At 70.6% G+C, this 112,946-nt stretch carries 99 protein-coding genes, 2 tRNA genes, 4 pseudogenes and 1 riboswitch (1 of these 106 only partly in view); of the genes and pseudogenes, 44 read left to right on the forward strand and 61 right to left on the reverse strand.

What is annotated here, in order from left to right; genetic code table 11:
* Positions 1 to 203: 203 nt before the first annotated feature.
* Positions 204 to 1,115, reverse strand: a complete 912-nt coding sequence (locus ACIBBB_RS16430; protein ID WP_398982394.1) for a LysR substrate-binding domain-containing protein — start codon at positions 1,113 to 1,115, stop codon at positions 204 to 206.
* An 83-nt stretch (positions 1,116 to 1,198) separates the two neighbouring features.
* On the opposite strand from ACIBBB_RS16430, the gene ACIBBB_RS16435 reads away from it, so the two are divergent.
* Positions 1,199 to 2,323, forward strand: a complete 1,125-nt coding sequence (locus ACIBBB_RS16435) for an alpha/beta fold hydrolase (RefSeq protein ID WP_398982396.1) — start codon at positions 1,199 to 1,201, stop codon at positions 2,321 to 2,323.
* Between the two features lie 33 nt (positions 2,324 to 2,356).
* On the opposite strand, the gene ACIBBB_RS16440 is transcribed toward ACIBBB_RS16435, so the two are convergent.
* From ACIBBB_RS16440 to ACIBBB_RS16455, 4 genes are all read right to left on the reverse strand, one after another.
* Entirely contained in the window at positions 2,357 to 2,797 is a 441-nt protein-coding gene (locus ACIBBB_RS16440) for a DUF6304 family protein (RefSeq protein ID WP_398982398.1), read from the reverse strand.
* A gap of 106 nt (positions 2,798 to 2,903) precedes the next feature.
* The gene (locus ACIBBB_RS16445; RefSeq protein ID WP_398982400.1) at positions 2,904 to 3,482 is read right to left on the reverse strand and encodes a dihydrofolate reductase family protein; all 579 of its coding nucleotides are present in this window, start codon (positions 3,480 to 3,482) and stop codon (positions 2,904 to 2,906) included.
* Positions 3,483 to 3,629: 147 nt separating this feature from the next.
* Positions 3,630 to 4,670 carry a family 2 encapsulin nanocompartment cargo protein polyprenyl transferase gene (locus tag ACIBBB_RS16450; RefSeq protein WP_398982402.1) on the reverse strand — a complete coding sequence of 347 codons (1,041 nt, stop codon included), beginning with the start codon at positions 4,668 to 4,670 and terminating at the stop codon, positions 3,630 to 3,632.
* Positions 4,671 to 4,800: 130 nt separating this feature from the next.
* Entirely contained in the window at positions 4,801 to 6,207 is a 1,407-nt protein-coding gene (locus ACIBBB_RS16455; protein WP_398982404.1) for a family 2B encapsulin nanocompartment shell protein, read from the reverse strand.
* Between the two features lie 256 nt (positions 6,208 to 6,463).
* Between ACIBBB_RS16455 and ACIBBB_RS16460 the strand changes: the two genes are divergently transcribed.
* Both ACIBBB_RS16460 and ACIBBB_RS16465 read left to right on the forward strand, forming a co-directional pair.
* Positions 6,464 to 7,054, forward strand: coding sequence for an N-acetylmuramoyl-L-alanine amidase (locus tag ACIBBB_RS16460; protein ID WP_398982406.1), 591 nt, complete (start codon positions 6,464 to 6,466; stop codon positions 7,052 to 7,054).
* A 39-nt stretch (positions 7,055 to 7,093) separates the two neighbouring features.
* Positions 7,094 to 8,091: pseudogene (locus tag ACIBBB_RS16465) on the forward strand (1-aminocyclopropane-1-carboxylate deaminase/D-cysteine desulfhydrase).
* Here the strand turns inward: ACIBBB_RS16465 and ACIBBB_RS16470 are convergent.
* The gene (locus ACIBBB_RS16470; RefSeq protein ID WP_398982408.1) at positions 8,070 to 9,668 is read right to left on the reverse strand and encodes a Na+/H+ antiporter; all 1,599 of its coding nucleotides are present in this window, start codon (positions 9,666 to 9,668) and stop codon (positions 8,070 to 8,072) included. The pseudogene ACIBBB_RS16465 and the gene ACIBBB_RS16470 overlap by 22 nt on opposite strands.
* A 36-nt stretch (positions 9,669 to 9,704) precedes the next feature.
* Here ACIBBB_RS16470 and ACIBBB_RS16475 point away from each other — a divergent pair, with 36 nt between their 5' ends.
* The 3 genes from ACIBBB_RS16475 (at position 9,705) to ACIBBB_RS16485 (ending at position 11,600) form a co-directional block, all read left to right on the forward strand.
* The gene (locus ACIBBB_RS16475) at positions 9,705 to 9,965 is read left to right on the forward strand and encodes a UBP-type zinc finger domain-containing protein (RefSeq protein ID WP_398982410.1); all 261 of its coding nucleotides are present in this window, start codon (positions 9,705 to 9,707) and stop codon (positions 9,963 to 9,965) included.
* A gap of 250 nt (positions 9,966 to 10,215) precedes the next feature.
* Positions 10,216 to 10,629, forward strand: coding sequence for an anti-sigma regulatory factor (locus tag ACIBBB_RS16480; RefSeq protein WP_023538758.1), 414 nt, complete (start codon positions 10,216 to 10,218; stop codon positions 10,627 to 10,629).
* Positions 10,518 to 11,600, forward strand: a complete 1,083-nt coding sequence (locus tag ACIBBB_RS16485; protein WP_398982412.1) for an RNA polymerase sigma factor SigF — start codon at positions 10,518 to 10,520, stop codon at positions 11,598 to 11,600. Before ACIBBB_RS16480 ends, ACIBBB_RS16485 begins: the two co-directional genes overlap by 112 nt.
* A 76-nt stretch (positions 11,601 to 11,676) precedes the next feature.
* On the opposite strand, the gene ACIBBB_RS16490 is transcribed toward ACIBBB_RS16485, so the two are convergent.
* On the reverse strand, positions 11,677 to 12,105 hold the full coding sequence (locus tag ACIBBB_RS16490) for a hypothetical protein (RefSeq protein ID WP_398982414.1): 429 nt from the start codon (positions 12,103 to 12,105) through the stop codon (positions 11,677 to 11,679).
* A 103-nt stretch (positions 12,106 to 12,208) separates the two neighbouring features.
* Between ACIBBB_RS16490 and ACIBBB_RS16495 the strand changes: the two genes are divergently transcribed.
* A complete protein-coding gene (locus tag ACIBBB_RS16495) occupies positions 12,209 to 13,177 on the forward strand; it encodes a diacylglycerol/lipid kinase family protein (RefSeq protein ID WP_398982416.1) in 969 nt (322 codons plus the stop codon).
* Between the two features lie 317 nt (positions 13,178 to 13,494).
* Complete coding sequence (locus ACIBBB_RS16500) at positions 13,495 to 13,752, forward strand: WhiB family transcriptional regulator (RefSeq protein ID WP_004937597.1); 258 nt, start codon at positions 13,495 to 13,497, stop codon at positions 13,750 to 13,752.
* 234 nt (positions 13,753 to 13,986) lie between these two features.
* On the opposite strand, the gene ACIBBB_RS16505 is transcribed toward ACIBBB_RS16500, so the two are convergent.
* Complete coding sequence (locus ACIBBB_RS16505; protein ID WP_398982779.1) at positions 13,987 to 15,480, reverse strand: histidine kinase N-terminal domain-containing protein; 1,494 nt, start codon at positions 15,478 to 15,480, stop codon at positions 13,987 to 13,989.
* A gap of 358 nt (positions 15,481 to 15,838) precedes the next feature.
* Positions 15,839 to 16,491 (reverse strand): annotated as a pseudogene (locus ACIBBB_RS16510) (SIS domain-containing protein); the annotation flags it as partial.
* Positions 16,492 to 16,671: 180 nt separating this feature from the next.
* Between ACIBBB_RS16510 and nagB the strand changes: the two are divergent.
* A complete protein-coding gene (nagB, locus tag ACIBBB_RS16515) occupies positions 16,672 to 17,454 on the forward strand; it encodes a glucosamine-6-phosphate deaminase (RefSeq protein ID WP_398982418.1) in 783 nt (260 codons plus the stop codon).
* A 94-nt stretch (positions 17,455 to 17,548) separates the two neighbouring features.
* On the opposite strand, the gene ACIBBB_RS16520 is transcribed toward nagB, so the two are convergent.
* The 4 genes from ACIBBB_RS16520 to ACIBBB_RS16535 all read right to left on the reverse strand — a co-directional run bounded on the left by ACIBBB_RS16520 (position 17,549) and on the right by ACIBBB_RS16535 (position 22,501).
* Positions 17,549 to 19,075 carry a glycoside hydrolase family 3 protein gene (locus tag ACIBBB_RS16520; RefSeq protein WP_398982420.1) on the reverse strand — a complete coding sequence of 509 codons (1,527 nt, stop codon included), beginning with the start codon at positions 19,073 to 19,075 and terminating at the stop codon, positions 17,549 to 17,551.
* A 6-nt stretch (positions 19,076 to 19,081) separates the two neighbouring features.
* Positions 19,082 to 19,981 carry a carbohydrate ABC transporter permease gene (locus ACIBBB_RS16525; RefSeq protein WP_398982422.1) on the reverse strand — a complete coding sequence of 300 codons (900 nt, stop codon included), beginning with the start codon at positions 19,979 to 19,981 and terminating at the stop codon, positions 19,082 to 19,084.
* The gene (locus tag ACIBBB_RS16530) at positions 19,978 to 20,997 is read right to left on the reverse strand and encodes a carbohydrate ABC transporter permease (RefSeq protein ID WP_398982424.1); all 1,020 of its coding nucleotides are present in this window, start codon (positions 20,995 to 20,997) and stop codon (positions 19,978 to 19,980) included. Before ACIBBB_RS16530 ends, ACIBBB_RS16525 begins: the two co-directional genes overlap by 4 nt.
* A gap of 202 nt (positions 20,998 to 21,199) precedes the next feature.
* The gene (locus ACIBBB_RS16535; RefSeq protein ID WP_398982426.1) at positions 21,200 to 22,501 is read right to left on the reverse strand and encodes a sugar ABC transporter substrate-binding protein; all 1,302 of its coding nucleotides are present in this window, start codon (positions 22,499 to 22,501) and stop codon (positions 21,200 to 21,202) included.
* A 280-nt stretch (positions 22,502 to 22,781) separates the two neighbouring features.
* Here ACIBBB_RS16535 and ACIBBB_RS16540 point away from each other — a divergent pair, with 280 nt between their 5' ends.
* From ACIBBB_RS16540 to ACIBBB_RS16550, 3 genes are all read left to right on the forward strand, one after another.
* Positions 22,782 to 23,546: a GntR family transcriptional regulator gene (locus ACIBBB_RS16540; RefSeq protein WP_078075156.1), complete on the forward strand. Its 765-nt coding sequence runs from the start codon at positions 22,782 to 22,784 to the stop codon at positions 23,544 to 23,546.
* A 225-nt stretch (positions 23,547 to 23,771) separates the two neighbouring features.
* Positions 23,772 to 25,964: a carbon starvation CstA family protein gene (locus ACIBBB_RS16545; protein WP_398982428.1), complete on the forward strand. Its 2,193-nt coding sequence runs from the start codon at positions 23,772 to 23,774 to the stop codon at positions 25,962 to 25,964.
* Positions 25,961 to 26,167 (forward strand): YbdD/YjiX family protein, encoded by a 207-nt coding sequence (locus tag ACIBBB_RS16550; RefSeq protein ID WP_398982430.1) that lies wholly within the window; start codon positions 25,961 to 25,963, stop codon positions 26,165 to 26,167. The genes ACIBBB_RS16545 and ACIBBB_RS16550 overlap by 4 nt, the downstream gene beginning before the upstream one ends.
* 63 nt (positions 26,168 to 26,230) lie before the next feature.
* Here ACIBBB_RS16550 and ACIBBB_RS16555 read toward each other — a convergent pair whose 3' ends face one another.
* The gene (locus ACIBBB_RS16555; RefSeq protein ID WP_398982432.1) at positions 26,231 to 26,815 is read right to left on the reverse strand and encodes a Uma2 family endonuclease; all 585 of its coding nucleotides are present in this window, start codon (positions 26,813 to 26,815) and stop codon (positions 26,231 to 26,233) included.
* Positions 26,816 to 26,893: 78 nt separating this feature from the next.
* Here ACIBBB_RS16555 and ACIBBB_RS16560 point away from each other — a divergent pair, with 78 nt between their 5' ends.
* From ACIBBB_RS16560 to ACIBBB_RS16590, 7 genes are all read left to right on the forward strand, one after another.
* Entirely contained in the window at positions 26,894 to 27,415 is a 522-nt protein-coding gene (locus ACIBBB_RS16560; protein ID WP_398982434.1) for a GNAT family N-acetyltransferase, read from the forward strand.
* A gap of 51 nt (positions 27,416 to 27,466) precedes the next feature.
* A riboswitch (cobalamin riboswitch) is annotated at positions 27,467 to 27,599 on the forward strand.
* Positions 27,600 to 27,744: 145 nt separating this feature from the next.
* On the forward strand, positions 27,745 to 30,135 hold the full coding sequence (locus ACIBBB_RS16565) for a ribonucleoside-diphosphate reductase subunit alpha (protein ID WP_398982436.1): 2,391 nt from the start codon (positions 27,745 to 27,747) through the stop codon (positions 30,133 to 30,135).
* Positions 30,135 to 31,154, forward strand: coding sequence for a ribonucleotide-diphosphate reductase subunit beta (locus ACIBBB_RS16570; RefSeq protein ID WP_398982438.1), 1,020 nt, complete (start codon positions 30,135 to 30,137; stop codon positions 31,152 to 31,154). Before ACIBBB_RS16565 ends, ACIBBB_RS16570 begins: the two co-directional genes overlap by 1 nt.
* Positions 31,155 to 31,212: 58 nt before the next feature.
* Positions 31,213 to 31,806, forward strand: a complete 594-nt coding sequence (locus ACIBBB_RS16575; protein WP_398982440.1) for a GNAT family N-acetyltransferase — start codon at positions 31,213 to 31,215, stop codon at positions 31,804 to 31,806.
* Between the two features lie 7 nt (positions 31,807 to 31,813).
* Complete coding sequence (locus ACIBBB_RS16580; protein WP_398982442.1) at positions 31,814 to 32,002, forward strand: hypothetical protein; 189 nt, start codon at positions 31,814 to 31,816, stop codon at positions 32,000 to 32,002.
* 201 nt (positions 32,003 to 32,203) lie between these two features.
* Entirely contained in the window at positions 32,204 to 32,644 is a 441-nt protein-coding gene (locus ACIBBB_RS16585; protein WP_398982444.1) for a DUF2809 domain-containing protein, read from the forward strand.
* A gap of 157 nt (positions 32,645 to 32,801) precedes the next feature.
* Positions 32,802 to 33,764, forward strand: a complete 963-nt coding sequence (locus ACIBBB_RS16590) for a GlxA family transcriptional regulator (protein WP_398982446.1) — start codon at positions 32,802 to 32,804, stop codon at positions 33,762 to 33,764.
* A gap of 25 nt (positions 33,765 to 33,789) precedes the next feature.
* On the opposite strand, the gene ACIBBB_RS16595 is transcribed toward ACIBBB_RS16590, so the two are convergent.
* The 10 genes from ACIBBB_RS16595 to ACIBBB_RS16640 all read right to left on the reverse strand — a co-directional run bounded on the left by ACIBBB_RS16595 (position 33,790) and on the right by ACIBBB_RS16640 (position 43,386).
* Positions 33,790 to 34,527 (reverse strand): D-Ala-D-Ala carboxypeptidase family metallohydrolase, encoded by a 738-nt coding sequence (locus tag ACIBBB_RS16595; protein WP_398982448.1) that lies wholly within the window; start codon positions 34,525 to 34,527, stop codon positions 33,790 to 33,792.
* Between the two features lie 281 nt (positions 34,528 to 34,808).
* Entirely contained in the window at positions 34,809 to 35,504 is a 696-nt protein-coding gene (def, locus tag ACIBBB_RS16600; protein WP_398982450.1) for a peptide deformylase, read from the reverse strand.
* A 169-nt stretch (positions 35,505 to 35,673) separates the two neighbouring features.
* Positions 35,674 to 36,678 carry a tetratricopeptide repeat protein gene (locus ACIBBB_RS16605; protein ID WP_398982782.1) on the reverse strand — a complete coding sequence of 335 codons (1,005 nt, stop codon included), beginning with the start codon at positions 36,676 to 36,678 and terminating at the stop codon, positions 35,674 to 35,676.
* Positions 36,679 to 36,782: 104 nt separating this feature from the next.
* Positions 36,783 to 38,087, reverse strand: coding sequence for an HD-GYP domain-containing protein (locus ACIBBB_RS16610; protein ID WP_398982452.1), 1,305 nt, complete (start codon positions 38,085 to 38,087; stop codon positions 36,783 to 36,785).
* Positions 38,084 to 39,637 carry an HD-GYP domain-containing protein gene (locus ACIBBB_RS16615; RefSeq protein ID WP_398982454.1) on the reverse strand — a complete coding sequence of 518 codons (1,554 nt, stop codon included), beginning with the start codon at positions 39,635 to 39,637 and terminating at the stop codon, positions 38,084 to 38,086. Before ACIBBB_RS16615 ends, ACIBBB_RS16610 begins: the two co-directional genes overlap by 4 nt.
* Positions 39,638 to 39,849: 212 nt before the next feature.
* The gene (gene rsrA, locus ACIBBB_RS16620) at positions 39,850 to 40,170 is read right to left on the reverse strand and encodes a mycothiol system anti-sigma-R factor (protein ID WP_189105560.1); all 321 of its coding nucleotides are present in this window, start codon (positions 40,168 to 40,170) and stop codon (positions 39,850 to 39,852) included.
* The gene (locus tag ACIBBB_RS16625) at positions 40,167 to 40,826 is read right to left on the reverse strand and encodes a sigma-70 family RNA polymerase sigma factor (RefSeq protein WP_398982456.1); all 660 of its coding nucleotides are present in this window, start codon (positions 40,824 to 40,826) and stop codon (positions 40,167 to 40,169) included. The genes rsrA and ACIBBB_RS16625 overlap by 4 nt, the downstream gene beginning before the upstream one ends.
* A 277-nt stretch (positions 40,827 to 41,103) precedes the next feature.
* The gene (locus ACIBBB_RS16630; protein ID WP_398982458.1) at positions 41,104 to 41,772 is read right to left on the reverse strand and encodes an alpha/beta family hydrolase; all 669 of its coding nucleotides are present in this window, start codon (positions 41,770 to 41,772) and stop codon (positions 41,104 to 41,106) included.
* Positions 41,773 to 41,860: 88 nt separating this feature from the next.
* Positions 41,861 to 42,676, reverse strand: coding sequence for an SOS response-associated peptidase (locus ACIBBB_RS16635; RefSeq protein WP_398982460.1), 816 nt, complete (start codon positions 42,674 to 42,676; stop codon positions 41,861 to 41,863).
* A 194-nt stretch (positions 42,677 to 42,870) separates the two neighbouring features.
* Entirely contained in the window at positions 42,871 to 43,386 is a 516-nt protein-coding gene (locus ACIBBB_RS16640; RefSeq protein ID WP_398982462.1) for a lytic polysaccharide monooxygenase auxiliary activity family 9 protein, read from the reverse strand.
* Positions 43,387 to 43,735: 349 nt separating this feature from the next.
* Between ACIBBB_RS16640 and ACIBBB_RS16645 the strand changes: the two genes are divergently transcribed.
* From ACIBBB_RS16645 to ACIBBB_RS16660, 4 genes are all read left to right on the forward strand, one after another.
* The gene (locus ACIBBB_RS16645; RefSeq protein WP_398982464.1) at positions 43,736 to 44,473 is read left to right on the forward strand and encodes a M50 family metallopeptidase; all 738 of its coding nucleotides are present in this window, start codon (positions 43,736 to 43,738) and stop codon (positions 44,471 to 44,473) included.
* A gap of 118 nt (positions 44,474 to 44,591) precedes the next feature.
* A complete protein-coding gene (gene aroA, locus ACIBBB_RS16650) occupies positions 44,592 to 45,968 on the forward strand; it encodes a 3-phosphoshikimate 1-carboxyvinyltransferase (protein WP_398982466.1) in 1,377 nt (458 codons plus the stop codon).
* Positions 45,969 to 45,972: 4 nt separating this feature from the next.
* Complete coding sequence (gene rsgA, locus ACIBBB_RS16655) at positions 45,973 to 46,983, forward strand: ribosome small subunit-dependent GTPase A (protein WP_398982468.1); 1,011 nt, start codon at positions 45,973 to 45,975, stop codon at positions 46,981 to 46,983.
* A gap of 124 nt (positions 46,984 to 47,107) precedes the next feature.
* Positions 47,108 to 47,434 carry a multidrug efflux SMR transporter gene (locus tag ACIBBB_RS16660; RefSeq protein ID WP_189105567.1) on the forward strand — a complete coding sequence of 109 codons (327 nt, stop codon included), beginning with the start codon at positions 47,108 to 47,110 and terminating at the stop codon, positions 47,432 to 47,434.
* A 412-nt stretch (positions 47,435 to 47,846) separates the two neighbouring features.
* On the opposite strand, the pseudogene ACIBBB_RS16665 reads toward ACIBBB_RS16660, so the two are convergent.
* Positions 47,847 to 48,302 (reverse strand): annotated as a pseudogene (locus tag ACIBBB_RS16665) (TetR/AcrR family transcriptional regulator); the annotation flags it as partial.
* Between the two features lie 133 nt (positions 48,303 to 48,435).
* Between ACIBBB_RS16665 and hisN the strand changes: the two are divergent.
* Both hisN and ACIBBB_RS16675 read left to right on the forward strand, forming a co-directional pair.
* A complete protein-coding gene (hisN, locus tag ACIBBB_RS16670; protein ID WP_329381866.1) occupies positions 48,436 to 49,236 on the forward strand; it encodes a histidinol-phosphatase in 801 nt (266 codons plus the stop codon).
* Positions 49,237 to 49,532: 296 nt separating this feature from the next.
* On the forward strand, positions 49,533 to 49,934 hold the full coding sequence (locus tag ACIBBB_RS16675; protein ID WP_329381869.1) for a CBS domain-containing protein: 402 nt from the start codon (positions 49,533 to 49,535) through the stop codon (positions 49,932 to 49,934).
* 81 nt (positions 49,935 to 50,015) lie between these two features.
* Here the strand turns inward: ACIBBB_RS16675 and ACIBBB_RS16680 are convergent, their stop codons facing one another.
* Entirely contained in the window at positions 50,016 to 51,485 is a 1,470-nt protein-coding gene (locus ACIBBB_RS16680) for a catalase (protein WP_398982471.1), read from the reverse strand.
* A gap of 126 nt (positions 51,486 to 51,611) precedes the next feature.
* Between ACIBBB_RS16680 and ACIBBB_RS16685 the strand changes: the two genes are divergently transcribed.
* Positions 51,612 to 52,028, forward strand: coding sequence for a Fur family transcriptional regulator (locus tag ACIBBB_RS16685; RefSeq protein ID WP_398982473.1), 417 nt, complete (start codon positions 51,612 to 51,614; stop codon positions 52,026 to 52,028).
* A gap of 112 nt (positions 52,029 to 52,140) precedes the next feature.
* Here ACIBBB_RS16685 and ACIBBB_RS16690 read toward each other — a convergent pair.
* The 4 genes from ACIBBB_RS16690 to ACIBBB_RS16705 all read right to left on the reverse strand — a co-directional run bounded on the left by ACIBBB_RS16690 (position 52,141) and on the right by ACIBBB_RS16705 (position 57,596).
* Positions 52,141 to 52,214, reverse strand: a tRNA-Met gene (locus ACIBBB_RS16690).
* A gap of 112 nt (positions 52,215 to 52,326) precedes the next feature.
* On the reverse strand, positions 52,327 to 54,324 hold the full coding sequence (locus ACIBBB_RS16695; protein ID WP_398982474.1) for a tetratricopeptide repeat protein: 1,998 nt from the start codon (positions 54,322 to 54,324) through the stop codon (positions 52,327 to 52,329).
* Between the two features lie 237 nt (positions 54,325 to 54,561).
* Positions 54,562 to 54,635: transfer RNA gene (locus ACIBBB_RS16700), tRNA-Met, on the reverse strand.
* 42 nt (positions 54,636 to 54,677) lie between these two features.
* Entirely contained in the window at positions 54,678 to 57,596 is a 2,919-nt protein-coding gene (locus ACIBBB_RS16705; protein WP_398982784.1) for a UPF0182 family protein, read from the reverse strand.
* 150 nt (positions 57,597 to 57,746) lie between these two features.
* Between ACIBBB_RS16705 and ACIBBB_RS16710 the strand changes: the two genes are divergently transcribed.
* Entirely contained in the window at positions 57,747 to 58,352 is a 606-nt protein-coding gene (locus ACIBBB_RS16710; protein WP_398982477.1) for a PPA1309 family protein, read from the forward strand.
* Positions 58,353 to 58,468: 116 nt separating this feature from the next.
* On the opposite strand, the gene ACIBBB_RS16715 is transcribed toward ACIBBB_RS16710, so the two are convergent.
* From ACIBBB_RS16715 to ACIBBB_RS16730, 4 genes are all read right to left on the reverse strand, one after another.
* A complete protein-coding gene (locus tag ACIBBB_RS16715) occupies positions 58,469 to 59,560 on the reverse strand; it encodes a PDZ domain-containing protein (protein WP_398982479.1) in 1,092 nt (363 codons plus the stop codon).
* A 139-nt stretch (positions 59,561 to 59,699) separates the two neighbouring features.
* Positions 59,700 to 59,873 carry a hypothetical protein gene (locus ACIBBB_RS16720; RefSeq protein ID WP_398982481.1) on the reverse strand — a complete coding sequence of 58 codons (174 nt, stop codon included), beginning with the start codon at positions 59,871 to 59,873 and terminating at the stop codon, positions 59,700 to 59,702.
* Between the two features lie 209 nt (positions 59,874 to 60,082).
* Positions 60,083 to 60,544 (reverse strand): molybdenum cofactor biosynthesis protein MoaE, encoded by a 462-nt coding sequence (locus tag ACIBBB_RS16725; RefSeq protein WP_398982483.1) that lies wholly within the window; start codon positions 60,542 to 60,544, stop codon positions 60,083 to 60,085.
* A gap of 129 nt (positions 60,545 to 60,673) precedes the next feature.
* Positions 60,674 to 61,786 (reverse strand): SDR family oxidoreductase, encoded by a 1,113-nt coding sequence (locus tag ACIBBB_RS16730; protein ID WP_398982485.1) that lies wholly within the window; start codon positions 61,784 to 61,786, stop codon positions 60,674 to 60,676.
* A 190-nt stretch (positions 61,787 to 61,976) separates the two neighbouring features.
* Here ACIBBB_RS16730 and ACIBBB_RS16735 point away from each other — a divergent pair, with 190 nt between their 5' ends.
* On the forward strand, positions 61,977 to 63,470 hold the full coding sequence (locus ACIBBB_RS16735; protein ID WP_398982487.1) for a zinc-dependent metalloprotease: 1,494 nt from the start codon (positions 61,977 to 61,979) through the stop codon (positions 63,468 to 63,470).
* Positions 63,467 to 64,006: an NUDIX hydrolase gene (locus ACIBBB_RS16740; RefSeq protein ID WP_398982489.1), complete on the forward strand. Its 540-nt coding sequence runs from the start codon at positions 63,467 to 63,469 to the stop codon at positions 64,004 to 64,006. Before ACIBBB_RS16735 ends, ACIBBB_RS16740 begins: the two co-directional genes overlap by 4 nt.
* Before the next feature lie 77 nt (positions 64,007 to 64,083).
* On the opposite strand, the gene ACIBBB_RS16745 is transcribed toward ACIBBB_RS16740, so the two are convergent.
* The 4 genes from ACIBBB_RS16745 to ACIBBB_RS16760 all read right to left on the reverse strand — a co-directional run bounded on the left by ACIBBB_RS16745 (position 64,084) and on the right by ACIBBB_RS16760 (position 67,950).
* Positions 64,084 to 64,848, reverse strand: coding sequence for an AIM24 family protein (locus ACIBBB_RS16745; RefSeq protein ID WP_189105579.1), 765 nt, complete (start codon positions 64,846 to 64,848; stop codon positions 64,084 to 64,086).
* A gap of 15 nt (positions 64,849 to 64,863) precedes the next feature.
* On the reverse strand, positions 64,864 to 65,544 hold the full coding sequence (locus ACIBBB_RS16750) for an AIM24 family protein (protein ID WP_398982491.1): 681 nt from the start codon (positions 65,542 to 65,544) through the stop codon (positions 64,864 to 64,866).
* Between the two features lie 13 nt (positions 65,545 to 65,557).
* The gene (locus tag ACIBBB_RS16755; RefSeq protein ID WP_398982493.1) at positions 65,558 to 67,213 is read right to left on the reverse strand and encodes a TerD family protein; all 1,656 of its coding nucleotides are present in this window, start codon (positions 67,211 to 67,213) and stop codon (positions 65,558 to 65,560) included.
* A gap of 113 nt (positions 67,214 to 67,326) precedes the next feature.
* A complete protein-coding gene (locus ACIBBB_RS16760) occupies positions 67,327 to 67,950 on the reverse strand; it encodes a M48 family metallopeptidase (protein WP_398982495.1) in 624 nt (207 codons plus the stop codon).
* A 186-nt stretch (positions 67,951 to 68,136) separates the two neighbouring features.
* Here ACIBBB_RS16760 and ACIBBB_RS16765 point away from each other — a divergent pair, with 186 nt between their 5' ends.
* The 3 genes and pseudogenes from ACIBBB_RS16765 to ACIBBB_RS16775 all read left to right on the forward strand — a co-directional run.
* Positions 68,137 to 69,390 (forward strand): TOMM precursor leader peptide-binding protein, encoded by a 1,254-nt coding sequence (locus tag ACIBBB_RS16765; protein ID WP_398982497.1) that lies wholly within the window; start codon positions 68,137 to 68,139, stop codon positions 69,388 to 69,390.
* 41 nt (positions 69,391 to 69,431) lie between these two features.
* Positions 69,432 to 70,805 carry an ABC1 kinase family protein gene (locus tag ACIBBB_RS16770; RefSeq protein ID WP_398982499.1) on the forward strand — a complete coding sequence of 458 codons (1,374 nt, stop codon included), beginning with the start codon at positions 69,432 to 69,434 and terminating at the stop codon, positions 70,803 to 70,805.
* A gap of 100 nt (positions 70,806 to 70,905) precedes the next feature.
* Positions 70,906 to 71,124: pseudogene (locus ACIBBB_RS16775) on the forward strand (helix-turn-helix domain-containing protein); the annotation flags it as partial.
* 170 nt (positions 71,125 to 71,294) lie between these two features.
* On the opposite strand, the gene ACIBBB_RS16780 reads toward ACIBBB_RS16775, so the two are convergent.
* The 4 genes from ACIBBB_RS16780 to ACIBBB_RS16795 form a co-directional block, all read right to left on the reverse strand.
* Positions 71,295 to 71,618, reverse strand: coding sequence for a hypothetical protein (locus tag ACIBBB_RS16780; RefSeq protein ID WP_398982501.1), 324 nt, complete (start codon positions 71,616 to 71,618; stop codon positions 71,295 to 71,297).
* Complete coding sequence (locus tag ACIBBB_RS16785) at positions 71,615 to 71,983, reverse strand: WhiB family transcriptional regulator (protein WP_398982503.1); 369 nt, start codon at positions 71,981 to 71,983, stop codon at positions 71,615 to 71,617. The genes ACIBBB_RS16780 and ACIBBB_RS16785 overlap by 4 nt, the downstream gene beginning before the upstream one ends.
* A 172-nt stretch (positions 71,984 to 72,155) precedes the next feature.
* Positions 72,156 to 72,464: a hypothetical protein gene (locus tag ACIBBB_RS16790; protein WP_398982786.1), complete on the reverse strand. Its 309-nt coding sequence runs from the start codon at positions 72,462 to 72,464 to the stop codon at positions 72,156 to 72,158.
* A 192-nt stretch (positions 72,465 to 72,656) separates the two neighbouring features.
* Complete coding sequence (locus ACIBBB_RS16795) at positions 72,657 to 74,858, reverse strand: ATP-dependent DNA helicase UvrD2 (RefSeq protein ID WP_398982505.1); 2,202 nt, start codon at positions 74,856 to 74,858, stop codon at positions 72,657 to 72,659.
* 150 nt (positions 74,859 to 75,008) lie between these two features.
* Here ACIBBB_RS16795 and ACIBBB_RS16800 point away from each other — a divergent pair, with 150 nt between their 5' ends.
* Entirely contained in the window at positions 75,009 to 75,251 is a 243-nt protein-coding gene (locus tag ACIBBB_RS16800; protein ID WP_398982507.1) for a mycoredoxin, read from the forward strand.
* A gap of 74 nt (positions 75,252 to 75,325) precedes the next feature.
* Here ACIBBB_RS16800 and nudC read toward each other — a convergent pair whose 3' ends face one another.
* From nudC to ACIBBB_RS16830, 6 genes are all read right to left on the reverse strand, one after another.
* Positions 75,326 to 76,276, reverse strand: coding sequence for an NAD(+) diphosphatase (gene nudC / locus ACIBBB_RS16805; protein ID WP_398982509.1), 951 nt, complete (start codon positions 76,274 to 76,276; stop codon positions 75,326 to 75,328).
* Between the two features lie 37 nt (positions 76,277 to 76,313).
* Entirely contained in the window at positions 76,314 to 77,720 is a 1,407-nt protein-coding gene (locus tag ACIBBB_RS16810; protein WP_398982511.1) for a dipeptidase, read from the reverse strand.
* A 9-nt stretch (positions 77,721 to 77,729) separates the two neighbouring features.
* Positions 77,730 to 81,335: a UvrD-helicase domain-containing protein gene (locus tag ACIBBB_RS16815; RefSeq protein WP_398982513.1), complete on the reverse strand. Its 3,606-nt coding sequence runs from the start codon at positions 81,333 to 81,335 to the stop codon at positions 77,730 to 77,732.
* Between the two features lie 152 nt (positions 81,336 to 81,487).
* The gene (locus tag ACIBBB_RS16820) at positions 81,488 to 82,360 is read right to left on the reverse strand and encodes a hypothetical protein (protein WP_398982515.1); all 873 of its coding nucleotides are present in this window, start codon (positions 82,358 to 82,360) and stop codon (positions 81,488 to 81,490) included.
* Between the two features lie 122 nt (positions 82,361 to 82,482).
* A complete protein-coding gene (locus ACIBBB_RS16825; protein ID WP_398982517.1) occupies positions 82,483 to 85,893 on the reverse strand; it encodes an ATP-dependent helicase in 3,411 nt (1,136 codons plus the stop codon).
* 230 nt (positions 85,894 to 86,123) lie between these two features.
* Entirely contained in the window at positions 86,124 to 86,543 is a 420-nt protein-coding gene (locus tag ACIBBB_RS16830) for an MGMT family protein (RefSeq protein ID WP_398982788.1), read from the reverse strand.
* Between the two features lie 197 nt (positions 86,544 to 86,740).
* Here ACIBBB_RS16830 and ACIBBB_RS16835 point away from each other — a divergent pair, with 197 nt between their 5' ends.
* Positions 86,741 to 89,536 carry a YbhN family protein gene (locus tag ACIBBB_RS16835; RefSeq protein ID WP_398982519.1) on the forward strand — a complete coding sequence of 932 codons (2,796 nt, stop codon included), beginning with the start codon at positions 86,741 to 86,743 and terminating at the stop codon, positions 89,534 to 89,536.
* A gap of 103 nt (positions 89,537 to 89,639) precedes the next feature.
* The gene (locus ACIBBB_RS16840; protein WP_398982522.1) at positions 89,640 to 91,304 is read left to right on the forward strand and encodes an alpha/beta hydrolase; all 1,665 of its coding nucleotides are present in this window, start codon (positions 89,640 to 89,642) and stop codon (positions 91,302 to 91,304) included.
* A gap of 98 nt (positions 91,305 to 91,402) precedes the next feature.
* On the opposite strand, the gene moeZ is transcribed toward ACIBBB_RS16840, so the two are convergent.
* The 7 genes from moeZ to ACIBBB_RS16875 form a co-directional block, all read right to left on the reverse strand.
* Positions 91,403 to 92,581 carry an adenylyltransferase/sulfurtransferase MoeZ gene (moeZ, locus tag ACIBBB_RS16845; protein WP_384323179.1) on the reverse strand — a complete coding sequence of 393 codons (1,179 nt, stop codon included), beginning with the start codon at positions 92,579 to 92,581 and terminating at the stop codon, positions 91,403 to 91,405.
* A 71-nt stretch (positions 92,582 to 92,652) separates the two neighbouring features.
* The gene (locus ACIBBB_RS16850) at positions 92,653 to 93,414 is read right to left on the reverse strand and encodes a spherulation-specific family 4 protein (RefSeq protein WP_398982524.1); all 762 of its coding nucleotides are present in this window, start codon (positions 93,412 to 93,414) and stop codon (positions 92,653 to 92,655) included.
* Positions 93,402 to 94,385: an NAD-dependent epimerase/dehydratase family protein gene (locus ACIBBB_RS16855; protein ID WP_398982526.1), complete on the reverse strand. Its 984-nt coding sequence runs from the start codon at positions 94,383 to 94,385 to the stop codon at positions 93,402 to 93,404. The genes ACIBBB_RS16850 and ACIBBB_RS16855 overlap by 13 nt, the downstream gene beginning before the upstream one ends.
* A 180-nt stretch (positions 94,386 to 94,565) precedes the next feature.
* On the reverse strand, positions 94,566 to 95,723 hold the full coding sequence (locus tag ACIBBB_RS16860; protein ID WP_398982528.1) for a hypothetical protein: 1,158 nt from the start codon (positions 95,721 to 95,723) through the stop codon (positions 94,566 to 94,568).
* On the reverse strand, positions 95,716 to 97,587 hold the full coding sequence (locus ACIBBB_RS16865) for a DUF3492 domain-containing protein (protein WP_398982530.1): 1,872 nt from the start codon (positions 97,585 to 97,587) through the stop codon (positions 95,716 to 95,718). Before ACIBBB_RS16865 ends, ACIBBB_RS16860 begins: the two co-directional genes overlap by 8 nt.
* Before the next feature lie 209 nt (positions 97,588 to 97,796).
* Entirely contained in the window at positions 97,797 to 99,278 is a 1,482-nt protein-coding gene (locus ACIBBB_RS16870; protein ID WP_398982532.1) for a DUF3152 domain-containing protein, read from the reverse strand.
* Positions 99,279 to 99,286: 8 nt separating this feature from the next.
* Positions 99,287 to 100,363 carry an alpha/beta fold hydrolase gene (locus tag ACIBBB_RS16875; RefSeq protein ID WP_398982534.1) on the reverse strand — a complete coding sequence of 359 codons (1,077 nt, stop codon included), beginning with the start codon at positions 100,361 to 100,363 and terminating at the stop codon, positions 99,287 to 99,289.
* 161 nt (positions 100,364 to 100,524) lie between these two features.
* Here ACIBBB_RS16875 and ACIBBB_RS16880 point away from each other — a divergent pair, with 161 nt between their 5' ends.
* From ACIBBB_RS16880 to ACIBBB_RS16895, 4 genes are all read left to right on the forward strand, one after another.
* On the forward strand, positions 100,525 to 100,791 hold the full coding sequence (locus ACIBBB_RS16880; protein ID WP_398982536.1) for a hypothetical protein: 267 nt from the start codon (positions 100,525 to 100,527) through the stop codon (positions 100,789 to 100,791).
* Between the two features lie 200 nt (positions 100,792 to 100,991).
* On the forward strand, positions 100,992 to 101,642 hold the full coding sequence (locus ACIBBB_RS16885; RefSeq protein ID WP_189111548.1) for a TetR/AcrR family transcriptional regulator: 651 nt from the start codon (positions 100,992 to 100,994) through the stop codon (positions 101,640 to 101,642).
* A 195-nt stretch (positions 101,643 to 101,837) separates the two neighbouring features.
* Positions 101,838 to 102,065 (forward strand): DUF3107 domain-containing protein, encoded by a 228-nt coding sequence (locus ACIBBB_RS16890; protein ID WP_398982538.1) that lies wholly within the window; start codon positions 101,838 to 101,840, stop codon positions 102,063 to 102,065.
* 167 nt (positions 102,066 to 102,232) lie between these two features.
* Positions 102,233 to 102,502, forward strand: a complete 270-nt coding sequence (locus ACIBBB_RS16895) for a hypothetical protein (RefSeq protein WP_398982540.1) — start codon at positions 102,233 to 102,235, stop codon at positions 102,500 to 102,502.
* A gap of 21 nt (positions 102,503 to 102,523) precedes the next feature.
* On the opposite strand, the gene ACIBBB_RS16900 is transcribed toward ACIBBB_RS16895, so the two are convergent.
* Complete coding sequence (locus ACIBBB_RS16900) at positions 102,524 to 103,303, reverse strand: ferritin-like fold-containing protein (protein ID WP_398982790.1); 780 nt, start codon at positions 103,301 to 103,303, stop codon at positions 102,524 to 102,526.
* Positions 103,304 to 103,824: 521 nt separating this feature from the next.
* On the opposite strand from ACIBBB_RS16900, the gene ACIBBB_RS16905 reads away from it, so the two are divergent.
* Together ACIBBB_RS16905 and ACIBBB_RS16910 are read left to right on the forward strand one after the other, a co-directional pair.
* Complete coding sequence (locus ACIBBB_RS16905) at positions 103,825 to 105,645, forward strand: DEAD/DEAH box helicase (protein WP_398982542.1); 1,821 nt, start codon at positions 103,825 to 103,827, stop codon at positions 105,643 to 105,645.
* A 158-nt stretch (positions 105,646 to 105,803) separates the two neighbouring features.
* A complete protein-coding gene (locus ACIBBB_RS16910) occupies positions 105,804 to 106,655 on the forward strand; it encodes an alpha/beta fold hydrolase (protein ID WP_398982544.1) in 852 nt (283 codons plus the stop codon).
* 22 nt (positions 106,656 to 106,677) lie between these two features.
* Here ACIBBB_RS16910 and ACIBBB_RS16915 read toward each other — a convergent pair whose 3' ends face one another.
* A complete protein-coding gene (locus ACIBBB_RS16915) occupies positions 106,678 to 107,589 on the reverse strand; it encodes an NYN domain-containing protein (RefSeq protein WP_398982546.1) in 912 nt (303 codons plus the stop codon).
* Between the two features lie 176 nt (positions 107,590 to 107,765).
* Between ACIBBB_RS16915 and ACIBBB_RS16920 the strand changes: the two genes are divergently transcribed.
* The gene (locus ACIBBB_RS16920) at positions 107,766 to 107,918 is read left to right on the forward strand and encodes a hypothetical protein (RefSeq protein WP_398982548.1); all 153 of its coding nucleotides are present in this window, start codon (positions 107,766 to 107,768) and stop codon (positions 107,916 to 107,918) included.
* An 80-nt stretch (positions 107,919 to 107,998) separates the two neighbouring features.
* Here the strand turns inward: ACIBBB_RS16920 and ACIBBB_RS16925 are convergent, their stop codons facing one another.
* The 4 genes from ACIBBB_RS16925 to ACIBBB_RS16940 all read right to left on the reverse strand — a co-directional run bounded on the left by ACIBBB_RS16925 (position 107,999) and on the right by ACIBBB_RS16940 (position 111,139).
* Positions 107,999 to 108,604, reverse strand: a complete 606-nt coding sequence (locus ACIBBB_RS16925; RefSeq protein WP_398982550.1) for a MarC family protein — start codon at positions 108,602 to 108,604, stop codon at positions 107,999 to 108,001.
* A gap of 127 nt (positions 108,605 to 108,731) precedes the next feature.
* Entirely contained in the window at positions 108,732 to 109,601 is an 870-nt protein-coding gene (locus ACIBBB_RS16930) for a PHP domain-containing protein (RefSeq protein ID WP_398982552.1), read from the reverse strand.
* A 111-nt stretch (positions 109,602 to 109,712) separates the two neighbouring features.
* Positions 109,713 to 110,351, reverse strand: coding sequence for a DUF6758 family protein (locus ACIBBB_RS16935; RefSeq protein WP_398982554.1), 639 nt, complete (start codon positions 110,349 to 110,351; stop codon positions 109,713 to 109,715).
* A 146-nt stretch (positions 110,352 to 110,497) separates the two neighbouring features.
* On the reverse strand, positions 110,498 to 111,139 hold the full coding sequence (locus tag ACIBBB_RS16940; protein ID WP_398982556.1) for a suppressor of fused domain protein: 642 nt from the start codon (positions 111,137 to 111,139) through the stop codon (positions 110,498 to 110,500).
* A 466-nt stretch (positions 111,140 to 111,605) separates the two neighbouring features.
* Here ACIBBB_RS16940 and ACIBBB_RS16945 point away from each other — a divergent pair, with 466 nt between their 5' ends.
* Together ACIBBB_RS16945 and ACIBBB_RS16950 are read left to right on the forward strand one after the other, a co-directional pair.
* Positions 111,606 to 112,721 carry a magnesium and cobalt transport protein CorA gene (locus ACIBBB_RS16945; protein WP_398982558.1) on the forward strand — a complete coding sequence of 372 codons (1,116 nt, stop codon included), beginning with the start codon at positions 111,606 to 111,608 and terminating at the stop codon, positions 112,719 to 112,721.
* Positions 112,722 to 112,744: 23 nt separating this feature from the next.
* On the forward strand, positions 112,745 to 112,946 hold the start of the coding sequence (locus tag ACIBBB_RS16950) for a hypothetical protein (protein ID WP_398982560.1). Its footprint extends 326 nt past the window's final position; the window shows 202 of its 528 coding nt (coding positions 1–202); its start codon is at positions 112,745 to 112,747; the stop codon falls past the right edge of the window.

Consider the following 112,946-nt stretch of genomic DNA (forward strand, 5'->3'; position numbering starts at 1 on the left):
CCCCTAATTGGGGGGGCCGCCCCCGCCCCCCCCCCCCCCCCCCCCCGCGCCCCCGGGGGGGGGGCCCCCCCCCCCCCGCCCCCCCCCCCCCACGCCCGGAGTGCGTTTCCCCACTCTCGCGTGACGCCGGTCGGCGGGGCGCTCGACGGTGACGGCCCGTCAAATTGTCGGGCCCAGCCGGACCACAAGGTCGCCCCGGTGGGTCAGCCCAGGAGAGGGCGACCGGAGCCGGAGAGGGGAAAGCCGCTCAGTACGCCGAGCGCAGCCGCGCACGCCGGAGTCTCGTGCGACGGCGACCACATCGCCGCCAGATCCACCATCGGCCCGGCCACCAGGGACCGGAAGACGACCCCGGGGCGGGCGATGAGCCGCTGCGAGGCCGGGACCAGTGAGACGCCCGTACCGGCCGCCACCAGGGCGACGATCGTCTGCATCATCACCGCTTCCTGGGCAACCACCGGGTGCGCGCCACCACGGCCCCGGCAGTAGTCGGTGATCAGGTCGTGCAGCCACTGCCCCTTCTCGCGCGGGAACAACACGAAGGGCTCACCCCGCAGGTCCCCCGGCCCGACCCTGTCCCGGCCTGCCAGCGGGTGGCCCGACGGCAGGGCGGCGAGCAGCGGCTCTCGCGCGACCAGGCGGGCCCGCAGCCCCGGGACGGGAGGAGACGGCGGGCGCAGCAGACCGAGGTCCAGCTCGCCGTTCCCGAGCGCGGTCAACTGCTCCGTACTCGTCATCTCCTTCAGCACGAGGCGCAGTTCGGGATAGTCGCGGCGGAGCAGGGGCAGCACCCGCGGGAGCACTTCCGCCGTCGCCGAACCCACGAAACCGAGCACGAGCCGTCCCAGTTCGCCCGCCGCCGTACGTCTGGCGGTCCGCACGGCCCGCTCGGCGCTCGCCACGGTCTCGCGTGCCCGGGGCAGGAAGGCTGCCCCGGCGGCGGTCAGTGCGACGCGCCGCCGGTTACGTGTCAGCAGCCGCACCCCGAGGGCGGTCTCCAGACGCTTGATCTGCTGCGAGAGCGCGGGCTGGGCGATTCCCAGTCGCTCGGCGGCGCGGCTGAAGTGCAGTTCCTCGGCGACGGCGATGAAGTATTCGATCCTGCGCAGCTCCACGGCCTCAACGTATAAGCAGGACGCATGAGTTGATAGCCGGTGACTGATTGAAGGTCTCACCCGTACCTCCTAGCGTCGCGCCCATGCGCAGACGACATTTCCTCGGAACAGCCGGAGTCATCGGCACGACGCTGGCCATGGGCGCGGGCGGTCGCGTCGCAACCGCCACGGCTCCGGTGGGCGCCGACGGCCTGGTGCGTACGGACCTGTGGGCACGCGGCGCGGGCGGTGCGCGCCTCTTCGTACGGGAGGTGCTGACCGCCGACGACGCGCACGGAAGCGGGCGGGGGCTGGGGCGCGGGCGGCGGGGCCGGCCCGCGCGGTCACTGCTGCTGGTGCACGGCGCGCGCCCCGGCGGCGCCGCCGCGTTCGACCTGCCCGTTCCCGGCGGATCGCTGGCGGCCGATCTGGCGCGGTCGGGGTACGCGGTGTACGTCATGGACATCCGAGGCTTCGGCCACTCCGACCTGCCGCCGGCGATGACCCAGGATCCCGCCGCCAACCCGCCCCAGGTGCGGTCCAACGAGGCGGTCGCCGACATCGACGCGGCCGTCGCCCTGATCCGTCGCCGCCGGGGCCCCGCCGGGCCGCCCGCCGCGCTCGGGTGGGCGACCGGCGGCCACTGGCTCGGTATGTACGCGGCACTCCACCCCGACCGGATCGCCGACCTGATGGTGCTCAACACCCTCTACGCGGGGACGAGCCCCTGGCCGTTGCACGCCGAACTGGCGGACCCGGAGAATCCCGACGAACCCCGGCCGCAGGCCGCGTGGCGTGCGGTCACGGCCGACTCGCTGACCGCGCGCTGGGACAGCGGCCTGGCCGGCGCCGACCCGGACGCTCGCCGGGACCCGGCGGTGCGCGACGCCTACCGCGAGGCCGCGCTGAGCGCCGATCCGACGAGCGGCTCCCGGACACCGCCCAGCTTCCGCAACCCCACGGGCCCGCTGATCGACGCCTTCTACCAGTCCAGGGGCCGGCAGTTCTACGACGCGAGCCTTGTCCGGGCCCGCACCCTCGTTCTCCGTGGTGACCAGGACTTCTGGTCCCGCCCGGAGGACAGCGAGCGGCTGGCGCTGCATCTGACCGGGGCGGGCGCCGTACGCGTACGGACCCTGCGCGGGGCGTCGCACTATCTGCATCTGGAACGGGAACGGTACGGGCGGGGCCAACTGCTCGCCGAGGTAAGGGACTTCCTCGGCCCATGAGTGACGGCCGCCGGGGCGAAGGTGGGGCGAAGGTCAGGCGTTCACCAGGATCTTTCCCCCGAATTCCGTGTCGTCCGGCAGCTGTCGCTTGATCCGGTCCAGGGCGTCACGGAACCCCGCCCCGACGATGCCCGACTCGTAGGCCGCCCCGCCGCAGCGCAGCGTGAGGCTCAGCTCGGCGCGCCCCGAGGGCGAGCCCGACGGACGCTCACCGAGCGTCAGCAGGCAGCTGAGCGTGGCCTGTTGGACTGCTCCGCCCGTGTTGACGGGCATGGGTATGTCCCACTCCAGCACGCAGGAGGACAGCACCCCGCCCGCCTCCGTGGCTTCCAGCCCGGAGAAATCGGCCCCCTCGTAAGCAACTCCCCTGATTCGGGTGCGGACTTGCCGCCCGTCCGCGATGATCGCGATGGGTTCCGCACCGCGGCGGTCCCGATACCAACCCGCCCATGACTCCGTCGACTCCGCTGTCATGGCGCGGACTGTAGCGGTACGGGACCCTCCGCCGCCGCGTGGGTCACCGCTTGAGCACTTCCGGCCCCCGGCTCCGCCGTTTTCAGCGCTTCACCGCTTCGCCGCTTCACCGTTTGCGGCCGTACGTCCTGACGACCACTCCGTTGCCGAAGGTGCGGTTGGATTCCAGGGCGAACTCGGTCTGGGCGAACTCTGTGCCGAACATGGGCATTCCGGAGCCGAGGATGAGCGGGTACGTCTTGACGACCAGCTCATCCACCTCGTCGACCAACTCGGCGGCGAGGTTCGCGCCGCCGCAGAGGTATATCCCGAGGCCCTCTTCCTTCTTCAGCTCCCTGACCTCGGCGGCGACGTCCCCGGAGACGATCTCCACGGCCGGGTCGGTGCTGGTAAGGGTCCGCGAGGCGACGAGCTGGCGCATATGCGCGTACGGGCTGGTGATGCCCATGTCCAGGGCCACGGCGTAGGAGCGCCTGCCCTGGATGATCGTGTCGTACCGCTTGTTCTCCAGGTGATCGATGCCGAGTGGCTGACGGCCCGGGGTCGGCAGGGTCTCCGGATACTCCTCCTTGAGGAAGCCGAAGAACTCCTCGTCGACGTAGCGGGTGAAGAAGTCCGCCTCACCGCTGGGGTCGCCGATGAAACCGTCGATCGACGCGGCGATGAAATACGTGAGCTTGCGCAAGCCGGTCCTCTTTCGCGATGGGTGACAGAAGGTGTCACGGCCGGCGCACTCCGGAGTCCGTCCGGAGTGCGCGACCTGACACCACTTCACCCATAGTGCTTCATGTGTAGTGGTTACGCAAGCTCATTTCTCCCCACCGGGCAGGCCTCAGTAGGTGCGTCGTGTGACGTATTCGGCCAAGGACAACAGATCTCCCGCCGCCGTCAGATCCGGAACCGCCAGGGACAGTTGGTGGACCGCGCGGGCCATCCGGTCGGCCGCCTGGGCCTGCGCCCAGTCGCGTCCGCCGGCCCGCTCGACCGCCGACGCGGCCCGCGCGACGGCGGCCTCGTCCATCGGCCGCCGGTAGAGATCCGCCAGCTCCTCGGCGGCGGGGTGCCCCGAGACCAGCGCGGCGACCACCGGCAGCGACTTCTTGTGGGCGACCAGATCGGCACCGGCCGGCTTGCCGGTCCGGTCCGGGTCGCCCCAGATCCCGATGAGATCGTCGATCAGCTGGAAGGCCAGCCCCGCCTCCCGGCCGAAGGCGTCGAGCGCCGCCACGGCCTCGTCGTCCGCGTCCGCGTAGAGCGCGCCGAGGGCACACGAAGTGCCCAGCAGAGCACCGGTCTTGGCCGTCGCCATGGTCAGACACTCGTCCAGCGAGACATCGTTCGGCCCGCGCAGCTCCAGTGCGCAGTCGGTCTGCTGCCCGGCGCACAGCTCGATGATGCAGGCGGTGAGGCGCCCGGCGGCCCGGGACGAGGCCGGATGGCGGTCCTCGGCCAGCAGCCGGAGCGCCAGCGCGTGCAGGGCGTCGCCGACGATGATCGCGTCGGTGGTACCGAAGACCGTCCAGGCCGTGGGCCGGTGTCTGCGGGTCGGGTCCTCGTCGATCACGTCGTCGTGCAGCAGGGTGAAGTTGTGGGCCAGCTCCACGGCGACCGCGGCCGGGACCGCACGGTGCGGCTCCCCGCCGAGGGCCCGCGTCGCCGCGAGAACGAGGGCGGGCCTGATCGCCTTGCCCACACCGCCCGACGCGAGCGAGCCGTCGGCCTCCTGCCAGCCGAAGTGGTACCTCGCGACGCGGCGTAAGGCAGGGGGCAACGACTCGACGGCGGCGCGCAGTTCGGGCTGGACGACGCTACGCGAACGCTCCAGGAGCGCCACGGCCTCGTGGCCATCGGTGGCGGCATCCGTGCTGGTCATGGTCGGGGTCACTTCCTCTGCGGCGGACTGGGGAACCAGGAGGGGAGCCGGGTCCTGTCCGGACCCGACGGGCGTGCGGGTGGGGCCCGGCCGTACGGACGCGCTCCGGGCTCCACCCGCGCCTCTCGGCTCAGCCCCAGCGGCTCACTTCCACGTTCTCCAGAACGCCGAGGGCGTCCGGCACGAGGACCGCGGCCGAGTAGTAGGCGGTGACCAGGTAGGAGATGATCGCCTGCTCGTCGATGCCCATGAACCGGACCGACATGCTGGGCTCGATCTCGTCCGGGATGCCGCTCTGCTGGAGCCCGACGACCCCCTGCTCGGTCTCGCCCGTACGCATGCAGATGATCGAGGTCGTCCGGGCGTCGGAGACCGGGATCTTGTCGCAGGGGAAGATCGGCACACCGCGCCAGGCCGGCACATGGGTGCCGGCGACATCGACCGTGGCCGGATTGAGCCCCCGCTTGTTGCACTCGCGGCCGAAGGCGGCGATGGCCCGCGGATGCGCGAGGAACATCTTCGAGCCACGGCGACGCGACAGCAGCTCGTCCATGTCGTCGGGGGTGGGCGCACCGTCGTGCGGCTGGAGGCGCTGCCCGTAGTCGCAGTTGTTCAGCAGGCCGAACTCCCTGTTGTTCACCAGCTCGTACTCCTGGCGCTCACGCAGCGCCTCGACCGTGAGCCGCAACTGCTGCTCGGTCTGGTTCATCGGCTGGTTGTAGAGGTCGGCGACCCTGCTGTGGACCTTCAGCACGGTCTGCGCGACGCTCAGCTCGTACTCCCGCGGCGCCCCCTCGTAGTCCACGAACGTATGAGGCACCACGGCCTCGCCCACGTGGCCGGCGGAGAGGTCGATCGCCGCCTCGCCGTACTTGTTGGTGCGCTGCTCCGGGATGGACGCGAGCGCGTCCAGATGCCTGCGCAGCGGCTCCGCCCGCTCCGCCAGGTTCAGCACGTCCTGCCGGGTCAGCACCAGCACCGTGCAGGCCGTCGCCGCACGTGCCGTGTACTGCCAGGTGGCCTCTTCGTCGACCAGTGCCTGATCGCCGAAGTACGCCCCGTCGGCGAGGACTCCGAGCACCGTCTCGTCCCCGTAGGGTCCCTCCCCCACCTTCTCCACCTTGCCGTGGGCCAGCAGGTACACCCGGTCCGCCGGGCCACCGGAGGCGGCCACGGTCTCGCCCGCGGTGAACTCCTGCTGCTCGCAGCGGTTCGCCAGCTCGGTCAGTACCTCCTCGTCCTCGAAATCACGCAGCGCCGGCAGCTCGCCCAGCTCCGCCGGGACGACCGCCACCCGGCCGCCGGTCTGCACGAACGTCACGCGCCCGTCGCCGACCGCGTAGCTGAGCCGCCGGTTCACCCGGTACGTACCCCCCTGCACCTGCACCCACGGCAGCATCCGCAGCAGCCACCGCGAGCTGATTTCCTGCATCTGCGGAGCCGACTTCGTGGTGGTCGCCAGGTTCCGCGCCGCGGCCGTCCCCAGGCTCTGCTGGGAAGGCGGCTCAACCGTACGGACCTCGTCACCAACCGACATGAGTCTCCCTCTCAATCATGGGCTGACCTGCGTGAACAAGCCTTTCACCAGGTTCAGTTGGCGCGCCATCACACAAATGAGTGGGACTGGATCACGGTCGCCGGGGCACAGTTGCGGTTCCTGTCATCGACGGTCAGGCGCGGCCGAAAGTGACCGGAATGGCTCGTACAGCGTGCGAATTGATGGTCCACTCCACGGTGTTCGGGGAATAGCCAGCGATACGAACCGCTCCACATCCACCGGTCAAGGAGGCGACATGGCCACACCCATGTCTGCGAGCAGCTTCATCCGCGCGCTGAAGGACGAGGGTCTGACCGTCGTCGAAGTCGGCGACTGGCGTACACACAACCGCAACCACGTCGGGCCCTGGGGCCCGGTCCACGGCGTGATGATCCACCACACGGTCACCAAGGGCACCGCGAACACCGTCCGGATCTGCCGTGACGGCTACGCGGGACTTCCCGGGCCGCTGTGCCACGGCGTCATCGCCAAGGACGGCAAGGTCCATCTGGTCGGCTACGGCCGCGCCAACCACGCCGGCAGCGGCGACGACGACGTCCTGCGCGCCGTGATCGCCGAGACGGCCCTGCCGCCGGACAACGAGGCCAACACGGACGGCAACAGGCACTTCTACGGCTTCGAGTGCGAGAACCTGGGCGACGGCAAGGACCCGTGGCCCGCCGTCCAGGTCGAGGCCATGGAGGCCGCGGCGGCGGCCGTCTGCCGTGTCCACAGATGGAACGCCCCCTCGGTCATCGGCCACCTGGAGTGGCAGCCGGGCAAGATCGACCCCCGTGGTGTCTCCATGGCCGGTCTGCGCCGACGGATCGACGAGCGGCTGAGCTAGCCGGCCCGCGCCGGACCACGCCGGACCGACAATGGATGTGTGACTCCCGAAGCGCTCGACCTCACCGCCCTGCGGCCCCGGCTGCCGTCACCCCTGCGGGCGGTCGAGGACGAGCGCTTCACCCGTCGCGGCGTACGGCTGCTGCTGAAGCGGGACGATCTGATCCATCCCGCGCTGCCGGGCAACAAGTGGCGGAAACTCGAACCGAACCTGAAGGCCGCCGTCGACGGCGGCCACCGCGTCCTCGTGACCTTCGGCGGCGCGTACTCCAACCATCTGCGCGCCACCGCCGCCGCGGGCCGGCTGCTGGGCTTCGCGACGGTCGGCGTCGTACGGGGCGACGAGCTGGCCGCCCGCCCGCTGAATCCCTCCCTCGCCCACTGCGTCGCCGACGGTATGCGCCTGCACTTCGTCGACCGGGCGGCCTACCGCCGCAAGGCGGAGCCCTCCGTACTGAGGGCGCTGCTGACCGCCGCCGTCGACGGCCTCCCCGTGCCCCGTGAGCGGGTGTACGTCGTCCCCGAGGGCGGCAGCAACTCCCTTGCCGCGCGAGGCTGTACGGCCCTCGGGCAGGAGCTGCGCGGCGTGGCGGACGTGGTGGGTGTCGCCTGCGGCACCGGCGGCACCCTCGCGGGCCTGGCCGCCGGTCTCGCCCCCGGTCAGCGCGCCGTCGGCTTCCCCGTACTGAAGGGCGGCTTCCTGGCCCGTGAGGTCCGCGCGCTCCAGCTGGCGGCCTTCGCGGCCCCCGGGGCGACTGGCGTCTCGACGAACGCTTCCACGGCGGCGGCTACGCCCGTACGACACCCGCCCTCGACGCCTTCGCCGCCGGCTTCGAGGACCGGCACGGCCTCCCGGTCGAGCGCCTCTACGTGGCCAAGATGCTCCACGGGCTGACGGCCCTGGCCGAGGAGGGCGCCTTCTCGCCCGGCAGCACGGTGGCCGCCGTGATCACCGGACGCCCGGAGCCGGACGGCGAGGGCCGACCGGGCGACGGGGATCAGTCGGCCGGCGAGGCTCAGTCGGACTCTTCCCGGTAGGCCGCCGCCTCCTCCAGGTCCAGCCGGCGCAGCAGCGTACGCAGCATCTCGTCGTCGATACGCCGCTCGTCGCGCAGCGTCACGAAGACATCGCGTTCGGCCCCGATCATCTCCCTGGAGAGCCGCCGGTAGGTGTGGTCGGCGGATTCGCCGGTGATCTCGTTGACCGTGCCCAGCCGTTCCCACACGGAGTTGCGTCGCCGCTCCAGCACGTTGCGGAGCCGTTCCACGAGCGGCTCCGCCAGGGCGTTGCGTTCGTCGGAGAGCAGTTCGTCCAGCCGCCGCTCCGCCGCCAGCGACGCCCGGCTCTGCGCCTGCGCCTCGGCCAGCGTCTCGGCGTACTGGTCACGCCCCGGCAGTTTCAGCTTTCTGATCAGCACGGGCAGGGTGAGGCCCTGGACGACCAGGGTGCCGATGACGGTCGTGAACGTCAGGAAGAGGACGAGGTTACGGGCCGGGAAAGGGTCGCCGTCGTGCACGGTCAGCGGGATGGAGAAGGCGATGGCCAGCGACACCACGCCGCGCATGCCCGCCCAGCCGACGACGAGCGCCGATTTCCAGTCGGTGTCCGGTTCCCGTTCCCTGATCCGCCGCGACAGCCAGCGTGGCACGAAGGTGGCCGGATAGACCCAGATGTAGCGGACCAGGACGACGGTGGCGAACACCCCCAGGGCGTAGCCGGCGACCTCCATGGCCCCGTAGGAGCCGAGCCCCTCCAGTACATAGGGCAGTTGGAGCCCGATCAGGGCGAAGACGACGGACTCCAGGACGAAGGAGACCATCCTCCACACCGCGTCCTCCTGGAGCCGGGTCGCGAAATCGACCTGCCAGGACCGGTGTCCGAGGTAGAGCCCGACCACGACGACGGCCAGCACACCGGACGCGCCGACCTGTTCGGCCGCCGCGTAGGCGACAAAGGGGATGAGCAGCGAGAGCGTGTTCTGGAGCAGCGCCTCACGAAGGTGCGTACGGAGCCAGTGGATCGGCACCATCAGTACGAGGCCGACACCGATGCCTCCCAAGGAGGCCAGCGCGAACTCGCCGATCCCGCCGGCCCAGCTCGCGCCTTCCCCGATGGCCGCGGCGAGCGCCACCTTGAACGCGGTGATCGCGGTCGCGTCGTTCACGAGCGACTCGCCCTGCAGGATGGTCGTTATCCGGCTCGGCAGCCCGAGCTTGCGGGCGATCGCGGTGGCGGCCACCGCGTCCGGGGGCGCGATGACCGCGCCGAGCACCAGCGCGGCGGTCAGCGGCAGGTCGGGGATGAAGAGATACGCGAGATAGCCGACGGCGAGCGTCGCGAAGAGGACATAGCCCACGGAGAGCAGACCGACGGCCCGCAGATTGGCCCGCAGGTCCAGGTACGAGCTGTCCACGGCGGCCATGTGCAGCAGGGGCGGCAGCAGCAGCGGCAGGACGATGTGCGGGTCGAGCACGTAGCTGGGCACGCCCGGCAGGTACGCGGCGCCAAGTCCCGCCGTGACGAGCATCAGCGGAGCCGGCACGGGCGTCCTTCTGGCTGCCGCCGCGATCACCGCGCTTACCGCCACCAGGGCGATCAGCTGCAACGGGTCCATCGCACCGTCCTCCACTAGCGTCGTAATCTGGCCATCATGAGTGAGTGCCAGCACGTTGCCGACCTCCCACGCCCCGAGACAGTGCCGCTGAACGACACGTGCCTGGAGTGTCTGGAGTCCGGCAGCCACCACGTACAGCTGCGGCTCTGTCTGGTCTGCGGACATGTGGGGTGCTGCGACTCGTCGCAACACCGACACGCCTCGCAGCATTTCAGGGACACGGGCCACCCCGTGATGCGTACCTTCGAAGAGGGCGAGACATGGCGATGGTGCTTTGTCGACGGTTCGATCGTCTGAGGCCTGGGTACGTCAACCATCCGCCCGCTCTTCGCAATTGATTGCCGCACACCTCTAGCCACTGTCCGTGCACATATGCCTACTATGAGTAACCGACGGCTCGGCCCTGGCCCGGGGGTCCCTGCGACACGGGACCATGGATCGCGATAGCGTCGCCAGTCCAGACCGGCTGCGTACCGACTACGTACCGCAAGGCTTCGGGTTTCCCTTCCCGGAGCCCTGAGAAGCTTGTGCCACCTTGGAGGTGAGGGTGTCCCAGATCGCAGGCGAGCCCGGGACCCAGGACTTCGTGGAAGTCCGGCTGCCCGCTGCGGGTGCCTACCTGTCCGTGCTGCGTACGGCCACGGCCGGACTGGCAGCACGCTTGGACTTCACCCTCGACGAGATCGAGGACCTGCGCATCGCGGTCGACGAGGCCTGCGCGATCCTGCTCCAACAGGCCGTACCGGGCTCCGTCCTCAGCTGTGTGTTCCGGTTGATCGACGACTCTCTCGAGGTGACCGTCTCGGCGCCGACGACCGACGGGCGCGCGCCCGAGCGGGACACGTTCGCGTGGACGGTGCTCTCGGCGCTCGCGGGCAAGGTCGACGCGACGGTCGCCGACGACCGTACGGTCGCCATCAGCCTGTACAAGCAGCGCGGCGCGGGACCCGGGCCGGCGTGAGGAACGGGGACGGTCCGGTGCGTGACGAGGAGCGGGTCCCCCAGGATCCGCGTGAAGGGCATGAGGTTCCGGTGGATCCGGCGCTCGTGCCGTCGGGCATTCCGGAGCAGCAGGCCCGGCCTCATCCGGTGGACGGGCTTGACGGCCAGACGGCCGGGGCGGAGCAGGCGCAGGCAGAGCGGGCGGCCACGATGAGCGAGCACAAGCAACACGATCCACATGACCGCAGCGGGGCGCGGGCGATGTTCATCGAGCTGCGCAAGCTGCCCGAGGACTCGCCCGAACGGGCGCTGCTGCGCAATCAGCTGGTGCGGATGCATCTGCCGCTCGTGGAGCATCTGGCCCGCCGGTTCCGCAACCGCGGCGAGCCGCTGGACGATCTGACGCAGGTCGCGACGATCGGCCTGATCAAGTCGGTGGACCGGTTCGATCCGGAGCGGGGGGTCGAGTTCTCGACGTACGCCACGCCCACGGTCGTCGGCGAGATCAAGCGGCACTTCCGCGACAAGGGCTGGGCGGTGCGGGTGCCGCGCCGCCTCCAGGAGCTGCGGCTGTCGCTGACGACGGCGACGGCGGAGCTCTCGCAGCAGCACGGCCGTTCACCGACGGTGCACGAGCTGGCGGAGCGTCTGGGCATCTCCGAGGAAGAGGTCCTCGAAGGGCTGGAGTCGGCCAACGCGTACAGCACGCTGTCCCTGGACGTGCCGGACACGGACGACGAGTCCCCGGCGGTGGCGGACACGCTCGGCTCCGAGGACGAGGCGCTGGAGAGCGTCGAGTACCGCGAGTCGCTGAAGCCTCTGCTGGAGGATCTGCCGCCGCGGGAGAAGCGGATCCTGCTGCTGCGGTTCTTCGGCAACATGACGCAGTCGCAGATCGCGCAGGAGGTCGGCATCTCCCAGATGCATGTCTCGCGGCTGCTGGCACGGACGCTGGCGCAGTTGCGCGAGAAGCTCCTCGTGGAGGAGTGACCGCCCTCGATCGCCGGACAGGCTCAGCGACGTCCGGCGATCGCCGTGCACGGCGCTCCTGGCGGGCTCACACGCCCTAGGCCCGGTCCGGGCCCCTGATGCCGAGCGCTTCCGTGGTCGTCGGGCTGACGAGCAGGACCAGCGCGGACACGGCGATCACCGCGAGCGCGATCCCGGCGGGAATCAGCGCGCCGCTGGAGCGCAGCAGCGTCCAGGCGACCGGCAGCGCCATGATCTGGGTGGCGACGGCGGGGCCGCGGCTCCAGGCGCGGCGCAGCAGCAGTCCGCGGGCGGCGAGCAGCGGGATGAGGCCGAGGGCGATGAGGGTGAGACCGCCCATCTCGGCCTGCTGGGGGCTGTCGGGCCGCCCGAGCAGCCCCATCACGAGCAGGTACCCGCCGCCGGCGACGAGCGTGAGGGCTTCGAGCCCCGCGCAGGCAGCCGCGGCGGTCAGCCGGCCGGGTCGCGGGCTCGGGTCGGGGGTGTTCTGGTCAGCGCTGCTCACCCCAGCAGCGTAGCGGCCGGTTCCCGGTGAGCGGCGCGCCCCCGGGCGGGGCGCGGACCGCCCGAGGAGGGCGCAGGGGTCCGTGGCCGGTAATCTCCTGGGTATGCGCGCACTCCTTGTGGTCAATCCGGCAGCAACCACCACCAGTGCCCGCACACGCGACGTACTCATCCACGCGCTGGCCAGCGAGATGAAGCTGGAGGCCGTGACGACCGAGTACCGGGGGCACGCCCGCGATCTGGGGCGGCGAGCGGCCGACTCCGACGACATAGAGCTGGTCGTGGCCCTCGGCGGCGACGGCACGGTGAACGAGGTCGTCAACGGTCTTCTGCACGGCGGTCCGGACCCCGACCGGCTGCCACGGCTCGCCGTCGTGCCGGGCGGTTCGACGAATGTCTTCGCCCGCGCGCTGGGGCTGCCCAATGACGCCGTGGAAGCCACCGGCGCCATTCTGGATGCGCTGAGTAACCGGAGCGAACGCACTGTCGGTCTGGGACTGGCGGCCGGGACTCCGGGAACCGACGACGAATCAGTTCCTTCGCGCTGGTTCACTTTCTGCGCGGGATTCGGATTCGACGCGGGAGTGGTCGGCCGGGTCGAACAACAGCGGGAGCGCGGTAAGCGTTCGACGCACGCGCTGTATGTCCGCCAAGTGGTACGGCAGTTCCTCGACGAACCCCATCGCGGGCGCGGCATGATCACCCTCGACCGGCCCGGCGAGAAGCCGGTCAGTGATCTCGTCCTGTCGATAGTCTGCAACACCGCCCCCTGGTCCTACCTGGGCAATCGTCCGCTGTACGCGTCGCCGGCGGCCTCGTTCGACACCGCTCTGGATGTCCTTGGACTGACCAAGTTGTCGACTCCGGCAGTGGCGCGTTATGCGACGCAGTTGCTCAATTCGACCCCCGAACGGGGCCCGCACGGCAAGCACGCGGTTTCACTTCATGACCTGACGGACTTCACCTTGCAATCGAAGGTCCCCCTGCCCTTCCAGATGGATGGCGACCACCTGGGACTGCGAACGAGCGTGACGTTCACAGGCGTACGCCGTGCACTGCGTGTGATTGTGTGAGTGGAAGCAAGGAAAGTCCTTTCACTCGAACGTTTAGGCTGGCCTCCACCCCATGGAAGTACGGCTGTGACCGAGTCGACACCGAGGAATCAAAAAAAACTTTCCTGAAGGGGTTGTATCCGCCGCCGAGGTTTGCGAATCTCTACATGGCGCTCGGGACGGCCCGCAACACCGGCCTCCACTGAGCTCCAGAACCCCCTCCTCAAACCAGGACGACACCAGTTCATCTGGGAGTCAGCCCTTCCCTTGCGGGGGGATTCGTGAAAGCGTTCACATTCACAAGCAATCCGCACGTAACACCAAGAGAGGTAGCAGCCATGGACTGGCGTCACAACGCCGTTTGCCGCGAGGAAGACCCCGAGCTCTTCTTCCCCATCGGCAACACCGGTCCTGCGCTGCTGCAGATCGAGGAAGCCAAGGCCGTCTGCCGTCGCTGCCCCGTCATGGAGCAGTGCCTGCAGTGGGCGCTCGAGTCCGGTCAGGACTCGGGTGTCTGGGGTGGCCTCAGCGAGGACGAGCGCCGCGCGATGAAGCGCCGTGCCGCTCGCAACCGGGCGCGTAACGCGACCGCCTGAGCCCCCCGCACCGACCTTGAGCACGGCGGCGCGTACAGCGTGTACGCATAACCCCGCCCCCGAACCGCAGCGCGCAGTACCCCCCGATGCGCAACGTAACAGAGCTTGAGGCAGAGCCCCGGACCGTCATCACGGTCCGGGGCTCGTTGCTGTGACCGGCACGTTCGGCCATTCGCGCGGCTCGACCGCCTCTGCCGCTCGTGCACTTGTGCGGCTGCACCGGGATGCCCTCGACTACTTGTGCGGCTCCACCGGGATGTCGAGGATCACCCGGGTGCCCCGCTCCTGCCCGGGAAGCATGTCGAACCCGCCACCCAACTCGCCTTCCACCAGCGTCCGTACGATCTGCAGACCCAGATTGCCGGCCCGCCGCGGGTCGAAGCCCTCGGGCAGTCCGCGGCCGTCGTCCTGGACGGTGATGAGCAGCCGGGCGTCCGAACGACCGCTGTCGCCGGGGCGTTTGGGTCCGCTCCCGCCGCTGCGGACGGCGTGCACCTCGACCGTGCCGCGCTCCCCCGTCGCGAACGCGTGCTCCAGCGCGTTCTGCAGGATCTCGGTGAGGACCATCGAGAGCGGCGTGGCCACTTCGGCGTCCAGGATGCCGAACCGGCCCGTCCGGCGGACCGTCTTGCCGGGCGAGATCTCCGAGACCATCGCGAGCACCCGGTCCGCGATCTCGTCGAACTCGACGCGTTCGTCCAGATTCTGGGACAGCGTCTCATGGACGATGGCGATGGAACCGACCCTCCGCACCGCCTCGTTGAGGGCCTCGCGGCCCTGTTCCGAGTCCATCCGGCGCGCCTGGAGCCTGAGCAGCGCGGCGACCGTCTGGAGGTTGTTCTTCACCCGGTGGTGGATCTCCCGGATCGTGGCGTCCTTCGTTATCAACTCGCGCTCACGCCGCCGCAGTTCGGTGACGTCCCGGCACAGGATCAGCGAGCCGATCCGGACGCCCTTCGGCTTGAGCGGGATGGCGCGCAGCTGGATGACGCCGGCGCCGCTCTCCACCTCGGTCTCGCGCGGGGCGTAGCCGCTGGCCAGTTTGACCAGGGCCTCGTCCACCGGGCCGCGCACCGGGGCCAGTTCGTCGGTCGTCTGTCCGAGGTGATGTCCCACCAGGTCGGACGCGAGTCCCAGCCGGTGATACGCGGAGAGGGCGTTGGGGCTCGCGTACTGGACGAGGCCGTCGGCGTCGAGCCGGATCAGGCCGTCGCCGACGCGGGGCGAGGCGTCCATGTCGACCTGCTGGCCGGGGAAGGGAAACGATCCGGCGGCGATCATCTGCGCGAGGTCGGAGGCGGACTGGAGGTAGGTGAGCTCCAGCCGGCTGGGGGTGCGGACGGTGAGGAGGTTGGTGTTGCGGGCGATGACGCCGAGGACGCGGCCCTCACGGCGTACGGGGATCGACTCCACCCGCACCGGGACCTCCTCACGCCACTCCGGGTCCCCCTCCCGCACGATCCGGCCCTCGTCCAGCGCGGCGTCCAGGAGCGGTCTGCGACCCCGGGGGACGAGGTGGCCGACCATGTCGTCCTGGTAGGACGTGGGGCCCGTGTTGGGGCGCATCTGGGCCACGGAGACGTAACGGGCGCCGTCGCGGGTGGGGACCCAGAGGACAAGGTCGGCGAAGGACAGGTCGGAGAGCAGTTGCCACTCCGAGACCAGCAGATGGAGCCATTCGAGATCGGACTCGGTCAGGGCGGTGTGCTGGCGTACGAGGTCGTTCATGGAGGGCACAGGTGCGAGCGTACCCGTGGGGTGAACCGGGACGGTCCGCTCCACGTGGTCGTGGATGGGCTGGAAAAAGCCCTCCCCGATCGATGGACAGACGGGAATGGTCTAGTCCACAATGCTTGGGTAAAGCTTCCGTCCTCCCCGCACAGGAGGACGGAACGGGGTAACCGGCGCTCTCTGCCCTGACTGCGTCGATACCTCTCTCACGGCCCTCGTGGCCGTTGCAACTCCGGGCTGCGGTGCCGGACGGGCTGAGGGTCCCGTCCTGGCGCCGCGGCCCGTGGGTGTCTCCGGGGGCCGGACCGGCGGCTCAGTGGGTCTCGGTGATCTTGGCCAGGGCGCGCGGGGCGTCCGGGTCCTCGCCCCGGGCCATGGCGAGCGGGCCGTGCATCAGATCGGCGCCGGAGTAGGCGAGCGCGGGGATGTAGCTGGTCTCCATGAGCTTGAGCGCGGCCTCCTTGGCCGTCGGGTAGCCGTAGCCGCGCGAGGTGATGACCATCCGTTCGGCGAGGCGGTAGCGGGAGGCGAGGGTGCGCACCTCGTCCGCGCGGTCCAGGATCCGCTCCGCGAGGTCCGGCAGGACGTTCGCCGCGGACCCGTGACCGCCACCCCGGCCGCACGCGCGGCCCGGGTGGAGTCCACCAGGTCCGGCGAACCTCCCGACTGGCTGACCGTGATCACCAGTACGTCGCGGAGGTCCGGCCGGGCGCCGAAGGCCGTCGTCGTGGACATGGAGGAGAGCCCGCAGGGCATGCCCCGGCGGATCTCCAGCAGGTACTTGGCGTAGAGCGCGGCATGGTCGGAGGACCCGCGCGCGGTGAGCAGGACGAAACGGGGGCCGCGGGCGGCGATCTCGGCGGCGACGGCACGGATGTGCGGCGCGCCCTCCGTGAGGATGCGGCGCGGAATGGCCGGCTGTTCGGCCATCTCGGTGGCCATCATCCGGCCCGGCGGATCGGTCCGCGCGAGCCGCGCGGCCTCTTCGGAAGGATTCATCGCGGACATGCCGGGTGCCTCCAGATGGCTGAAGATGGCCGCGGGGCGGCGTCCAGGGGGCCCGAACCAGTCGACCACGGGAACCCGTTCCCCCGTCGGCGGAACGGGCCTCGCCACCGTCGCCCCCTCTGCTAGATTGGTCTATACCACATTTGTCAGAGGCCCCTTCACCAGATCGGCAGGCGCAGCGTGGAAGTTGTCATCGTCCAGGACGCCGAGGCGGGCGGCGAACTCATCGCGGAGACCATCGCGCACCTGCTGCGCCGTAAGCCCGACGCCCTGCTCGGGGTGGCCACCGGCTCGACCCCGCTGCCCATCTACCAGGCGCTGACGGCCAAGGTCCGGGCCGGCGAGGTGGACGCGTCGGGCGCCCGCATCGCGCAGCTGGACGAGTACGTCGGCCTGCCGGCCGGGCACCCGGAGTCGTACCGCTCCGTGGTCCTGCGCGAGGTCGTCGAGCCGCTCGGGCTCGGTGAGGACGCGTTCATGGGACCGGACGGCGCCGCCGAGGACGTACAGGCGGCGTGCGAGGCGTACGACCGTGCGCTCACCGAGGCCGGCGGGGTCGACCTCCAGTTGCTGGGCATAGGGACCGACGGGCACATCGGCTTCAACGAGCCGTGCTCGTCACTGGCCTCGCGTACCCGTATCAAGACGCTCACCCGCCAGACCCGGCAGGACAACGCCCGGTTCTTCGACAGCCCGGACGAGGTCCCGCACCACGTCATCACCCAGGGCATCGGCACGATCCTGGAGGCCCGTCACCTGGTGCTGCTGGCCACCGGCGAGGGCAAGGCCGAGGCGGTGGCGCAGACCGTGGAGGGGCCGGTGGCCGCCGTCGTACCGGCGTCCGCGCTCCAACTCCACCCGCACGCCACCGTCGTGGTCGACGAGGCCGCCGCGTCCAAACTGAAGCTCGCGGACTACTTCCGCGACACATACGCCGCCAAGCCGGACTGGCAGGGTATCTAGGCCGTATCCGCGGGCACTTCGAGCCCGCGCGGACACGACGGAGGCCGGGGACCCCCCAAGGTCCCCGGCCTCCGTCGTGCGTGTGGGCGCGTGCTCAGGCGCGGCCCGTCAGGGTTTCCGCCGCCGCCCGGCCGCAGACGCGCGCGGCGCCGTACGTGGCGATGTGCGGGCTCCCGGTGGGCTCGGCGTAGTTGACACCCATCTCCACGACGGCGGTGTCGGGGCGGACCGCGAGGATGCCGTCCAGGACGGCCGCCATCCAGGAGTGCCGGTGCACATCGCGTACGACGGCGACGATCCTGCGCTCCCCGGCCGCGGCCAGCACCTCGGCCGCGCCGATCTCACTGCCGTACGTAGCTGCCTCGGTGCCCGGCAGCAGCGCCGCCAGTTCGGCCGCGACGCCCCAGGGGGTCTCGTCCCCGACGGCGATGTTCGCGACAGGCGCGAAGGAGGCGACGTACGGCGCCTCCTTGAGAGGTTCGACCGTGCCCGTCACGCGCACGGCGCGCCGCGCCGCGACCAGACCGATGCCGGCGCCCTCGGCGGAGCCGCCGTTGCCGGGCGCGGTCCCCTCCTGTGCCGCCGCGCCCGGCCCCGAAGCCCCCCTCACCCGGAGCGTCCAGTCGGCGAGGGCGCGTACCCGCGCCGCCGCGTCGGCCAGTCGCTCCTCGGGCAGTTCGCCTTCCCGTACCGCGGTGACCAACGCGTCGCGCAGTCGCAGGACGGTCTCCTCGTCGGCCAGACCGCCGCCGACACAGATCGCGTCGACGCCCGCGGCGACGGCGAGGACGGAGCCGCGCTCGATGCCGTACGTCGACGCGATGGCCTGCATCTCGATGCCGTCGGTGACGATCAGACCGCCGAAGCCCAGCTCCTCACGGAGCAGCCCGGTGAGGATCCGCGGGCTGAGAGTCGCGGGGCGGTTCGGGTCGAGCGCGGAGAGCAGGATATGCGCGCTCATCACCGATTTGGAACCCGCGGTGATCGCCGACCGGAAAGGTGCCAGCTCACGGGCGTGCAGTGTGTCGGAGTCCACGTCGATGCGCGGCAGCGCGTGGTGCGAGTCGACGGCCGTGTCGCCGTGCCCGGGGAAGTGCTTGGTGCAGGCCGCGACCCCGGCGGACTGGAGTCCTTCCACATAGGCGGCCGTGTGACGGGAGACGAGCGCCGGATCGGCGCCGAAGGACCGGACGCCGATGACGGGGTTGTCGACGTCGGAATTGACGTCGGCGGACGGCGCCCAGTTGAGGTTGACGCCGCACGCGGCGAGCCGGCTGCCCAGCTCGTGCGCGACGGCGCGGGTGAGGTCGACGTCGTCGACCGAACCGAGCGCGTAGTTGCCGGGGAAGGACGACCCGTCCCGTACTTCGAGACGCGTGACGTCGCCGCCCTCCTCGTCGATGGCGACGAGGATGTCGTCCCGCTCGACCCGCAATTGGGCCGTGAGCGCGGCCAGTTGGGCCGGTGAGCTGATGTTGCGGCCGAAGAGACCGACGGACGCGAGACCTTCGCCGATGCGCCGCAGCAGCCAGTCCGGGGCCGTGGTGCCGTGGAAGCCGGGCTGGAGGACCGCGAGGGCGTCGCGGGTCAGCGTGTCCGAGCTGTGCGTGAGAGTGGTCATACGGCGCTATCCCTTTACTGCGCCGGATGTCAGACCGGTCGCCATCTTCTTCTGAATGATCATGAAGAACACCACCACGGGCAGCGCGATCAGGGTCGAGGACGCCATCAGCGCCCCGTAGTCGGTGCCGCGCTCGGTGGTGAACGTCATGAGCCACACATTGAGCGTGTACTTGGAATTGTCGTTGATCAGGATGTACGCGAAGAGGTACTCGTTCCACGCGTTGACCAGCGCGAAGATCGACGCAGCCGCGAGCCCCGGGGCCAGCAGCGGGAAGATCACCCGCCGGAAGGCGCCCATCCGCGTACAGCCGTCGACCATGGCCGACTCCTCCAGTTCCACCGGGATGTTCACGACGAAGCCGCGGATCATGATGATCGCGAACGGCAGGGTCGACACCAGGTAGACGATGATCAGGCCCCAGTACTCGTCCAGGCCCCCGATCGCGTTGAGCTGGGCGTAGATCGGAATCAGCATCGCCGTCGGCGGCAGCATCTGGACGAGGATCAGCACCATCAGCAGCGCGCGGCGGCCGAAGAATCTGAACCGGCCGATGGCCAGGGCCGCCAGGGTCGCGATGATCATGCCGCCGACGACCGCGGTGACCGAGACGATCAGGCTGGACTGGACGGCGGTGGAGAAGTTCGGCTGGTCGACCGCGCGGGCGAAGTTGTCGAAGGTGATCGACGAGGGCCACAGCGTCTGGTCGTAGGACCGGATCTCGTGGTTGGGCCGCAGCGAGCTGATGACCAGCCAGTACACCGGGAACGCCATGACGACGGCGAAGAGGAGTCCCAGCACGTCGTAGACGCCGCGGGACTTCTTGCGGTCCGGACGCAGCTTCTGCTCGGCGACCGGGGGCCTGGCCGGAACGGGCGCGGGAGCGGTGGAGGTTGAGGTGCTCATTCGACCTCTCCTGTCTTCATCAGCTGACGCAGGTAGAACACGGCCACGCCGGAGAGCAGAAGGACGGTGATCAGGGCGATCGCGGTGCCCTGGCTGAAGGAGGTGGACTCGAAGGCCTTGGAGAAGGAGTAGAGGCCGAGGGTCTCGTACTCAGGTTCGGGCTTGTTGCCGCGCAACAGCCAGATCTGGCCGAATACGTTGAAGTCCCAGATGACCGAGAGCGTGGTGACCATGACGAAGACCGGGCGGATGACGGGCCAGGTCACGAAGCGGAACACACCGCGGACGTCGGCGCCGTCGAGGGCCGCCGCCTCCTCCAGCTCACGGGGGACCTGGGTGAGGGCCGCGTACAGCGTGATCACGACGAACGGGACGGCGCCCCAGACCACCAGCAGCGTGATGATCGCGAAGCCCTGCCAGGGGTCGAGGAACCAGTTGTGGCCGAGGAAGTCGTCGCCGGCGACCTTGGCTATCAGGGTGTTCAGCAGGCCGTAGTCGGAGTCCGACAGCCAGCGGAAGATCGAGGCGGCGACCATCAGGGGCATCGACCAGGCGGCGATCAGTGCCGCGGTCAGGGTCAGGCGCACCCAGGTGGAGAGCCGCGTCATCATCATCGCGACCAGCAGGCCGATCGCCATGGTGAGGCCGACACAGACGACCATGAACAGAACGGTACGGCCGGTGACGGACCAGAATTCCTCGTCACCGAGGATGTTCGTGAACTGCTCGAAGCCGACCCAGGGCGGCGATTCCCCGGTCCACAGCTCGCGCCGGCCCATGTCCTGGAAGGACATGATCACGGTCTTGGTGAGCGGGAAGGCGTAGACGGCGGCGATGGCGACGATCGCCGGGAGGATCAGCAGGAACGGAAGGAGTTCACCCTTCTTGCGGCGTCTCTTCCCGGTGGCCCGGACCGTCTCCTTCTCCGGGCCCGGCCGGCCGTCTGTCCCTTTCGGGTCACGCGGTACCGGGGGCGCCGGCGGTCCGGCGGCCTCCTGCGTGTCGGCAGCAGTCACGTGACTGACCTTCCGTTTCATTCTCTGCACCGATCCCGCGCCCGAAAGGGCGGGGAGCGGGGGCCCGGTCGTGACCGGGCCCCCGCCCGCCCGCCCGTGAGCCGACGGGCCTCCGGGGGCGGGGGCACCGGAGGCCCTGGCGCTCAAGATCCCGGGCCGGGACTCCTGGTTGGAGTCCCTGGCCGAGGCTGAGGACCTGGGGTCAGGACTCTTCGTTGATCAGTTCGTTGATCTTCGAGTCCGCTTCCTTCGTGGCGTCGGCCACGGAGTCACCCTTGAGGATCGACAGGAGCATGTTCTCCAGGACCTCCTCCTTCTCGATGGAGGTCCAGCCGGGCGCGATCGGGGTGAACCACGCGTCGGGCACAGCGTTGGCGATCGGCGCCGTCTCCGGCTTCGCCTTCAGCGGCTCCAGCTGCTTCTCGTTGTTCGGCAGGATGTTCTTGCCGGCGAGGACTTCCATGGACTTCTCGCTGGTGAATATCGAGACCCAGTCCTCGGCCAGATCCTGCACCTTGGACTTGCTGGTGATGGCGAGGTCGGAGCCGCCGATGAAGGAGGGCAGCGCCTTGCCGTTCGGGCCGGGCATTCCGGCGGTGAGGATTTTGCCCTCAAGCTTCGGGTTGCCGTTGTTCTTGCCGTCGACGACGGAGCCCGACTCCCAGCCGTTGCCGTAGATGAGGGCCGCCTTCTCGTTGGCCATCACATTGGCGTGGTCCTGCTCGTCCTTCGTCTGATCGGCCTTGTTGTACTTCTTGACCAGGTCGATGAAGTGCTGGATGCCCTTCTGCGACTCGGGCGAGGAGAGCGTGCCCTTCCACTCCTTCGCGCCCTCGTCGTACTCGGCGATCTTGCCGTCGTACGCGGCGACGTAAGACATGGCCGCGTACCAGTAACGGCCCGGCAGATAGAGGCTGGAGGAGCGCTTGTCCTTCTTGCCGTTCTCCGCGGCGATCTTGTCCATGGCCGCGAGCATCTCGTCCTCGGTCTCCGGCAGCGTGTCGAGGCCGGCGCCCTTCTTGAGCATGTCCGTGTTGTAGATGGCCACGCGCGCACCGGCGTAGTACGGCACGCAGTACTGCTTGCCCTCGAAGGTGCAGGTGTCCTTGAGGCCCTGGATCCAGGTGTCCGAGTTGTCGTACTTCTTGGGATCGATCTCGGCGACGGCGCCGTTGAGGATGTACTGCATCGTCTCGGTGTTGCCGAGCTCGACCACGTCCGGGAACTTGTCACCACCGAGCGCGGTGTCGAGCTTCTTGGCCTTGTCCGCCCACTGCTGGTATTGGACGTCGACCTTGACGTTCGGGTACTTCTCCTTGAACTGCGCGTTGACGTCCTTGACCAGTTCCGGCCAGGTGCTCTGCGCGTCCACCATCAGCCAGACGGTGACTGTGTCCTTGCGGTCCTTCGGGTCCTTCGCCGAGTCACTGTCGTCGGATCCACACGCCGCGACCGAGAACATCATGCCCGCGACGCCGATCGCCGCGATGAGCTTGCGCTTCACGCCACCCTCCTCAGGGATTCCTGCAACCCCCTCCCCACCGCGAAGACTTACGACGAGTACCACCGGGGCTGGGACCTGGTCTTTAATGGTTTAGACCAGTACGGGGAGCTTGGCCTAGACCTTTAGGGGTGTCAAGGGTGTATAAGAGGGCTGTCGTGTCCGTTATCGGACCGACACCTGGATCGGGGAGACGACCCGCGACCGGACCGTGCCACCATGTGAGCCGCGACAGACGGAGGAGCCGGTGACGGCAGCAGCGCAGGACTCGGGAAGGCAGACCATGGCCACGGACGGGGGCGGCACCGAGACCGAGAACGGGGCAGCCACTCGTACCGCACGCGTACCCAAGTACTACCGGCTGAAGCGGCACTTGCTCGATATGACGGAAACGCTGCCCCCGGGCACGCCCGTACCGCCGGAGCGCACGCTGGCAGCCGAGTTCGACACCTCGCGCACCACGGTGCGCCAGGCGCTCCAGGAACTGGTCGTCGAGGGCCGGCTCGAACGGATCCAGGGCAAGGGCACGTTCGTGGCCAAGCCCAAGGTCTCGCAGGCGCTCCAGCTCACCTCGTACACCGAGGACATGCGCGCACAGGGCCTGGAGCCGACCTCCCAACTGCTCGACATCGGCTATGTCACCGCCGACGACACGCTCGCCGGGCTGCTCGACATCACCGCGGGCGGACGCGTGCTGCGCATCGAGCGGCTGCGGCTGGCGAGCGGCGAGCCGATGGCCATCGAGACCACACACCTTTCGGCCAAACGTTTCCCCGCGCTGCGCCGTTCGCTCGTCAAGTACACGTCGCTCTACACGGCGTTGGCGGAGGTGTACGGAGTCCATCTGGCGGAGGCCGAGGAGACGATCGAGACATCGCTGGCGACCCCGCGCGAGGCGGGGCTGCTCGGTACGGATGTGGGCCTGCCGATGCTGATGCTCTCGCGGCACTCGATCGACACCGCCGGGGAACCGGTGGAGTGGGTGCGCTCGGTGTACCGGGGCGACCGGTACAAGTTCGTGGCGCGGCTGCGCCGGCCCACCGACTGAGGTCGGGCGGCACCGGGCGAGACCGGCCGAGACCGGGCCAGACCCAGTCAGACCGAACGAGACCGGCAAAAGAGCACGTCAGGCGGTACGTTCCGGAACCGGCGCACGCGTGGGGCACGTACAACGTTGCCTTACCGAAATGCGGACGGGGGGTGACGCATGCCGAGACGGTCCCTTAGATTTCCTGCGAGTTTCAGCAGGTGACCAGTGAGGGGACGACTCGCCATGCCAGAGCCGGCACCAGCAAGTTCCGCGCAGAACTCGTCCGGGCGTCTCACGCCGAAGGCGATCGCGACATGGGCGCTCGTCGCTCTGGTGGGCGCGGTCGGCTGGGGTGTCCTCGCGCTGTCGCGCGGAGAGGAAGTCTCCGCCGCCTGGATGCTGGCGGCGGCACTCGGTTCGTACGCGATCGCCTACCGCTTCTACTCCAGATTCATCGCGCGGCGGGTACTGAAGGTCGACAAGACGCGGGCCACGCCCGCCGAACGGCTCGACAACGGCGTGGACTTCCACCCCACCGACCGGCGGGTGCTCTTCGGCCACCACTTCGCGGCCGTCGCGGGCGCGGGACCGCTCGTCGGGCCGGTGCTGGCCGCGCAGATGGGCTATCTGCCGGGCACCATCTGGATCGTCGCGGGCGTCATCTTCGCGGGCGCGGTCCAGGACATGGTCACGCTCTTCTTCTCCACGCGCCGCGACGGCCGTTCGCTCGGCCAGATCGCCCGTGACGAGATAGGCCCGTTCGGCGGCGCCGCCGCGCTGATCGCGGTCTTCCTCATCATGATCATCCTGCTGGCGGTGCTGGCACTGGTCATCGTCAACGCGCTGGCCGACTCGCCGTGGGGCGTCTTCTCCATCGCGATGACCATCCCGATCGCGCTCCTCATGGGCGTGTATCTACGGGTACTGCGGCCGGGCAGGGTCAGCGAGGTCTCCCTCATCGGTGTGGCGCTGCTGCTGCTCGCGATCGTGGCCGGCGGCTGGGTCGCGGAGTCCTCACTGGCGGACACGTTCACGCTGGAGGCCGGCACGCTGGTCATCTGGATGATCGTGTACGGCTTCCTGGCCTCCGTACTGCCGGTCTGGATGCTGCTGGCGCCGCGCGACTATCTGTCGACCTTCATGAAGGTCGGCACGATCGCGCTGCTGGCGATCGGTGTCGTCGTCGCGCTGCCGACGATGAAGATGGACGCGGTCACCGAGTTCGCGAGCCGTGGGGACGGTCCGGTCTTCGCCGGTTCGATGTTCCCGTTCGTCTTCATCACGATCGCGTGCGGCGCGCTGTCCGGTTTCCACTCACTGATCTCCTCGGGCACCACGCCGAAGATGGTGCAGAAGGAGACCCAGATCCGGATGATCGGGTACGGCGCGATGCTCACCGAGTCGTTCGTCGCCATCATGGCGATGATCACGGCGTGCATCATCGACCCGGGTCTGTACTTCGCGGTCAATTCCCCCGCCGGTGTCATCGGCGGCACGGTCGAATCCGCCTCGCAGGCGGTCGCCAACCTCGGCTTCACGATCTCGCCCGACCAACTCGCCCAGGCGGCCAAGGACGTCGAGGAGTCGAGCCTGCTGTCCCGCACGGGCGGCGCGCCGACCTTCGCGCTCGGGATGTCGGACATCTTCTCGTCCGTCGTCGGCGGCGCGGGGCTGAAGGCGTTCTGGTACCACTTCGCGATCATGTTCGAGGCGCTGTTCATCCTCACGACGGTGGACGCGGGTACGCGCGTCGGACGCTTCATGCTCCAGGACATGCTCGGCAATGTGTACAAGCCGATGCGCCAGGTCAGCTGGAAGCCCGGCGTCTGGTTCGCCAGCGCCGTGGTCGTGGGCGCGTGGGGCTACTTCCTCTGGGTCGGCGTGCACGACCCGCTGGGCGGCATCAACCAGCTCTTCCCGCTGTTCGGCATCGCGAACCAGCTCCTGGCGGCGGTGGCGCTCGCCGTGTGTACGACGCTGCTGGTGAAGTCCGGGCGGCTCAAATGGGCCTGGGTGACGGCCGTTCCGCTCGCCTGGGACGCGGCGGTCACGCTGACCGCGAGCTGGCAGAAGATCTTCTCCGACGACCCGAAGGTCGGCTTCTTCACCCAGCGGGACGTCTACCGGACGGGCATCGACAACGGCGAGGTGATCCCGCCGGCGAAGACCATGGACGACATGCACACGGTCGTCACCAACTCGACGGTGGACGGCGTCCTCTCGGCGCTCTTCGCGATCCTGATCATCGTGGTCATCGCCGACGCGGCACGGGTCTGCTACAAGGCGATCCGCCACCCGGAGAGCGTGAAGCTGTCGGAGACGCCGTACGTGAAGTCGGAGATCGTCGCACCGGCGGGCCTGATCCCCACGAAGGAGGAGAAGGCGGAGCTGGCCGCCGCCCAGGCGAAGGCGTCCGCCGGGGCGGACCCGTCATGACGTCGGCGTCGAAGGTGCGCGAGGCGGTGGGCCGGATCCGTTGGTACGTACGGGAGTTGACGGGCGAGTCGGCGTACGACCACTACGTGGCCCACACGCGCGCCTGCGACCCCACGACGGAGCCCATGACACGCCGCGCCTTCGAACGCGGCCGGACGGACGCCCGCGAGGCGGACCCGAGAGAAGGATTCCGCTGCTGCTGAGCGAGCGAAGGGCCGCCGTTCCCCTGCGGGGAGCGGCGGCCCTTCACCGTGCGGGAGCGGGTGTCAGCGCACCCAGTCCTTGAGCTGCTCGGTCTCCAGGGTGATGTCCACCGGGCCGGGCAGAGCGACCGTCTTGCCGAAGGGCACCGTGCGGGCACTCTCGTAGCGCACGCCGTCCGCCTCGCTGTAGACGGTTACCTCGCAGGAGTCCCGGTCGATCAGCAGATAGACGGGGATGCCGGTCTCGGCGTAGGCGCGGGGCTTCTCCACCCGGCCGCGCGCGTCGGTGTCGGAGTCGTACGACGTGACCTCGACGGCCATCAGAACCGGTTCGGGGGCAGCCCACTCGCCTTGACCGACAAAGGCGCCGCTGGGCGCCAGAGAACCGTCCGGCCGGGCACGGCCACTGCGATAGGCCTGCACCTTCAGCCCTTGATCCGGGTAGAGGAACAGCTCTGGCCGCGACTGCATGCAGATGCGAAGCAGCCACTCGATGATGCGCCCGTGATCCCCGTCCGGCACTACCTTGCTCCTGAGCTTCCCGTCGATCAGTTCCATACGCACGCGCTCGTCCGTGCGGGCCACTATCAGGGTGAGCTCGTCGAAGACGCTCGTCTCCAGATGGTTCCGGTCAGTGGTCACGGTCATGGACCCTCCTCGCTCTGTACTCAACGATGCGGCGCCCTCTGACAAAGCGCTGTCGTACCGATATCGCACACTGCTGTCATGGATCAGAAGACGAGGTCGGAGAGCGACTTCACCATCAGAGCGGCCGAGCCCGCCGAGTACGACGCCCTCGGGGAGATAACCGCCCGCGCCTATCTGGACGACGGGCTGCTGGACTTCGGGACCGGCGACCCCTATCTGAAGACCCTGCGCGATGTCGCCGGGCGGGCCGAGGGGAGCGAGGTGCTCGTGGCCGTCGACGGTGCGGGGACCCTGCTCGGTGGGGTGGCCTACGTCGGTGCCGGGTCGGCCTGGGCCGATCTCGCCGGGGACGGTGAGGCCGAGTTCCGCATGCTGGCCGTCGCGCCCGGCGGCCGAGGGCGCGGGGTCGGTGGGGCGCTCGTGCGGGCGTGTGTGGACCGCGCGCGGGCCACCGGATGCGTACGGGTGCGGCTCTCCACCCAGAAGGCGATGCTGTCCGCCCACCGGATCTACGAGCGGCTGGGCTTCGTACGGACGCCGGAGCGGGACTGGGCGCCGTATCCGGAACTTGTACTACTCACGTACAGCCTGGAGATCTGAGACGAGCCATCCCCGACACAACATGTGGGGGGTGCTGCTCCCAACCAACCCCACATGTATGCTCAAGTCTGCTGTCGCCGCAGGAGAATCCGGTGGGAATCCGGAACTGTCCCGCAACGGTGTGCTGTGGTGCGCTTTGTCGTGCCCGCGAGTCCGAGCACTTGCCGACGGCGCTCCCGGATCGACCGGTCCGGGTGCCGAGACGTCCGGGCTCCGAGGCAGGGCCGGTGGACGCCGCACCGCTCGCCGCCCGGTTCCGGGACGGCGTACGCGGGCGTGCGCCGCCATGCCCTCCCCCTGGCCCGGAACCGAGCGAGGGAGAGCACCACGTGACCATCGCGCCAGCCGATCCGGCTTCAGCCATCGCCGAGCGGGAACGGGAGACCGCCGGGCCGGCCGACGGCCCCGGGACGGGCCTTCTGCGGGCCCTCACGGACCTCACCGCCGATCTGGCCGACACGGACCCCGGCAAGGTCGCCGCCGCCGCGCTCCGTGGCCGCAACGCCGCCTCGGACGACGCCGAGTTGCGCGCGCTCGCCACCGAGGCCGCGGCCGGGCTGATCTCCGAGGACCCCGCGTACTCCCGTCTCGCCGCCCGCCTCCTCACCCGCGCCATCGCGGACGAGGCCGCGGGCCAGGGCGCCGTCTCGTTCTCCTCCTCGGTCGCGGTGGGCCACGCGGAGGGCCTGATCGCCGACCGTACGGCCGCCTTCGTCACCCGCCACGCCGCCCGTCTCGACGCGATGATCGACCCGGACGCGGACGACCGCTTCGGCTACTTCGGCCTGCGCACGCTCTTCAGCCGCTATCTGCTCCGGCACCCGATCACCCGGCATGTCATCGAGACGCCGCAGTACTTCATGCTGCGCGTCGCGTCCGGGCTGGCCAAGGACGACTCCCCGGCCGCCGTGGACGAAGTCGCCGCGCTGTACGGCCTGATGAGCCGGCTCGACTACCTGCCCTCCTCCCCCACGCTCTTCAACTCCGGCACCCGCCACCCTCAGATGTCGTCCTGCTATCTGCTGGACTCCCCGCTGGACGAGCTGGACTCGATCTACGACCGTTACCACCAGGTGGCCCGTCTCTCGAAGCACGCGGGCGGCATCGGCCTCTCGTACTCCCGCATCCGCGCCCGCGGTTCACTGATCCGCGGCACGAACGGGCACTCCAACGGCATCGTGCCGTTCCTGCGGACGCTGGACTCCTCGGTCGCCGCCGTCAACCAGGGCGGCCGGCGCAAGGGCGCGGCCTGCGTCTATCTGGAGACGTGGCACGCGGACATCGAGGAGTTCCTGGAGCTGCGCGACAACACCGGCGAGGACGCCCGCCGTACGCACAATCTGAACCTCGCGCACTGGATCCCCGACGAGTTCATGCGCCGGGTCGACGCGGACGGCGTCTGGTCGCTCTTCTCGCCCTCCGACGTGCCCGAACTGGTCGACCTGTGGGGCGACGGCTTCGACGCGGCGTACCGCGCGGCCGAGGCGGCGGGCAAGGCCCGCAGGACCATCCCGGCGCGCGAGCTGTACGGCCGCATGATGCGCACCCTCGCCCAGACCGGCAACGGCTGGATGACCTTCAAGGACGCCTCGAACCGTACGGCGAACCAGACCGCCGAGCCGGGCGCCGTCGTGCACTCGTCGAACCTGTGCACCGAGATCCTGGAGGTCACGGACGACGGCGAGACGGCCGTCTGCAACCTCGGCTCGGTCAACGTCGGCGCGTTCGTGACGGAGTCGGGCGAGCTGGACTGGGAGCGGTTGGACGAGAGCGTCCGGACCGCCGTGACCTTCCTCGACCGGGTCGTGGACATCAACTTCTACCCGACCGAGCAGGCGGGCCGCTCCAACGCCAAGTGGCGCCCCGTGGGCCTGGGTGTGATGGGCCTCCAGGACGTCTTCTTCAAGAAGCGGCTGCCGTTCGACTCCGCCGAGGCCACCGCGCTCTCCACCCGTATCTCCGAGCGGATCATGCTCGCCGCGTACGAGGCGTCCTGCGACCTCGCCGAGCGGGAGGGCCCGCTGCCGGCCTGGGACCGGACCCGCGCGGCGCGCGGCGTGCTGCACCCGGACCACTACGACGTGTCGCTCAACTGGCCCGAGCGGTGGGACGCCTTGCGGGCGCGCGTCGCGAAGAGCGGGATGCGCAACTCGCTGCTGCTCGCCATCGCGCCCACCGCGACGATCGCCTCCATCGCGGGCGTCTACGAGTGCATCGAGCCGCAGGTCTCCAATCTCTTCAAGCGCGAGACCCTGTCGGGCGAGTTCCTCCAGGTCAACGCCTATCTGGTGGCTGAGCTGAAGCGCCTCGGCGTGTGGGACGCGCAGTCCCGCGAGGCGCTGCGCGAGTCCAACGGCTCGGTGGCGGGCTTCAGTTGGATCCCGGCCGATGTGCGCGAGCTGTACCGCACGGCCTGGGAGATCCCGCAGCGCGGCCTGATCGACATGGCGGCGGCGCGCACACCGTTCCTCGACCAGAGCCAGTCGCTGAACCTGTTCCTCCAGACGCCGACCATCGGGAAGCTCAGCTCGATGTACGCGTACGCCTGGAAGAAGGGCCTCAAGACGACGTACTACCTGCGCTCGCGCCCGGCGACGCGCATCGCCCGCGCGGCGAAGTCTCAGCCGGCGGCGGCCACAGCACCCGTGCGGATGGCGCCGGACTCCGACGCGATCGCCTGTTCCCTGGAAAACCCCGAGTCCTGCGAGGCCTGCCAGTAATGACGTCCACCTCCGCCGAGAAGAATCTGCTCGACCCGGGCTTCGAACTGACGCTGCGCCCCATGCGCTATCCGGACTTCTACGAGCGCTACCGCGACGCGATCAAGAACACCTGGACGGTGGAGGAGGTCGACCTCCACTCCGACGTCTCCGACCTGGCCAAGCTCTCCCCCGGCGAACAGCACATGATCGGCCGGCTGGTCGCGTTCTTCGCGACGGGCGACTCGATCGTCTCGAACAATCTGGTGCTGACGCTCTACAAGCACATCAACTCCCCCGAGGCGCGGCTCTATCTCTCCCGCCAGCTCTTCGAGGAGGCCGTGCACGTCCAGTTCTATCTGACGCTGCTCGACACCTACCTCCCCGATCCGGCTGACCGGGCCGCGGCGTTCGACGCGGTCGAGGAGATCCCGTCGATCCGCGAGAAAGCGCGGTTCTGCTTCAAATGGATGGACTCGGTGGAGAAGATCGACCGCCTGGAGTCCTCGTCGGACCGGCGCCGCTTCCTGCTGAACCTGATCTGCTTCGCGGCCTGCATCGAGGGCCTGTTCTTCTACGGAGCGTTCGCGTACGTCTACTGGTTCCGCTCGCGCGGCCTGCTGCACGGGCTCGCCACCGGCACCAACTGGGTGTTCCGCGACGAGACGATGCACATGAACTTCGCCTTCGAGGTGGTGGACACCGTCCGTAAGGAGGAGCCGGACCTCTTCGACGACGCGCTCCAGCAGCAGGTCACCGACATGCTGAAGGAGGCGGTCGAGGCGGAGCTCCAGTTCGGCCGCGACCTGTGCGGCGACGGTCTGCCGGGCATGAACACGGAGTCGATGCGCGAATACCTCCAGTGCGTCGCGGACCAGCGCCTCCAGCGCCTGGGCTTCGCACCGGTGTACGGCTCCGAGAACCCGTTCTCGTTCATGGAACTGCAAGGCGTCCAGGAACTGACGAACTTCTTCGAACGCCGCCCGTCGGCGTACCAGGTGGCGGTGGAGGGCACGGTCGGCTTCGACGACGACTTCTAGAAAGCGGAACTGCCGGGGCCCCATGGCGGGTGCCACGGGGCCCCGGCACTATGACCCCATGTTTCACACCCCCCTCCCCCAGGGGGAGGGCCTTCAACTACGCGAATGGACGGAGGCGGACGTCCCCGCCCTGTCCGCACTTTTCGACGAGCCCGAGATGGACCGCTGGACGCCGCTGCGAGCGCCGTTCGACGAGACCGCGGCCCGCGCGTATGTGGCCCGCGCCCACGAACGCCGGGCATCGGGCCAGGCGCTCCAGCTCGCCATCACGACGGACGGGCAGACCCCGATGGGCGAGGTGCTGCTGTTCGTCGCGGCGGAGGACGGCTCGGAGGTCGAACTCGGCTATGGAATCGGCGCCCCGTACCGCCGCCAGGGCCTGGCCTCCCGAGCCGTACGCCTGATGCTCACCCACGCGTTCCACGACGCGCCGGTACGGCGCGCGGTGCTCCGGATACAACCGGGCAACACGGCGAGCACGGCGGTGGCGCGCGGCACGGGCTTCCACCTCACGGACGAGCCACTGGTACTGAGGGAGAGCGGCACGCGCAGCGTGAAGCTGCGGACGTGGGAGCTGCGGCGCGAGGCGGTGGCTGACGCCTGGCGCACGTTCATCACCTTCGCCACCACCGAGGCACACGCCGCAGACTGAGCCCGCTGTGACCGTACTTCTGGGAGACAAGGACAGGTTCGCCGCCGAGGTCGGCGAGTGGGACCACGCGCTGCGCCGAGTAGACCTGTGGGCTGCGGGACAGTGGCTGACCTGCGACGACAACATGGCATTCGTCAAGCAGTTCCGCCTCGCCGTGTTTGACGGTCACTCTGCGGTTCTGGCGCGAACCTCCTGAACAGGCGGGCGAGATCTTCATGGTGGAGATCCCGGTCGCGGAGTTCATTCCGCACGTCCTGAGCCCAGCCTGAAGGGCCGTGGCGCGGCCATCACATCGACCAGTGCGCGTGACGGCACCCCCGGCTCAACTGCCCCCCGTGGCAACTGAGCCGGAGGCCGCCCCGCCCCCCGTCCACGCACGGCCGCATAGGCTCCCCGCATGGGTGTTCTCGCACGTACGCGGCTGGTGGCAGCGGCAGTCGCCGGCGGGACCGTCGGTGCCGGGCTCGGGATCAGGGTTGTCGCGGGCGGCGACGTCGCCAAGTACGGCGGGGTCGCGCTGTACACCGTGCTCGTGTACGTCCTGATCGTGCTGGCCGCTCCCCGCGTGCGGCCCCTCGTCGCCGGAGCCGGGGCGCTCGGCCTCAGTTGCGCCGTCGAGCTGCTTCAGCTCACCGGGGTGACCGCCGGGCCGGCCGAGCGGAGTGTGGTCGTGCGGCTTGTGCTCGGCTCGACCTTCAATGCGCCTGACCTGCTGTGGTACGCGGTCGGTGCGGCTGCCGCCGCGCCGGCGCATATGTGGGTGAGCGGCCGGCGGGCGGCTCAGGTTCCTCCGGGTGCTCCGCGCGCCGCAGTTGGCGGTCGATGGCGCGCTCCCTGAGGTGTCCGATGAGCCCGGGAAGGGCGAGAAGGCCGAAAAGGGCAAGTACGAGGAGGTAACCACCGATTGAGTTCATGCCTCCACTGTCGTCGTTCCATGGAGCAAGGGGCAGTGGCAGGACTGTCATGAACCGTCGAATTACTGCCACACTGGTGCCATGCTGAAGAACGTGGCCGTCGTCCTGCTCGACGGCGTGCACCCCTTCGAACTCGGCGTGCTCTGCGAGGTCTTCGGCCTCGACCGCAGCGCGCAGGGCCTGCCCGTCTACGACTTCGCCGTCGTCTCGGCCGAGGGCCCCGTCCTCCGTACCCACGCCGGGTTCACGATCGGTGACCTGCACGGGCTCGACCGCCTGGAGGCGGCCGATCTGATCTGCGTGCCGGCCGGGGACACGTACGTCGTCCGGGACTACCCGCCGGAGCTGCTGGACGCGCTGCGCCGGGCCGTACACCGGGGCGCGCGGGTGCTCAGCGTCTGCGCGGGCGTGTTCACCCTGGGCGCCGCCGGGCTGCTCGACGGGCGCCGCTGCGCCACCCACTGGATGCACTCCGCCGAGCTGGCGGAGGCGTACCCGCTGGCCGACGTGCAGCCCGACGTGCTGTACGTGGACGACGGCCCGGTGGTCACCTCCGCCGGTACGGCCGCGGGCATCGACGCCTGCCTCCACGTCGTCCGCCAGGAGCACGGCCCCGAGGTCGCCAACGCCATCGCCCGGCGCATGGTGGTGCCGCCGCACCGCGACGGCGGGCAGGCCCAGTTCATCGAGCGCCCGCTGCCCACCGCGTGCGACACGGTCGGCGGGGTGCTCGCCTGGATGGAGCGGCATCTGGACCGTGAGATGACCGTCGAACAGCTCGCGGAGCGCGCCCATATGTCGCCCCGCACCTTCGCGCGCCGGTTCCAGCAGGAGACGGGGACCACTCCGTACCGCTGGCTGCTGCGCCAACGCGTCCTGCTGGCACAGGAGTTGCTGGAGGGGACGGCCGAGACGGTCGACGCGATAGCCGGCCGGTCCGGCTTCGGGAACGCGGCGGGCCTGCGTCACCACTTCATGCGCACGCTCGGGACGACCCCGAACGCGTACCGGCGTACGTTCAGGGGCCCCACGCGCGTCGCGTGAGGCCCCCGGACGTACGAGAGAGCCGTCAGATACCGCAGCTCGGCGCGGACCAGAAGCGGCCCGAGCGGTGGTCGACATGGGCGTGGTCGTTGTGACCGGGGTAACCCGGGCCGAGGATCCCGTTGAAGCCGTGGTTACGCGCGTTCTGGGCCAGGCCGCACAACGTGTGCGGGCCGGACCCGATGTCGGCGGCGTCACCGTACAGATGGCGGCTGTTGCTCGCTCCGCCGACCGCCGCGTTGCAGGCCGTCGATCGGAAACCGCTGGTGACACGGAGCGGCTGGTCACCCATGGCGTGCCGCATCGCCTCCAGCTTCCACATGGTGCGCAGTGCGTTGGACTTGGCGGTCGCCGCGCTCACCGCGCCGCCGGCCCAGGTGGAGTTGCAGGTGTTCAGCTCGGCGTAGGTGAAGTGGATCGGCGTGCAGTCGTTGTCCTGGAGGTCGTAGATCTTGTTGAAGGTGTTCTGGCCCGCGACGCCGTCGGCGGCCAGTCCGTAGGCGGACTGGAAGCGCTTGACCGCGGCGGCGGTCGCCGGTCCGAACTCGCCGTCGATGACGAGCGGGGCGGCGCTGCCCACGTGGCCGGCCACGCGGATCTGGAGCTGGGTCACAGCGGCGCCGCTGGACCCCTGGGAGAGAGTGCCGGACCAGGTGTAGCAGCCGTCGGCCTGCGCGGGGCCGGCAGTGACGACCGCCCCCGCCACAGCGAAGGACAGGGTCATGACAAGGCTGAGCAGAAGTCTTGCGGTACGTCGCAACATCGGGTCTCCAGATTCAAGGCGAGATGTACGGCAGAGCGTGGCGGAAGGGTCGACGCGCGTCAACCGGGCGCCCACCAGGGTCATTTGTCGGACCAATGGCGCCGGGGCCCGGCACTTCACCCGCTGTCCACCGCGACGTCGACGGCCCCGCTCCCGGGGATCGGGAACGGGGCCGCTCAGAAGCCGTGTCCGGCCGTGTCCGGCCGTGATCAACCGTCATCCGCCGCCGCCGTCGGCGGCCCGTCGGCCGTCGTCGCCCGCCACACGCGGACTTCGGGCACTCAGGCGTTCGGCACGACCTCGTAGCGCGGCGTGCCCTCTTCCATCTGCCGCAGCGCGTCCTTGCGGTCGCGCTTCGAGAGCCGGTCGATGTACAGGTATCCGTACAGATGATCCGTCTCGTGCTGGAGGCAGCGCGCGAAGTAGCCGGTGCCTCGCACCTTGATCGGCTTGCCCTGGACGTCCTGGCCCCGCACCACCGCGTAGTCGGGCCGCGCCAGCTCCGCGTACGCCGTCGGCACGGAGAGGCAGCCCTCGTTGCCGTCCTCCAGATTGCGGTCCTCGGGCGGGAGTTCGTCCAACACCGGATTGCACACGACGCCGACGTGCCGTACCCCGTCGTCGTCGGGGCAGTCGTAGACGAAGACCTTCAGGTCCACGCCGATCTGGTTGGCGGCCAGGCCCACGCCCTCCGCCGTCCGCTGGCTGGCGAACATGTCGTCGACGAGCGCGGCGAGCTTGTCGTCGAACTCGGTGACGTCCGCGCACTCCTTGTGCAGGACCGGATTGCCGACGACGGTGATCGGCCGCGACGTGCCGCGCTCGCGGTACGCCAGCTCACGCGCCTCCGCGTCCGTGGAGTCGACGAGGAAACCCTCGTCGTCGACAATCCCCTCGCCGCCCGCGACGGACCCGTCCCCCCGCTCCGCCTGGGAGGTCCCGCTCTCGGTCATCTGGTCCGTCTCCTGCTGCGCCATGTCCGCAGTACGCCTTCCTCGGTACCCGCTGCTGCCTGTACACCGCTGCCTGCTGCCTGCGCGATGTGCCCGTACAGCCTACGGCCCGTGGTCGCGTCGTCGGCTCGATGCCCGAGAACCTGCCCCCCTCGCCCCCGCCACCCCCGTCCCGCCTTCGGCGGATTTCGAGTCAGCAGACCTCTTCGAGATCCCGCCACTCACGTGTGTCCGGGCTGTCGGCGACCCAGCCGTCGAGCAGGCCGCGGACCAGTCCGGGAGGCGCGGCTATCCCGCACTCGCGCTCGGGCACCCACAGCTCGCCCTCCGTACGGTGACCGAGCGGCCCGGGGTGTCCCGGCTCGCTGTGGTCGTGCGGGTCCAGGTGCTCGCCGTCGCCCTCGGCGCTCGGCATCCGGCTCTCCGAGCAGGCCCGGCAGAGCAACCGTACGGAGGACGACCAGTCCTCGGCGGCGAAGCCCGCGTCGGCCGCGAGCCGCTCCAGGGCGTCCCGGTCGGACTCGGTCGCCGCTTCCAGCAGCACCACCCAGGTGGGCACGGGAGACGGCGCCCAGAGCTCGATCTCGTCGAAGACCGGGAAGGCCCGCGCGGAGCCGTTCGCACCGGCGGCGGTCGTACGCTCGCCGTTCGGCACGCCGTCGTGCAGGACGACCTCGCCCCAGCGGCGCCCCGAGGACGGCAGCGGGATGGAGAGGATCTCGATCCTGGCCGGGTCGAGCCTGCGGCCCCAGACGACCTCGGCCTCGCCCTCGGGCGAGAGCCGGACGGCCGCGCTGCCCAGCTCCATACCGACCGGCTCACCGGTCGCCGCGGCCGTGTACTGATTGCCGGGCACCTTGAGGCCGTACGCCTGCCAGGCCCGCCGGGCCAGCGGCCAGTCCTGGAGCGCGGTGGCCGCGATGCCGACGTTCCACCAGTCGGGTGCCCCGGCCTCCTTGTCGAGCAGCGCGACGGCGCGCAGCCCGGCGGCCCGCGCCTGCTCCCAGTCGTGCCGGAACTTGTGCAGAAGGGCCAGGTTGAACCAGGACTCGGAGAGCCAGGGCTCCAGATCCGCCGCCCGGGTGAGCAGCGCACCCGCGTCCTCGTACCGTCCGTCGCCGATCAGCGTGAACGCGCGGTCGGTGGCCTGCCGCCACGAGGCGGAGGGCCGATGCCGTACCTTCCCGAAGATCTTCACGATTCCCGCCTGCCGGTCGCTCGGGTCTGTGCCCCCGGACACCCTCTTGGACTCCTCTTCGCATCCAACCATGCCCGGTCGGACGCTCGCTCCTTACCCATGGGTTACCCAGCACGACCAGGGGTCAGACCACCTCGTGACAGGACGCGCGCCAGAGATTCGACCACCTCGGGCTGGTAGTCGTGGCCGGTGCCGAGGCGCAGCCGCTCCAAGGCGCTGAGCGGCCCCGTCGCCCCTCCGGGGCTCCCCGAGCCCGCCCCGGCGAGGTCGTCGTACGCGTTGACGGCGCGGACGATCCGGGCCGGGAGGGGCTGTTCGCGGTACGGATCGGCCTGCCGCTCCACGACGATCGCGACCGCCGGCGGGACCCCGGTCTGGCGTACGACGGCCCCGCCGAGCAGCGCGATCCGCCGCTGCTCGGTGACCGGCAGCAGGGCGGTCGCGCCGTCGGGCACGGGGTCGACGAGCGACAGCTGGCCGATGTCGTGCATCAGCGCGGCGTACTCCAGGACGGTCAGCTCGGCCCCGGAGAGCCCCATCTCGCGGCCGACCGCGCGGCTGAGTTCGGCGACCCTGTGCGCATGGCCGTGGCGGGTGTAACCGGCGATCTCGGTGGCGCGGGCGAGCGAGGCGATGGTCTGCCCGTAGGTCGTACGGACCGCCGCGTAGCGCCGGAACGACAGCTGCGTCAGCAGCAGCGGCACACAGAAGACGGGCAGCGCCCAGAGCCCGGCCACGGCGACGCCAAGGGCCATCACCGCACCGGTCGCGCAGACGGCCGAGCCGATGCCGATGAGGGCGCGCAGTTCGTCGCGGAGCAGCGGACCGTACGGATGGTGGGTGCGGGCCCGCAGCATCAGCGCGGCAAGGACCGCGTCGCACAGGGCGGTCAGGATCAGTAGGAGGAGGAGCAGGAGGGCGTAGTACGGGCCTTCGCCGACCCGCTTCCCCAACTCGCCCGAGGCGATGAGCGGCTGGAAGCAGACGGCGGCGAAGGCGACGGTGAGCACGCGGCGGGTCACATGGTCGAGCACGGGGCCGCGACCCCGCGCGAGGTGCGGGACGGCTCCGACGAGGACCGCCGCGACGACGACCGCGACGGTCTGGAGGACACCGTGCTCCACGGGGCGGCCCGCGCTCTGCCCGAGCATGGCGTACGCGAGGGCTCCGGCGGCCCCGAGGGGCGCGGGCTCGCGTTCGCCCGGGAGGGCGCCCCGGCGGACGAGCTCACCGATGGCGACGAGGACGCCGAAGGCGAGGGCGTTGCGGGGCTCGGTGATTCCGTGCCAGAGGGTGGACCAGAGGCCGAGGGCGGTGAGCGTGAGCGCGGCGCCGTGGACGGCGAGGAGGGTGAGCGCGGGGCGAGGGGACCCGGCGTGGGGGCCGGCGGGGGCGTGCGGGGCGGTCATCCGCCGCCGCCGGCGGTGCCTGGGCGGTCAGTGACCGGTGCCGTACGGGAGCCGTCCTGCGGACGGGGTGGCGGGACGTTTTTGCAAGCGGCGGGGGCGCGGCTCCCGGTCGGTGCGGAAAGCAGCGCCGCCGCTGCCACGGCGGGCATCTTCGGGGACAGGTCCGAGGGCTCCCGGGGCTCGGCCGGTACCGCGTGCGTCTCGTCCGAGGTGACAGCCGTCTGCCAGCCGTACCGGTCCAGCGCGCTGACGAGCGCCCCCACCATCCGCGGGTCGAACTGGCTGCCCGCGCACCGCCGCAGCTCCGCCACCGCCGTCGCCACGGGCCGCGCTCGCCGGTAGGACCGGGTGGACGTCATCGCGTCGAAGGCGTCCGCGACGGCGACGACCCGTGCGAACTCGGGGATCTCGGCCCCCGCCAGGCCGTACGGATAGCCGCTGCCGTCGAGCCGTTCGTGGTGGTGCAGGATCGCCAGCCGGGCCTCCCCGAGGAAACCGATTCCGCGCACGATCTCGTGGCCGTACTCGGGATGCAGCTCGATGACGCGCCGCTCCTCCGGTGTCAGCGGGCCGTCCTTGCGCAGCACGCGCGTGGGGACGCCGAGCTTGCCCACGTCGTGCAGGATTCCGGCGAACCGGAGCACCTCCAGGCGCTCGTGGTCCATCCCCAGCTCACCGGCGATCATCGCCGACGCCCGCCCGACGCGTTCGCTGTGGCCGCGCGTGTACCGGTCCTTGATGTCGACGGCCTGCACGAGTGCCCTGATGGTCGCCTGATGGGCGGCGCGCTCGCGGTGGTACTGCGCGAAGACCCAGCAGGAGATGTACACCGGCAGCAGTACGAAGAGCGCGGAGAGCGGGCCGTACGGGCTGCGCCAGAGCACGGCCATCATCAGCCCGGCCAGGGCGTGCGCGCCGTACGGCGCGAGGGAGCGCGGCAGCAGGCCGCGCCAGGCCGTGCGGACGGACTGCCGTTCGGCGGTCACGAGGATGCCGCCGTCGAGCGCGCTCAGGACCAGACAGAAGGCGAGCGCCCCGGCCCCGGCGGGCAGCAGGGCGTACGGGAAATCGGGGACACCGGGGGTGTCGTGGCCGGGGTGCGCGGTGCCGCCGAGCGCGGCCGGGCCGGCGAGGAGCCGGTGGGCCAGGGAGGCGGCCCAGGTGGCGATGGCGAGCCGCGCGGCGCGCCACACGCGGCGGACCCCGGCCGGCCGCCGCGTCACCCGACCCCCGAGCCCGCCGGGAACGGCCACGAGCGCCGCGGCGGCGGGCGGCAGCAGGAACGCCGCGGCGAGCAGTACGGGGAAGAACGATCCGGTGACGACGGGCACCGAGCCGCGTACCGGCCTCCCCGGGAAGCGGCAGCGGGCGGGGGCCTCGCAGAGCGCGTACAGCGTGCCCAGGAGCAGGGCGGCGGGCCAGAGACTGTCCGGGCCCGCGGCGGAGAAGGGACGTAACGCGGGCAGGGTGAACGCGGGAAGCACGCACGCGAGCGCCGCCAGCACGGCGCAGCAGATGTACGCGCGTGCCGCTCCCGGAATGGCCCTCACCGCGCCTTCACCCAGCCCTCACCAATTGACACCGGCTCGAAACAAGGGGTCAGGCTAGCCAGTTGGGCAACGTGCTCATGGGCCTACGGCGACGATTAGCACCATCGGGTGACGCGCACCTAAACGCACGCGGGGCGCGCCGCGATGTGCACGGCGCGCCCCGTAGGCGTGCTTCTGATGCGAGCGGCCCGTGGAGGGCGGCGCCGGCCCAACTACTCGCCGGCGGTGGCCGTCCGGTCCGTGTCGACGGCGGTCACGTCCCGCTCGGGCACGGTGTGGCCGGCCCGGATGAGGTCGATGCGTCCCATCACCTTGGCCCGCAGGTCGGTCGGGACGTCGTCATGTCCGCAGCACCGCTTGACCAGCTTCTTCACGGCCTGTTCGAGGCCGTACTTCTCCAGACACGGAGAGCACTCGTCGAAGTGCTCCTCGAACTTCGTGCAGTCCTTGTCCGGCATCTCACGGTCGAGATACTCGTAAAGATGGTCAAGGACCTCTGAGCAATCCGTCTCGTGCGGCTCTCCGCAACTCATGAGCCCGAGCCTTTCCGATCATCCGACGACTCTCCGGCACCGGCCGGGGCAAGCCCGCGCTCGCGGGCGTAGCCCTCAAGCATGCCGCGCAGTTGACGCCGGCCACGGTGCAGTCGCGACATCACCGTACCGATGGGTGTCCCCATGATGTCCGCGATCTCCTTGTACGCAAAGCCCTCTACATCGGCGAGATACACCGCGATGCGGAACTCCTCGGGAATCGCCTGGAGCGCTTCCTTCACGTCGGAGTCGGGAAGGTGGTCGAGCGCCTGGGACTCCGCGGAGCGCAGACCGGTCGACATGTGGGACTCGGCGCGCGCCAGCTGCCAGTCCTCGATCTCCTCGGCGGCGCTGCGCTGGGGCTCACGCTGCTTCTTGCGGTACGAGTTGATGAAGGTGTTGGTGAGGATGCGGTACATCCACGCCTTGAGGTTGGTGCCCTCACGGAATTGGTGGAAGGAGCCGTACGCCTTGGCGTAGGTCTCCTGCACGAGATCCTCGGCATCGGCCGGGTTGCGCGTCATGCGCAGGGCGGCCGAGTACATCTGGTCGAGATAGCCGAGTGCGTCCCGTTCGAATCGGGCGTTGCGCTCGGCGGCTGACTCTTCCTTGTGGCCGTCGTCGGTCCCTGTGTCGGTCCCAGTGACCGGACCCACCTCCTCCAACGCTGCGGCAGGCCCGAAGGCGGACCCACTCGAATCGGAGAATAGTCGACCTTGTGCCGGGGCGGGCTTCGTGGCCGCCTCGGCCGACGACCGGACAGGCGTGGTCCTGGGTGCCGAGAGCACCGTCCACTCCACTTCGGTGGCGTGCGACCGGGCGGGGCAGATGGTCGAACCCATGCGACGGACTCCCTTTCCAGGATCTGTGTACCGACATCTCGCACAACAGCCGTCGCCCACCGCACATTCCCAGGTGGTCGAACACGCTCTGTCAGCGGGCCGACTGTGACCGGATCCACTTGCCGACGCCGTCGGTGATCACGGTCAGGGCCTCGTCCTGGGTGAGCGTGGCCCGCTTGGGGACGTTGAAGGAGTGATCCCCGTACGGCACCTCGATCAGCTCGTAACCACCGTCGGGACGCCCGCCCGGGAGCTGTGCGGGGAATTCGCCGGGTTTCCCGAAGGGGTCGTTGCCGCCCTGGACGACGAGGGCCGGCACCCCGGCACCGAGCAGTTCGTCGGCGCGACTCTTCTCGGGCCTGCCCGGCGGGTGCAACGGGAAGCTCAGCGCCAGTACGGCGTGGGCGCCCAGCTCCCGCGCCGTACGGCAGGCCACCCGCGCCCCGGCACTGCGTCCGCCCGCGACGACGGGCAGGCCGGGCCTCGCCAGCGCCGGCCAGAGTGCCCGCCAGCCGGTGTCGAGGGTCTTCGGCGCGGGGGCGAGCTTCTTCCCGGCCACCCGCCAGGGCTGCTCGACCAGGGCCACGGTCACTCCGAGCGGCGGCAGGGCGGCGGCCAGCGCCTGGAGGTCCCGCGCCTCGATACCGCCGCCCGCGCCGTGGCCGACGGCGAGGACGAGACGCGCCGCTGTCCCCTTCTCAGGAGGGTGCCAGGTGATACGGGCGTCGCCCGCGGGGGTGTCTACGATCTCGCTCCGCATGACACCAGGATCACATCGGGGAGGCCCTGCGGCCCGCTTCTCACGGGCACGCGCCGGGCTCACCGGCGCGTCCTCCTCAAGAAGGCGCTCAGAAGAGGGTGCTCTCCTCGGGCGCCGCCAGCTCCTCCAGCAGCTCCGGACCGTTGTTCCGTACGTTGCTGACCGCCGTCGCCACGGGATAGGCCCGCATCAGCCCTTCCGGCGGCGGAGCCAGCAGCTCACGCAGGTCGTCCAGGTCGGTACGGGCCGGATCGAGCCAGGCGTCCCACCGGTCGGGCGTCAGCATCAGCGGCATCCGGGGGTGGATGTCGGCGAGCGAGGACGGCCCCTCGGCCGGGGCCACGCCGAGCGGACCGGTCTCCGCCTCGGTCGTGATGACCGAGCAGGTCACCCACCAGGCGTTCGGGTGGTCGTCGGGCAGGGTCTTGTCGCGCCAGAACTCGAACAGTCCGGCCATGGCCATGACCGACCCGTCGGCCGGGGTGACGAAGTAAGGCTGCTTGCGGGGCCGCTTCTTCTTGCCCTTCTCCTCCAGCTGCCGTTCCTCGGGGGCGGTGACCCACTCGTAGTAGCCGTCGGCCGGTATCAGACAGCGCCGGGAGGTGAAGGGGCGCCGGAAGGACGGCTTCTCGTGCACGGTCTCCGCACGCGCGTTGATCATCCGGGCGCCGCCCTCGGGCGTCTTGGACCAGGAGGGCACGAGCCCCCACCTGAGCGTGCGGAGCTGGCGTACGGGGGCGGGATCGTCGGCGCCCTTCACCGGGCGCTCCAGGACCACGTACACCTCTTTGGTAGGTGCCACGTTCCAGTCGGCGGCGAGGATCTCCTCCGGCTCCCACTTCTCGACCTCGAAGAGACCGGCGAGATCCTCCGGCTTCCGGCTCGCCGCGTACCGACCGCACATGCTCAACCACTCCTCGACCTGCCGACGTACTGGCGCCGGGTCACGCTACCGACACGCCACCAACCCTGGCAGATTGTCCGCCGTCCCGTGGGTGCCGTCGATCCCGCAGGTGTGCCGCCGGTCCGGAACGCCTGTCGGGGCTGGGGAGAACCCCAGCCCCGACAGGGACACACGTCAGCTCGACTCCGACCGGATCAACGGATGTTGACGTCGATGCAGGAGTAGAACGCCATCGGGGTGTCGGCGATGTTCCAGACGGCCAGGACCTTCTGGTTGCCGCGGATGCTGCCGAAGTTGACGTTGTGGCTCACGGTGGCGCCGGGCGTGGCACCGCCGTCGTTGAACTCGGCGACCTTGGTGTTGCCGACGAAGTACTGCCAGGTCGTCGTGCGGTGCCGTGCCGTCAGCGTCCAGTTGAACGTCTGGTTGACGCCGACGTTGGAGCGCCGCCAGCCCTTGTTGTCGTCGTTCAATTCGGCGAACCTCGCGAGCCCACCGTTACAGCTCTTCAGACCCTTCGGGCCCTCGACGCTCTGCGGCTCCCACTTGATCTCGCCGCAGGAGACGACGCCGGTCTTGCACTGGTCCTGCCGGCTGGCGGGCGAGTTGATCCAGCCGTGTGCGGAAGCCGCCGGGGCGGGGAGGGTGACGGCGATGATCGGCGCGACCGCCGCACTCAGGACAAGGGCGAGACGAGTTTTCTTGTGCATGACAACTCCTTCGTGGTGACGCCCGACGGGACCGGCGCCTGGAGACGCGGACAGCCGGGGCCCGTTGCGGACTCACTGCGTGTGGGGAACTCGCGAAGGTGCACGAACAGTTGCATCGACAGCCGTAGAGGTCCGGTGACGGTCCGGTGGAGCGCTGTCGCGGATCTATCAGTACTCGAATGTTCTACTAGGTCTAGACCATGGCAGCCGCTCTCGGGTGTCGTCAAGACTTGAACTGCCCTTGACCGCAGGTGGCTTGAATGCCTCTGTCCGCTGTGCGGGGGTCCCGGCTCCGCGCACAAGTGCCACACTGCGACGACGCACATCCTCCTAAGGAGCCGCCCGAGCGATGATCAGCACCGACTCCAGCGGCCTCGCGGCCGCCTCGATAGCCGATCTGTGGGATCGCGTCTTCGGCACCCAGCCCGTCCCCGAGGACTGGCTGGTGATCGCGACCGCCGTCGTCGCGCTCGTCGCCGTCGGACCGCGGCCCCTCTGGCGGCTGTCCCGCAACGCCGTCACCATCGCCCACGAGGGCGGGCACGGCCTCGTCGCCCTTCTCACCGGCCGCAAGCTCGACGGCATCCGGCTGCACTCCGACACCTCGGGCCTCACCGTCAGCCGCGGCAAGCCCACCGGCATCGGCATGATCCTCACCGCGGCGGCCGGCTACACGGCGCCGTCGCTGCTGGGCCTCGGCGGAGCCTGGCTGCTCACCGCGCACCACATCACGCTGCTGCTCTGGCTGGCCACCGCCCTGCTGCTGGTGATGCTGGTCATGATCCGCAACGCGTACGGGGCGCTCACCGTCATCGTGACGGGTGCCGCCTTCCTGCTGATCTCGTGGTTGACGAGCCCCACCGTGCAGGCCGCTTTCGCGTACGCCGCTGTCTGGTTCCTCCTCCTCGGCGGCGTACGGCCGGCCTTCGAGCTCCAGTCCAAGCGGCGACACGGCGGCGCCCCCGACTCCGACGCCGACCAGCTCGCACGCCTGACGCATGTGCCGCCGGCGATGTGGCTGTTCCTCTTCCACGCCGTCTCGCTGTGCTCGCTGATCGGCGGAGGGACCTGGCTGCTGGGCCTGTAGGACGGGCGGGGAGCCTCCGGGAACCGGCCGGGCGCTCCATACCACCTTCGTATTACGCCCCGATTTCAACGTATTTGATCGGGATCGCGGTCGTTGTGCAGCCATTAAAGTAAAGGCCATGACCGAAAGCGCCGTGCACCCTGCCCTCTGGCCCGCCCCTTACGCGAGCGGGGCCGTCGAAGCGACGGTCACCGTGCCCGGTTCGAAATCGGTCACGAACCGTGGCCTCGTCCTCGCCGCGCTCGCCGCCGAAACCGGCTGGCTACGCCGGCCCCTGCGCTCACGCGACACCCTCCTGATGGCGGACGCCCTGCGCGCGATGGGCGTCGGCATCGAGGAGACGGTCTCCTCCAGCTCGGTCGCCGCGGGCTCCATGACCCCCGCACGCGGCGCGGGCGGCCCGTCGTTCACCGGTGAGGCCTGGCGGATCTTCCCCAACGGTCTGCACGGCCCCGCCACGGTCGACGTCGGCAACGCCGGCACGGTCATGCGCTTCCTGCCGCCCGTCGCGACCCTCGCCGACGGCCCCATCCACTTCGACGGCGACCCCCGCTCCTACGTACGCCCGCTCCACGGCGTCATCGACGCGTTGCGCGCCCTCGGCGCCCGGATCGACGACGAGGGGCGCGGATCGCTCCCGCTGACCGTGCACGGCGGCGGCGCGCTGGACGGCGGCACCGTCGAGATCGACGCCTCCGCGTCGTCGCAGTTCGTCTCCGCGCTGCTGCTCTCCGCCCCGCGCTTCAACCAGGGCGTCGAGGTACGGCACGTGGGCGCCACCCTCCCGTCGCTGCCCCACATCCGCATGACCGTCGACATGCTGCGCGGCGTCGGCGCACAGGTCGACGAGCCGGAGACGGGCGGCGAGCCGAACGTGTGGCGGGTCTCCCCCAGCGCGGTGCTCGGCCGCGATCTGACCGTCGAGCCGGACCTCTCCAACGCCCAGCCGTTCCTCGCCGCCGCCCTCGTGACCGGCGGCCGGGTGACCGTACGGGACTGGCCCACCCGCACCACGCAGCCCGGTGACGCGCTGCGCCGGATCTTCACCGAAATGGGCGGTTCCTGCGAACTGACCGCGCAGGGGCTCAACTTCACGGGCTCCGGCCGGATCCACGGTATCGACCTCGACCTGAGCGAGGTCGGCGAACTGACCCCCGGCATCGCCGCCGTCGCGGCGCTCGCCGACGGGCCGTCCACCCTGCGCGGCGTCGCCCATCTGCGGCTCCACGAGACGGACCGGCTGGCCGCCCTCACCAAGGAGATCAACGAGCTCGGCGGCGATGTCACCGAGACCGCCGACGGTCTCCACATCCGCCCGCGCCCCCTGCACAGCGGTGTCTTCCACACGTACGACGACCACCGCATGGCCACGGCGGGCTCGATCATCGGCCTCGTCGTCCCCGGTGTCGAGATCGAGAACGTCGCGACAACCTCCAAGACCCTGCCCGATTTCCCGCGTATGTGGACCGAGATGCTCGCGGGAGCGGGAGCCTGACGCGATGCGGCGCTACGGCAAGAACCCGGACGAGGACGACATCCGCTCCCGCCCCAACCCCAAGGGCAACCGACCGCGCACCAACATCCGCCCCAAGCACGAGGACGCGGCCGAGGGAATGGTGCTGACCGTCGACCGCGGCCGGCTGACCTGTCTGGTGGGCGAGACCGTCGTCCTGGCGATGAAGGCGCGGGAGCTGGGCCGCAAGGCCGCCGTGGTCGGCGACCAGGTGTGGCTCGTCGGGGACCTCAGCGGCAAGAAGGACACACTGGCGCGCATCGTACGGATCGAGAAGCGCCGCTCCGTACTGAGGCGCACGGCGGACGACGACGACCCGTACGAGCGCGTGATCGTCGCCAACGCCGACCAACTCGCCGTGGTGACCGCGCTCGCCGACCCCGAGCCGCGGCCCCGGCTGATCGACCGCTGTCTGGTCGCGGCGTTCGACGCGGGCCTCGAACCGCTGCTGATCCTCACCAAGTCCGACCTGGCGTCGGCGGACGAACTCCTGGAGACCTACCGGCCGTTGGGTATCCGATACGTCGTCACGCGACGGGACGAACTGGACACGGGCGAGGCGGCCGACCGCGTACGCGAGTACCTCGCGGGCCGTATGACCGCGTTCGTCGGGCACTCCGGCGTCGGCAAGACGACCCTGGTCAACGCGCTCGTGCCGGACGACCGCCGGCGGACGACCGGCCAGGTCAACGCGGTCACCGGGCGCGGCAGGCACACCACCACCTCCGCGCTCGCGCTGCCTCTGGAGAAGGCGGACGGCTGGGTCATCGACACTCCGGGCATCCGTTCCTTCGGCCTGCACCACGTCGATCCGTCGCGCGTCATCCTGGCCTTCCCGGATCTTGTCCCGGGGACGGAGAACTGCCCGCGCGGGTGCGGCCACGACGAACCGGACTGCGCGCTCGACGCGTGGGTGGCCGAGGGGCACGCCGACCCGTCGAGGCTCGACTCACTGCGCCGTCTGCTCTCCACCCGGGAACGACGCGAGGGCGACTGATCCCGCCATGTTTGACCGTTGCGAGCCTTGGCGAGTGCATAAACTCACCAAGTCTTGGCAAGGTCTAGCAAGGGTTGCCAAACGCCCACGAACGACGCGGTCACCGATGCGGGAGGCACTAACGATGGCGTGGCTGCTGGTCGTGGTCGCAGGGCTGCTGGAGACGGGCTTCGCCGTCTGTCTCAAGCTCTCCCACGGGTTCACCCGGCTCTGGCCGACGATCGCCTTCGCGGTTTTCGCACTCGCCAGCTTCGGTCTGCTGACCCTCTCCCTCAAGAAGCTCGACGTAGGACCGGCGTACGCGGTGTGGACGGGCATCGGCGCGGCCGGTACGGCGATCTACGGGATGGTCTTCCTCGACGACCTGGTCTCCACGCTGAAGATTGTCTCGATCTCGCTGGTCATCATCGGCGTCATCGGCCTCCAGCTCTCGGGCTCGTCCCAGCACTGACCCCCGCGATCGGGCCGGCGACGGCCGCGCGCACCAGACGCCCGACGGGCTCGCCGTCGGGCGCGACGACGTGGGCGAGGGCGAGCCGTACGGCCAGTTCGCAGCGGAAGGCCAGCTCGGCGGAGTCGTCCTTCGTACGGAGGAGGGGCTCGGGGGCCCGGAGCGGGGCGGCGGGGCGGCCGTCCTCGAATCGGGCCTGCTCGGGCCGGAGCTGATCGGCCCGGAGCTGGTCCGGCCGCGCGTGCTCCGGTCTGCGGTGCTGCGCCGTACGTCCCCGCTCGGCCCGCGCCTGTTCCGCCCGCGCCTGCTCGACGCGCGCCCGCTGCACCCGGCCCGCCTGCACCCGCAGCGGCTCGGTGCGCGGCGCCCCACCCTGGTCCGTACGGCCCCGGCGGTCCCCCCGCCCCGGGTCCAGCGCGGCCACGGCCCGGTTCCGTACCGCCGCCACCAGATCCGCCGGAGCGGGCGGCCCGGCGTCCGCGCGGCGCTGTGCGGGCGCGCCGCCCGGAGGGGCCGCGGGGCGTACGGGACGGGGCGCCGGATGGCGGTCGGTCCAGCAGTCGGTGAGCAGGGCCCGCAGCAGGGGTCTGGAGCGCGCCTCGGCCACGGTCCACTCCGCGACCGACACCAGCCGGTCCACGGGGTCGGCGGGCTCGGTCAGCAGCCGCTCGACGCCGTGCAGATAGAGGTCGGCCTCCCGCCGTACCAGGGCGCGGGCGAGACCGTCCTTGCTGCCGAACTCGTTGTACAGGGTCTGCCGCGAGACCCCGGCGGCCGACGCGACGTCGACCATCCTGACGGCGGACCAGGACTGGTCCGCGAGCGCCGAAAGAGCGGCATTGAGTAGGGCTTCACGCGCTGTAGGCATCGGTGCCTCCCGGGCCGTTCGGCTCCGCACTCAGAGTTGACGCAGCCTCGCGCGCTGTCAAGAGGACCCGGAGCCGGTCCGGCTGCCCATGGGCCGTAGCCCGATCTTGGACGCTGTCGATACTGTGACGACCATGCCCGATTACCACGATGATCTGCGACTCGCCCATGTCCTCGCGGACGCCGCCGACGCCGCGACGATGGACCGGTTCAAAGCCCTCGACCTGAAGGTCGAGACCAAACCGGACATGACCCCGGTGAGTGAGGCCGACAAATCGGCCGAGGAGCTGATCCGCGGCAATCTCCAGCGCGCCCGGCCCCGTGACGCCGTACTGGGGGAGGAGTACGGGATCGAGGGCACAGGGCCGCGCCGCTGGGTGATCGACCCGATCGACGGCACCAAGAACTACGTACGAGGCGTGCCCGTCTGGGCGACGCTGATCTCCCTGATGGTGGCGGGCGAGGGCGGCTACGAGCCGGTGGTCGGCGTGGTCTCCGCGCCCGCGCTGGCACGCCGCTGGTGGGCGGCCAAGGGCGGCGGCGCGTATTCGGGCCGCAGCCTCTCGTCGGCGACCCGGCTGCGGGTCTCGAAGGTCTCGCGGGTCGGGGACGCCTCGTTCGCGCACTCGTCACTGAAGGGCTGGGAGGAGCAGGGCCGCCTCGACGGGTTCCTGGATCTGACCCGGGCCTGCTGGCGTACGCGCGGGTACGGCGATTTCTGGCCGTACATGATGGTCGCCGAGGGTTCGGTGGACATGTGCGCGGAGCCGGAGCTCTCGCTGTGGGACATGGCGGCGCCGGCGATCATCGTGCAGGAGGCGGGGGGCCGGTTCACGGGCCTGGACGGGCGCTCCGGGCCGCACAGCGGCAACGCGGCGGCGTCGAACGGGGTGCTGCACGAGGAGCTGCTCGGTTATCTGAACCAGCGCTACTGACGACGGCGCGATTCACGCCGCGCGATTCCCGACGGGACTGCTGACGCCCACCCTCGGCCGGGCGTCGCCGCCGCCTCCGGGAAATTAATTCCCGGGGCGATGGGCCATTCGGGGGACCCGGAGCCCTTGGGGCACCCGGGGCGTACGTCTCTGATCACCGCGCGCCGGGTACATCGCACCGCCCGCCCCCTTGTTGACGGACCGTGGCGGTGTCACTCTGAAAGTCCCCCCACTTGTGAACTTGTGAATCCGTTCTCCAGCAGAGGGACCGGTTCACCGAGGAGGTGGCTCCATCCATGCTCGTCCGTGACGCCATGAGCACGGTGGTCCTCACCATCGGGCCCACCCATACACTCCGCCAGTCCGCGCAGCTGATGGCGGCACGCCGGGTCGGCGCCGCCGTGGTGCTCGACACCGAAACCAGCGGGCTCGGGATCATCACCGAGCGTGACATCTTGATCTCGATCGGCGCCGGGCAGAATCCCGAGGTCGAACTCGCCGGCACACACACCACCACGGAGGTCGTGTACGCCTCACCGGTCTGGACCCTGGAGGAGGCGGCCGAGGCGATGACGCACGGCGGCTTCCGCCATCTGATCGTCTGCGACGACCGGGAGCCGGTCGGCATCGTGTCCGTACGCGACATCATCCGCTGCTGGGCACCGGCGAGGCGCCGCCCGACGGCGCTGACGGGCTGAGCCGACGAGACATCCGGGAGCAACGGTGGAGGCCGGATCCGTCCCGGAACCCGGCCTCCACCCCTTCATCGGCGAGGGCCGTCAGCCGCGCAGGGCCTGGACCGCGGTGTCGAGCCGCTTGCCGAAGTCTCCGTCCGCCTGACGGAAGTTGTTGATCGCGCGCTCGGCGATGTCGTCGCGTGAGACCTTCGAGATGAACTGGGCGAGGTTGTCGACCAGTCGCGCCTTCTCGTCCTCCGACATCAGCCGGTAGAGGTTCCCGGCCTGCACGAAGTCGTTGTCCTCGGCGTGGCTGGGGGCCTCGGTGTTGCCGGTGGCGCCGGTGACCGGGGTGGGCTGCCAGAGCGGCCTGTCCGTCTGGAAGGGGCCGCCGAAGCTGTTCGGCTCGTAGTTCTTGGCGCCCTTGTGACGGCCGTCGTACAGGAAGCCGTCACGGCTGTTCGTACGTGCCTCGGTGGCGTGCGGACGGTTCACCGGCAGGTGGTCGGCGTTGATGCCGACGCGGTAGCGGTGGGCGTCGCCGTACGCGAAGAGACGGCCCTGGAGCATCTTGTCGGGCGAGGGGCCGATGCCGGGCACGAAGTGCGCCGGGCTGAAGATCGACTGCTCGACCTCCGCGAAGATGTTCTCCGGGTTGCGGTTGAGCTCCAGCTTGCCGATCTCGATCGGCGGGTAGTCCTCGTGCGGCCAGACCTTGGTCAGGTCGAACGGGTTGAAGCGGTAGTTGGCCGCCTCCGCCGCCGGCATGACCTGGATCTGCACGGTCCAGGACGGGAACTCCCCGCGCTCGATGGACTCGCGCAGGTCGCGCTGGTGGCTGTCCGGGTCCATGCCCGAGAGCTGGTTGGCCTCGTCGGTGGTGAGGGTCTTGATGCCCTGGTCGGTCTTGAAGTGGTACTTGACCCAGAAGACCTCACCGGCCTCGTTGTTCCACTGGTACGTGTGGGAGCCGTACCCGTTCATGTGGCGCAGCGTGGCGGGGATGCCGCGGTCACCGAACAGCCAGGTCACCTGGTGCGTCGACTCGGGGCTCAGACCCCAGAAGTCCCATACGTTGTCAGCCTCCTGGCTGCCCGTGTACGGGTCGCGCTTCTGGGTGTGGATGAAGTCGGGGAACTTGATGGCGTCCTTGATGAAGAACACCGGGGTGTTGTTGCCGACGAGGTCGTAATTGCCCTCCTCGGTGTAGAACTTCAGCGCGAAGCCGCGCGGGTCGCGCACGGCGTCGGCCGAGCCGAGGTTGCCGGCGACTGTGGAGAAGCGCAGGAAGGTCTCGGTCTGCTTGCCGACCTCGGAGAGGAACTTGGCACGCGTCCACTGCGAGACATCGCGGGTCAGCGTGAAGGTGCCGTACGCCCCGGCGCCGCGTGCGTGGACGATCCGCTCCGGGATGCGCTCGCGGTTGAAGTGGGCGAGCTTTTCGAGAAGAGCCTGATCCTGAACCAGAACGGGACCGCCGGAGCCCGCCGTCTCGCTGTTCTGGTTGTCGGCCACCGGCGCGCCGGCCTCCGTGGTGAGCGGTCCCTGCGTCACGTGCGCCTCCTGCGTCATACCTGCTGAACCTGTCGCTCGGCGATTGCCTGTAGCGATCCTACGATGGACTTTGTCTAAGTCAAGTAAGGATCCAACTCCACACTCGTTCAGGATCTGGGCGGCTTCACTGTTAAGCTGACCCCCATGAGTGACCTGTTGGAACGACTTCGCGAACGCGGCTGGCGGATGACCGCACAGCGACGCGTGGTGGCCGAGGTCCTCGACGGGGACCACGTACACCTCACGGCGGACGAGGTGCACGCGCGCGCCGTCGCCAGGCTCCCCGAGATCTCCAGGGCGACCGTGTACAACACGCTGGGCGAGATGGTGACGCTCGGCGAGATTCTTGAGGTCTCAACGGACCGGCGCGCGAAAAGATACGACCCGAACGCCCACCGGCCGCACCACCACCTCGTCTGCGCGCACTGCGGCACGATCCGCGACGTGCACCCGACGGGCGATCTGCTGGCCGACCTGCCGACGACGGAGCGTTTCGGTTTCGCGATCTCGGACGTGGAAGTGACGTACCGGGGCACCTGTCCCAACTGCGCCCAGGCCTGAACCCACCTCGCACGGCCCCGTAGCCGTGAACACGGCCTTCATGGCCCTCATGGCCCGCGAACATGACGAAGGCCCGGATCCTGATCAGGATCCGGGCCTTCGTCCTTCTGAGTAGCGGGGACAGGATTTGAACCTGCGACCTCTGGGTTATGAGCCCAGCGAGCTACCGAGCTGCTCCACCCCGCGTCGGTGAACTCGACATTACGTCACCCCGTCGACCAGCGCAAATCCCTGTTTCGGCGCCCGGCCGCCGACCGGCCGGCCCGTCGAGCCGCGGTCGCCCGACGGCGACCGCGGCTCACGCGGTCAGCTCCTGGTGCAGCGCCTCGCGCAGCCGCGCGGCCCGCTCGGTGACCTCGGACGGTCCCAGCTCCACCGCGCGGGCGCACCACCTCTGCCCCTCGGCCAGCTCCCCGCGCCGGGCCGCGAGCAGCGCGAGCCGCAGCGCCGCGCGCCCATGGCCGGCCTGCGCCGCGCGGGACCACCAGAGCGCCGCCTCCCGCTCGCTGCCCTCGCGGGCCAGCAGCAGCCCCAGGTTGAAGGCGCCGTTACGGCTGCCCGCCTCGGCCGCCTCCCGGTACCAGCGCGCCGCGTCCGTCATGTCGCCGCGGCCCGCGGCGAGCATCCCGACCCTCACCTGGGCACGCCGGTGACCGTGCTCGGCCGCGCGCTCGTACCACTGCTCGCACTCGGTCTTCTCCGGCTGCGCCTCACCGAGCGCCGGCGCGCCCGCCGGCGGCTGCCGCGCGTCCAGCACCGTCGCCAGCCGGAAGGCCGCCTCGGCGCTGCCGCCACCGGCGGCGCAGCGCAGATGCCGCTCCGCCGCCTGCTCGTCACCGTCCCTGAGACACGCGATGCCCACCTGAAGGGCCGCTTCCGTATGCCCGGCCGCCGCTGCCCGCTCGTACCAGACCAGGGCCGCACGGTCGTCGTCACGGCCCGCGTGCAGGATGCCCAGGTTGAACGCGGCGTCGACGCTGCCCGCCTCGGCGGCCTTGGAGAACCACGGCTCGGCGCCCGTCGGATCCCCGGCCTGGAGGAGCAGCACGGCGAGGGCGTTGGCCGCCTCGCGGTGGCCCGCGTACGCGGCCCGGCGATACCACTGCTCGGCCTGTGCCGTCCGCTCCTGGGCCGTGCAGAGCAGCCCGAGGTTGTAGGCGCCGTTGACGTCGCCCGCGTCCATCGCCGCCCTGTACCAGCGCTCGGCGGTCTGCTGCTCTCCGCGCGCGGCGTGGAGCGCGCCGAGCGCGTTGGCGGCGTTGCCGTCGCCGTCCTGCGCGGCGCGCAGCCACCACACGGCGGCGCTCTCCTCGTCACCGGCGTCGCGCAGCAGGAAGCCGAGGGCGCAGGCGGCCCGCGCCTCGCCGTCCTGAGCGGCCGTCAGATACCAGCGCCCGGCCTCCTTCAGCTCACCGCGGCCCTCCAGGATCGCGCCGAGGTGCAGCGCGGCACGGCGGTGCCCGCGCGTGGCCGCCTGCCGGTACCACTGGGCGGCCTCGGCCAGCAGAGACTGCCCGGCGTCGGCCTCGGCGCCGGGGCCCGTACCGGGACCGGCCCCCTCGATGCCGACGACGCCGACGGCGGCCCCGCGCACACCGGAGTCCGCGCTGTCGCCCGTACGGTCGCGCCCGGCCTTGCCGGTGATGACCGCGCGAACGGTGTTGCCGGTACGCGCGGCCTGGCGCGCCCGCCGCTCCAGTGCCCGCGCGAGACGGTACGAGGCCTCCCGGTGCCCCTGCTCGGCGGCGGCCCGCAGCCACCGCTCCGAACCGACGTCGCTGCGGTGCTCCAGCAGATCGGCGAGCGCGTAGGCGCCCAGCGCGTGCCCCTGCTCGGCGGACTGCCGCAGCCAGTACTCGGCGGCGGGCTCGTCGCCCTGCTCGCGGTAGTGCCTGCCGAGGGCGTGAGCGGCCGCGGCCGAGCCGGCGACAGCGGCGACCCGCCACCAGCCCGACGCCTCTTCGGTGTAACCGCGCTGGTGAAGGAGGACACCCAGGTTGTTGGCGGCGGCGCGGTCGCCCCCGGCGGTCGCGGAGCGCAGGTAGTTCTCGGCGGAGTCGAGGTCACCGCGGCGCAGCAGCAGCGCCCCGAGCACACTCATCGACGCGACATCGCCGCCGTCGGCGGCACGCCGGTGGCGCGCCTCCGTCTCGGCGTCGGCGCTCTCCGTGGGGCCGCCGACCGGTATGGCACCGGTCGCGCCCTTGGAATTCTCGGCCTCGGCGGAACTGTCTACCTGTCGCTGTACAAACCGCCCTGTCTCCAACAGAGTTGCCCTGTCCCCCATAAAATCCATCGTTGCACCACCTGTTACCCGCGTACACCTGGTATATCGCGGCCACCAAGGTCACTTCAGCGTTTTGTCGACATGCCCACAGAGAGACAACTCAAACGCCTCTCCGGTCAACTCCCCACCGCCACCACCCACTTCACCGGACAGGCTGTCACGGACCGGACACGAACAGGTACGACGGCATCACAACACAGAGCGAAGGCCCGGATCCTGATCGGATCCGGGCCTTCGCTTCGACAGTAGCGGGGACAGGATTTGAACCTGCGACCTCTGGGTTATGAGCCCAGCGAGCTACCGAGCTGCTCCACCCCGCGTCGTTGTGTCCCAACCGTACCACGACGCGGGGTTGTTACTGATCAGCTGCTGTCGTCGCTACCGCCCGCCGGAGGCTTGGCCGGCGTGTCCGTGGACGCCTCCGCCCCGGCCGCGCGCGCCAGGGCGTCCTGGAGGGCCTCCTGGGCCTTCCCGTACGCCACCCAGTCCTGCTTCGCGAGGGCGGCCTCACCGTCGGTGTACGCCTTCTGCGCGTCGGCGATGGCCTTCTTGAGCGCGGCGTCACCGGTGGCCGGCGGCGTCGTCGTGTCGTCGTCGCCCGGTGGCTGCGTCTCGGGTGGTGGCTCGGCACCGTCGACACCGAACACCGCGTTCAGCGCCTCGGACAGACTGTCCTTGAAGACCGGCTTGCCTCCGTAGGAGACGGCGATCTTCTTCAGCAGCGGATAGTTGGCGCTGCCGCCTCGGGCGTACACCGGCTCGATGTACAGGAACCCTCCGCCGAGCGGCACCGTCAGCAGGTTGCCGTACTCGATGTCCGAGTCGGTGCCTCTCAGGTTCCGCACGAACTCGGCGACTTCGGGCACGCCGTTCAACTCGCTCTGTACCTGTTGTGGTCCCTGGACCGTGGAGGTCACTCTCAGAACTCTGATGGTGCCGTAGTCCTTGCTGGTGGCATCGGCGTCCACCGCCATGAACGCCCCGAGATTGGGACGTCCGTTGGGTGTGAACGTCGTCGTCAGCGAGAACTTCTGGGCCGACTGCCCCGGCATCTTCAGACTCAGGTAGTACGGCGGGACCGCACTGCTGTCCTTGTTCGTCGGGTCGTCGGGCACCTGCCACGCGTCGGAGCCGCTGTAGAACTGGGCGGCGTCCGTGACGTGGTAGCGGGTGAGCAGCTCACGCTGGACCTTGAACATGTCCTGCGGGTAGCGCAGGTGGGCCAGCAGCTCCGGGTTGATGTCCGACTTCGGCTTCACCGTGTTCGGGAAGGCCTTCATCCAGGTCTTGAGGACCGGGTCCTCGGTGTCCCACTGGTACAGGTTGACCGAGCCGTCGTACGCGTCGACGGTGGCCTTCACCGAGTTGCGGATGTAGTTGACCTGGTTCTGCTGAGCGACGACCGCGCGCTGGTTGTTGGTCAGCGAGTCGGCCGTGGTGTCGCCCAGCGTCGTACGGGACGCGTACGGATAGCCGTTCGTCGTGGTGTAGGCGTCGACGATCCACTTGATCCTGCCGTCGACCACGGCGGGGTAGGCGTCGCCGTCGATGGTCAGCCAGGGTGCGACGGCCTCGACGCGCTCCTTCGGGGTGCGGTTGTACAGGATCCGCGAACCCTCACCGATGGCGCCCGAGTAGAGCATCTGCGGCTCGCTGAACGCCACGGCGTACGCCGCGCGGTTCACCGGATTGGAGAGATCGACACCGCTCTTGCCCTTGTAGCTGGTGGTGTTCTCACCGTTCTTCTCGTAGTCGAGCTCCTTCTGCGGGCCGCCCACGATCGAGTACTGCTGGGTCTTCTCGCCGTAGTAGATCCGCTGCTCGTACTCGCCGAGCTGGCCGGTGGTCGGCAGTCCGGACTCGGTGAAGTCGGGCGCGCCGATCGTGCCGTCGTTCTCGTTGGTGACCGTCCCGGTGCCCTTGGACGCGATCGCTCCGTACCCATGGGTGTAGGTGAAGTGGTCGTTGATCCAGTTGCGCTTGGGGATACCGGTGATGTTCAGCTCGCGCAGACCGATGACCGTGTCCTGCGGCTTCTTGTCCGGGCCGAGGTAGCGGTCGACGTCCAGCGTGTCGGGGAACTGGTAGTACTTGCGCTCCTGCTGGAGCTGCTGGAAGGCGGGCGAGACGACGTTGGGGTCGACCAGGCGGTAACTGGCGGCCGAATCGGCGGCCTCGCGCTGCTGCGACTTCTGGTCGGGGTCGCCCTTGCCGGAGTAGTCCGTCACATCGGCGTTGTCGATGCCGTACGCGGCGCGTGTGGCGTCGATGTTCTTCTCGATGTACGGGGCTTCCTTGGCCTGCTCGTTCGGCTGGACCTGGAACTTCTGCACGATCGCCGGGTAGAGGCCGCCGATCAGGATGGCGGACAGGACCATCAGACCGAAGCCGATCACCGGCAGCTGCCAGGTGCGGCGCCAGAGCGTCGCGAAGAACAGCACGGCGCAGATGGCGGCGATGCAGAACAGGATCGTCTTCGCCGGCAGATAGGCGTTGGCGTCGACGTACCGCAGACCCGTCCAGTTGCCGGTCGCCTTGAAGTCACTCGCCTTGACCGCGAGTCCGTACCGGTCGAGCCAGTACGCCACGGCCTTGAGCGAGACGAACACACCGAGCAGCACCGAGAGATGACCGGTGGCCGCGCCCGTCGCACGCGCGCCGGGGCTGGTGACGCGCAGCCCTCCGTACAGATAGTGGGTCAGCGCGGCGGCGATCAACGCCAGTACGACGGCGGCGAAACCGAAGCCGAGCATGAAGCGGTACCAGGGCAGGTCGAACGCGTAGAACTTCACGTCCATGTGGAACTGCGGGTCCTTCTGGCCGAAGGACACACCGTTGACCCACATCAGCCACGTACGCCACTGTCCGGAGGCGGACGCTCCGGCGATCAGCCCGACCAGGGCGGTGATCCCGAGCAGCACCCACTTCTTGTACGGGGCGATGCCCATCCGGTACCGGTCGAGGCTCTGTTGCTCCAGCGACATCGCGCTCAGCGGCGGACGCAGCCGGTGCGCCAGCCAGATGTTCACGCCGACGGCTGCCGCCATCAGCAGACCGAAGACCGCGAACAGGCCGATCTTGGTCCAGAGGGTGGTGGTGAAAACGGACGAGTATTTCACCGAGCGATACCAGAGCCAGTCGGTCCAGAACCCCGCGAACATGACGAACATCATGGCCAGAACGGCCAGAATGCCCAGTGTCATGAGCAGGGTCCGGGCACGTCTGGACGGCCGGCCCACTCTGATCCGTGGCCCGGTCGGGCCTCCGCCGCGGTCCGGCATCTGGAAAGCCAACGTGCGCACCTCGAAGTTCGCGGTCGTGTGAAGCAGCTGAATCAGCGTCTGTAAGCGGGCCCAAGCGATCGTAGGGCCCACTCATGCAACTTACTGAGGCTTTACCTAGTTCCCGCACGGGGGTCGGAAGGAGGCAGGATGTTGGCCATGTCCAACCTTTCCCCCAACTCTTCCTCCGCGTCCTCGTCCGACGAGCCTCCTTCGGCGTCGGGCCCGGTCGCCTCGACCCCCATCACCCGTGCGGTGCTGGAGATCGACGAATACGCCTCCGGCCTGGGCTGGGACCAGCCGGCGAGGCTCTTCGCGCTCGTCGACACGGCCCGACTGCGCACCGACGAACCGGAGCTGGCCACCCAGCTCGGTCTCGACGAGGGCTCGACACCCGCCCCGCTCACGCCCGTCGAGCAGGACGAGATCCCCGCGGGCACTCCGCTCGACGAGTTCCTCGCCACGATCGCCTGGCCCGGCGCGGTGGCGGGCTGCGCGATCACGGTGGAGCGCCTGATGCTGCCGCCGTCCGCCGAGGCGTCGGTGCCCGAAGGGCTCGACGAGTCAGCGCTCGTGGACTGGGTGGCCGCCCACCCGGACCGTCAGGAGGTACGGATGACGGTCGCCGTTCTGCGTGACGGGACGCGGGACTCGGCGCTGCGGCTGCGTGAGAAGGACTCACCGACGCAGGTACTGACCGGCGCCGGCCTGGTCCCGGGCCTCGCCGAGGCCCTGGCCGCGACCTTCGAGGCGTAACGGCCGCCTGACCTCGATCGCCGGACGGGGCCGCACCCGCGGCCCCGTCCGGGGAATGATCGAACCCACTGTCTCCGACCGGCTCGCTCCGGCCGACTCGCTCCGGCCGGCCCCGGCTACTTCGTCGAACAGCTCGGCAGGGTGTCCGTGTCGCCGCCCTTGATCTTCTCCAGGGACGCCGCCGCGTCCTTGATGTTCTTCACGCGCACCAGCGTGAGGCCCTCCGGGATGTCGGAGGCGGCGGCCGAACAGTTCTCGTCCGGTGTGAGGAAGTACCGCGCGCCCGCGTCCCGGGCGCCGACGAGCTTCATCCCGATCCCGCCGATCGGCCCGACCTTGCCGTTGTCGTCGATCGTGCCGGTGCCCGCGACGAACTTGCCGCCCGTGAGATCGCCGGGCGTGATCTTGTCGACGATCCCGAGCGCGAACATCAGACCGGCACTCGGCCCGCCCACGTCGGCCAGCTTGATGTCGATCTCGAACGGGAACGTGTGGTCCGTCCCGGCCTGGATGCCGACGATGGCGCGGTCGTCGCCCTCGTCCGACTTCACCGTCTTGATCGTCACCTTCTCGGTGCCCTCGGGCTCCTTGCCTGCCTTCTCGGCCGCCTGGGCGACCTTGGCCGGGATGATGGTGAACTCGACGTCCTCGCCCGGCTGGTGCTTGGTGACGATCTCGGCGACGTCCGGCGGCGCCTCGACGGTCCTGCCGTCCACCGCCTTGATGACGTCACCGGCGTGCAGTGTGCCGTCGGAGGGGCTGTCCTTGACGACCGCGGAGACGACGACCCGCGACGTGACGGGGATGTTCTCCTCCTTCAGGGCCGCGACCTTCGCGCTCTCCTGGGACTGGCTGAACTCCTCGGCGTTCTCCTGAGTGGACTGCTCTTCCGTCTTGCCGTCCGGATAGAGCGTGTTGTGCGGCACCACGATGTTGTCGTGCGACAGCCAGCCGTAGACCGCCTCGACCACATTCATCTTGTAATCCGCGCCGGTGACCCTGACGGTCGTCATATTGAGATGACCGGACGTGGGATAAGTCTTGCGGCCGGAAATCTGGAGCACCGGCCCACCATTCGCGTCGCCGAGTGTGTTCACGGTCGGACCGGGACTCATCTCCGCGTACGGAACGCGGATGAACACTCCCGCACAGAGCAGCGCGATGAGGACGAGGGTGGAGGCGAGCATCGTCGCGGTGCGGCGTGGCATGGAACGACAGTACGGGAAGGGTCCGTCAGTGCACCCTCGGGGCCGGTCCGTACGGGGCCGGGCCTGGGCCCGGCGCGTGGCCGGACGGGCGGGCGGTCAGAGACGCCGACCGGACCGGCGAGGGTGCGGGCGGCTCGCGTCAGGTGGCGTCCGTCGTGGCGGGGTGGGACTTCGCCATCGCGTCACGGAAGCGCGCGTAGCCGGCGAGTTCGGCTACATCTCCGGTGGTCCGGTCTCTTGAAACCCAGCTTCCCCATATCGCCGCGCCGATGGCGGCGAAGAGCGGAATCAGCAACCAGGCAAGCGCGGCCATCCCGACCTCCTTACCCATGTGTGAGTGCGAAACGAGTGATCAGCAGATTAGCCATCTGCTGCTTCAACGCTGCTGGCAGGGGTGCGGTTACGCAAATCGGGCCACATGGGAACAGAGGGCGACGCGGCGGTGATGTAAACGGTGCGGAAGCGGTGTGGAAGCGGTGTGGAAGCGGTCTGGAAGCGGTCTGGAAGCGTGCGGGAAAGGCGTCAGCAGGCCCCGACCCATTCCTCCGTGCCGTCGGAGAATGTCTGGTGCTTCCAGATCGGCACCTCGTGCTTGAGATCGTCGATCAACCTGCGGCAGGCCTCGAAGGCCTCCCCGCGGTGCGGGCAGGAGACGGCGACGACGACCGCCAGATCCCCGACGGCGAGGTCACCCACACGGTGGACGGCCGCCAGTGCGCGGACGGGGTAGTCGGCGACGACCTTCTCGGCCACCCGGCGTAGCTCGGCCTCGGCGGACGGGTGACAGGAGTATCCGAGGGCGTCGACATCGGCACCCCCGTCGTGGTTCCGGACCGTGCCCACGAACAGGGCGGTGCCTCCCGCCGCGTCGTCGCCGACGGCCTGGAAGATCTCGTCGACGGACAGCGGGCTCTCGCGGATCGCCAGCAGCCGGATGGGGTCCTGTGCCGCCTGCTCACCCGGGTGCGCCTCGTTGCTTGCCATGCGGCCCATCGTGCCGTACGGCACCGGCATCACGTAATGGCGCGTTCGAACGGCTGCCCGCCCGCCGGCCCGGACCGTCCTGCGGAGGACGTCGGCGGGGTGGGCGGCTGCCGGGGGGGCGCAGGGCGCTCAGAGGCGTCGGCGCGCCTTACGGGCGCGTCGTACGACCGCTGCCGCGCCGAGCAGCGCGACGGTCGCACCGGCGGCACCGGCGGCGGTGGCGTCCTTGCGGCCGAGGCGGCGGCCCGCGACGGTGTGGCGGCCCTCGACCTCTTCGAGGAGCGCGCCGAGGACTTCCTCGTTGGTCCAGCGTGGACGCCAGCCCGCGTCGTGGAGACGGCTGACGCTGACCACCCAGGGATGCATCGTGTAGGCGAGATCGCCGGCCGGGGACGGCGTGAGGCCGATCCGGTGCAGCCGGGCCGCGGCGCCGAGGGCGACGGCGGACGGCAGCTCCATACGGCGGATGCCGCTCAGCTCCTCGATCTCCTCCTGTTCGAGCCAGCCGTCGCAGCCGACCGCGAACTCGCCGTCGACCTTCTCCAGCGCGGCGTACTCCAGGGCGCTGACCAGGTCGTCCACATGGCAGAACTGCCAGGTGGGCCGGGAGCCCGCGACGACCAGCAGCCGGGGCGACTCGAAGTAGCGGGTCAGGGCGGTGTCCGTGCCTCCGACGAGGACAGCGGGGCGTACGACCGTGACGTTCAGGCCGGGGTGTGCGCGCGGCGCGCGGCGGCCGAGCCGTTCGATCTCCAGCAGGTCGCCGACGCCCGTGGCCTCCGCCGTGGCGCGCAGTTCGGCGTCCTCCGACAGCGGGATGTCGTTGTCGGGCAGGGCCCCGTAGACCATGGCCGACGTGCACAGGACGACCCGGTGCACCCCCGCGGCGGCCGCGGCGGTGAGCACGGTCTGGGTGCCTCGGACGTTGTAGGCCGTACGGGCCGCCGCGTCCCGCTCCAGGTCCAGATCGAGCGCCAGGTGCACCACGACGTCCGCGCCGCGCAGTTTCTCGGCGATGGCCGGGTCCCGTACGTCGAGGATGTGCCACTGCGCCTCGGCCACCTCACCGCGGCGCTCGTCGATCGCCACGACCTGCTTGATCTCCTCCGACGCCGCGAGGCGCCGGGTGAGCAGGTCGCCGACCCCGGAGGCGGCTCCGGTGACCGCCACGACGGGGCCGCGTGGCGGGGTCGGGGTTGAGCGGTTTCGCGCTGCGCGAACCTGCGGATCTGGGGAACTCACCGGGCGTCTCCAGCGGTTGTCTTCAGTACGGACGTGTACAACACGTACGTACCAGGTGGCGTCCATCCTGCCGCAGGCCAAGCATTGGCGGAGCACCGAGCCCGGATGCGGCCTCGGATGTCTACGCTGGGTGGTGTCGGGCAGTCGCCGCCGGCGGAAAAGCCGGCGGCCCAACGAGCCGAGGAAACCCGTGAGTGACACCCCATTCGGATTCGGCCTTCCGCCGGAGGAGCCAGAGGACGGCGACGGCAAGAAGAACGACCCCGCCGGAGGTGGTCAGGGTGGCGGCGGCCAAGGCCGCGGGGGCAACCCCTTCTCGGGGTTCGGCCTGCCCGGCGGCTCCGGCGGCCAGGGCGGTGACAACCCGTTCGCGGCGATGTTCGGGTCGATGAACCCCAACGATCTGGGCGCCGCGTTCCAGCAGCTCGGCCAGATGCTCAGTTACGAGGGCGGTCCCGTGAACTGGGACATGGCCAAGCAGATCGCCCGCCAGACGGTCTCGCAGGGCACGCCCGACGGCACGAAGGACACCAGCGTGGGCCCCGGCGAGCGGATCGCCGTCGAGGAGGCCGTGCGGCTGGCGGATGTCTGGCTGGACGCCGTGACGTCGCTGCCGTCCGGTGCGGGATCGACCGTGGCGTGGAGCCGCGCGGAGTGGGTCGAGGCGACCCTCCCCGCGTGGCAGCAGCTCGTCGACCCGGTGGCCGAGCGCGTGGGCGCCGCCATGGGCGATGTGCTGCCCGAGGAGATGCAGGCCATGGCCGGGCCGCTGATCGGCATGATGCGCTCCATGGGAGGCGCCATGTTCGGCCAGCAGATCGGGCAGGCCGTGGGCGTCCTGGCGGGCGAGGTGGTCGGCTCCACCGACATCGGGCTGCCGCTGGGCCCGGCCGGCAAGGCCGCGCTGCTCCCGCTGAACATCGAGGCCTTCGGCAAGGACCTCGGCATCCCCCAGGACGAGGTGCGACTGTATCTGGCCCTGCGCGAGGCGGCGCACCAGCGGCTCTTCGCCCATGTGCCGTGGCTGCGGGGGCATCTGTTCGGAGCCGTCGAGGGCTATGCCCGGGGCATCAAGGTCGACGCCTCCAAGCTGGAGGACGCCGTCAGCCAGCTCGACCCCTCGAACCCCGAGCAGCTTCAGGAAGCGCTTCAGCAGGGCATGTTCCAGCCGGAGGACACGGCCGAGCAGAAGGCCGCCCTGGCGCGTCTGGAGACGGCGCTCGCCCTGGTCGAGGGCTGGGTGGACGCGGTGGTCCACGGGGCGGCCAGGACCAGGCTGACGTCGGCGGACGCGCTGCGCGAGACGCTGCGCAGGCGCCGCGCGTCGGGTGGACCGGCCGAGCAGACCTTCGCCACCCTCATCGGCCTTCAGCTGCGCCCCAGGCGGCTGCGGGACGCCTCCCGGCTCTGGGCCTCGCTCACGGACGCGCGGGGCGTGGACGGCCGCGACGGGCTCTGGCAGCACCCGGACATGCTGCCGACGGCCTCGGACCTGGACGACCCTGACGGGTTCGTCCACCACGAGCCCGCCGACTTCTCCGAGCTGGACAAGCTGCTCGGCGACGCGGCGGGCGGCAAGCCGAAGCTGGAGAAGGACCCGGAGACGCGTTCCGAGAAGGACAGCGACCACCCCGACGACCAGGACGAGGGCGGCGACGAGGACAAGGGCGACAGCGGCAAGTGAGTCTGCACGACGACGCCGTCCGCGTACTGGAGACGTACGACGGTCAGGAAGCGCTGCGCGGGATCTATCTGGAGCACTTGGCGGCCCGTCCGGACGGGATGTGGAAGTCCTGTGAGGCCGGGCATGTCACGGCGAGCGCGCTGGTGATCGACCCGGCGCGCGGCCGTGTTCTGCTGACCCTCCACAAGAAGCTCGGTATGTGGCTCCAGATGGGCGGCCACTGCGAGCCCGGGGACGGCTCCCTCGCGGCCGCGGCGCTGCGCGAGGCCACGGAGGAGTCCGGGATCCGGGGGCTGACACTGCTGCCGGGCGGGCCCGTACAGCTCGACCGGCACGCGATTCCCGCGCCCTGCCACTGGCATCTGGACGTCCAGTACGCCGCTCTGGCGCCGGTGGGCGCGGTCGAGGAGATCAGCGAGGAGTCGCTGGATCTGCGCTGGTTCGCGTACGACGAGGTGGCGGCGGTCGCCGACGGGTCGGTCGTACGGCTGCTGGAGCGCACGCGCACCGCGCTCTCCGAGCAGGTCCACGGCTGACGGCACCGAGAGGGGCGGCCTCCGTGGAGACCGCCCCTGACGGACCGAACGGGCCGATCCGGCCGGATCGGCCGGGCTCAGCGCGCGTTGTTCCAGACGTTGTTCTGGTTCTGCGCGTGGGCGCCCTGCTGGCCCACGCCGAACTGCGCACGCGCACCCTGTCCGATCTCCGCGTTCTGCGGCGGCATGACCTCACTGGGCTGTACGAGCGCGAAGCCCTGGCCGAGGAAGCTGAGCTCCCAGCCCTCGCCCGTGTTGCCGCGCCGGCGCCGTACGCCCGAGGAGTGCGTCTGCGCCTGCATCTGCACCCGCAGCGCGGAGGACCACGCCACGATCGCGTCGGCATCGACGTTCACGTACTTGTCCGGCGTCACGAGCATCATCAGCGGCTGCCCGGACGTCATCAGGGCGACCTTGCCGCGGCCCGAGATGTTGAGCTGGTACTTGCCGGAGCCTGAGATGCCGTACTGGCTGTCCACCGCGATGACCTCGGTGTGCAGCGTGGAGTCGAGGGCCAGGACATAGGCGCTGTCGACGGTCATGCCCTCCTGGTCGACATCCACGACGTGCACGTATTGCGCGAGATTCGCGAAGTAGACCGTCCCCTGACCCGAGCAGCGCATCAGGTCCAGTCCCTCGCCGGTGTTCGCCCTGGCACGCCGCTGGCCCTGGGACTGGTACTCACCGTCGAAGTCGATGAGCCCCTGGTAGGCGACCATCGCGCCCTTGCGGGCGAGAACGTCGTCGTGGCCGGTGAGCGCGACCCGCAGAAGCTGCGGGTTCTGTACGACGTAGCGGTCCTGGGACTGCGTCTCCGCGAGTCCGAAAAGCGGGCTCTGCATGATGTTTCCTCCCCCTCAGCCCCGGATCCGCAGGCGGTCGGTGCTGTCCTCGCTCGGTTGTACGACGACGAGGCCCTGGCCCGAGAAAGCCATCTGGTAGGCCTCCCCGCTGCCCCGTCCGATCAGGGACGATGCCTTGAAGCTCCGCTTGCCCTTCACCTTGAGCCCGGGTGACCAGGCCACGAGGGCGTCGGGGTCGACGTACGTCTCGTCCTCGCCACGGCCGCAGTCGACGACGATCGGCGTGCCGCGCGAGGTCAGCGCGACCCAGCCGGTCCCGCCGACCGTGACGTTCCACAGGCCCTGTCCGGCGAACTTCGCCAGCCCCTTGACCTTCTCGACGCCCCACTGGAGGTGCGCGTCGAAGGCCAGCAGATTGGTGCCGTTGACCGAGATCGAGTCGTTGTTGAGGTTGATGACGACGACGTCGGCGCCGTAGTCGGCCAGGTAGAGCAGGCCGTCGCCGGCGCACTTCATGATCGGTGTGCCTTCGCCCGTCACCCACTGGCCGGCGATCTGACGTACGGCGGGCGGGTTGGGCTCGTACTGCACGAAGCCCTCGTACGCGACCATCGAGCCGGTGCGCGCGTAGAGGTCCTGCCCGCTGGTCATGGCGACCTTGAGCATGGTGCGGCCGTGATTCTCCATCCGGGCCGAGACGGGGGTCGGGGCGAAGCCCGCGAGTTGCTGGTTCATGTGCCGGACTCCCTCAGACCTCGTACGGCTGGACGACGATGAAGTTTCCGGGGGCTCCCCGGAACTGCAGATTCACGGTCTCTCCGCTGTGTCCCGGATACGCGTTGCGGCGCAGCCGGACCTGGCTGGAGAGGATCACCTGGGAGGCGGCCGACCAGGCGACGACGGCGTTGCAGTCGGCGAAGGTCATGGGCGTGACCGGCAGGACGACCGGGACACCGTGGGTCTTCACGACGACGGTGCCGGTGCCCTGGAACTGCATGGTGAACAGGGCTCCACCGGGGATGCCGTGGCCTTCGATGCGGCGGACCTCGTACTGAAGCGACTCGTCGAAGGCGAGCACGTTCTCCGCGGAGACGCAGATGGCGTCGCCCTGGAGTTCGATCGGGTGCAGATGCGAGGCTTCCTCGGCGAGGAAGACCTGGCCGCGGCCGGAGCAGCGCATGAGCTGCATCTCCTGGCCGGTCGCGTTGCCGACGATGCGGCCCGCGAAGCCGGCGCCCTTGTAGCCGAAGTCGACCTTGCCCTGGTACATGACCATGCTGCCCTGGCGGGCCAGGACGGGTGCACCGCCCATGGCGAGGTCGACGCGCATCAGCTGCTGGTTCTGCGGGGTCCAGCGCTGGCCGGTGGCGGCCTCCTTGTACGGCTGGAGCGCCGCCACGAGACCCGCGCCGGCCTGCTGGCCCGCCTGCGGCATGCCCGGGGGCGGTGCGCCCTGGGGCTGGCCTCCGTATGGAGGCGGTGTCGGCTGCCCGTACGGCGAGGGCGCTCCGGGCGGCTGTCCCTGACCGGGGAACTGGCCGGGCACCTGGCCCGGGATCTGACCCGGAGGCTGACCGGGGACCTGGCCGAACTGCGGCTGCTGCGGTGCCCCCGGAGGACCGGGCGGCTGCGCGTACGGCGACGGCGCGGGCGCCGGAGGCATCGGGGCGGCGACGGTCGGCGCGCCGTGCATCGGGTGGGGTGCGGGTGCTGGGGCCTGCGGGGGCGCGCCGAACGACGGCGCGGGCTGCGGGGCCTGCGGCGCGGGCGGGGCCTGCGGGGCTCCGAAAGCCGGAGGGGGCGCGGCGCCGCCGGGCGGCGGGGCGAACGACGGTGCGGCTCCTTGGGCGGGCGGCTGTGCCGCGGCCGCATCCTCTTCGGCGACTTCGCCGCCGAAGTTCTTGAGGAGCGCGTCGAGACCGCCGTCGAAGCCCTGGCCGACGGCGGCGAACCGCCAGACGTCCTTGAGGTAGAAGTCTCCGAGCATCACCGCGCGTTCGGTGCTGAACTCGGAGCCGGTGAACGCGTATCGGACGACTTCTTCCCCGCCCGCGACTATCCGGATGTATCCGGGGCCCACCTGGGACATCTGTCCGGCACCGTCGATGGTGGCGGTGAAGGACAGCCGCTGGATGTTCGCCGGAATACGGTCGAGCGTGACACGGAACGATTCAGTGTCGCCCGACTGCGCGCCCAGCAACTGGACGGATTCCTCGGGAGACTTCGGCTGATTGAAGAAGATGAAATACCGGTCGTCCGAGAGCTGCTCATTGGCGTCGAGGCCGAAACAGCTGATGTCGAACGTCAAGCCGGGAGCCGCGATCTGCACACCTACGTACAGATCCGTCCCCTGCGTGAGGTCACTGATCTTGGCCTTGTGGCCGCGTTGGAATTCCCTCGCCATGCGTAACGACCGTCCCCCATCCCGAGCTGAACACGTCGCGTCAGGCTAACCGTTGCGTCCGACATTGAGACAAGCCGGTACAGATTCGGTACACGATCGGCGAGGGGGCGCGGTCACTCTCCGGGGGCGGTGGGCAGGTGCGGCAGCCGCTCGGCGGCGACGACACCTTCGAGGTAGCCACGGGCCCGCTCCGTGCGCGGGTACGCCTCCAGCAACTCCCAGAAGCGCGGGCCGTGCCCCGGCACGAGCAGATGGGCCAGCTCGTGCACGAGCACGTAGTCGACGACGTACTCGGGCATGCCCTGCAGCCGGTGCGACAGGCGGATACTGCCCTCGGCGGGGGTGCAGGAGCCCCAGCGGGTGTTCTGGTTGGTGACCCAGCGGACGGACGCGGGGCGGGCCCTGCCGTCGAAATACTGCTCGGACAGCCGCTTGGCGCGCTCGGTCAGATCGCTGTCGCCGAGGAGGCGCTTGCTCTCCTGGGCCGCGAGTTTGTCGAGCATCACGGTCACCCAGCGCCGCTCCTCGGCCTCCGACATCCGGGCCGGGATGAGCACGATGGTGCGGTCACCCTCGCGGTACGCCGAGACCGTCCTGCTGCGCCGGGCGCTGCGGCGAACCTCGACGGCGCTCGTCGCCGGTCCGCGCTGCGGGCGGCCGGTCACGCTGCGCTCTTGGCTTCCGGCGCTGTGCGGTGGGGATTCCCCCGCAATGCGAGGGGAAGGGTCGGCGGACACGCTTCGACGTTACCCGCTGTCAGTGGGGAACGTCCCGTCGCGGGGGCCTTTCGATCTTGGTCCACTCCATACACCCATCATTTGAACGTCTAATTCCCCATGCCTGTGGATAACTCTTCGCACCTCTCACCAGTTCCTTGCATTCTGGAATCCGATCGCGGGACAGGCATCACGGGGGAGACGAATATGCATCCAATGGTGAAGCCCGCGCTGCGCAGGGCGTGGCGGGAGCGGCAGACGGTTCAGTTCGGAATCACACCCGCGCACGCGGTGGTGGTGGGCCCTGTCGATACGGCCACGGGCAGCTTTCTCGACCTGCTCGACGGCACACGGGGGCTGCCGCTGCTGCGGGACGAGGCGCGGAGCCTGGGGCTGCCGGACGGCAAGGCGGAAGCGCTCGTGGACCGGCTCTCAGCGGCCGGGCTGCTGGACGACAGCACGGCGGGCGGGCGGCCCGCCGAAGCGTTACGGAATCGAAAGATGGAGCTCGACCGGTTGCGGGCGGATCTGGCGTCACTGTCGATCACGCACCGGGAGCCGGGTGCGGCGATGGAGCGGCTGGCGGCACGGCGCACCATGCGTGTCCAGGTGCGAGGGGCGGGCCGGGTCGGGGCGGCCATCGCCTCGGCTCTCTCGGCCTCCGGGGTGGGCCGGGTGGATGTGCTGGACAGCGGAAGCACCGAGGCGTGGGACGTGGCTCCTGGCGGGCTGCCGGTGGAATCGGTCGGCGAGCGCAGGGACGTGGCGGCCCGGCTGCTGGTACGGCGCTCGGCTCCCGGCAGATCCGTCAGAGCGGCTGGACCCGGCTCGCGGCCGGCGGCCGATGTGGACGGGGCGCAGGCGGGAGCCTTCGACGACTTGTCCGGCGGGTCGACGGCGACCGAGCGCCGCGAGCGCGCCGACGAGCGGGCGGCCACGGTGAGCGGTGGCGGGTTGGGGCTGTCACTGGTGATCGTCGCCCCACGGGACGGACTCGCGGCCTATGTCCCGGATCCGGCGTCCGCCGAGCGCTGGATCGCCACCGGGACTCCTCATCTCTACGCGGGAGTTGTCGAGGCCACGGGGGTGGTGGGCCCGCTGGTGCTGCCGGGCGCCACGGCGTGCGCGGGCTGTCTGACCGAGGAGCGGACCGCCCGGGAGCCGGGATGGCCCCTCATGCTGGCTCAGTGGCGGTCGGGACGGAGAGCTTCGGTCACACCGGCCTGTGACCTGGGGCTCGCCACCACCGTGGCCGGTCTCACCACCGCCCACGCGCTGTCCTTCCTGGACGGTGAGCTGCCGGCGAGCACCGGGGCGCGCTGGGAGATCACGCTGCCGCTGCTCGACTGGCGTTCGGAGCGGATCGCGCCGCATCCAGCCTGCCCCTGCGGTGCCGCAGGAGAACAGGAGGGAGAGGGCCTGGCAGTGCCCGGCGCGCCGCAGGACACAATGGTGCGGTAACCGCCGTACGCGGCTCGGCTGTCTGGGATTTGGAGGGGCGCATGTCTGATCTTCCCCGTAAGGCCGTCACCCGAACTGCCAAGCTGGCCGCGCTACCACTGGGCTTCGCCGGTCGTGCCACCTGGGGTCTGGGCAAGCGGATCGGTGGCAAGTCCGCGGAGATGGTGGGCCGGGAGCTCCAGCAGCGGACGGCGGACCAGCTCTTCAAGGTGCTCGGCGAGCTCAAGGGCGGGGCCATGAAGTTCGGGCAGGCCCTGTCCGTCTTCGAGTCCGCGCTGCCCGAGGAGGTGGCGGGGCCTTATCGGGCGGCGCTCACCAAGCTCCAGGAGGCGGCCCCCCCGATGCCGACCAGCACGGTGCACAGGGTGCTGGCCGAGCGGCTCGGTGAGGAGTGGCGTGAGCTGTTCCTGGAGTTCGAGGAGAAGCCGTCGGCCGCCGCCTCGATCGGCCAGGTGCACCGGGCGGTGTGGCACGACGGGCGGGATGTGGCGGTCAAGGTGCAGTACCCGGGGGCCGGGGAGGCGCTGCTGTCGGACCTGTCACAGCTGAGCCGGTTCGCCCGGCTGCTGGGTCCGCTGATCCCGGGCATGGACGTCAAGCCCCTGATCACCGAGTTGCGGGACCGGGTGTCGGAGGAGCTGGACTACGAGCTGGAGGCCGGGGCCCAGCGGGAGCACGCGGCGGAGTTCGCGGAGGATCCCGACGTGGTCGTGCCCGACGTGGTGCACCAGTGCGACCAGGTGCTCGTCACGGAGTGGATCGACGGCATCCCGATGGCCGACGTGATCGCCGAGGGCACCGAGGAACAGCGCGACCGCGCGGGCCAGTTGCTGGCGCGCTTCCTCTTCTCGGGCCCCGCTCGTACGGGACTGCTGCACGCGGACCCGCATCCGGGCAACTTCCGGCTGCTGCCGCCCGCCGACGCGGAGGGTGAACCGCGCCTCGGTGTACTGGACTTCGGCACCGTCGACCGGCTGCCTGGCGGGCTGCCCGAGACGATAGGCGAGTCGCTGCGGCTGACGCTGGAGGGCGACGCCGAGGCGGTGTACGAACTCCTGCGCACGGAGGGGTTCGTCAAGGAGTCGATCGATCTCGACCCGGACGCGGTGCTGGAGTATCTGGTGCCGATCATCGAGCCGGCGGAGGCGGAGGAGTTCACCTTCACCCGGAGCTGGATGCGCACCCAGGCGGCCCGGATAGCCGATCCGCGGTCTCCGGCGCACCAACTGGGGAAGCAGTTGAATCTGCCGCCCTCCTATCTGCTGATACATCGCGTCACGCTGAGCACGATCGGGGTGCTGTGCCAGCTGAACGCCACGGTCCGGCTCCGCGAGGAACTGGAGGTGTGGCTGCCGGGCTTCCTGCCGGAGGAGTTCGCCCACGAGGAGGAGACCGAGGCCGGCGCGGGCGCCTAGGTGTATTGATCACGAGCGTTGTTGACAGGCAGGTCTTGAACATGGCGAAGACCTCCGGTGTGGTGGGAGCTGTCTAGGAACTCACCGCACGGAGGTCTTCGTGTCCCACCGTAATGCCCGGCTGACCGTTTTCGGTAGGCAGCTGCTGGTCGAACGGGTCTGTTCGGGCCGCCCGGTCGCGCACGTCGCGGCGGAGATGGGCATCTCCCGGGCCACGGCCCACAAGTGGATGCGTCGGTGGCGGGCCGAGGGCCGGGCCGGGCCGGGCTGCACGACCGCTACAACCACCACCGCAGCCACACCGCACTCAACGGCCAGCCACCCATCACCCGCGTCAACAACCCTCCGGGTCAATACACCTAGGCCGTGTCCGCAAAGTCGCGGCCGGGACTGTCCGGAGAACGTGAAACGGGGGCCGGTCCGTGAGGACCGGCCCCCGCGTCAGAGGCACTTAGGTTCTGTGGCGTTGTCGCGCCCGGCCGGTGGCGGTCAGTGCATGACCGCCATGGCCAGCGCACGGCGGGCGCGCATCGATACGCGCTCGGCGCGGCGCTGCATCCGCCGGGCGGCGACCAGGCGCACGGCCTGGCGTTCCGCGTCGGCTTCACGCAGGCGCTCGGTCATATGCGCCCGTGCCAGGGCTTCTGGGATGAGTTGCATCTCGCGGGTCCTGTTCTGACGCGAGTCGCTCGCGCCGGTGGTACTGACAGCTGAAATGGCGGAGCCGGACGGCTCTCGCAGGGAAGAGGTCATCGGGGCCTGCTTCTTGGGATCGTGCGTGACAGGGCGGTCGATGGTGCCGGTGGCGTTCATGCCGCGACCGGGTTCTTGCGCGGGCGGCCACGGGGCCGCTTGCGGGCAACGACCACACCCTGGATGAAGAGCTCGCCGCCCCAGACGCCCCACGGCTCACGCCGCTCCTTGGCGCCGGCGAGGCAGGCCTCGACCAGCGGGCAGGTGCGGCAGAGGGACTTGGCGTACTCGACGTCGGCCGGGGACTCCGCGAAGAAGACCTCCGGGTCGTAGGCACGGCAGGGAACGGGTACGCCGAGGTTGTCGATGGCGTCGTCGAGCGCGGTGAGCGCGGTCAGGGGGGTCAAGGTGGAGTCCTCCGTGATGCCGGGCTGGGTGATCGTTTCGGAAGGCGGTACGGACGGGGCGTGCGCTTCGAGTTGCACGGTGGTGTCTTCCTCGTCTGGTCGGTCCGGCCTGTTGGCCAGGTGTCGGCTGGTACCGGGTGGTTCTTCTCCCGAGGCCCCTTCGCTCCGCCCGTCCCGTTCGGGACAAACAGAAGGGCCGCGGATCCCGGGTGGGGTTCCGCGGCCCTGAAGGCGCCGGCCTGATCTTGAATCAGGCTGGATCACTCCAGGGTTCAGGCCCACGGATGGCCCACATCGTGTGGTTCTGCTTCGTCTGCTTCTTCAATTCGGCACCGGCCGCCGCGAAGGCATAGGCCTTTGCCTCTGCCGCCGCTGCTTCTGCCGCCAGTGCCTTGCTCGGTCGCTCATTGCCGCCCGTGACAGGAAGAGCCACGGGGTTGGTCCGGCCGGCGCCGAAGCCCGACAGACCGGTGGCGGCGAACGAAGATCCGTCAGTGGCGAGCAGTCCGGAGCGCAGAACGTCGAGAGAGCATGCGGAGACGACCGAGAGATCGGTCATTTTGGCGGTGCTGACGAAGTTGTTGTTGATGCTGATCACTGGAATCGCCTCCTCTCGGCGTATCGAAATGCGGATACCACTTCGGACAAGTAGAGCACGGGGACGGGGCTTCGGAGAAGCCCGCCGTTCCGTGGTTAAGAACCTATGGTGACTCGCGGGGCGGGCGCAAACTATTTTTTCGACGAGTTTGTATCAGCTCTCCTCGTCCTCCCCAACGAGCTCCTCACCTGCGCAGATGGCGAGAACATCGGCTCCGAACCGCTCCAGCTTGCGACCCCCGACGCCGGAGATCCGGGACAGCTCGCCGTCGTCGCCCGGCACGGCCTCGGCGATCGCCATCAGCGTCTTGTCGGTGAACACGCAGTACGCGGGCTGGCCCAGCTGCTTCGCCTGGTCGGAGCGCCACTCACGCAGCCGCTCGTACAGCGCCTCGTCCATGTCCGAGGGGCAGCCCTCACAGCGCATCAGCTTCATCTCGCCCGCGTCCGTCAGCGTTGTGCCGCAGACGCGGCACAGCACCGGACCACGCCGCTTGCGCCGGCCGCCGCGGTCGGCCGCGCCGCCCGCCGCCGCTCCCGCGCCCCGCGTCCCCGGGGCCGACGAGCCCGGCCGCAGGCCGCTCAGGAAGCGGGTGGGGCGCCGGGAGGCCCGGCCGCCGGGTGCCCTGGAGAGCGCCCATGACAGGGAGACGTGCAGGCGGGCGCGGGTGACCCCGACGTAGAGGAGCCTGCGCTCCTCCTCGACCTGTTCGTCGGTCTTGGCGTACGTGATCGGCATCATGCCCTCGGTCAGCCCGACCAGGAACACCGCGTCCCACTCCAGACCCTTGGCCGAGTGGAGGGAGGCGAGGGTGACTCCCTGAACGGTCGGGGCGTGCTGGGCGGCGGCGCGCTCGTCCAGCTCGGCCACCAGATCGCCGAGGGTCGACTCCGGCCTGGCCCGAGCGAAGTCCTCGGCCAGACGCACGAGGGCGGCCAGCGACTCCCAGCGGTCCCGGACGGCGCCCGAGCCCGTGGGTGGTTCGGTGGTCCAGCCCTTGGTGGAGAGCACGGCCCGCACCTGCGACGGCAGATCGACGACGTCGTCCAGCAGGGAGTCGTTGCCCCCGAAGCGTGCCGCGCCGCGCAGGGCAGCGCCCGCCTCCCGTACCTCCTGGCGCTCGAAGAACCGCTCGGCGCCCCGGAGTTGGTAGGGCACCCCGGCGTCGGCGAGCGCCTGTTCGTACACCTCCGACTGGGCGTTGATCCGGTACAGCACGGCGATCTCGCCGGCCGGAACGCCCGCCGCGATGAGGTCGCGGATCCGGCGGGCGGTGCCCTCGGCCTCGGCCGGCTCGTCCGCGTACTCCGTGTAGAGGGGCTCGGGGCCCGCGTCGCGCTGCGAGATCAGTTCGAGCCGGTGCTCGGCCGCGCGGCCCTTGGCTTGATTCAGCAGGCCGTTGGCCAGGTGCACGACCTGGGGGGTGGAGCGGTAGTCACGGACCAGCTTCACCATCGTCGCGTTCGGGTGGCGGGTGCGGAAGTTCAACAGATGGTCCGGGGTCGCACCGGTGAAGGAGTAGATCGTCTGGCTGGCGTCGCCGACGACGCAGAGACTCTCCCGGTCGCCCATCCACAGGTCGAGCAGCCGCTGCTGGAGCGGGCTGACGTCCTGGTACTCGTCCACCACGAAGTGCTGGTACTGACCGCGGATCTGGTCGGCGATGTCGTGCCGGTCCTGGAGGATGCCCACCGTGAGCAGCAGGACGTCCTCGAAGTCGATCACCGACCTGTCTCGTTTCAGCTGCTCGTACATCGCGTAGATCTGGCCGATTTCCGCCGGATCGCGCGGGGCGTCTCGGTGGGACTTGGCGACGGCGGCCGGATAGTCGGCGGGCACGGTCTGGGTGACCTTGGCCCACTCGATCTCGCCGGTGACATCCCTCAACTCGTTCCGGTCGAGCCGGACCCGGCAGCGGGCCGCCGACTCCGCGACCAGCTGGACCTTGCGCTCCAGCAGCCGGGGCAGCTCGCCGCCGACCACCTTGGGCCAGAAGTACTGGAGCTGGCGCAGCGCCGCCGAGTGGAACGTACGCGCCTGGACACCGCCCGCGCCCAGCTGGCGCAGCCGCCCGCGCATCTCCCCCGCCGCCCGGTTGGTGAATGTGACGGCGAGGATGCTGGCGGGCTGGAGGATCCCGGCCCGTACGCCGTACGCGATCCGGTGGGTGATCGCGCGCGTCTTGCCCGTGCCGGCACCGGCCAGCACGCACACCGGTCCGTGCAGTGCCGTCGCGACCTCGCGCTGCTCGGGGTCGAGCCCTTCGAGCACCGCGTCGGCGTCGCGAGGCGGGGCCACGAACTGGCTGCCGTCGGAATCCTGCGGGAAGAGTGAGGAGTGCGTTGCTGCTGTCACCCCGCCATGCTGCCAGGTCCCGTGAGGCTGGTGCTGCACTTGTCCACAGGGGAGTCACGTTGGTCGTACAAGTGCGGGAATGGTGACCAGGTCAGTTACGTTCACCCCTCAGCGAAGACATTCGAGCCTGCCAGAGGAGCGCGAGAAGACATGCCGGGGACCGTGACGATGTACAGCACCACATGGTGCGGATACTGCCGTCGGCTCAAGGGCCAGATGGACCGCGAAGGCATCGCGTACACCGAGATCAACATCGAGCAGGACCCGGATTCGGCGGCGTTCGTCGAGAAGGCGAACGGCGGCAATCAGACGGTCCCGACCTTGCTCTTCGACGACGGTTCGACGCTGACGAACCCGTCCCTCGCGCAGGTCAGGCAGAAGGTCGGCGCCTGACCCGACGGGTCGGACACGGCAGGACCACATCGCAGGAGCCCCCGCCGGTCGGCGGGGGCTCCGTCGCGTCCTGGTCAGTTCAGCGGCTTCGGCAGCGGCTTCCCGTACCAGAGTTCCGTCAGCCGTGCCGCGATCGAGATGCCCGACGGCGGGAGGACGTCGCCCGACTCGATCGCGATCCGCAGGTCGTCGCGGGAGAACCAACGCGCTTCCTGGATCTCGTCGCCGTCCACGGTGATCTCGGAGGACGTGGCGCGGGCCATGAAGCCCAGCATCAGGCTGGAGGGGAACGGCCAGGGCTGGCTCGCGACGTACTCGACGTCGCCGACCGTGATGCCCGCCTCCTCGAACACCTCGCGGGCCACCGACTGTTCGATCGACTCGCCGGGCTCCACGAAGCCCGCCAGCGTCGAGAACCGGCCCTCCGGCCAGTGCACCTGGCGGCCGAGGAGCGCGCGGTCCTGTTCGTCGGTGACGAGCATGATCACGGCGGGGTCGGTACGGGGGTAGTGCTCGGCGCCGCACGCCGGGCAGCGGCGGATGTGGCCCGCCGCCGCGATCACCGTGCGCTCGCCGCAGCGTGAGCAGAAGCGGTGCAGCCGCTGCCAGTTCTCCAGCGCGACCGCGTGGACCATCAGGCCCGCGTCGCGCGGGGACAGCAGCAGCCCGGCCTCACGCAGTCCCGCCGCCCGCGCCGACTGGTCCATGCGTCCCGGCAGCGTGTCCTTCTGGAGAGCGAAGTAGCTGACCCCGTCCTCGTCGGTACCGAGGAAGTAGCGGTGCGTCTCCGTGAGGGGCGCCTCGAAGGAGGGGGTCATGACGAGTTCGGTGCGGCCGTCCGGGGTGTCGTCTATCAGCACCTGGCCGCCGGAGACGACGAACACCCGCGTGGTGGGGTGGCTCCAGGCCGCGGCCAGCCACGCCTCGTCGAGGCGGTGGTGGGCGGCGCGGTCGATGCCGCTGTCGGAGGCGAGGACGATCGGCCGGTCTGCGGCGATTTCTCCGCCGCGGGTGGTGGTGCTCACTGGTACTTCCAACTCCCCCGGATGGATGGGTGTCTGTTCAGCGGAGAGCGGCGGCGAGATCGCTCCAGAGATAGGCGGTCGTCTCCACGCCCTTCAGTAGAAGGTCGATCTCGACCTTCTCGTCGGGCGCGTGCCAGCCGTCGGACGGTACGGAGATGCCGAGGAACAGGACGGGAGCGCCGAGCACGTCCTGAAGGTCGGCTGCGGGTCCCGAGCCGCCCTCGCGGGTGAAGCGGATCTTCTGGTCGAAGGCACGGCCCATGGCCCGTACGACCGACCGGAGAGCGGGATGGTCCAGCGGGGTCAGACAGGGACGGGTGGCCGCGCCGAAGGTGGTCTTGTGGCGGATGCCCGCCGGGATCCTGGCGTCGATCCACTCGGCCACGGCGCGCTCGATCCGGTCCGGATCCTGGCCGGCGACCAGCCGGAACGAGAGCTTCAACCGCGCGGACGACGGGATGATCGTCTTGCCGCCGGGGCCTTGGTAGCCACCGCCCATGCCGTTGACCTCGGCGGTGGGACGGGCCCAGACGCGCTCCAGGGTGGAATAGCCGGCCTCGCCGAGCGTGCCGTGCGACTTGGCCGTGCGCAGCCACGCGGCCTCGTCGAAGGGCAACTCGGCGATGAGGGCGCGCTCGGCGTCGGTGAGCGGCGTGATGCCGTCGTAGAAGCCGGGCACGGTCACCCGCTCGTCCTCGTCGTGCAGCGCGGCCACGAGGCGGGCGGCGACGGTGACCGGGTTGGGTACGGCGCCTCCGAAGGAGCCGGAGTGGATGTCCTGGTCGGGGCCGTACAGCTCGATCTCGCACTCGGCGAGGCCGCGCATCCCGGTGCAGACCGTGGGGGTGTCCTCGGACCACATGCCGGTGTCGGAGACGATCACGACGTCGGCCGCGAGACGCGCCGCCCGCTGCTCCACGAGCGCGCGGAAGTGCGGCGAACCGGACTCCTCCTCGCCCTCGACGAGCAGTTTCAGATGCACGGCGGGGGTGGTGCGTCCGGTGGCCGCGAGATGGGCGCGGACGCCGAGTGTGTGGAAGAACACCTGCCCCTTGTCGTCGGCGGCGCCGCGCCCGTACAGCCGGCCGTCCTGGACGGCCGGCTCGAAGGGGTCGGTGCGCCAGCCGTCCTCGCGGGCCGCGGGTTGTACGTCGTGGTGGCCGTAGACCAGGACGACCGGGGCCCCCGGGTCGTCGGAGGGCCACTCCGCGAAGACCGCGGGGGCGCCGGGGGTCTCCCAGACCTCCGCGACCGGGAAGCCGGTCGCGCGGAGTTTCGCCGCGAGCCAGTCGGCGCTGCGCCGTACGTCCGCGTCGTGGTCCGGCAGCGCCGAGACGGACGGGATACGCAGCCACTCGGCGAGGTCGTCGAGGAAGGCCGCCCGGTGGGACCGGATGTAGTCACGGGTGTGCGTACGGACGGCGCTGTCCGGGGTCTCGCTCATACATCGAGCCTATCCGGCTCCGGGGGTGGTCTCGTCTGCCGTTCGCCGTTCGGGACGCGCCCGCGGCGGGTGATCGTCGTCCTCAAGGAGGAGGCGTTCCAGTTCGGTCCGGCCGGGCAGACCCTCGGGTCGTACCGCCTCGCCGCTTCTCACGTAGAGGAAGGTGGCCGTGACCGCGTCCGGTGGGAGGCCGTGCTGCTCGGCCCAGGCCAGACGGTAGATCGCGAGCTGGAGCGGGTCCGCCGTACGTCCTCGGCCGGTCTTCCAGTCGACGATCTCGTACGTGACGGTGTCCGCCAGCGGATCGACGTCCCGGTACACCGCGTCGATACGGCCCCGCACGACGCGGCCGGCGAGAGTGAGTTGGAACGGCACCTCGACGCGGTACGGCGTGCGCCGGGCGTACGGGGTGCGGTCGAAGGCGTTCTTGAGGGCCGCGAGGTCGCGTTCGTCGGCGATCTCCGGCTCGTCGTCGGCGCCGCCCGGCAGCTCGTCGGGGCCGAGCATCGGGAGCGGCAGCTCGTCGAACCGCGACTCCACCCAGGCGTGGAACCGGGTGCCGCGGCGCGCGGCGCGGTGCGGCGGGCGGGGCATGGGGCGGGCCAGCTCCTGGGCGAAGCCGTCGGGGTCGGCGGCGAGGCGCAGGAGCTGTGAGGCGGAGAGAGAGGGCGGTACGGGGACGTCACGAACGCGTGCGCGGGCGCGCAGCAACTCGCCGGAGAGGGCGTCGAGGTCCCGGTCCCAGGACGCGAGGGTCCGGGTCTCCTCGGGAGTGAGTCGCTCCGGAGGCCCGTCGGGAGTGAGTCGCTCCGGAGGCCCGTCGCTTCCGGGCACCGGAGGCCCGTCGGCCGGGGGGCGTGGGGCGGGCAGGTGCGCCGGGCGCGCGGCGACCGCCGGATGCTCCGGAGCCTCCAAGTGCTCCGGGTGGTCGCGTCCCGGCTCCCAGGTGTCCCAGTCCGCGAGGTCGTCGTGCTCCCACTCGTCGGGGCCATCGAGCTCGTCCAGGCCGTCGTACGCGTCCTCCGGAGGTGGCACGTCCTCCTCCGGCGGCGGCGCGTCCTCAAAAGGCACCGGCTCGTCGTACGGCGTCCCGCCCGCCCAGGGCGTCGCCGTCAGCGCGTCCATGTGCGCCAGGACCGTGTCCGCCGCCGTGCGGCGCCGGGCCAGGGAGCCGGGGTCCAGCGGGAGCGGCCACGCCTCCGCCCTGTCCGCCGCGAGCAGCGCGGGGTTCTCCTCGGTCTCCGGCGGCTCGTCGGCCCACACCTCGATCTCGCCGAAGCCCGCCGCGCAGTGGTCGTGCAGGGCGTGCAGGAAGTCCGAAGGGCCACGGACGCGCTTCTGGTTCGGACCCCACCAGTGGCCCGAGCCCAGCAGCAGTGAGCGCGGACGGGTGAACGTCACGTAGCCGAGGCGCAGTTCCTCCGTGTGCTGGTGCGTGCGCATCTCGTCCTTGAACGCCTTCAGGCCCTTGGCGTCCCACTCCGGCACGTCCGGGAGCGTCGGCGCGTCGCCGCGCAGAGCGTGCGGCAGGACCTTCGACTGGGACGTCCAGGCCTCGCGCGCCCTGCTGTTGGGGAACTGCCCGGTGACCAGGCCGGGAACGGCCACGACGTCCCACTCAAGTCCCTTGGACTTGTGCGCGGTGAGAACCTTCACCGTGTTCTCGCCACCGGGCAGTGCGTTGTCGAGACCCTTCTCGTACTGCGCCGCCGTCCTGAGGAAGGCGAGGAAGGCGAGGAGCGTGGCGTCCCCGTCGAGCGCGGCGAAGGAGGCCGCCGTGTCGAGGAAGTTGCTCAGGGTCTCACGCCGTCGCGCGGCCAGGGCATGCGGCGACGCCGCGAGTTCGACCTCCAGTCCGGTGGTGGCGAGTACCCGGTGCAGGACGTCCATCAGCGGGTCTGCCAGCGAGCGCCGCAGATCGCGCAGTTCGGCCGCGAGCCGGGCGAAACGGACGCGCGCGGCGGCGGAGAAGGGAAGGCCGTCGTCCTTGCCGCCGGCCGACTCCAGGAAGGTGTCGAGCGCGTCGGCGAGCGATATCACCTCGGCCGGGTCGGTGCCCTCGACCGCCGCCGCGAGCCGTTCGTCGGCGTCGGCGGTCTCGTCGAAGGACGAGCCCGTCGCGCGGTGCACCAGCAGCCGGGCGCGGCGGCCGAGGAGTGCCAGATCGCGGGGGCCGATACGCCAGCGCGGGCCGGTGAGCAGCCGTACCAAGGAGGCGTTGGCGCCAGGGTCCTGAAGGACCTCGCACATCGCCACGAGGTCGGCGACCTCGGGGAGATGGAGCAGCCCGGAGAGGCCGACGACCTCGACCGGCACATCACGGGCGACGAGCGCCTTCTGGATCTCCGCGAAGTCACCGGCGGTGCGGCACAGCACCGCGATCTCGGCGGGCTCCTTGCCCGTGCGCACCAGATGGGCGATGGAGTCGGCGAGCCAGTCCAACTCCTCCCCATGGGTACGGAGAAGGGCGCAGCGCACGATGCCGTCGCGTTCGGCGCCAGGTGCGGGCCGCAGGGCCTCCACGCCCTCGTGCATGGCGCGCAGCGGCGCCGCGAGTCCGTTGGCGAGGTCGAGCAGGCGGCCACCGCTGCGGCGGTTCTCGCTGAGCGAGAAGCGGGCGGCCGGGGTGCCGTCGGCGCCCGGGAAGTGGGAGGGGAAGTCGTCCAGGTTGGCGACGGAGGCGCCGCGCCAGCCGTAGATGGCCTGGCAGGGGTCGCCGACGGCTGTCACCGCGTGGCCGGTGCCGGAGCCGAAAAGGCCCGACAGGAGGAGGCGTTGGGCGACCGACGTGTCCTGGTACTCGTCGAGCAGCACCACGCGGAATTCGTCGCGCAGGATACGGCCGACCTCCGGCCGGGTGAGGGCCAGTTCGGCCGAGAGCGCGATCTGATCGCCGAAGTCGAGCAGATCGCGCGCGCTCTTGGCCGCGCGGTAGCGCCCCACCAGATCGAGCAGTTCGCGGCGGGCGGAGGCGGTCTCGGGCACCTTGCGCAGGTCGGCGTTGCTGAGCCGGACACCTTCGAGGGTGCGCAGCAGTTCGCTGTCGTAAGAGGCGAGTTCGCCGGTCGGGACGAGGTGCTCCGCCAGCTCGGCGTCGAGCGCCAGCAGATCGCCGACCAGGGCGGGGAACGATCGCGTCAGTGAGGGATACGGGCCCGGGGCGTCCTTCAGCACCCGCGCGGCGAGCTGGTAGCGCGTGGCGTCGGCCAGCAGCCGGGCGGTCGGCTCAAGCCCTATCCGCAGGCCGTGGTCGGTGAGGAGCTGTCCGGCGAACGCGTGGTACGTGGAGATACGCGGCTCGCCCGGGGGGTTGTCCGGGTCGAGCAGATCGGGGTCGGTCACTCCCGCCCGTACGAGCGCCTTGCGGACCCGCTCGGCCAGCTCGCCCGCCGCCTTGTTGGTGAAGGTGAGGCCGAGGACCTGCTCGGGGGCGACCTGGCCGCTGCCCACCAGCCACACCACGCGCGCCGCCATCACCGTCGTCTTGCCCGAGCCCGCCCCGGCGACGATCACCTGCGGTGCGGGCGGGGCGATGATGCACGCCGTCTGCTCCGGGGTGAACGGGATGCCGAGGAGTTCGTTGAGCTGCGCGGGGTCGGTGATACGTGCGGACACTTCAGAGAGGCTATCGGGGACCACTGACAGGCGGACGGCGGGCAGACCGGACAGATCCGGACGTAACGACCGCCGGGTACCGGAGGTCACAACGGCGGTGCCGGGACGTCAGCACCGCCCGTCGGACGGGTTGCCAGTGGTCCACCAGGGCCTCAGAGTCCGGAGGGCGGGTTCGCCGACCCCCGGACGTCCCCCAGGTCGACGACGTCGCCGACAGGCGGCACCGTGGCCTTGACGGGCACGCCGAAGTCCCCGAAGACGACCGTGCCCGGGGCCCGGCCGCCCTCGCTGACGGCCCTCAGCAGATACGGCGCTCCCTCGGCCGCCACGAACGTCGTCTGCGTCCTGCCGCCCTCCCGCTTCACCAGCGTCACCGCCTTTCGGCCCTCGACCTCGGCCGCGTTGCCCCTGGTCAAGCCCTTGGTGTCGGCGGTGTTCAGATTGCCCAGCATCGCGTCCAGGTCGCACGCGCCGCCCAGCGTCCGCGCGGGGGCGTTCCCGCCGGCGGGGATCTTGAGCCACTTGCCCCTGAGCAGCTGGACCAGTTCGTCGGCGCGGCCGGGGTCGGCGCTCTGCGAGTTCGGGTCGTTCCCGCCGGAGGCGAGCGACCGCCAGAACTCGTCGTCACCCCTGACGTAGGTGACGCGGTCCACCACGGCGAACTCCGCCTCGCTGTCGTCCTGCCGCAGACCCCCCGCGCAGGTGCCCTTGTTGTCCAGCGAGAAGTCGACCTTGAGGCGCCTGCCGTTCTCCGTACCCTCCGCCGTCAGCCGCAGGGACTTCGCGCCCTTGGTCGCCTTCACGGCCTTACGGGCGATCTGTTCGGCGCTCATCCCCGCGAAGGGATCGCCCGTCGCGGCTCCCGTCGACGGCGCGGCCACCTGCTTCGCGGCGGCCCCCGCCTCCTTCTCGGCCGCGCCCTCCGCCCCCGTGGTGGCGCCGCCGGTGGAACAACTCACCACACCTGCCACCGTGATCGCGCTGAGCAGCGCCGGCATCAGGAACTTCCGCTTGATCGCGGTCATCTGTTGTCTCCTCGCACATCTGGCACGTCTGGTACTCCGTGCCCGGGTGCCGTTCCCGTTCCGACCGCGTGGGGAGTCGCGAAGGGTGCATGTGCACGAGGGGATTCATCCGGGAGAGGCACTCACTCCACGATCTGCTGCCCCTCCGGCCGCGCGCTGCACGACGCGCGGAAGGAACAGTGCTCGCAGTGCCGGCCGGTGCTCGGTGTGAAGCGTTCGTCCAGTACGCGCCCGGCAGCCGTGGCGAGCAGATCACCGACCCACTCCCCCGCGAGCGGCTCCTGCGCCTGGATCTTGGGCAGCTCCTCACCGCCCTCCTTCCTGGCCGCCGCCTGCCGCAGTTGTACGAGTTCGGCGCCGCCCGCCTCCGGCCTGCGCCCGTCGAAGACGTCGTCCACCGCGCCCTCACCCACCGCGAGCTGGTACACGGCGAGCTGCGGGTGGTGCGCGACCTCCTCTTTGGTAGGAGCCGCTTTGCCGGTCTTGAAGTCGACGACGTAGGCGCGCCCTTGGGCGTCCCGCTCCACTCGGTCCATGGAGCCGCGGATCCGTACCTCGTACGCGCCCGCCTCAAGGGTGACGTCGAAGGCGTGCTCGGTGGCCGCCGGTGTGCGCCCGGCGCGGTCCATCACATGCCAGCGCAGGAAACGCTCCAGCGCCACACGCGCGTGCCGCTTCTCCTGCTGGGACTTCCAGGGTGCGTCGAAGGCGAGCGCGTCCCAGACGGAGTCGAGCCGCTCCATGAGGACGGCGAGGTCGGCGGGCGTACGGCCGGAGGCCACCTCGTCGGCCAGGACATGGACGACGTTGCCGAAGCCCTGTGCGGCGGTGGCCAGTTCGTCCGCCTTGACCTCGCGCCCCAGGAACCACTGGAGGGAGCAGGTGTTGGCGAGCTGGTCCAGCGCGCTGCCGGAGAGCGCGACGGGCTGGTCCCGGTCGCGCAGGGGGACGGCGCTGTGCGTCGGTTCGTACAGGCCCCACCAGCGGTGCGGGTGGGCGGCGGGAACGAGCGGCTGGCCCTCCTCGTCGCTGAGGGCGGCGAGCCGGGCGAGCCTGCGGGCCGCCGCGTCGCGCAGCACGGGCGTCGCCTGTGGGTCGACGGTCGTGGCGCGCAGTTCGGCCACGAGCGCGGCGACGGCGAGGGGACGGCGAGGGCGGCCGGTGACGTCCCTGGGCTCGACGCCCAGTTCGGTGAGGAAGCGGGAGGGCTGGTCGCCGTCGTCGGCGGGCGCCTTGACGGCCGTGACGACGAGCCGTTCGCGGGCGCGGGTCGCCGCCACGTAGAAGAGACGTCGCTCCTCCGTAAGGAGGGCGCCGGGAGTGAGGGGCTCGGCCAGGCCGTCGCGGCCGATCCTGTCCGCCTCCAGAAGAGAGCCCCGCCGCCGGAGGTCGGGCCAGAGCCCCTCCTGCACTCCCGCGACGACGACGAGCCGCCACTCCAGACCCTTGGAACGGTGCGCGGTCATGAGACGGACGGCGTCGGGCCGTACGGCTCTGCCGCTGAGCGTGTCGGCGGCGATGTCCTGCGCGTCGATCTCCTCAAGGAAGTTGAGGGCGCCGCGCCCGCCGGTCCGTTCCTCGGCCCGTGCCGCGGCGTCGAACAGCGCGCATACGGCGTCCAGGTCCCGGTCCGCGTTACGGCCCGCGGCGCCGCCGCGCAGGGCAGACCGCTCAAGCCTGGCCGGCCAGGGGGTGCCGTCCCACAGCTCCCACAGCACCTCCTCGGCGGTGCCGCCGCCCGCCAGCAGCTCACGGGCCTTGGAGAGCAGCGCGCCGAGGCGCTGGGCGCCGCGCGCGTGGGCGGGGTCGTGCGTGACGAGCCGCTGCGGTTCGGCGAGGGCGCGGGCCAGGAGGGTGTCGGAAGGGGGCGGTACGCGGTTGCCGGCTGTCCGCTCCTCCTCGCGCAGGGCTCGGCCCAGACGGCGGAGGTCGGCGGCGTCCATGCCGCCGAGGGGCGAGGTGAGCAGCGCGAGCGCGGTCTCGACGTCGAGCCAGTCACCCCCGCCCCCGCCCCCGGTGCCGGTGTCGGTGTCCGTGCCGGTGTCGGTCCCCGCGCGCTCCCCGACTGCCTCAACTGCCGCGGCCGCCGCGGCCGACTCCGCGTCAACCTCCGTCCCGGCCGCGCCGTGCGCCGACCCGACCGCCGCCGTCGCGACCGCGCGCAGCGCCGTCAGCAGCGGCGCCACCGCCGGTTCGTGACGCAGCGGCACATCGTCGCCGTCGATCTCCAGAGGCACACCCGCCGAGGTAAGGGCCCTGCGCACGGAGGGTATGGTCCGGCCTCCGGCCCGTACCAGCACCGCCATCTCGCTCCACGGCACGCCCTCTTCAAGATGCGCGCGCCGCAGGATGTCCGCGACGTTCTCCAGCTCGGTGGACGCCGTCGGATAGGTGTACGTCTCGACCCGGCCGCCCTCGCGGACCGCCGCCGGCTCACGGTGTGCCCGTACCTTCTCGGCCGGCAGCCGGTTGAGCGGCATCCGGCGGGTCAGCAGCCGGGTCGCGGCGAGCAGCCCCGCGCCCGAGCGCCGGGAGGTCGTCAGGACCCGCACCGGGGCCGGGCGGCCGTCGGCCCGCGGGAAGACATCCGGGAAGTCGAGGATGCCGTTCACGTCGGCGCCCCGGAACGCGTAGATCGACTGGTCCGGGTCGCCGAACGCGACGAGCGTGCGGCCGTTCCCGGCGAGCGCCCTGACCAGTCTGACCTGTGCCGGGTCGGTGTCCTGGTACTCGTCGACGAACACCGCGTCGTACCTGCCGGCCAGCCGCTCGGCGACCTCGGGCCGCTCGGTGAGCAGTACGGCCCGGTGGACCAGTTCGGCGTAGTCGAGGACACCCCGCATGTCCAGGACGTCGAGGTATTCGGCGAGGAAGGAGGCGGCGGCCGTCCAGTCGGGGCGGCCCCCACGCCGCGCGAAGACACCCAGGGAATCCGGGCCGAGCCCCAGCTCCCGGCTGCGGGCGAGCACCGCGCGCACCTCGTCGGCGAAGCCGCGCGTGGTGAGGCAGGCCCGCAGCTCGTCGGGCCAGCGGATGTGCGCCCGCCCTTGGCGCTCCAGATCGAGCTGGCCGGCGAGGAGTTCCCGTACGGCGACGTCCTGCTCGGGTCCCGAGAGCAGTCGTAGCGGTTCGGTGAAAAGGTCGGCCTCCTGGTGGGCGCGGATCAGCGCGTAACAGAATGAGTGGAACGTGGTCGCTTGCGGCCCCTGCGCACCGCCCAGCCTGACCGCCGTACGGTCGCGCAGTTCGACCGCCGCCTTGCGGCTGAAGGTGAGGACGAGCATCCGTTCCGGATCGACGCCCCGCGCGACCCGCGCGGCGACGCTCTCGACGAGCGTGGTCGTCTTCCCCGTACCCGGACCCGCGAGTACGAGCAGCGGTCCACCGTCGTGGTCAACCACACGGCGCTGTGCTGCGTCCAGCACAGGAGGATCCACCGGGACCGGCGGTGTACGCACCAGTCGGTACGCAGCGGAGGTCCGCTGCCGTACCCGACGGGGCGGGGTACGCCCGGTGGAAGAGGAGGAGCTCACGTGGATCGCCGGTCCTGGAGGGGGTGCTGGTGGTGACGGGGCTTTCTGGGGTGTGTGTGCCGCGAGCTGACGAGGCTACGCCGAGGGACGGCGCGGATGCGGCGGGTACGCCCGATGATCTGACGGCTGTCGCGGGGGCCATGGGTGACGCGGTGGCCGCGTCCCGTCATCCGTACGGTCCTCAGCAGACACGCGGGATCTCCCGCCGCGGGGCGAAATGCCAGAAGCTGTCAGTTGTGAGCAGCATCGCCCGTATCAGCGCCCGTTTCCCGCGGCCTGCCGTCCCATCGCGCCCGTTTCATGTCCAAGCGCGGCAGATGGCCTTCGGCGGCGCGCGAAGCCTCCCGCATCGGGGTGCCCTCCTCGCGGTAGTGGGCCAAGGCCCGCAGCTCATGACCGGCCAGCAGCACACCGTCCGAGCGGACCACGCGCCACCAGGGCACCGCCCCGCCGTACAGCGCCATCGCGCGGCCGACCTGCCGGGGACCGCCCTCACCCAGCCACTCGGCGACATCGCCGTACGCCATCACCCGGCCGGGCGGGATCAGGTCGGCGACGTCGAGCACCCGCTCCGCGTACTCGGGCAGCTCTCCGGAGAGCTCGTGGGATTTGTCACGCTTGTCGGGCTCGTCGCTCCTCATCCGCCCCATCCTGCCCCACGGCACCGACAGTCCACCCGGTCCGCGACCCCGGCCCGGCGCCGCGCCCGGGGGCCGTGGGAGGGCCGACGCGGTGTTCCCCAATGCACCCTGATACCCCCCTCTGTCACCCTGGCGTGCCACCATCATCCGGGCGGTGACTGGTGATACGAGATCAAGAAGACACGGATTCGACAAAGGAGCAGGGCGTGCAGCCTCCGACGGTGGCAGGCACCCCTGACGCCGAACCGCGCCCCGAACCGCGCCCGGAACAGGCCCCCGACGGCGGTACGGAGATCAAGGCCGGCAGTCACGTCCCGAACGGAAGCGCCGGCACCGGAGCCGGCGACGACACCGAAACCGACGACGGCCAGGAGAACCACGGGGAGAACGTCCCCCCCGGAAGCCACGCCGACCCGCTCTCCGGGGACGAACCGCTGCTCGCCGCCCGCGTGCACCGCCCCTCCGATCTGCTGCGCCTGCTCATCGGCGTCCTCGCGATCGGCGTCGTCATCGCCCTCTCCGCCTTCGCCCACGGCACCACGTCCGGTCTCGAACAGGACATCAGCAAGGGCACCGGCCAGGCCCCCGACCTGCTCGTCAAGGTCGCCGGTCTGATCTCCAGCATCGCCGTGCTGCTCGTCCCGGTCGCCTTCGCGATCGAACGGCTGATCAAACGCGACGGCCTGCGGATCGCGGACGGCGTACTCGCCGCGGTCCTCGCGCACGGTGTCACGCTCGCCACCGACCTCTGGGTGGCCCGCGCGGCGCCCGGATCCATCCAGGACGCGCTCACGCGCGCGCAGCCCGGCGACGGGCTCACCGACCCCGTACACGGTTATCTCGCGCCCGTCATCGCCTATATGACCGCCGTGGGGATGGCCCGCAGACCCCGCTGGCGCGTCGTCCTGTGGGTAGTGCTGCTGCTCGACGCCTTCGCGATGCTGGTCGCGGGCTACACCACACCGTTCTCGATCATCCTGACCGTGCTGATCGGCTGGACCGTCGCGTACGGCACGCTCTACACCGTCGGCTCGCCCAACGTCCGGCCCACCGGCCAGACACTGATGGCGGGTCTTCGCCATGTGGGTTTCCGCCCGGTGAGCGCGATGCGCGCCGATCCGGACGACACCAGCGACACGGCCGAGCAGGGCGAACGGGGCCGCCGCTATCTGGTGACCCTCGACGAGGGCCCACCGCTGGACGTCACGGTCGTCGACCGCGAACAGCAGGCACAGGGCTTCTTCTACCGGGTCTGGCGCCAGCTCACCCTGCGCTCGATCACCACCCGCCGCTCGATCCCCTCCCTGCGCCAGGCCCTGGAACAGGAAGCGCTCCTCGCGTACGCCGCCATCGCCGCCGGAGCCAACGCCCCCAAGCTGATCGCCACCTCCGAACTCGGTCCGGACGCCGTCATCCTGGTGTACGAGCACATGGGCGGCCGGTCCCTGGACTCGCTGTCGGACGACGAGATCACCGACGAGCTGGTGCGCGGCGCCTGGGAACAGGTCAAAGCGCTCCAGTCACGCCGTATCGCCCACCGCAGGCTCACCGGCGACGCACTGCTGGTCGACCAGGACGGCAAGGTGATCGTCACGGATCTGCGCGGCGGCGAGATCGCCGCGGGCGACATGGTGCTGCGGATGGACATCGCGCAGCTCCTCACCACCGCCGGGCTGCGGATCGGCGCCGAACGCGCGGTGGCCACCGCGGTGGACGTCCTCGGCCCCGACACCGTCGCCGACTGTCTGCCGCTGCTCCAGCCGATCGCGCTCAGCCGGTCCACGCGCACGACACTGCGCCGGCTCGCCCGTGAGCGGTCCCAGCGTGAGCGTGACGCGGTGGTCCGGGCGACGGAGGCGGTCAAGCACGCCCGTACGACGGACGTGACGGAGGCGAGCACCGAGGCCGAGCGAAAGGCCGCCCGACGGTCGCTGCGCGCGGAGAAGCAGGCCGAGAAGAAGGCCATGGACGACGCGCTCGACGAGGTGCGGGAGGAGGACCTGCTCTCCCAGATCCGCGGGCAGGTCCTGCTGATCAGACCGCAGGCACCCGTCGAACCGGTCCGGCTGGAGCGCATCAGACCACGCACGCTCGTCAGCCTCATCGCCGGTGCGATCGCCGCCTACTTCCTGCTCACGCAGCTCGCCGGGATCGACTTCGGCAACGTCTTCGGCCACACGCACTGGGGCTGGGTGGCCGCCGCCGTCCTGTTCTCCAGCCTCAGCTATCTCGCCGCCGCGATGAGCCTGCTCGGCTTCGTACCGGAACGGGTGAGCTTCCTCAGGACGGTCGTCGCGCAAGTCGCCGGGTCCTTCGTCAAGATCGTCGCCCCGGCGGCGGTCGGCGGAGTGGCGCTCAACACCCGCTTCCTGCAACGCGCGGGCGTACGCCCGGGGCTCGCCGTGGCCAGCGTCGGCGCCTCGCAGCTGTTCGGGCTCGGTGCGCACATCCTGCTGCTGCTCGCCTTCGGCTATCTCACCGGTACGGAGAAGACGACCTCGCTCACCCCGTCGAGAACCGTCATCGCGGGGCTGCTGACCGTCGCGGTACTGGTGCTGGTCGTCACCGCGATCCCGTTCCTCAGGAAGTTCGTGGTGACCCGGCTGCGCTCGCTCTTCGCGGGCGTGGTCCCGCGCATGCTGGACGTGCTCCAGCGGCCGATGAAGCTCGTCACCGGCATCGGCGGGATGCTGCTGCTGACCGGTCTCTTCGTGATGTGCCTGGACGCCTCGATCCGGGCCTTCGACGACGGGAATCAGCAGCTGAGCTATGCGAGCCTCGCCGTGGTGTTCCTCGCCGGCAACGCGCTGGGGTCGGCGGCGCCGACGCCGGGCGGTGTGGGAGCCGTCGAGGGCGCGCTGACGATCGGTCTGATCGCGACGGGCGTTCCCAAGGAGGTCGCGGCCCCGGCGGTGCTGCTGTACCGGATGATGACCCTGTGGCTGCCGGTGCTGCCCGGGTGGATCTGCTTCAACCACCTGACGCGCAAGGGAGCCCTCTGACACCCTCCCCCGGGGTGCCTCCGAGGGGGCTCTCGGAGCGGTGCCACCACCCGGCCGGCCCCCGGGCCGCGCGCCGTTCCCCGGCACGACGCACCATGGGGGGATGCCGATGCCCTCCTTCTCCGCTTCCACCGCACCGGCCCGGCGGCGTCGCCGGGCACTGACCGCCGTCGCAGGCGTCACCGTCGCCACACTGCTGGCCGCCGCCGGATGCTCCGGCTCCGACTCCGACAGCGGCGGCCGGGCCGGGCGGAACAGCCAGAACGACCAGGACGGCCAGAACAGGACCGGCAAGGGCGACAAGACCGCCCCGCCCGCGGACCTGACGTCCCAGAAGCTGGACTGGAAGGACTGCCCGACCCCGTCGGCGGCCGAGGGCGGCGGTACGGCTCCGTCGCCGCTGCCGGGCGGCACCGAGTGGGAGTGCGCCTCCATGGCCGCCCCGCTCGACTACGCGAAGCCCAAGGGCGACACGATCGATCTGGCCCTCATCCGGGCCGAGACGAGCGACCCGGACAAGCGCATCGGATCCCTGGCCTTCAACTTCGGCGGGCCCGGCGGCTCCGGTGTGACCGGACTGCCCTCCTTCGGCAAGGAATACGAGAAGCTGCGCACCCGCTACGACCTGGTCAGCTTCGACCCGCGCGGTGTCGGCCGCAGCGACCCCGTCGAGTGCAAGGACGACAAACAGCTCGACGCGTACTACGCGAAGGACATGACACCGGACGACAGCGCCGAGGAGAAGTCGTACGTCGACGGCCTCAAGTGGTACGCGAGCGGCTGCGAGCAGAAGTCCGGCAAGGCACTCCCGCACGTCGGCACCGTCAACGCCGCACGCGACATGGACCTGATGCGACAGGTCCTCGGCGACGACAAGCTCAACTACTTCGGCATCTCGTACGGCACCGAGCTGGGCGGCGTCTACGCCCACCTCTTCCCGAAGTCCGTGGGCCACGCCGTCTTCGACGCCGTCGTGGACCCGACCGAAGGCACCGAACAGGGATCGCTCGGCCAGGCGAAGGGCTTCCAGCTCGCCTTCACCAACTTCGCGAAGGACTGCGTGAGCCGCGGCGACGCGTGCCAGCTGCCCGGCAGCAACCCGGAGGAGATCGAGAACTTCGTCGTCGGGCTGCTCGACCGGCTCGACAAGAGGCCGGTCACCGGGCTGGGAAGCAGGAAGCTCACCGAGACCCAGGCCACCAACGGCATTGCCCAGGCGCTCTATTCGAAGGAGTTCTGGCCGCTGCTCGAACAGGGTCTGGACGAGGCCGACGGCGGTAGTGGCGCCCTGCTGCTCGTTCTGTCGGACGCGATGAACGGCCGCAACGAGAAGGGCCAGTACAGCAACATCCAGGCGGCCAACGCGGCGGTCAACTGCGTGGACTCCAAGGAGCGCTACACGCTCGCGCGGACGAAGGCGAAGCTCCCCGAATTCCGCGAGGCGTCGCCGGTCTTCGGCGAGTTCCTCGGCTGGGGTCTGCTGGGCTGCTCGGAGTGGCCGGTGCCGGGCGAGTCGGACAAGCCCGATGTCAGCGCGCCGGGTTCGGCCCCGATCCTGGTCATCGGCAACACCGGCGACCCGGCGACGCCGTTCGAGGGCGCGCAGGCGATGACGAAGGCGCTCGGCAAGGGCGTCGGCGTCGAGCTGGTCTACGAGGGCCAGGGACACGGCGCGTACAACAGCGGCAGCACGTGCGTGCAGGACGCCGTCAACGGCTATCTGCTGGACAACAAGGTGCCGAAGGCCGGGACGGTCTGCCGGAATTGATCCGCCGGGGTTACGGCTCGCCCATATGTGCCCGCATAAGGCAGGAGGCCGGTCCACGAGGTATGTGGACCGGCCTCCTTCTTACGTATGCGCTTGGTTCAGTAGATCGGCTTCTCCGGCTCGATCTGGTTGACCCAGCCCACCACTCCGCCGCCGACGTGCACGGCGTCGGCGAAGCCCGCGGACTTCAGCACCGCCAGCACTTCCGCACTGCGGACACCCGTCTTGCAATTCAAGACGATCTTCTTGTCCTGCGGCAGATCCTGGAGCGCGTTCCCCATCAGGAACTCGTTCTTGGGGATCAGCCTGGCGCCCGGGATGGAGACGATCTCGAACTCGTTCGGCTCCCGCACATCGATGAGCTCGATGTTCTCGCCATCGTCGATCCACTCCTTGAGCTGCTTCGGAGTGATCGTCGATCCGGCCGCCGCCACCTGCGCCTCCTCGGACACGACGCCGCAGAAGGCCTCGTAGTCGATGAGTTCGGTGACGGTCGGGTTCTCGCCGCAGACCGCGCAGTCGGGGTCCTTGCGGACCTTGACCTGGCGGTACTGCATCTCCAGCGCGTCGTAGATCATCAGACGGCCGAGGAGCGGCTCGCCGATGCCCGCGAGGAGCTTGATCGCCTCGTTGACCTGGATGGACCCGATCGACGCGCACAGCACGCCGAGGACGCCGCCCTCGGCACAGCTCGGCACCATGCCGGGCGGCGGCGGCTCCGGGTAGAGGCAGCGGTAGCAGGGACCGTGCTCGGACCAGAAGACGCTCGCCTGACCGTCGAAGCGGTAGATCGAGCCCCATACGTACGGCTTGCCCAGCAGCACACACGCGTCGTTGACCAGATAGCGGGTGGCGAAGTTGTCCGTGCCGTCCACGATCAGGTCGTACTGGGAGAAGATCTCCATGACGTTCTCGGACTCAAGCCGCTCCTCGTGAAGGACGACCTTCACCAGCGGGTTGATGCCGAGGACGGAGTCACGTGCGGACGCGGCCTTCGAGCGGCCGATGTCCGCCTGGCTGTGGATGATCTGCCGCTGGAGATTCGACTCGTCGACCTCGTCGAACTCCACGATGCCGAGCGTTCCGACACCGGCCGCGGCCAGATACATGAGCGCGGGCGAGCCGAGCCCGCCGGCGCCCACGACGAGCACCTTCGCGTTCTTCAGCCGCTTCTGCCCGTCCATCCCGACGTCCGGGATGATCAGGTGACGGGAGTACCTGCGGACCTCGTCGACGGTGAGCTCGGCAGCGGGCTCGACCAGGGGTGGCAGCGACACAGGGACCTCAACAGGGGATTGGTCGGTTGGTCAGTACGTTTGTTCCTCAAGTAACACTGCCACGCGCCTTCTCATTCCGAGACACCCGGTCCGATCTGCGAGACGATTTCGTCCCAGTAGCCGGGCAGTGCCGCGAATGGACTGTTCTGTCCGGTTCGCTCGTCGTGATCGCCGCGGTCGGTGAAGAAGATCGTGCCCGCGCCCTGCCAACGCGCGATCCGCATCGCCTCGTCCAGATGGCTGCGGGGCACACCGTGCACGAGATGCGCGAAGCGCTCGGGCGGATGGTCCGCCGTCCACTCGGCCACCTGTGACCAGCGGTAGTCGGTCCACGGTCCGCTGAAGGTGACCAACTGGTCGGCGATGTCGGCGTACCCGTAGTACGGATGCGTCCCGTGACCGAGGACCAGATGCCCGCCGGGCGCGACCGTGTCCAGCGTCGCCGCCGTGAGCCTGACGTCGGGAAGGTACGAGGCTTCCGCCGGACACCGGTCCAGATAGAAGCCGTCGACGCGGTACCAGTCGTGGAAGTCGTGCGCCTCGGTGATGACCTCGCCGAAGCTCCGGGCGCCGTACGCGAGATCGAGGTGCCCGAGCACCCGCACGCCCGCGTTCCTGAGCCGGCCCGCGGCCTCCAGACAGTGCGGGTCCGGCATACTGCCCGGCCCGTCCGCGACGTTGAGCACGGCCCAGTGCAACGGCGTTCCGGGGCGGGTCAGTTCTGCCCACTCGACCGGGGCGAGCAGCGGATGGGCGTAACCGGGGATGCCGAAGCCGAGTCCTGCGGCGCCGGTGGCCGACAAGCTGCTGCCGGTGGTCGTCAGATGCGACATGCCGCCTCCATCCAGATGTCGGCGAGCGACTCCTCCAGGTTGATACGGGGCCGCCAGCCGAGCCGGTCGCGGGCGGTGCGGACGTCGGCCTGCTGCCAGCCGCCGCAGCCGTCCGGGTACGGGACCGGACCGCCGCCGCCCAGTTGCTCCGACGGGTGCTCGCCGCGCTGCGGGCCGAGGGTGGCATGCCCGTGCGCTGGGCGCTGCGGGCCGGTGGGAGCGTCCAGCTCATGCAGGGCGCCGCCGTATCCGGCGACCCTCGCGAGGATGGCGGCGGCGTCCCTGAGCCGGACCGCGCGCCCCGTGCCGATGTTGACGACGCCCTGTGCGGCGGAGAGCGAGGCGGCGTGCACGGCGCGGGCCACGTCGCGTACGTCGACGAAGTCGCGCTGCACGCCGAGTCCGCTGAGCTTCAGCTCGCCGTCGCCGGACTGCATGGCGCGGCGCATCGCCTCGGCGAGCCGGCCGAGCGGGGAGCCCGCGGGCGTGCCGGGCCCGACGGGTGAGAAGACCCGGAGCACGACGGCGTCGAGCCCGGCGCCGAGCACCAGCTCGCTGGCGGCCAGCTTGCTCACTCCGTACGGACCGCCGGGCCGGGGCACCGCGTCCTCGGCGGTGGACGAGCCTGGCTGGGAGGGCCCGTACTCGGAGGAGCAGCCGAGCTGGACGAGGCGGGCGCCGCAGCCGCTGCGGCGCAGCGCCTCGCAGACGGTCGCCACGGCGACGGTGTTGTGCCGGGTCAGATCGCGGGCGCCGCCCCGGGTGGCGCCGGCGCAGTTGATGACGACTCCGGGGTGGACGGCGTCCAGGAAGCGGGTGAGGGCTCCGGGACTGCCGCCGGCGAGGTCGAACCGTACGTCGGCGTCGTCGCCGCGGCCGAGTGCGGTCAGATGCACGGCCGGGTCGGCGAGCAGCCGGTCGGCGACGAAGCGCCCGAGGAAACCGTTGGCACCGAGCAGCAGGACCCTCATCGCGCTGCCCCTTGGTTCCGACGCGCCGGTGCTGGGGGTTGAGGGGTCATGTTCTGTCGTCTCCTTAGAGGTGTTGCCGTGTGCTTCGGGTTACGCCCGCGGCGTCGGCTCCGCGGGAGGTCTGTGGGTCCGGACGTGCGGCCCGGACGGGGGCGTGCGCCGGAGGCCGGTGGCCGCCGGTCAGGTGTGGGCCGAGGCCCGGGACAGTGCGACGGCGGCGTGGATCAGCAGTCCGAGCGCGGCGGCGCCGCAGGCGAGGGCCGGTACGGCTCCGGCTCCCCACGCCTCGACGAGGGCCCGGACGGGGGCGGAGACGGCCTCGAAGCCGGGGACGCGGCCCACCGTCGCAAGGAGGAGGGCGGCTGCCTCGACGGCGCAGGCGGTGGCGAGGCCGGTCGCCGCCGCCTTGGGGAAGCTGTGGACGGTGAGCAGCCGGGCGAGGAGCAGCAGGCAGCCGAGGGCGACGGTCGCGGCGGGGTGGCCGGTGCCCGCGTCCCGGTCACCGCCGAGGACGAGTTCGGCGAGGACCGCGAGGGCGGCCAGCACGACCGCGTAAAGCGCGAGCAGGCCGAGCAGCACCGGCCGGGTCCGGGAGGCGAACTCGGCGAGCGCCCGGCTGTGGGCGAGCCTGCGCCGCGCCTGCACGGCCAGCAGATGGGCGCACCAGGCGGCGGGGGCCACGGCGAACGCCAGGGCGACGAGCGGCGCCGCCGCGTGGGCGAGGGGGTCCGTCCCGTGCGGCCCGTCGCCGGCCGTCGCGTGCGTCAACCCGTCGCCGTACAGCACGTATGCCAGCAGCCAGCACACCCACAGGCGGGAGACGCGTGCCGTGTTGCCCTCGACGCGCAGCGGGCCGCGCCGGAGGGCGACGGTGAGCGCGATGGCGAGGGCGACGACCCCCGCCAGGGCTATCGCGAGCCGTACCCCGCCGGCGGCGCCGTCGGCGTACCGCAGGGCGACGACGGCGGTGGCGCACACGGCGCCCGGGAGCAGGGTGCGCAGCGCCCACCCGGCGCGTGGATCGGTGGCGCGCGCCGGGTGCGGTGCGGTCGCCGCGGCGGTGTCCCCGCCGCCGTCGGCGGCGCGCGGCACGCGCGCGTACAGCTCCTCGGCGAGGGAGAAGACGTCCCGGTGCCGGAAGCGGGCGGCTGCCCGGTCGGTGACACCGTGCGCCTCCAGACCGGCAGCGATCTCCAGCGGGTCGACGGCGCGCTCGCACAGCTCGCGGTGGCTGTGCATCAGCGTCTTGACGGGGTCGGCCGGGCCCGGACGCCGCGCGAGTCTCGTCGTGAGCACGGGGGTGCTCGCCCCGTCGGGGGTGCTGGCCGCGTCAGACATCGCTCTCCCCCAGGGCCTGGCCGGCGCCCACGCCGACCGCCTCCGTAGGACGCGACGCTCGCGCGGCCACGGGTGAGGAGGCGGGGAGGAACGGCGGGGTCGTCGTCACGGGGGGCGCCATCGGCTGCGGCGCCGGCATCGGCACGGTCCTGGCTTGTCCGGCGGTCCAGTGACCGGGTACGTACGCCTCCGCCGGGTTGGCGAACGGCAGCGGCTCGCCGTGCGCGTCCACCGTCTCGGCCGGGCGCCGGACCGGGGTGTGCGAGATCAGCTCCAGGTAGATGCCGCGGAACGCCGCCAGGTTCTGCTCGACGGTGAAGAGTTCGAGCGCGCGGGCCCGCGCGGCGGCGCCCAGCCGTTCGCGCCGCTCGGGGTCGCGCAACAGCGCGACACAGGCGTCGGCGAGCGCCCGCGGGTTGCGCGGGGGCACGACGAGCCCCGTACCGCCGATGACCTCGACGACCGCGCCGACGTCGGTGGAGACCGTCGCGCGCCCGCAGAACATCGCCTCGACCAGGCTGACCGGGAAGCCCTCGACGATGCTGGACAGGACGACCACCCCGCCCGCCGCGTAGGCGTCGACCAACTCGGGGGCGCCCGGCCCGCCGACCTCCTCGAAGGAGACGCAGTTGTCGCCCACGGCGTGCGCGTCGGCCGCCTCGTCGGGGAACAACTGGGCCGCCAGCGCGCGGCAGTGGGCGAGATACGAGGTCGCCTCCGCGCCCTGAGCCGCCGCGCCGATGATCCGCAGCCGCGCCTCGGGCTCCTCCCTACGGATGTCGGCGAAGGCGTGCAGCAGGGAGATGAGGTCCTTGGCGGGCTCGATCCGCCCGACCCAGACGAGGGTGTTCGGATCGCCGTTGTCATCGCCGCCGCGACCCCCACCGCGGCCGCGTTCGCTGCCTTCGCCCAGCGCGGAGAAGCGCTCCGTCTCCATGCCGGGGTAGACGGTGCGCAGTTTGGCGCGGTCGGCGCCGCAGCGCTCCTGCCACCGTCTGGCGTGCGTGTTGCCGGGGGTGATGACGGTGGCCTGCCGGTAGACCTCGGCGGCGAGCCGGCCCTGGAAGGCCGCGAGCAGGGCGCGCACCGGCGCGCGCAGGGGCGTGTCACCCCCGGGTCCGGCGGCCAGGTAGTGGGCGCGGAGCTGGACGCCGTACTCGGTGACCAGCAGCGGCGCTCCGAAGTAGCGTTTGCCCAGAAGTCCGGGCAGGGCGGCGGATCCGCCGGTCGTCGCGTGACAGAGATCGACGGCCCCGAGTCCGTCGTCGTCGTACCAGTCGAGGGAGAGCGGGCGCAGCGCCCGCTCCAACTGCTCGGCGAAGACCAGGTAGTCGGTGACGGTGGCCCCGCGCACGCTCCGGCGTGCGCGGGGGGCGTGGCAGGCGGATTCCAGGATCCGTACGGCGGCTTCCGAACGCAGCGCCGTGGGCAGACCGCCGTGGTCGCGCGCCAGCTCGGCGAGCCCGTACAGCCCTTCGGCGAAGGCGCTCGCGTCGCGCGCGGCGTCGCCGGGCGCGCTCCCGGCCGCGCTCTCGGCAGTGCTCCCGGCCGCGCCGCCGCCCCGGGCGCCGTCCGGGGCACAGACGGCGGTGATCAGATCCCCGAAGTGCCCCAGGAAGCGCCGTCGTTCGCGCCGTCCGTACGCCCTCCCGTCGCCTTCCGCCGACCAGAGGGACGCGGTGCGCACCCGCAGCACGGAGGGCGGCAGCTGGATCCAGCCGTTGCCCTCCTGGTGGGCGCTGCGGCTGAGCGCGTAGATGTCGAACTCGTGCTGCGCGAGCCCGCGTACGAGCCGGTCGCACCAGAGCCTGGACTCACCCGTCGCGTACGGGTAGCCACCGTCCGTGAGTAGTCCGATCCGCACGAGCACACCCCCGATCTCCCTTGTGGGAAGCCGCCGTTGGATCGGCGACTCACAGCGGGACGACCGTAAGCGGACATGACGGTGGTGCGACGGACGGTTGTCCGTCGCACCACCAGAAGGGGTGAATGCACGTAACTTTCCCACCGCGGTAGCGTTCCGTCGCGGTAAGGACTCAACCGGTCACGGTGCGTCAAGCCAGGGCCGACGCCTCAAGAGCCGGGGAACGCCCAGGGGTTGGGCTTGCACTTCACGCCGTCGAGATCGAGCGTCTTCGTCTGCTGCTGCATCACCGGCGCGAGCGAGCCGGGCGTCCGGCAGCTCACGTGGCCGTACCCGAGCCGGTGCCCGATCTCATGGTTGATCAGCATCTGCCGGTAGGTGAGCATCGCCTTGGAGCCGTACGTCTTGGCCCCCCGCGCCCAGCGGTACGCGTTGATCATCACGCGATCGGTCGAGGCGGAGTCGCAGGACACGTTGTCGACGGTGGTGTCCAGTCCGGACTTGGCGCACCACTCGGCCGTGGTCCCGGGGCTGGCCAGCGTGATCACGAAGTCGGGCGAGCCCCCGGCGATCCGCTCGAAGGTCATGGCTCCGCCGTGGGCCCAACTCCGGTCGTCGTTCAGGGTTTTCTGTACGGCGTCGGCGAACAGCTTCGCGTCGAGCCCGAGGCCCTTCTCGACATCGATCCGGTAGCGGACCTTGCGGCCCTCGCCGGGCGCCTTCGCCAGTCCCGGCACCGCATCGAACTCGCCCGAACCCTTCAGATCGGCGGCCAGCGGGAACTGCCTGGTCATCAGCTGGGAGTAAGTGAGCGGCGGCGCCGGCGCCTTCGCCGCGGGCTCCTTCGGCGGGATCGTCCTGCCGTCCGAGCGCGAGGCGGGTCCGTCGCCGTCGCGGGCGAGCCCGCCGGCGGGCAGCGCGTCGGCCCGGGGACCGCCGCCGTCGGTCACCTGACCGGCCACCACGACGACGAGCACCGTGGTCACCGCCGCGGCGGCGATCCCGGTGAGGGTGCGCCCCAGATTGCCCTTCTCGGGCCGCTCCTCGTCGCTGTCGGGGTCCGGGGCGGCGTCGGGGCCGTCCCGGTCGGAGCCGCGGCCGGAGTCCGCGGCGGAGGCGGTACGGGGGCGGCTGCTCTCGTCGTCCCAGTCGGTGACGGAGGCGTACGGATCGGGCCGCCACTGCGCGGAGTCGGTCTCGAAGCCCGTAGCGGCGCCGTCGCCTCCGTAAGGAGAGGGCGGCGTGTCGAAAGCGTCGATGAACTCACGGCGCGGTCCCGGGACGGGGACCTGGCGCTGGCCGGTCGGCGCCGTACGCGTCTGCCGGCGCGGCCCTTGCGGCCCTTGCGGCCCCTGCGGCTGCTGAGGACGCGGAGAAGGCCCCTCGGGACCCGCCGGATACGGAGGCGGCTGCTGACCACCCCGGCCGCCCTGCCAGTCCCCGTACCGCTGTTGACCGCCCCAGCCGCCGCCCGGTTCACGGTGCTCGGGATGCCCGCCGCGTACCTGCGGCACGCCGTGCGCGGGGGTGCCGTACGGCGCTGACGCCGGTGGTGCCGCCCGTTCCCGCTCGCCGGGGGGCGGCGCGGGCCGCGCCTCGCGTTCACCGGCCGGCGGGCCGCTCGCGGCGGGAGCGCGCTTCTTGCTGTCGGCCGCCTTGGGCGCGGGGCCTTTACGGCTGTGTCGTCCCACGCCCCGGATCAGCTCCCGCCACTGTCGTTGTCGCCGTCGTAGTCACCGCTGCCGCGGCTCGCGCCACGGCCGCTGAAGACGCCGCCGTCCCTACCGTCATTACGGCCGGGACGCCCGTTCGTCTCACCCGTCGCCCGGTCCGACTCCTCGATCAGGCTTCGCACCGCCTCCGCGACCACTTCCGGGTACTCCATCATGGCGACATGACCGGCGTCCGGAAGCGTCAGGAGCCGGGAATCACGGAAAGCGGCCGACGCCTTTCGTGCCATTCGGTACGAAACAAGCTGATCCCGCCCTCCGTACACCAGCAGTGTCGGCGCGAGGACCCGCTCCGCCTGCCGCCACAGCCCCTGCTGTCCGCCGAGAGTGTAGGCGTCGACGATGCCCCGCGCGGAACGGGTCATCGCCTCCCAGAAGTACGGAAGACCCTGCCGCCGCTCCATCTCCTCCACCGCGTGCCGCAGCCCTTCCTCCGAGACCCGGCTCGGGTCGCCGTAACAGAGGGCCATCACGCCACGCGTGCGCTGCTCGGCCGACCACTCGCGGGTCATCCGCCCGAAGAGCGCGGCGACACCGGGCAGGGCCAGCAGGGCGGTCGGCACGGCGTTGCGCTGCACCCGGATCTCGGGCAGCGCGGGCGAGACGAGGGTGAGGGTGCGCACCAGGTCGGGACGGGCGGCCGCGACCCGGGTCACGACGGCGCCTCCCATGGAGTTGCCGAAGAGATGCACCGCGCCGTGGCCGTCCGCGTCGAGCAGCCGCACCACGGCCCGCGCGTGCGCGGTGATCGAGTAGTTGCGGTCCTCCGGCGGCGGGGAGTCCCCGAAGCCGGGCAGGTCGACCGCCTCGCCGTCGACCACGTCGGCCAGCAGCGGCATCAGGTCGGACCAGTTCTGCGAGGAGCCGCCCAGGCCGTGCACGTAGAGCGCGTGCGGCAGTCCGGGGCGCGCGGGGGGCCGCGAGCGCACGTTCAGGGTCACCCCCGGCAGCGCCACCGAGCGCAGCCGCTCACCGTCGGCGACTCTGACGGCACTCACGCGCGGAACGGCGGCGGCGAGTGTTTCCGGCAGCTCGGTCGAAGACATGCGGCAATGTTACGAGACGATCACACGCGGTTCCCCGTGTTCGCGGTCACAGGACACATGGCGTCGCGGGTGCGGACCTCCTACCCTCGTAAGTACGCGTTCGCATTCGTCTCATTTCGCGAATGGCACACGGAAGACGACCGGAGAAGAAAGGGCGCCCCATGTCGGCGGACCCGAACGACCCGGACACATTCCCGAACGACAGCGACAGCGGCGTCGACGAGGAAGAGCGGGCCGCCGAGGCGGATTCCGGCGAACTCGAAGAACTCGACGAGGAGACGCCGGAGGCCGACGCCGCCGAGCAGCACAGGGACGTGCGCCCGTCGGACGACGATCCACCGGCCCCCATCGGTACGGAGGAGGCCGACGAGGCCGACGCCGCTGAGCAGGCGCGTATCGTCTCTCTCGACGAGGACGACTACCGCTGAGTATCCGCTCGGGACCGGGTTCGCCTTTTGTCAGCATTGGATACTTTTCTCCGTCGCCGCACTCGCGGCCGGACGGATATCCGGCGCCCGCGAGTGTCCGGTCCGTGAAATTCTGCGACCTGACCACGCACAGCCGGGTTACCCAAAAGTACGATGGCAAGGCGGCGCACAGCGCGCACGGAACGATTCTGGGAGGCGGCGTGACAGCCATAGAGCAGACCGAGGCGGCGCGCCCGCGAGGCACGCGCCTGCCCCGCCGCGCTCGACGCAATCAGCTCCTGGGCGCGGCTCAGGAAGTCTTCGTCGCACAGGGTTACCACGCCGCGGCGATGGACGACATCGCGGAGCGGGCCGGAGTCAGCAAGCCCGTCCTCTACCAGCACTTCCCGGGGAAGCTGGACCTCTACCTGGCGCTTCTCGACCAGCACTGCGAGGCGCTGCTGCAGGCCGTACGTACGGCCCTGGCCTCGACGACCGACAACAAACTCCGGGTCGCGGCCACGATGGACGCGTACTTCGCCTACGTCGAGGACGAGGGCGGCGCGTTCCGGCTGGTCTTCGAGTCCGACCTGACGAACGAGCCCGCCGTGCGTGAGCGCGTCGACCGGGTGGCGCTCCAGTGCGCGGAGGCGATCTCCGACGTGATCGCGTCGGACACGGGCCTCTCCAAGGAGGAGTCCATGATGCTGGCCGTCGGGCTCGGCGGCGTCTCCCAGGTGGTGGCGCGCTACTGGCTCTCCAGCGAGTCGGTCATCCCGCGCGACAAGGCCGTGGAACTTCTCACCTCCCTCGCCTGGCGCGGCATCGCGGGGTTCCCGCTGCACGGCAGCGAGCAGCACCCCGGCGCCTGACCGGGCGTGCGGCGCCGGTGGGGCCCCCGCGGCGGAGGGCCCGAAGCGGTCCACCGAGGAACGGCCGGCCCTCCCGTCCGTGTTCGCTGCGGGCGTGTCCCGCCACCGTCCTGAGCACCTTCTCCCCGGGCTAATGTGTGCTGCGTACCGCGCGGTTGACCGCGCAACGCACCGACCGTTCGGAGGGACATAGCGGTGGAGGTCAAGATCGGCGTGCAGCACACGCCCCGCGAGATCGTTCTGGAGAGCTCGCAGTCCGCCGAGGAGGTCGAGAGCGCCGTCGGCGACGCACTCGCCGGCAAGGCGAAGCTGCTCAGCCTCACGGACGAGAAGGGGCGGAAGGTGCTCGTACCGGCCGAACGGATCGCGTACGTGGAGATCGGCGAGCCGACGACGCGACGGGTGGGCTTCGGTCCGCTCTAGCTCGAAACGGCGGAACGGCACCACGGCGACAGAGGAGTGGCCCGGCGGGGAGTCCCGCCGGGCCACTCCTTTGCCGGCTACTCGGATCGCGGAGGGTTGCTTCGCGTGCACTCCGGGTAGATCCGGCTACGACCGAATGACCAGCGCGCTTCGTGAGGTGATCAGCGGTGATCTTGGAAGCTCTCGGTGCGGTCCTGCTCGGACTCGGTGCCTCGTGGGCCGCGCTCCAGCGGCTGCCCCACCGGCTCCCCTCCCGCCGCCTCGTGCTCGCCGCGGGGTCCCTGGGCTCCCTCTTCGGCGCGATGCTCACGCACGCGGCGCTCGGCCCCGGTCATGTCGTCGCGACGCTGGTCGGCGCGGTCGCCGTCGGGGCGGTCCTGCTCTCGCTGCTGCTCCGCCCCGCGAGCACGGTCCTGCGCCGTCCGATGCCTTCCTGATCCACCGACGGTAGGAGCGCCTCAGGCGGCCAGTCCGAGGGCCGCCATCCGCTTCGTGTGCGCCTCGGTGATCCGCGAGAACATCCGGCCCACCTCGGCCAGGTCGAAGCCGTCCGCGACCCCGCCCACCAGCATCGTCGACAGCGCGTCCCGGTCCGCGACCACGCGCTGCGCCTGCGACAGCGCCTCACCCATCAGCCGCCGCGCCCAGAGGGCGAGCCGCCCCCCGACCCGCGGCTCGGCCTCGATCGCCGCCCTGACCTTCTCGACCGCGAAATTGCCGTGCCCTGTGTCATCGAGCACAGCGAGCACCAGACCGCGGGTGTCGGAGTCCAGCCGCGCGGCCACCTCGCGGTAGAAGTCGCTGGCGATCGAGTCGCCCACATATGCCTTGACCAGGCCCTCCAGCCAGTCCGACGGCGCGGTCTGGCGGTGGAAGTCGTCCAGCGCGGTGGCAAAGGGATCCATCGCGCCCGTCGGATCGGCGTCAATTTCGCCGAGCCGGTCGCGCAGCCTCTCGAAATGGTGGAATTCGGCGGAGGCCATCTTCGCGAGTTCCGCCTTGTCGTCCAGAGTCGGCGCGAGTTTGGCGTCCTCGGCGAGCCGCTCGAAGGCCGCCAGTTCGCCGTAGGCGAGCGCTCCCAGCAGATCCACGACCGCGGCCCGGTACTTCGGGTCGGCGGAGGCGGTCGCCCAGTCCTGGGCGGCGATCCCGGTGAGTTCCGCGGGCGCGGAACCGGTCGGGTTCGCAGGTGTGGACTGTGACTCAGTGGCGTTGTCAGACGTCTCCATGAAGCGCACAATAGCCCGCTCGGCGCATGGCGTAGAGCCCACTTCGCGCACCGTTCAAGAGCCCGGTCGGGCAGTGCCCTCGCACCGTTCCGACGAATTCGTCCAACACACCTGCGCGATTCCGGGGTACAGTGGTAATGCGCCTGCCGAGTATTCGGTGGGCCATCGCAGTGTTTGACCGGGAGATCTGTCCCGGACAGGCCCCATGAGGATGCCCGGTCGGTGGCCCGATCGGCTCCGACCCCGACCGCCCTCCGCGCGGACCGTACGCACAGCTGCGTACGACCTGCAGATGAGGGGCCCCCTCAGCGGCACGAGCGCTCGAGCGACGGCAGTGGTCCCGCGCCATCCGGCCAATCCACGGCCGGCCGAGTACCCAGGTGCGGTACGACCCCCAGCGTTCGCCTCGGGTCGCGTCTCACAGAAGAGGCAGCACCCTGACTACGACTTTCCGAGACCTCGGAATCCTTCCCGAGACAGCCGAAGCACTCGAAGCCGTCGGCATCATGTCTCCGTTCCCCATCCAAGAGATGACTCTCCCGGTCGCACTGTCCGGCAAGGACGTCATCGGCCAGGCCAAGACCGGCACGGGCAAGACGCTCGGCTTCGGCCTGCCGCTCCTGGAGCGTGTCACCGTCCCCGCCGACGTCGAGGCGGGCCGGGCCGTTCCCGAGCAGCTCACCAACGCCCCGCAGGCCCTCGTGGTCGTCCCCACCCGCGAGCTGTGCCAGCAGGTCACCAACGACCTCCAGACCGCCGGCAAGGTGCGCAACGTGCGCGTGCTGGCGATCTACGGCGGCCGTGCCTACGAACCCCAGGTCGAGGCCCTCAAGAAGGGCGTCGACGTGATCGTCGGCACCCCGGGCCGACTGCTCGACCTGGCGGGCCAGCGCAAGCTCGACCTGTCGCACGTGCGCGGGCTCGTCCTGGACGAGGCCGACGAGATGCTCGACCTGGGCTTCCTGCCCGACGTCGAGCGGATCATCCAGCTGCTGCCGGCGAAGCGCCAGACGATGCTGTTCTCGGCGACGATGCCGGGCGCGGTCATCGGTCTCGCGCGCCGCTACATGTCGCAGCCGACGCACATCAGCGCCACATCGCCGGACGACGCGGGCGCGACGGTCGCCAACACCACGCAGCGCGTCTACCGCGCCCACTCCATGGACAAGCCGGAGCTGGTCGCGCGCATCCTCCAGGCCGAGGGCCGCGGGCTCGCGATGATCTTCTGCCGTACGAAGCGTACGGCCGCCGACATCGCCGACCAGCTCGCCCAGCGCGGCTTCGCCTCGGGCGCCGTCCACGGTGACCTGGGACAGGGCGCGCGTGAGCAGGCACTGCGCGCGTTCCGCAACGGCAAGGTGGACGTTCTCGTCTGCACCGACGTCGCCGCCCGCGGTATCGACGTCGAGGGCGTGACGCACGTCATCAACTATCAGTCGCCCGAGGAGGAGAAGACCTACCTCCACCGCATCGGCCGCACCGGCCGCGCGGGCGCGTCCGGCATCGCCGTGACGCTGGTCGACTGGGACGACATCCCGCGCTGGCAGCTGATCAACAAGGCGCTGGACCTGGGCTTCCCGGACCCGCCGGAGACCTACTCGACCTCGCCGCATCTCTTCGAGGAGCTCGACATCCCCGCGGGGACGAAGGGCATCCTGCCGCGTACGGACCGGACCCGTGCCGGTCTGTCGGCCGAGCAGGTCGAGGACCTGGGCGAGACGGGCGGCCGCGGCCGTAAGTCCGGCGCTCCGTCCTCCTCCGCGCGGTCGGCCGCCGCCACCGCGGTGCAGGAGGAGCGCCCCGCCCGTACGCGTACGCCGCGGCAGCGCCGCCGTACGCGCGGCGGGACTCCGCTGGAGGCCGGCGAGGCGCAGACGCAGACAGTGGCGGCGGCCCCGGAGGCGACCGGAGCGGTCGACACCGCCGAGGGCGCGGACGCGGCCGAGCCGCGCATCCCGCGCCGTCGTCGGCGTACGCGCGTGGCCGTGCCCGCCGACGCGGCGCCCGCTGTCGCCACGACCGTGGCACAGCCGGGGACCGACCTGTTCGTCGAGCCGATGGCCGAGCAGGGCGACGCCGACGCCGAGGTGGTCACCAAGCCGCGCCGTCGTCGTACGCGGGCCGTCAAGCCCGCTGTCGAGGCCGTGGAGACGGTCGAGACCGCGGCCGCGGTCACCGACGCCGGGACGACGACCGAGACCAAGCCCCGGCGCCGTACGCGCGCCGTCAAGGCCCCGGTCGAGGCCGGCACGGCGAAGGCCGCCGAGACGGTGGAGGGCGACGCCCCCGCCGCCGAGGCCAAGCCGCGCCGCCGCCGTACACGCGCGGCGGCCGCCCAGCCCGAGAGCTGACCCGCACGCCCGATGGCCCGGCCCCCAGGGGGTGCCGGGCCATCGGTGTGTTCGCGGGCCCTCCGGCCTGATCCGGAAGACACCCCTCGGCCACACCTCCTTGGGAGGCGGTCCGGGCGGGTGGGGCGGCCGTGGGCGCGGGGACTTACGCTCGTCGCATGAGCAGGCCGCCCACGTTCATTCCCCCGCCCTGTGCCCGCGCGCTCCAGCTGCCGACGCGCCGCGGGCACTTCGCCGTGCTCGACGCGCGCCCCGAGGGGACCCCCCGGGGCACCGCCCTTCTGATGCCCGGATTCACCGGCAGTAAGGAGGACTTCATCGCGATGCTGGAGCCGCTCACCGCGGTCGGCTACCGCGTCGTCGCCGTCGATGGCCGCGGGCAGTACGAGTCCGACGGACCCGACTCCCAAGAGGCTTACGCCCAGGAGGAGTTGGCGGCGGACGTGCTGGCGCAGGCGGACGCGGTCGGGGCGCCGGTCCATCTCGTGGGGCACTCACTGGGTGGGCAGATCGCCCGCGCGGCCGTCCTGACGGACGCGGAGCCGTTCCTCACGCTGACGCTGATCTCCTCCGGCCCCGCCCGTATCGCCCCCTCCCAGGAAGAGCGGGTGCGGCTGCTGAGCGAGGCCCTGGCGCTCACGAACATGGACATGGAGCGGGTCTGGGAGGGCATCCAGGCGATGGAGCCTCCGGAGGAGACCTCCGTCGACGGCACGGATCTGCGCCGCCGCTGGCTGCGCCACAACCCGGTCCAACTGATCACTACGGGGCGGCAGTTGACGGTGGAGCCGGACCGGGTGGCCGAGCTGGCCGCCGTACACCCGCTGCCCAAGCATGTGATGTCCGGCGTGCGGGACGACACCTGGCCGGTGCCGCTGCTCGACAACATGGCGCGGCGGCTGGACGCGCGCAGGACCGTCATCGAGGGCGCCGAGCACTCGCCGAACACCGATCAGCCGCTGCGCACGGCAGCCGCGCTCAGCGCCTTCTGGGACGACTCCGAGCGCTGAGGGGGGACAGGGGGCGGAGAGCTCAGAACTGCGCCTGCAGGTGCTGCCAGAACCCGTCCCGCAGCGCACGCCGCAGGACGGCGTGCCCCCGCAGCGACCGTTGCAGCAGTTTCTCCGCCTCGATCAGCAGGTCCTGGTCGACTGGGCCCGGCAGATACGGATGGCCGGGAAGCAGTTCGGACATCGCCACCCGCCCGCGTCCGACCAGCCACGTCGCGGCGATCTGCGCGCCGATGAAGCGCACCTGTTCGCGCGAGGGCGGCGGGTCGCCCTCGTTCTCGTACGTGGTGACCGCCCGCCGCGTCACGTACGGCTTCCAGAAGTCGAGGTCGAAGGTGCGCTGACTGTCGACCTCCCACAGCAGCGGCTCGGCCTGGTTGCGCCCCTCGCCGGCCTCGATGCCCCAGAGGTGGACGCGCGCGCCGTACCCCTGCGCGGCCTCCACCGCCGACACCAGGTCCTCGTCACCGCCCACGAGCGCGGCGTCGCTGATGGCCCGGTGTCTGGCGAGCGATTCGAGATCCGTGCGGATCAGGGAGTCGACGCCCTTCTGCTGGTTGTTGGCGTTGAGATTGCCGAGGCGGACCTTGACGTCGGGCAGTTCGGCGATCGCCTGCTGCTCGGGCGTGTGGATACGGCGCCGCGCGCCGTCGTACCAGTAGACCCGCAGCAGCCGGCTGTCCGCGAAGATCGTGCGCGCCTTGTCGATGAACGCCTCGATGAGTCCCTCGGCGTCGAGATCGAAGGACCGCCGGTCCTCGGTCCCCGCGACCAGTAATCCGGCCGCAGCGTAGACGTAACCCGCGTCGACGAATATGGCGTGGGTGGACGGGGTCTTCGCGACCTCGGCGAGCATCCGCTGGAGCAGTTCGTTGGTGCGCTCCAGGCGGGCGCCGACCTCGGCGATGTCGGGGTTGATCTCTGCCTCGCTCATACGCGGTCCATTGTCCGTGGGTACGGCTGTACTCGCCAGTAATTAGCCATCCGAAAAATTTCTTTAGTGTAGGGAATGTTTGCAGAGGGCAAGGCGTTGTCGCCTCATGTAATCAACGATGGGTCATCCGTCACACACAGTTCTCCTACGGAGGATCAGACGAAGGGAGAAGCGATATGCGCTTCGAGATCATGCGACTGAACGATGCTGACGGCACCGCCGTCGACAGCACCGTCGTGGACGCCGCCTCCGTCAATCAGATCGTGCAGCAGGCCGCCTCAACAGGGCAGCGCCTCTACATCCGCCCGGCCGAAACCCAGGCCTCGTAATTCTCGGATCCCTCCGGATCCACTGATCGGCTCATGTCGAGACGCCCCCGTACGGACATCCGTACGGGGGCGCTTTGGTCTCACGCGGCCTGGACGACCTGGGTGACGCCGTTGATGATCTGCTGCACGGCGATGGCCGAGAGCATCATTCCGGCGAGCCTGGTCACCAGCACCACACCGCCGTCCTTGATGACCCGGATGATCACCAGCGAGTAGCGCATGGTCAGCCACAGCACGGCGTGCATCGCCACGATCGCCGCCCACACCGAGACCTGCGCCGCCGCCCCGTCGGCGTGCTGGACGGCGAGGATGACGGAGACGATCGCGCCGGGGCCGGCCAGGAGCGGCATGCCGAGCGGTACGAGGGCGACGTTGACGTCCTTCGTCTGCTTGGGCTCGTCGTTCTTGCCGGTGAGCAGATCGAGCGCGATGAGCAGCAGGAGCAGTCCGCCCGCGATCATCAGCGCGGGAACGGAGACATGCAGGTAGTCGAGGATCTGCTGGCCGAGGATGCCGAAGACGGTGATCACACCGAGGGCGACGGCCACCGCCTGCCAGGCCATCCGGCGCTGGACCTTGGCGGGGCGCCCGGAGGTGAGGCCGAGGAAGATCGGCGTGATCCCGGGCGGGTCCATGATCACGAAGAGGGTCAGGAAGAGGGAGCCGAAAACGGCGGCGTCGAACACGGTGTGGCCTTGCGGGAGAAGGGCGGGCGGGATTCGGGGCGCGGTACGCGACCGGGCACGGCGCGGTACACGGCCCCGGACGGCGCGGCACGAGGCGCGCGCACGACGGGCACGTGGTGCGGGTCGGTTACGCGTGTCCGCCCGTGCCGGGCACCGGGAACGCGCCCGACGCGCGCCGGACGATCTCGCCGTAGATCTCCGGGTCGGTGCTGTACTCCCCGAGCCGGACGGTCTTCCGGGTGCCGTGGTAGTCGCTGGAGCCGGTCGTGAGCAGCCCCAGCTCGGCGGCGAGTCCACGCAGCCGGGCGCGCGTGGGCTCGTCGTGGTTCATGTGGTCGACCTCGATGCCGTCGAGCCCCGCCTCGGCCAGCCGCACCAGCGCCGCCTCGGCGACGACCGCGCCACGGGTCACGGCCAGCGGGTGCGCGACGACGGTGACGCCGCCGGCTGCCTTGACCAGCCGGACCGCGTCGAAGGGGTTCAACTCGTGCCGGGGCACGTGCACCCGGCCGTGGTCGGAGAGCCACTGGGAGGAGAACGCCTCGTCGACCGAGCCCACGACGCCCAGTTCGACGAGCGCCGACGCGACGTGCGGGCGGCCGATCGAGCCGTCTCCGGCGATCCGGGCGACCTGCTCCCAGGTGATGGGCACGGCGAGTTCCTGGAGCTTGGCCACCATCGCCTTCGCGCGCGGCACCCGGTCGTCACGCACCAGCTCGCGCTCGCGCAGCAGTTGGGGCTCGTCGGCGTCGAAGAGGTACGCCAGCATGTGCAGGCTCACACCGTCGGCGCGGCAGGAGAGTTCTGCGCCGGTGACAAGGCTGAGGCCGGTGTCGAGATCGGCGAGCGCCTTGAGCGCCTCGGCGTGGCCCCGGGTCGTGTCGTGGTCGGTGAGCGCGACGACGTCCAGACCGGCCGCCGCGGCGATGCGTACCAACTCGGCCGGGGTGTCCGTACCGTCCGACGCCGTGGAGTGGGTGTGCAGGTCGATGCGCACGACGCGTACTCCAGAGGCTCGGACGGGCAGGGGAAGCTCCAGGATAACGGGCGTTCGAAGGCGTCCCCGACCGCCGGACCCGCGTGCGGGCCCGGTCCGACCGGCCGCCGGTCAGCTCAGCAGGCGCGGGGAGAGCGCCCCGCAGGGCAGCAGATCCACCTCGGCCCCGGCGTCCCGCAGATCGGTGAGTACCAGCTCGTCGTACATCAGCAGACCCGTCTGCTCCGGCCAGACGATCGCCCAGAGCCAGAGTCCGAGCGCCTCGCCGGCGAAGACCGCGCGGTCCGGCGGCGCCTCGGGCACGTGCCAGAGCGGGGTGGGGCGGCCGGCGGCCAGCAGTTTGGCGTGCGGGGGCTTGTCGGCGCAGATGTGCGGGCCGGGGTCGGGCCCGTCGATCCCGGCGTAGCGCGCCCCGAGTCCGACGCCGAGCTCCTCGGCGACCAGCAGCAGTTCCCCCGAGCCGCCGAGCGGGCCGGGTCCCGAGCACGCGACAGCGGTGGCCCGGCCGCCGCTGCGGTCGTCGCCCGCGTACGCGACACCGGTGTAGAGCCAGCCGACCGGGAGCGGCCAGGGCATCCAGACGGGGACGCGGGCGCGGTTCACCACGACCCCGAGGGCTTCGACGCTGGGCGGTATGACCGGCTGCAACGGATGCACGGTGCCGTGTATGGCGCACTGCCAGGAGTCGGCGAAGAGACCGGGCGCCCTGACCCGGCCACCGCACTTCGGGCAACCTGGTTCGCCCCTCATAGCGCCCAACGGTCCTCCCCGGCCGACGCCCCGTCAAGGACGATCACCCGTCCGGCACAGAACCGCGGCAAATACCGGCGGCCTGTACGAGACGGGCTCTCCTCTCGGCGGCGTACGGGGTGCGGCGGCGTACGTACGCCGCCGCCTCAGTCCAGCGCGACCGAGCCGCGCAGCGGGTCCCGCAGATCCGTCCCGTGCGCCAGCCACCGCTCCTGGAGCGCCTGCGCGCCCTTCACCCGTTTCCACGCGGCCTCGTTGGCCGTCATCGGGAGCAGCGGCAGGAACCGTACGGGGTCGAGCGGCGCGTCCAGCTCCAGATCGGCGACCAGCCCGCCGGACTCCGCGACGAGCACGGAGCTGAACGGCGCGCCCGGCCACAGGGGTTCGCCGACCTCCAGCGAGGCACCGGCGGTCACGACCAACCCCTCGACCTGGGGCGACGCGGCCAGTACGGCGAGGGGGCGCAGCACCTTGTCGGTGTCGGCGAGCCCGGCCCGTACCGACAGGACCAGCTCGGCGCGCGGCCCCCGGGCCGGGTCGGGCACGACGACGGTGGGGTCGGCCATCGGCCGCGCGGACATCCCCAGCGTGGCGTAACGCACAACGGCGCCCTCGGAGCCGCCGCCGCGCGGGGCCGCGGGATCACCGTCCCTCTCCCGGTTCCCCGGGTCGAGAAACCGCAGGACCTCGACCCGGTCCGTGCCCACGAACGTCATCGCCGCACGCGCGTCCGGCTCGCCGAGCGCCGTACGCAACCGTGCCTCGACCAGAGAGAGAACTTCTGCCATCCGGTGAGCATAGAACGCCGTCTTAACGGGCAGGAGACGGAATTGGCGTCGATCGGCTGCTAGTCTTGGCCGCCGGTCGGGACAGCACGCGAATGGCGTCGCCTTCCAGTCCCGATATACGTCATCCCCTACGGGGGACCGGCCGGAGGAGGTGGGGCTGCGGTGGATCGAAGTCACCCGGCCAGTACCAGCCGCTCTTCCTCGCGCTGTACCGCCTCTCTCATCTGAGGCCCTGCCCCGTACAGGCCCGCGGCTTGTCGCACGACGGAAGAGCACCGCACCAGCTCTGTTTTGCCTGTCTGCAGCGAATGCCGTCACCGCGTCCTCGCGGTGCCGCCCGCTTTGCGGACGTATGCGCGCCGCGTCATGTCACGCCGTCTCGATCCGTGCCGGTACGTACGCGCGTCACGTCCCCGTTCCGGGCTGCGCCACGCCCCGCCGACGGCCTCTCCGGGAGGAGCCAGCCATGTCGATGATCCGTGACCTGCGTGCGGCGGTCCGTCCGTCCTTGCGCAAGAGCAACACCGCTTACAGCACCTACGACTCCACGCGCGACCCCTCGGCCTCCAGCGCCGTCGTCGACTGCGCCGTCTACCGCGGCGGCCGCCGGGTGAAGGACGAGCCGTGCCTCACCCCGCACGAGGCGATGCTGGAGGTGCGACGGGGCGGCGGCTTCGCCTGGATCGGCCTCCACGAGCCGACCGAGGAGGAATTCGCCGGTATCGCGGCCGAGTTCGGGCTGCACCCGCTCGCCGTCGAGGACGCCGTGCACGCCCACCAGCGGCCCAAGCTGGAGCGGTACGACGACACCCTCTTCGCCGTCTTCAAGACCATCCACTACGTCGAGCACGCCGAGCTCACCGCGACCAGCGAGGTCGTGGAGACCGGTGAGGTCATGTGCTTCACCGGCCGGGACTTCGTCATCACCGTGCGGCACGGCGGCAAGGGCTCGCTGCGTGCGCTGCGCCACCGGCTGGAGGAGGACAGCGAGCTGCTGGCCAAGGGGCCGTCGTCCGTGCTGCACGCCATCGCCGACCATGTCGTGGACGGCTACATCGCGGTGGCGGCGGCCGTGCAGGACGACATCGACGAGGTCGAGATCGATGTGTTCTCGGCGCCCGCGAAGGGCAGCCCGCGCGGCTCCGACGCGGGGCGGATCTACCAGCTCAAGCGTGAGGTGCTGGAGTTCAAGCGGGCCGTGGCACCGCTGCTGCGGCCGATGCAGCTGCTGAGCGAGCGCCCGATGCGGCTGGTCGAGCCCGACGTACAGAAGTACTTCCGGGACGTCGCCGACCATTTGGCCAGGGTGCACGAGGAGGTCGTCGGCTTCGACGAGCTGCTGAACTCGATCCTCCAGGCCAATCTGGCGCAGGCGACCGTCGCGCAGAACGAGGACATGCGCAAGATCACGTCCTGGGCGGCGATCATCGCCGTACCGACGGCCGTCTGCGGGGTCTACGGCATGAACTTCGAGCACATGCCCGAGCTGGGATGGAAGTACGGCTACCCGATGGTGCTGGGCGGCATCGCCGTCGTCTGTCTCACCATCCACCGGATGCTGAAGCGCAACGGGTGGCTCTAGCACCCTGCTCTAGGCTGCCGGGCATGACAGAAACCGTGCCCGGCTCCCCCCTCCTCGGCAAGGCGCTGGTCGAGGAGGCCACCAAGAAGTCCGGTCTCATCTGGGTGCGGGCGGGTGGCCCCGCCCGTGCCCTGTGGCACGTCTGGTTCGACGGCGCGGCGCTGATCGTCGGGGACGGCGACGGCGAGCAGCCGCTGCCGGGGCTGGTCGACGGCTCCACCGCGG

Source organism: Streptomyces sp. NPDC051217 (genome assembly GCF_044455465.1).
Classification (GTDB): domain Bacteria; phylum Actinomycetota; class Actinomycetes; order Streptomycetales; family Streptomycetaceae; genus Streptomyces.

Bases quoted from the DNA above. Each gene is read 5' to 3' on its own strand.
- hisN (WP_329381866.1), top strand. From the start codon at position 48,436: ATGCCCGATTACCACGATGATCTGCGACTCGCCCATGTCCTCGCGGAC.
- ACIBBB_RS16585 (WP_398982444.1), top strand. From the start codon at position 32,204: ATGGGTGTTCTCGCACGTACGCGGCTGGTGGCAGCGGCAGTCGCCGGC.
- ACIBBB_RS16450 (WP_398982402.1), bottom strand. From the start codon at position 4,670: ATGACCAGCACGGATGCCGCCACCGATGGCCACGAGGCCGTGGCGCTC.
- ACIBBB_RS16575 (WP_398982440.1), top strand. From the start codon at position 31,213: ATGTTTCACACCCCCCTCCCCCAGGGGGAGGGCCTTCAACTACGCGAA.
- ACIBBB_RS16685 (WP_398982473.1), top strand. From the start codon at position 51,612: ATGAGTGACCTGTTGGAACGACTTCGCGAACGCGGCTGGCGGATGACC.
- ACIBBB_RS16855 (WP_398982526.1), bottom strand. From the start codon at position 94,385: ATGAGGGTCCTGCTGCTCGGTGCCAACGGTTTCCTCGGGCGCTTCGTC.
- ACIBBB_RS16610 (WP_398982452.1), bottom strand. From the start codon at position 38,087: ATGACCGCCCCGCACGCCCCCGCCGGCCCCCACGCCGGGTCCCCTCGC.
- ACIBBB_RS16860 (WP_398982528.1), bottom strand. From the start codon at position 95,723: ATGTCTGACGCGGCCAGCACCCCCGACGGGGCGAGCACCCCCGTGCTC.
- ACIBBB_RS16540 (WP_078075156.1), top strand. From the start codon at position 22,782: ATGGCCACGGACGGGGGCGGCACCGAGACCGAGAACGGGGCAGCCACT.
- ACIBBB_RS16435 (WP_398982396.1), top strand. From the start codon at position 1,199: ATGCGCAGACGACATTTCCTCGGAACAGCCGGAGTCATCGGCACGACG.
- ACIBBB_RS16820 (WP_398982515.1), bottom strand. From the start codon at position 82,360: ATGACCGCGATCAAGCGGAAGTTCCTGATGCCGGCGCTGCTCAGCGCG.
- ACIBBB_RS16905 (WP_398982542.1), top strand. From the start codon at position 103,825: ATGACTCTCCCGGTCGCACTGTCCGGCAAGGACGTCATCGGCCAGGCC.
- ACIBBB_RS16945 (WP_398982558.1), top strand. From the start codon at position 111,606: ATGTCGATGATCCGTGACCTGCGTGCGGCGGTCCGTCCGTCCTTGCGC.
- ACIBBB_RS16475 (WP_398982410.1), top strand. From the start codon at position 9,705: ATGAGTGAGTGCCAGCACGTTGCCGACCTCCCACGCCCCGAGACAGTG.
- ACIBBB_RS16590 (WP_398982446.1), top strand. From the start codon at position 32,802: ATGCTGAAGAACGTGGCCGTCGTCCTGCTCGACGGCGTGCACCCCTTC.
- ACIBBB_RS16555 (WP_398982432.1), bottom strand. From the start codon at position 26,815: ATGACCGTGACCACTGACCGGAACCATCTGGAGACGAGCGTCTTCGAC.
- ACIBBB_RS16500 (WP_004937597.1), top strand. From the start codon at position 13,495: ATGGACTGGCGTCACAACGCCGTTTGCCGCGAGGAAGACCCCGAGCTC.
- ACIBBB_RS16645 (WP_398982464.1), top strand. From the start codon at position 43,736: ATGATCAGCACCGACTCCAGCGGCCTCGCGGCCGCCTCGATAGCCGAT.
- ACIBBB_RS16545 (WP_398982428.1), top strand. From the start codon at position 23,772: ATGCCAGAGCCGGCACCAGCAAGTTCCGCGCAGAACTCGTCCGGGCGT.
- ACIBBB_RS16695 (WP_398982474.1), bottom strand. From the start codon at position 54,324: ATGGATTTTATGGGGGACAGGGCAACTCTGTTGGAGACAGGGCGGTTT.
- ACIBBB_RS16470 (WP_398982408.1), bottom strand. From the start codon at position 9,668: ATGGACCCGTTGCAGCTGATCGCCCTGGTGGCGGTAAGCGCGGTGATC.
- def (WP_398982450.1), bottom strand. From the start codon at position 35,504: ATGGCGCAGCAGGAGACGGACCAGATGACCGAGAGCGGGACCTCCCAG.
- ACIBBB_RS16440 (WP_398982398.1), bottom strand. From the start codon at position 2,797: ATGACAGCGGAGTCGACGGAGTCATGGGCGGGTTGGTATCGGGACCGC.
- ACIBBB_RS16675 (WP_329381869.1), top strand. From the start codon at position 49,533: ATGCTCGTCCGTGACGCCATGAGCACGGTGGTCCTCACCATCGGGCCC.
- ACIBBB_RS16460 (WP_398982406.1), top strand. From the start codon at position 6,464: ATGGCCACACCCATGTCTGCGAGCAGCTTCATCCGCGCGCTGAAGGAC.
- ACIBBB_RS16800 (WP_398982507.1), top strand. From the start codon at position 75,009: ATGCCGGGGACCGTGACGATGTACAGCACCACATGGTGCGGATACTGC.
- ACIBBB_RS16680 (WP_398982471.1), bottom strand. From the start codon at position 51,485: ATGACGCAGGAGGCGCACGTGACGCAGGGACCGCTCACCACGGAGGCC.
- ACIBBB_RS16745 (WP_189105579.1), bottom strand. From the start codon at position 64,848: ATGCAGAGCCCGCTTTTCGGACTCGCGGAGACGCAGTCCCAGGACCGC.
- rsgA (WP_398982468.1), top strand. From the start codon at position 45,973: ATGCGGCGCTACGGCAAGAACCCGGACGAGGACGACATCCGCTCCCGC.
- ACIBBB_RS16720 (WP_398982481.1), bottom strand. From the start codon at position 59,873: ATGGCCGCGCTTGCCTGGTTGCTGATTCCGCTCTTCGCCGCCATCGGC.
- ACIBBB_RS16935 (WP_398982554.1), bottom strand. From the start codon at position 110,351: ATGAGGGGCGAACCAGGTTGCCCGAAGTGCGGTGGCCGGGTCAGGGCG.
- ACIBBB_RS16660 (WP_189105567.1), top strand. From the start codon at position 47,108: ATGGCGTGGCTGCTGGTCGTGGTCGCAGGGCTGCTGGAGACGGGCTTC.
- ACIBBB_RS16880 (WP_398982536.1), top strand. From the start codon at position 100,525: ATGTCGGCGGACCCGAACGACCCGGACACATTCCCGAACGACAGCGAC.
- ACIBBB_RS16920 (WP_398982548.1), top strand. From the start codon at position 107,766: ATGCGCTTCGAGATCATGCGACTGAACGATGCTGACGGCACCGCCGTC.
- ACIBBB_RS16790 (WP_398982786.1), bottom strand. From the start codon at position 72,464: ATGACCGATCTCTCGGTCGTCTCCGCATGCTCTCTCGACGTTCTGCGC.
- ACIBBB_RS16770 (WP_398982499.1), top strand. From the start codon at position 69,432: ATGTCTGATCTTCCCCGTAAGGCCGTCACCCGAACTGCCAAGCTGGCC.
- ACIBBB_RS16595 (WP_398982448.1), bottom strand. From the start codon at position 34,527: ATGTTGCGACGTACCGCAAGACTTCTGCTCAGCCTTGTCATGACCCTG.
- ACIBBB_RS16875 (WP_398982534.1), bottom strand. From the start codon at position 100,363: ATGTCTTCGACCGAGCTGCCGGAAACACTCGCCGCCGCCGTTCCGCGC.
- ACIBBB_RS16910 (WP_398982544.1), top strand. From the start codon at position 105,804: ATGAGCAGGCCGCCCACGTTCATTCCCCCGCCCTGTGCCCGCGCGCTC.
- ACIBBB_RS16560 (WP_398982434.1), top strand. From the start codon at position 26,894: ATGGATCAGAAGACGAGGTCGGAGAGCGACTTCACCATCAGAGCGGCC.
- ACIBBB_RS16710 (WP_398982477.1), top strand. From the start codon at position 57,747: ATGTTGGCCATGTCCAACCTTTCCCCCAACTCTTCCTCCGCGTCCTCG.
- ACIBBB_RS16850 (WP_398982524.1), bottom strand. From the start codon at position 93,414: ATGTCGCATCTGACGACCACCGGCAGCAGCTTGTCGGCCACCGGCGCC.
- aroA (WP_398982466.1), top strand. From the start codon at position 44,592: ATGACCGAAAGCGCCGTGCACCCTGCCCTCTGGCCCGCCCCTTACGCG.
- ACIBBB_RS16495 (WP_398982416.1), top strand. From the start codon at position 12,209: ATGCGCGCACTCCTTGTGGTCAATCCGGCAGCAACCACCACCAGTGCC.
- ACIBBB_RS16840 (WP_398982522.1), top strand. From the start codon at position 89,640: ATGCCGATGCCCTCCTTCTCCGCTTCCACCGCACCGGCCCGGCGGCGT.
- ACIBBB_RS16520 (WP_398982420.1), bottom strand. From the start codon at position 19,075: ATGACCACTCTCACGCACAGCTCGGACACGCTGACCCGCGACGCCCTC.
- ACIBBB_RS16810 (WP_398982511.1), bottom strand. From the start codon at position 77,720: ATGAGCGAGACCCCGGACAGCGCCGTCCGTACGCACACCCGTGACTAC.
- rsrA (WP_189105560.1), bottom strand. From the start codon at position 40,170: ATGAGTTGCGGAGAGCCGCACGAGACGGATTGCTCAGAGGTCCTTGAC.
- ACIBBB_RS16940 (WP_398982556.1), bottom strand. From the start codon at position 111,139: ATGGCAGAAGTTCTCTCTCTGGTCGAGGCACGGTTGCGTACGGCGCTC.
- ACIBBB_RS16750 (WP_398982491.1), bottom strand. From the start codon at position 65,544: ATGAACCAGCAACTCGCGGGCTTCGCCCCGACCCCCGTCTCGGCCCGG.
- ACIBBB_RS16630 (WP_398982458.1), bottom strand. From the start codon at position 41,772: ATGCGGAGCGAGATCGTAGACACCCCCGCGGGCGACGCCCGTATCACC.
- ACIBBB_RS16640 (WP_398982462.1), bottom strand. From the start codon at position 43,386: ATGCACAAGAAAACTCGTCTCGCCCTTGTCCTGAGTGCGGCGGTCGCG.
- ACIBBB_RS16780 (WP_398982501.1), bottom strand. From the start codon at position 71,618: ATGAACGCCACCGGCACCATCGACCGCCCTGTCACGCACGATCCCAAG.
- ACIBBB_RS16705 (WP_398982784.1), bottom strand. From the start codon at position 57,596: ATGCCGGACCGCGGCGGAGGCCCGACCGGGCCACGGATCAGAGTGGGC.
- ACIBBB_RS16635 (WP_398982460.1), bottom strand. From the start codon at position 42,676: ATGTGCGGTCGGTACGCGGCGAGCCGGAAGCCGGAGGATCTCGCCGGT.
- ACIBBB_RS16505 (WP_398982779.1), bottom strand. From the start codon at position 15,480: ATGAACGACCTCGTACGCCAGCACACCGCCCTGACCGAGTCCGATCTC.
- ACIBBB_RS16455 (WP_398982404.1), bottom strand. From the start codon at position 6,207: ATGTCGGTTGGTGACGAGGTCCGTACGGTTGAGCCGCCTTCCCAGCAG.
- ACIBBB_RS16830 (WP_398982788.1), bottom strand. From the start codon at position 86,543: ATGGGGCGGATGAGGAGCGACGAGCCCGACAAGCGTGACAAATCCCAC.
- ACIBBB_RS16755 (WP_398982493.1), bottom strand. From the start codon at position 67,213: ATGGCGAGGGAATTCCAACGCGGCCACAAGGCCAAGATCAGTGACCTC.
- ACIBBB_RS16725 (WP_398982483.1), bottom strand. From the start codon at position 60,544: ATGGCAAGCAACGAGGCGCACCCGGGTGAGCAGGCGGCACAGGACCCC.
- ACIBBB_RS16715 (WP_398982479.1), bottom strand. From the start codon at position 59,560: ATGCCACGCCGCACCGCGACGATGCTCGCCTCCACCCTCGTCCTCATC.
- ACIBBB_RS16525 (WP_398982422.1), bottom strand. From the start codon at position 19,981: ATGAGCACCTCAACCTCCACCGCTCCCGCGCCCGTTCCGGCCAGGCCC.
- ACIBBB_RS16570 (WP_398982438.1), top strand. From the start codon at position 30,135: ATGACGTCCACCTCCGCCGAGAAGAATCTGCTCGACCCGGGCTTCGAA.
- ACIBBB_RS16765 (WP_398982497.1), top strand. From the start codon at position 68,137: ATGCATCCAATGGTGAAGCCCGCGCTGCGCAGGGCGTGGCGGGAGCGG.
- ACIBBB_RS16915 (WP_398982546.1), bottom strand. From the start codon at position 107,589: ATGAGCGAGGCAGAGATCAACCCCGACATCGCCGAGGTCGGCGCCCGC.
- ACIBBB_RS16550 (WP_398982430.1), top strand. From the start codon at position 25,961: ATGACGTCGGCGTCGAAGGTGCGCGAGGCGGTGGGCCGGATCCGTTGG.